Genomic DNA, 107,193 nt, shown 5'->3' on the forward strand with positions numbered 1-107,193 from the left:
GGCTCGGGCGTTGCCGCCGCCTCGCCAAGGATTGGGAAAAATCCATCGAAAGCTCAACAGCATGGGCGCAAATCGCTTCAATCCGAATGCTCACAAGGCGCATCGCAAGGTATTGGATCTACGAATGAACTTTTGAATCGGGCTCTTAGTTGCACAGACAAAGCACATCTGCTAACTTTTGTCGGCGAGGAAATACTAAAGACGAAGCCTTCCCTCATCTTTCTGCAGTTTCGACCATCCCTGATGTAGATGGGCTACGACTGCAGCAATGACACCATACCTGCTGAGAATTGCTGTTCATCCCAAGCCACGGAGACGAGCCAATGGCCGACTTCACCATCAAGGGTACCAAGCATTCCGTCACCAATCTCAATCAGTCCGACAGTACCTGGACAGTCGTTGCGAGCGCCACGATCGACGTCAGGAACAATTCAGCGTTTTTTGAAGATTCCGATGTGTCGGGCAATACGCTGGTCAACAACGGCCACGTAACCGCCAACAACGGCGAGCACACGATCACGTTCTTTCTGGACGGCGGGGGAACCAACGTCACCAACAGCAAGAGCGGCGTCATCAATGGCCTGACCGGCGTCCGGCTGGGCGGCGATCAACAGACGATGGTCAATGACGGCCTGATATCCACGAGCGAAGAGGGAATAATGGTCTTTGGCAAGAGGAGCCATGTGACCAATCACGGCGATATCGTCACCGGCGGCACCTCCATCGACTTGATCGATTGCAACCATTCCATCATCGACAATGCGGCCGACGGCAAAATCAAGTCCACCGGCGGCACCGGCATTTCCTTTTCCACCGACCCGGGCACATCGATTACCTTCAGGAATGAAGGCGTTGTCACCTCGAAATTCGATGCCATTTCCGGATCGGATGGCAACGACAAGGTCATCAACCACGGCACGATCAACGGAAATGTCAGCCTCGGCAACGGCAACAACCTTTTCGACACGCGCGGCGGCACCTTTACCGGTACCTTCACCGCCGGCGACGGCGACGACACGCTGATCACCGACAATGCGGCCATAGGGTTTTCCAACACATCCGCCGGTGATGGCACGGATACGGTCAAATCGACCGTGTCCTATACGTTGAGCGCCAATGTCGAAATTCTGCGCCTGCTCGGCAAGGCCGATATCAATGGCACCGGTGCCAGTGGCGCAGAGGGACAGCAGATTTTCGGCAATTCCGGCAACAATGTCATCAAGGCTTTGGGCGTCGACAACACCCTGTCCGGCGGCCGGGGCAACGACACTTTATCCGGTGCTGCGTTTTCGTCCGATACGTTCCTGTTTGCCACCGGCGACGGCAAGGACACCATAAAGAACTTCGTCGAGGGCCAGTTTGCGGATCATCTCGACGTCTCCAAGTGGAGCGCGATCACCGATTTCAACGACCTCATGGATCATCACGTCAAGGACGTCCATGGCGGCGTCATGATCTTCGCCGGTCAGGACAGCGTGCTGCTCCAGGGGCTCGAGAAAGCCAATCTCACCGAGGATAATTTCGTGTTCTGACGAACAGAAAGAGCCGGGTCAAAGCCAGGACAGGCTCTACGCCGCCTGCGGCTCCTTGATCGGCGCGGTCAGCAGGCGGATCGGCACGAGCGGGCCGTCGGTCGGATTGACCTGGCCGACATTCTGCCAGCGGATCAGTTCCATGCTTCCATCGAAATGCTCGACGATGGCCGTGCAGCTTTCCACCCAATCCCCCGTGTTGATATAGGTGGTGCCACCAATATCCTCGATGATCGCGTGATGGATGTGGCCGCAGATGACGCCGTCGACCTGATGGCGGCGGGCTTCTTCGGCGACGACGTTCTGGAACTCGCCGATGAAGTTGACGGCGCGCTTGACTTGCTGCTTGGCCCAGGCCGAAAACGACCAATAGGGCAGGCCAAGAACGCGGCGCACCTTGGCGATCCAGACGTTGAGCAGCATGGCCATATCATAGGCCCAGTCGCCGAGATGAGCGATGAATTTTGCGTTGCGGACGACGACATCGAATTCGTCGCCGTGCAGCACAAGGTAACGCTTGCCGTCGGCGGCTTCGTGGATGATGTTCATCTCGACTTCGATGCCGCCGAAATGCACGCCCGGATAATCGCGCATGAAGCTGTCATGATTGCCCGGTATGTAGACGATACGGGCGCCCTTGCGGCCCTTGCGCAACAGCTTCTGCACCACGTCGTTGCAGTTCTGCGGCCAGTGCCACGAGCGCTTCAGCCGCCAGCCGTCGACGATGTCGCCGACCAGGATGATCGTCTCCGCATCATGACAGCGCAGGAAGTCCAGAAGGAAGTCCGCTTTCGCCGCCTTCGATCCGAGATGGATGTCCGAGAGGAAGATGGTGCGGAACCTGCGGGCCTCGACATTGTCAGCGTGGATTTCTGCTTCTTCGGACATAGCCTGCCTCACGAAAATCTAGCCTCTCGAAAATCAGACTCCTGTATCAGCTTTATGACAGGCCGAGATTTACCCTTGCCATTAAGCCGGCCTTCACGGTTTTCGGGCATGTTTTGAGCTCGAAACGACATTTTTGCCGCTGAAGACCAAGCCATGACCGCTTATCTGAGAACGACCGCCGCGGCGTTGCTGCTCGGGCTTTTGCCGACGGGTCATGCAGTCGCCTCCGATAGCTGTGATCAACTCCGCTTTCAGTTCGCCACGCTGACGGACAATGATGAGCCCAATGTCGAGGCGGAAAAATATGCCCGCGCCATCAATGCGCAGAAGCAGAGCCTCGCCGTGCTCGAACTCACTTTGCGCAAGGTCGGATGTTCCTCCGGCAGCCTGATGGTGATCGGCGGACCGAATGCCATGAAATGCGAACATCTCGGCGCCAAGCTGGACCGGATGAAGCGCAATCTCGAAATCCTCGAAAACAAGCGCGTGTCGCTGACATCGGAAGGCGGCATCAACAAGCGCCAGCAGATCATCGACGCGCTCAAGCAAGAGCGCTGCAACGAGGAGCCGCAACTGGTGAGCACGCCGGGCGAGGACGGCACCGAGCCCCTGGTGCGCGACGATCCCAATGGTTTCGAGACGATCCGCGTGCCCTCGGGTGAACCGGACTACCACGGCAGCCAGTTCGTCGATCTCGGCGGCACGGCGACGAACGGCAGTCTGCGCACCATGTGCGTGCGGACCTGCGACGGCGCTTACTTTCCTGTTTCGTCGAATGCCTCGCCGCTGAATTTCCAGCGCGACGCACAGGTCTGCTCGATGATGTGCCCCGGCACCGAGACGGAACTCTATTACCATCCGCTGATGTCGGAGAGTTCCGAAATGCGCTCGGCGATGACAGGCCATCCCTATTCGGACCTACCGGCGGCCTATAAATTTCGCGTGGAAAAGCCGGGGAGCCAACCGCAATGCGGCTGCAACTTCTCACTCTATTACAAGGAGATGATGAGGCGGCAATCCTATGTCGACGATCCCGCGAGCATCCCTAAGAAGGAAAGCGCTATCGTCTGGGTCAAGCCGGCGCTCAGGCCGAGCCTGAAGAAGGATCTGGTGGCGGAGAATGTCGCCAAGCCCAAGGTGCGGGACTATGTGCCGAACGATCGTATCCGGGTGATCGGGCCGAAGTTTTTTCCGGACAAGAAGATCGATTTTACCAGGTCGCAGACAGAGATGCGGTGATGGGTCGCGGTATTTTCTTCTCGTCCAAAGAAAAGGATCAAGTGGCGCTTCACAATCGTTGCATTTGATACTCTCTACCAAGAACAGACTGTGGCTGGCGAAGTGTGATGCCTCACCGTCTCCAATAGCCTCTTTCAACGCTGGCGCGCTTTCCGTAAACTCCGCTCCAAACAGAATCGCGCTGCGGGGCATCATGAATCAGAAGGTCGTCATCCACTGGGGTATCTCCAGCTTCTTCGGCTGGGGCGTCTATGGGCTCAATCTGGCGCTCAACTGGGCGCGCGAGGGCGGCATCGATGCCCGCAGTTCGTTTCCGTTCACGCACGAGCAGGTGGTCGTCGATCCGCTGCGCTGGCTGCAGCTCAGACCCTTCGAAATGCAGACCCGGACTTTCGTGCAGCAATTGAAGGAGCGCGAGGGCCAATCCGTCGGCGTCGATGCGATCGTGCTTTCGGCGCTCGGCAATGAATTCCAGGCGGCCAAGGCAACGGCCAATACCGATCTCAACGGCTCGCCGACCGTCGCCGTCGTGTTCTTCGAAATCCCGCAGTTGGCGGCAGAGACACTGGAGCGGGCGAAGAAATATCCGCTGATCGTCTGTGGCTCGACCTGGAACGAACAGATTCTGCGCGCCCATGGCGTCAACAGCGTCACCACGGTCATCCAGGGCATAGACCCTACCCTCTTCCACCCCGCACATCGCCAAGGCGTGCTGTCGGACCGGTTCATGGTCTTTTCCGGTGGCAAACTCGAACTGCGCAAAGGGCAGGATCTGGTGATGGCCGGCTTTGCAAAATTCGCCAAGCGCCATCCGGAGGCGCTGCTGGTCACCGCCTGGCACAGCCCATGGCCGAAACTCGCCAAGACGCTGGACATTTCCCGCCGCACCGAGCCGATGCCCTTTGACGAAAAGGGCAAACCGGACCTGTTCCAATGGGCGCGCAGCAATGGCCTGGCGGACAACCAATTCCTCGATCTCGGGCCGGTGCCGAACGCGCTGATGCCGCCGATTCTGCGCGAAATGGACGCCGCGCTCTTCCCCAATCGCTCGGAAGGCGGCACCAATCTGGTGGCGATGGAAGCGATGGCCTGCGGTGTACCGACCATCCTCTCGGCCAACACAGGCCATTTGGACCTGATCGACGGCCAGAATTGCTTCGCACTCGAACACCAGCGGCCAATCGCCGGAGAAGGTGCTGCCGTCGGTGACGTGTCGGGCTGGGGCGAAAGCAGCGTCGAGGAAATCGACGACAAGCTCGAACAGATCTGGCGCGACCGCAACGGCGCCCGCCGCCGCGGCGAGCGCGGCGCAGCAAAGTTAGCCGGCTACAGTTGGGCGCGGACGGCAGACCAGATGCGGACCATCGTCAGGTCCTTCGCCGGCTAACCAAGGTACTCTCTACGCCATTCGCCGCCTGAACTTGTTGCGTGCCACCTCAACGGCGCGGGCGATCACCGGGGCATAATCCTCTCCCCGCCCCCGCCGCACCAGCCCCATAGCCGGGTACCAGGGCGTGTCCGGCCGGTCGAGCAGCCAGCGCCAGTCCGGCACCGCCTTCAACAGCGCCATTGTCGGGCGGCCCAGCGCACCGGCCAGATGCAGCGGTGCGGTGCAGACCGAGACGATTAGGTCCAGGCTGGCCATGATCGCGGCTGTGTCGACGAAGGCGTTCGGTCCGCGATCCATGTCCGGGCCGGGATGTTCCATCAGGAAAGTCAGCCCCTTCACCCGCCAGCCGGACGGCGTCTCCGCCGGCTCAAGTGCTTCTTCGGAAAGGAATTGCAGGGCGATCAGCCGCACGCCTTCGAGTTCCGCGAACGGTGCCAGCAGGTCGGGCGACGGCAGGCTGCGGCCGCGTTCGGCCGGTGAATTGGGATTGCCCTGCCAGACGAAACCGATCGTCGGCTGCGTACGGTCGAGCGCCAGCCGGTCCTGCCAGCGCAACATTTCGGACGGCTCAGCGGAGAGGAACGTCGGCGCCGGCGGCACGGTGCCGAATGTGAGCTTCAGCCGATGCATGAGGCTCATCAGCGGCACCTGGAAATCACCATCAGTGGCGCCGTGCGCGCCGGTGACCTTGATCGGGAACGGCAGTGTGGAGAGCAGCCGTTCCAGCCTGGCGGGTACGTGAAAGACCACATCACCACCCAGTGACGCCAATAAACCCAAGACTTTAGCGAATTGGATCGTATCACCGAGCCCCTGCTCCGAATGCACGATCAGCCGCTTGCCGTCGAGCTTTTGGCCGGTCCAGACCGGGATATCGCGATAGCCAGGCTTGTCGAAAAAGTCCGGTGTGTCCCAGCGCCATTCATATTCGCGAAAACCGTTGGCGAAATCGCCGAGCTTGAGCAGGACGTGGCTGAGATTGTAATGCGCCTCGGCCAGATCCGGATGATGGCTGATGGTCTTACGCAGATAGTCTGCCGCTTCGTGCAGGCGGCCTTGGTCGGCGAGCAGATTGGCGATATTGTTGAGCGCGATCTGGTGGTCGGGATTGATGGCCAGCGCACGGGTATAGCTGTCGAGCGCCTCATCCAGACGGTTCAGTTTTCCCAGGTTGATGCCGCGATTGGCGAGCGCCGTCGCGCCATTCGGATCAAGAGCGAGTGACCGGTCATAGGCGGCAACAGCTTCCTCGCGCCGGCCGACCTCGCCAAGCGCGTTGCCGCGGTTGAACCAGAAATCGGCCCGTTGCGGATCGCGCTCGGCGATCCGGTCATAGAGGGCGACCGCCTCTTCCAGCCGCCCGAGGCCGCGTTCGGCGGAGGCGAGGAAGATCAGCGCATCGAGATTGTCGGGATGGGCGGCGAGGACCCGTTCGTAAATGCCCCTTGCTTCGGTGAATTTCTCCTGTTGATGCAGGGCAACGGCCTGCATCAACAATTCGGTGATCTCCGCATCGGTCATTGCTTGGACGTACGCTCGGCCAAAGCCGCCTTCACGGGTTCAGCGACGCTCTTCCAGTCGAACACGGTCTTCTGGCGGAAAAGTTTCAGCGATGGATACCAGGGACTGTCGTTACGCTCGTTGAGCCAGCGCCAGTCGGAATGGTATTTCAGCATGCCGAAGACCGGCACGCCGAGCGTTGCGGCCAGATGCAGCGTCGCGGTGCAGGAGGAGATCACCACATCGAGCGCCAGGATGGCAGCGGCCGTCTCGGCGAAATCGCCGAGCTTTGCGCCCGGCACGATCATCCGATTGGCAAATCCTGTGCCTTCAATCTGGTCGAGCCCATCGGTCTTTTGCAGGCTGACGAAATTGACCCCCTCGACATCCAGCAGCGGCGTCAGGTCCGAGAGCGGGGGCGAGCGCCCGGCATCGGCGCGCGCCTTGGGGTTGCCCTGCCAGATCAGGCCGACATTGAGCCCGGATTTCGGCAAGCGCTCACGCCAGACGGCGACGCGCTCCGGGGCGATGTCGAACTTCGCCGGCGGCGGCACGGTGTCGATCGTCGTGCCGAGGATCACCGGCAATGTCAGCATCGGCATTTCGAGATCATAAGCGGGCTTGTCCTTGCCCTGCTCGGCGATCTCGATCGGCATGTCGGTCTCTAGCGTCTTGAACAGGCTGATCAGGGGCGCGCGCACTTCAAGGATCACCTTGCCGACGCGCTTGGCCGCCTCGTTGACGAAGCGAACAAACTGGATGTTATCGCCAAAGCCCTGTTCACCATGGATCATGATGGTCTTGTCGGGCTGACGCGAGCCGTCCCAGCGCGGCATGTCGAGCTTTCGCGGCTTCATCTCGCGGCTGCCCCAGCGCGCCTCATAATCCATGAAGCCGCCGATGAAGTCGCCGGCGAACAGTTTGGCATGGGCGTGATCGAGGATCAGGTCCGCATCCTTCGGTTCGAGTGCCCTGGCCCTTTCAAAGGCGGCCAGCGCTTCCTCAGGGCGATGGATATCGCGCATCAGGTTGCCGATACCGCGATGGGCCTTGGACAAGTCCGGCTTCAATTTGACCGAGGCATTGTAATTTTCCAGGCATTCTTCCCAGCGGCATTCGTCGCGCAGGATATTGCCGAGCGACAGGTGCGCCTCGCCGGTCGGCTTCAGCGTGATCGCTCGGCGCAGATAGGCGAGCGCATCGTCAATCTTGCCGATGCGGCGCAGGCCGATGGAAAGATTGGTGAAGAATTCCGAGCTTGCCAGCCCTGCCCGCTCGGCTTCGCGGAACAGCATGACGGCGCGATGGTTCTTGTCGCGATGCAGCGCGATCACCCCGATCATATTCAGCGCGCCGGCCCTGAGCTTCGGATAGTCCAGCACTTCGGCGAAGCTGGCCTCCGCGGCGGTCTGATCACCCTGGCGTTGCTCCGCAAGCGCGCGATTGTAGATCGCCGCGGCATCGAAAGGCAGGATCTTGCCATGGCTGCTCGGCGCGCTCACGTGCCGTTGCGACAGGTCGCCTGTCACCAGCTTTTCCAGTGCCGCCGCCACGCGTCCCATGACGGCGGCAAACGGGGTCGCCTCTTCCTCGCGGTCGAAGCGGCGGAAAAGCCGGGTCATCGGATACCAGGGGCTGTCGGAGCGCTCCGTCAGCCAGCGCCATTCCGGATGCGACTTGAGCACCACCCAGCAGGGCTTGCCGAGTGCACCGGCCAGATGCGCCACGGCGGTATCGGAGGTGACGATGAGATCGAGATTCATCATCATCGCCGCCGTGTCGGCGAAGGCCTCCTTGCCGGAATCGAAATCCGCGCCCGGCCGGTCGACCTCGAAACGGTCGGCGAGCGCATCGAGCTGTTCTTCGCCCTTGCCCTTCTGCAATGCGATCAGGCGCACGCCCGGCACTTTTGCAAGCGGCTCAAGTGCTGCGAGCGGATAGGAGCGGCCCTTGTCAACCTTGGGATCGGGATTGCCCTGCCAGACCACGCCGACGCGGAAGCCTGGTTTCTGAGCCAGCCATTCCGCCCATTTCGTCACCCGTGCGGGATCCGCTGTAATGTAGCTCTCATAGGCGGGAACGGTTTCCAGCCGCATGCCTGTCAGATGGGGCATGCTCATCATGAAGGCGAAGCAGTCGGCCTTGGGCAGTTTGTCGCCGTCGCCATAGACGCCGTCGACCCCGGGAATGCTGGCAAGCAGGTGGCCGATCAGGCTGCGGCAACCGATATAGACCTTGGCGGCGCCATGCGCCTTCAGCCACACGGCATAGCGCGAGAACTGGAATGCGTCGCCAAAACCCTGCTCCGCCATCAGGAAGATCGACTGACCCTTCGGATCGCCGCCGGTCCAGTAAGGCAGGTTCGGCTTGGTGATGGCAATGCCAAGCTTTTCGGCTTTCAGCCGATGCTCATAACTGGGCAGGCCGTGCTCGTAATCACCGGCGTTGAGGAAGGTCATGCCAAGCGCCAGATGCGCATCGGCATAGCCGGGCCTTGCCTGGATCGCGCGACGGAAGGCCGCTGCCGCGGCGACGTCCTGCGAGGCTTCGAGCTCGGCAATGCCAAGATTGTTCCAGCCCTCGGCATGCTGCGGGTCGCATTCCACGGCGCGACGCTGCAGAAAGATCGACAGGCCGAGCGCACCGTAGTTGCGCTCATAAACGCCAAGATTGCTCCATGCATCGGGATTGCCGGGGTCGATCGTCAGTGCATGCTCCCAGCTTTCGGCGGAGTCGGCGTGACGCTCGGCAGCGGACTGGTTGGCGCCCAACTGCACCCAGAGCTTGGGGTCATCGGGCGCAAGGTCGATGGCGCGCCGCAAAGCCCGCTCCGCCTCCGGCCGCTTGTCGTGGTCTGCATAAACCGTCGACAGCGCCGAGAGCGCCGGCACCGATTTCGGATTGACGGTCAGCACCTGCTGCAGCGTCTGCAGCGCCTTGTCGAAATTGCCCCCTGACGATTCCTTTTTCGCCAGAGAGATCAGCGCGGGCACGTGCTTCGGATTGATGATAAGAGCGTAGCGCAACGCACGGAGCGAATCTTTGCGGCTGCCGAGGTTGTCGAGCAGGACGGCAAAATTGCTCCAGAAATCGACGCTGCCCGGCCTGAGCGCCACGGAATGGGCGGCGAAGGCAAGGCCGGAACGCGCGGCAGCCGGACTGCGACGGCCGGTATCGAGCAGGATCATTCCATAGAAATTCAGAAGCTGTGCATCGCCCTTGCGCGAGCCGAGCGCCGGCTCATAGATGTCCAATGCCTCCTTGAAACGGCCCGACGAATGCATCTCGATTGCCGCAGGCATGCGCGCCGCAGCAGCCTCGGACCGCTTGTCGGGCCGCACGATCAGTCTGTCCAGATCATCGGCCGCTTCCTCGAACAGGCTCTTCCAATCGCCGCGCGCGCGCTGGCGGAAGATGCGCATCGTCGGATACCAGGACGTGATTACCCCCTCACCGCCCCAGCGCCAGTCCGGCACGCTCTTGAGGAACAGCCAGACCGGCCGGCCGAGCATGCCTGCAAGATGCGCCACGGATGTATCGGAGGTGATGATCAGATCGAGCGACATCATCATCGCCGCCGTGTCGACGAAACCGTCCTCACCAGCATCGAAATCAGCCCCGGGGACCTGCACATCGAGCCCCGGCGGCAAGGGCTTATCGACCCCGACAAAACGCTGCAAGGAGATGAATTGCACCTTGTCACCGACCCGTGACAACGGCGCCAGTTCGGCAGCCGGGAACGAACGGCCGCGGTCGACGGCGGCAAGCGGATTGCCCTGCCAGGCAAGGCCGATGCGCCAGAGCTTACCGGCTGCGTCCTTGCCGGCGCCGAAGGCACGCCATTTGTCGACGCGCTCCGCCTCCAGTTCAACCTTCATCAGCGCGGCCGGCACCGTCTCGGGCGTCGTTGCCGCCAGTCTGAGCAGTGACAGCAGCGGCAGATGTACGTCGTGGGCCGGGAGCGGTGCTTCGTCCGAAACCAGTGTCAGCCCGGGGCCGCGGAACAATTCCAGGCAGGACAGCATCGAAAAGAGGCGTTTCGGACAGACGAAAATCACCCGGTCAGTCTTCGTGCGCGCAAAGCCGAGCATGCGAATGAACTGGAAGACGTCGCCAAAACCCTGTTCATGGATGACGAGCAGGGTCTTGCCGCTGATATCGCCTCCGTCCCAGCGCGGACTTTCCGGCCGCGGCGCCTTCTCCAGCGAATGGGCGACCGCGGCTCGGAGTTCATAGTCGTTCCAGCCGGCCAGCCAGTCGCCGGCATAGAGCCGGGTGAGCGCCAGATTGAAGCGCAGCGCGGGCCAATCGGGCCAGATCTTCAGGCCCATGGTAAAATGGCGGATCGCCTGGTCTATCCGTCCGATATTGCGCAGCGACACGCCGGCATTGATGAAGGCGGGCTGATGGTCCGGCTGGGCCTTCAGCAGGATGTCGAATTCCTTGAGCGCCAGTTCGTCACGCCCGAGATGCTGGTTGAGCATAGCGGCATTGAAGCGCGCGTCGACACTGTCGGGTGCAGCCTTGATTGCCGTGGCCACCATCTCCTCGGCATCCTGCCAGCGCTGCGTCTCGATTGCGATATGGCTTGCCTGGGTCAGAAGGCCGGCATGGCCGGGCGCTACGCTAAGGCCACGCTGGATGGTGCGCCAGGCATCGTCCATCTTCTTCAGCCGGAGTTCGGCGAGTGCCAGGTTGACATAGCCGCCGACGGCCTTGGGCCTGAGCTCGATCGCTTTCTCAGCGATCGCGGCCGCCTGTTCAGCATCGCCAGCCATCAGCAGCGCGATCGAATGATTTTGGCAGACGACCGGCTGATCCGGTTCGAGCGCATGCGAACGATCGAAATGCTCCAGCGCCTCGCGTGATCGGCCCGACAGATGCAGCGCTACGCCGAGATAGTGATGCAGAGCGGCATTTTCGGATTGGTCGAGCTCCAGCGCCTTCAGCGCCTCGAGCCCTTCGGCGATCCGCCCTTCCCCGAGCATGCGGCGGCAATCCTCGACGGACAATCCCTCGACGCCGATCCTCTGTTCTCCCATGCGCACATGCTCCTGCACCGTTTTCCGGCGAGCAGACTACACGGTCGCGCATTGCTCGAAGCTTGATGACGTCAGCGCCGGATATGCCTTGAACCGAAAACTACTGGATCTTGTATTTCTGATAGGATTTTTCTTCAATCAATTCCGAGCCGAGCGCAGCATTGACTTCCCGCTTCAGTTCGGCCCGCTTGTCATTGGTGATGTAGACGGAACGCGCCAGCCTGATGAATTTCTCGCCGAAATCGCCGCTATTCTCGCAGTCGCGGATATGGTCCTCAATGTCCCAGAGCGCGGCGTTGACGTCATAAAGCGCTTTCGTCAGCCTGATGACTTCGGCCTCAGACGCGTGGCGGCCGAGCTTTTCCGTCAACAAAGTCAACTCCTTGCGGACGTTGGCAAGCTTGCCTTCATCCGTCATCCGGTCCGACTTGATCTGCAGGATGGTGATCTTATCGACCAGCTCACCCCAAGACACCGGCACTTCGATCATCGATTTCCCCATGGCAGCCAAGAATCACGCTGGACTCATCCTAAAGAGTAAAGTCCCCGATTGGAATTTATTCTGCCGTGACGGCAAGATTTCCGCAGCGGTGTCGGCGCCATGCGAAAGGGCGCGGCTTGCGCCGCGCCCTTTCCTCATTCGTTGGTCTACGCTTAGTTCCAGGAGATGTCCGAGGAGTCCAGCACACCCGAACCGACGCCCGTCAGAGTGATCGAGATGTTGGCGGTGCCGTCACCATCGGTATCGATCTTCAGGAGGTGGTTGGTTGTGTCGAAGGTCGCCTGCGCCGAGCCGCTGCCGGAGAACGTACCGTCGTCGCCGAGATAAGTCAGCGAGCCGGAGATCACGCCACTATCGAGAACAACCAAGTCCGAACCTTCGGCCCAGTCGGTGATGGTGTTCGTACCCGTCGAGGCCGTCGTGAAGTGGAACTCGTCCGAACCCGAACCACCGGTCAACACGTTGGTGCCGCCCTGGACATGGATGATGTCGTTACCGCCACCAAGGTCGGCAACCACACCGTTGGTCGAGACCGTCACCTCGTTGTCGCGACTGCTGCCGGTCACAGTTTCGACGTTCGACACCGTTGCCGTGCCCGAACCCAGGAATACCAGGGTGTCGTTGCCACCAGCGAGGTCGAAAGTGCCGTGATCGTAGTTGGCCTTCAGGCTGACAAGGTCGTCGGCAGCACTGCCGGTGACAGTCTCGACCGAGGAGAGCGTCGCGGTCGCACCGACCGAGAAGATCACCGTGTCGTCGCCGTCGCCGAGGTTGAAGCCCGCAGCAGTCGAAGTGCTGACGGTGATCTTGTCGTCACCGGCGCCACCGACAACCGATTCGATGTTGCTGATCGTCAGCGTCGCACCGGCATCCGCCAGCGTCAGCTTGTCGGTACCTGCATCGAGATCGAGCGACATGTTGGCTGCACCGAGGAAGGTGACTTTGTCGTCGCCAATGCCGCCGACCAGAGCTTCCACACCGCTGACAGTGACCACAGCGCCGTCGGCGCCAAGGTTCAGCGTGTCGCCGGAGCCAGTGCTCAAGTCGATCGTGCCGTAGTAGACGCTGCCGTTGCCTTCGAGGGTCACCACGTCGGTGCCTGCACCGCCGTTGATCACTTCAATATTGCTCACCGTGACCGCGCCGCCGAGAGCACCGAGGTTCAAAGTGTCGGTGCCGCTGCCGAGGTCGATGACCGAAGCAGGAGCCGCCGAGAAGGTGATCACGTCATCGCCCGAACCGCCGGTGAGAGTCTCGATGTTGGCGACCGTCGCCGTCACCGCGGTGCTGCCCCACAACAGGGTGTCGTTGCCGTTGCCGAGGTCGATGCTGGTGGAGATACCGCCACCGAGCGTCACGGTATCGTCACCTGCCACGCCTGTGATCACTTCTGCACCGGAGACGGTGATCGTCGCGGCGCCGAGGATGTTGAGCGTATCGCCAGTGCCGGCACCGAGAGCAATCACGCCACCAGCCCAGTTGCCGGAGAGCGAGATGACGTCGTTGCTGCTGCCACCATTGATCGTCTCAGCCGCGAAGATGGTTGCGGTGTTGGCGAAGTTGCCGAAGTTGACGACGTCGTTCGTACCGACAGCGAGGTCGATCGAGGCGCCCGTCACCGAAGCGGTGAAGGTGACCACATCGTCGCCCGCGCCGCCCAGGACGCTTTCGACACCCGAGAGGCTGATCGTTGCGCCGGCATCATCGAAGGTGACGACATCCACGCCGCCGCCCAGGTTCAGGTTGCCGCCGGCATAAGCACCGCCGAGGACGATGTTGTCGACGCCTGCACCACCCGTAACAGTTTCGATGTTCTGGATCGTCGCCGTCACACCGCCAGCAGCCGTGATCAGGGTGTCGTTGCCGCCAGCCAGATCGATGACGAGTGCCGATGGGCTGTCGCCGAGGGTAACCTTGTCGGAGCCCGCGCCGCCGGTGACCGTTTCCGCACCGCTGAGCGTGAGCGTACCGCCAGCCGCGGCGAAGGTCAGGGTGTCACTCGTGCCGGCACCGAGATCGAAGGTCGCACCAGTCACTGCCGCACCGAGGGTCACAGCGTCGTTGTTGGCGCTACCGGTAAAGGTTTCGACGTTGGAGACCGTCAGTGTGGTGTCGGCGGTCGCCGCGCTGATGTCGAGGCTATCGCTGCCCGCGCCCAGGTCGACGGTCACCGCAGTGATCGAGCCGGAGAGCGAGACGATGTCGTTCAGCGTATTGCCGTGTACCGTTTCGACGTTGATCAACGTGATGGTGTTGACGAACTTGCCGAGGTTGACGGTGTCGTTGCCGGCGTCGAGGTCGAAAGTAGCACCGGTGACGGCGCTGCCCGTGGAGACCACGTCGTCATGCGTGCTGCCGAGGATCGATTCGACGTCCGAAACCGTCAGCGTGGTGGCGATGTCAGCGAAGGTCACGACGTCGGCGCCAGCGCCGCCGCTGATGCTGACCGTGGCATTCGTCGTCGAGTCATTGAGGACGATATTGTCGACCGCAGACCCACCCTTGATGGTTTCGATATTGGCAACCGTCACGGAGTTCACGCCGGCACCCGAGAGTGTCAGAGAGTCGTTGTCTGCACCGAGGTCGATCGCGCCAGTATAGGCCGAGCCAAGAGTGATGACCTGGCTGGATGCACCGCCGGTGATCGCTTCAGCATTGGAGATCGTCGCTGTTACGATCGCGCCGCCGATGGTGACCGTGTCGCTGTCGCTCGCGGCGGTGCCGAGGTCGATGGTGATGCCGGTCGTCTTGACGTTGATGACCACGGTATCGTTGTTGGTGCCACCGAGGACTGTTTCGACATTGGAGATCGTGACCGAGGCGTCCGACGTCATGCCCGAGAGGTCGAGCTTGTCGCTGCCGGCAGCGAGGTCGATGACGGCGCCCGTGTCTCCGTAGAGATACACGGTGTCGTTCAGCGCACCACCGGTGAGGGTTTCGACATTGGTCACCGAGACGAAGTTGGTGAACTTGCCGAGAGTCAGCGTGTCGTTGCCACYGGCGAGATCGAAGACCGCGACACTGCCGCCGGTCGGCAGGGCACTGCCCACGGTGATCACGTCGCTGCCGGCACCGCCGGTCACGGTTTCGACATCGAGGACGGTCAGCGTCGCACCRCTGGCTCCAAGCGTCAGCGAGTCATTGCCGCCGCCAAGGCTCACGTAAGCGGCATTGCTATCGACTGTCACCAGATCGGAGCCCGCACCGCCCTTGATCGTCTCGACATTGGCCACGGTGAGCGTATTCGGCCCCGCGCCGGCGAGCGTGACAGTGTCGTTTCCGGTGCTGAGGTCAAGCGTACCCTCGAACGTGCTGTCGGAGACGATAAGTACCGTATTGCCCGAGCCGCCGACGACCGTTTCGGTGTTGGCGATCGTGATCGTCGCATTGATATTGCCGAGGTTCAGGGTGTCGTTGCCGGCGCCGAGATCGAAGGACAGGGCCGCAGACTGGTTGACGGCGAGCGTGACGACGTCGTCATTGGCGCTGCCGGTGAGGGTTTCGACATTGTTGACCGTAACCGTCGCACCGCCGGTGGCGTTCGACAGGTCGAGCGTGTCGGCACCCACACCGAGATCGACGATCGTGCCGGTCACTGCGCCGCCAAGATAGACCTTGTCGACCATCTTGCCACCGGTGATGGCTTCGACGTCCGAAACCGTCACGGTGTTGACGAAGTTGCCGAGGGTCAGGCTGTCACTGTCGGTATCGGTGATATCGCCGCCGAGATCAATGACGACGCCAGCAGCCTGAGCGCCGAGCGTCACGACGTCGTTATGCGCGCCACCGCCAGTGATGGTTTCGACGTTGGACACCGTGAACGTGCCACCGAAGCCACTGATATCGAGGGTGTCGTTGCCCGCGCCGAGGTTGATCGTCGAGCCGGTGGCGGCCTGGTCGATAAAGACCGTGTCGTCGCCGGTCTTGCCGGTAATGGTTTCGACATTGGCGATCGAGATGGTGTTATTGACGCCGGTCAACAGGGTGACCGAGTCCTTTCCAGTGCTGAGGTCGATATAGCCGTCGCCGGTCTGCTGAGTGGCGAGGATGACATCTTCAGACTTGTTGCTGCCGGTGATGGTTTCGACATTCGAGACCGTCAGACCGGACGCGCCAGCCAGCGTCAAGCTATCGGAGCCAGCGCCGAGGTCGATCGAGCCCTTGGAAATGGTGCTCGTGGCAACAACAACGTCCACATCGGCATTGCCGGTGATGGTCTCGATGTTGGCGACGGTGACGGTGTTGGCGAAATTGCCGAGGACGAGGCTATCGTTGCCACCGGCGAGGTCGATGGTCCCAGCTGCCTGAGCACTGAAGGTAACGATATCGACGGCCGAACCGCCAGTGACCACTTCAATGTTCGCGACGGTGACGTTGTTGGCGAATTTGCCGAGGACGAGAGTGTCGGTACCAGCATCAAGATCGATGGAAAGGGCGGCAGCCGTGGTGAAGACAACCTTGTCCGTACCCGTACCGCCGACGATCGTTTCGACATTGCCAACCGAGATCGTGCCGCCAGCCGTGGCGTCGAGATAGACTTTGTCGTTGCCGCCGGCGAGATTGTAAACGCTGCCGGTGGTGGCGCCATTGATCGAAACCGTGTCACTGCCGGTACCGCCGGTGACGGTCTCGACATTGGCGACGTCGATTGAATTGGTATAGTTGCCGAGCACGACCTTGTCGGAACCAGTGCCGAGGTCGATGTCGATCGCAGTAGCACGGCTGCCGATGGTGATCGTATCGTTGCCCGTGCCGCCGGTGAGGGTTTCGACACCCTTGATCGTGATATTGTTGACGCCATTGGCGAGAGTGAGCGTGTCGTCACCTTCACCCAGATTGAAGAAGCCACCCTTAAGTGCGCCCTGCACGGTGACGAGATCGTCGCTTTCGCCACCAACAACCGTTTCGACATTGGCAACAGTCAGCGTCGCACCATCGTCGCTCAGCGTCAGCTTGTCATTGCCGGCCTTCAGGTCGACGAAGGTGGTGTCAGCGTCATCGAGCGTGACATTGTCGACAAGGATGCCGCCATTGACGGTCTCAACGTTTGTCAGGAAGACCGCATTGGCAAACTTGCCGAGCGTGACCGTGTCGTTGCCGGCACCCAGGTCGATGTCAACGCCATTGGCAGCCCCGCCAAAGACAACGTTGTCAGTACCTGTATTGCCAGCGATCACCTCGATATTCGAGACCGTGACTGTGCCGCCAGCGGTTCCGAAGTTGAGCGAGTCGTCGTCGGCACCACCGTTGACAACGTCGGTGTTGGCGTCGGCGAGGGTGATGATATCGCTGCCCGATCCGGCAATCACCGTTTCCGTGTTCGACAGCGTAACATTGTTACCGTCGCCCTTGAGCGTCAGCTTGTCATTGCCGGTGTCGAGGTCGATGTTACCGCTGACGCCATCGGTGATCGTGATGGTGTCGTTGCTGCTCGTCAAGGTCAGGCTTGACAGATCCGAGATGCTACTGATGGTTTTGGTTTGAGACGAAGTTGGCATGTTAATACGGCCCCTTTTCACGTATTCCTGGCGTGATCCTAGGGGCAAAAACTTACTTAAGTCTTACTGTTGGTTACCTCGATTCTCATAATTCTGGCAGCCTTATATTAGCGGTTCGCTCAATTGTTGCGTGTGTAGATCGGAGTGATGGAAACCGCGGTATCGGTACCGTCGATCCGGCTCTGCAACACCTGCAGAAGTTCCTTCGGCGACACCCCGCGCTGCACCACGCGGCCGATCGGTTCGAGCGGCTGGTTGGAGGCGATGGTGATCAGGTGATCCGAGCCAAAGGGCGCCACAACCTGCATTTCCTTGAGGAATTCCTTACTCATCGGCTGGCCGTCGACCATCATGTCGAGATACTGCACCTCGCCAGTATTGGCCAAGTTGAAGACCAGCATATTGCGGTAATTGCCGCGCAGGGCGTCGAACTTGATCCTATCGCCGGCGCGATAGAGCGGTTTTTGCGGCGAGATCATTGTGTGACCTGGCTTCTTCGACGCAACAGCCTTGAGGAAATCGACGAGGATGAACTTCGAGACGACGTCGTTGACCGTATAGGCGCTGACATTCTCCGCCGCGATATCGCCGTTCGGGGTCCTGAACACGCCCTTCTTCGCATCCCAGATATAGGGAAGGTTGCCGTTGACGGTATTTTCCAGCTTGACATTGCTGCCCTCGACGACGACAGGCAGCACAGGCTTGAAGCCGAGGTCCCGCGCCAGTGGAGCCGGCCTGACGGCGCCCTGCCCGGCCGTTTCGCTCGCCATCTGCACATTGGCCTGCGCCGTGAGCGGGATCATCGCCTCGTCGGCCGAGCGCGCCGCAAGCGGCGTGAAGACCGGCGTCTGCAGCGACTCGGATCGCATGCGGACATTGGCCATGATATAATCTTCCATCTCGTTGCGGCTGACGATGCCGTCGCCGTTCTCGTCCGCCATGCCTTCGATGGCGCGGGCAAAGCTCCAGCTCAGCGCGCCCCGTGCCTTGCCATCGATCGCCACTTCCGGCACGGACTGCGCCTCGGGCGTGGCGGCAAGCAGCGTCACATTGGCAGGCAGCACCGATTCACTGATATTGGAAACCTGGCCGGTACCACTGTCGCTGCCCAGCATCCGCGCCATCAGGTCGCTCATCGACCGGTTCTTGCTGAAATCGAGGAAGCGCATCTTGCCTGTGACGGACCGGTCCATGCCGCCGGCATGGCAGGAGTCGGCGACCACGACCACGTGTATGCCGCGCCGCGAGGCGTCCGTCACCCAGTCATAGAGTTCGTTGTCGAAGATCGTCTCGTGCCAGGTGTCCCGCACATGCTGCGGGTCGAAACCAGTCAGCACCCAGAATTCGTCGAGATGGTCCTTCTCTTCGCCGGCATTGCGCTCCGGCGCCTGAGCGCCGTGACCGGCATAGGACAACACGACGACGTCACCTGGCTGTGCCTCATTCATCAGCGTTTGCCAGGCCCCGGTCACATTCGCCTTCGTCGCGTCGTCGTCGAGCAGGGTCACGACTTGCGTGGCGCCGTTGCGTTTCAGCGCCTGCGAAATATCGATCGCATCGGGGCGCGCGCCATCCAGCGTCTGGACAAAATGATAATTGTTGATCCCGATCACGAGACCGAAAGTGCGCTCAGCATGGGCAAGAGCGGGTGTTGCCAGGAGGAGTGCAGTCGCGGCAAGGCGCGTGACGACGGACATGGAGAGGCTCCGAAATCGGGCGGAAGGCGGTTGACGATCCCTATCGTGGCAGATGACGTGCGAGCCTCCAAGTCTATTCTTCACGATGGCCATATGTTCGGACAGCGTCTCGAAAGAAGAAGGGCAATAGGGCAGATTTATTTGCCTGGTATCGATGAAAATCATCACCGAAACGTCATATAATATAATGTCTCGCAATCGCGTCCTCAGCACTGATGCTGAGGACCAAACTTCGGGGGGAGTGACGATGAGCGATCAGCAGGATAGTAGCGCCAACAAGATCGGCGCGCACGGCATACTCGGCATCAAGCACGTCCAGAATATCGGCAGCGATTTTGTCGACGGCGTCATGAGCGGTCTGGCATGGCAAGGCAATGTACTCACCTATGCCTTCCCGAACAGCCATAACGACTATCATTACCACCACGAGCCCGACAAAGGCTTCGGCGCTGTCAGCGGCGCGATCAGGAACGCCGCCGAATTCATCCTCGACCGCAGCTACGGCAGCGCCGCCAATGACGGCTTTTCGGTCGAAGGCTTTACCCAGCTGCATATCAGCCACGGCTCGGATACGGGCTCGGTGATCCGCTACGCGGAATCCTCCTACAAGAACCCGACCGCGATGGGCAACTTTCCTGCGGGCAACGAAAAGGGTGGCGACGTCTGGTTTGGGCCGAATTATCACCATTATTCCGGTGCGCGGGAAAACAATTACGAATTTGCCACGGTCATCCACGAAACCGGCCACGCGCTCGGGCTGAAGCACGGGCACAGCTTCGACTTCGGCCAGCCGAAAATACCTGAACAGTGGGATTCGCTCGAATATTCGGTTATGACGTATCACAGTTATGCTTATGACGACGACACCGGCGGCTACCACAACGAAGTCTATGGGTACCCTCAGACCTATATGATGGCCGACATCGCTGCCCTGCAGCACATGTATGGAGCAAATTTCAAGGTCAACAGCGGCAGCACGACCTATAGCTGGAGGCCCGGCAACGCCAATACCTGGGTCAACGGCCACCTGGCGATCGACGGCACCGGCGACAATATTTTCGCCACGATCTGGGACGGCGGCGGTCACGACACCTATGACCTGCACGCCTATCGCAGCAATCTGGCAATCGATCTGCAGCCCGGCGCCTATTCGACCTTCGCCCACAGCCAGCTCGCCAATCTCGGCAAATATGACCATAACGGCCTGCATCTGGCGGCCGGCAATATCTATAATGCGCTGCAGTATAACGGCGACTCGCGCTCGCTGATCGAAGATGCGATCGGCGGATCGGGCAGTGACGTTATCTGGGGGAATACCGCACGCAACCGGCTGGTCGGCGGCGCAGGTAATGATGCGCTCTCCGGCTATGAGGGCAGTGACAAGCTGATCGGCGGCGCAGGCAAGGACGATTTCGTCTTCAAGTCAGGCTGGGGCCATGACGAGGTCAAGGATTTCGGCAGCCAGGACAAGATCGATGTCAGCAGCTATAGCGGCTTGGTGTTCTTCGACAGTGCAGTCTACCCCGATTACAGCGTTATGCACTATGCGGAGAACCACGGCCATGGCGTTCGGTTCAACTTCGGCAACGGTGACGTTCTGACCATCGATGGCGTCCACATGAACAATCTGAATGCCAACGATTTCATATTGGCTTGAATCACTTGCGGTGCTGACTTCGGACGGCAAGTGAAGCGGCTGACGCAACGTGAGGCGCATGACCTTCGCAGCTGTTCAGGTCGTGCTCCCAAAAACACAACGCCGCCCCTTTCGGAGCGGCGTTGTGTTTTGCATCAATGCGGATGCTGATTACTCAGCACTCTCGTCGGTGGCCTTTTTCTTCGGCGCAGCCTTCTTCTTCGGAGCAGCTTCCTCGCCTTCGGCGCTGGCTTCAGCGGCTTCGGTCTTGGCGGCGGCCTTCTTCTTCGGCTTGTCGGCCTTCGCCGATGCCTCGGCGGCGTCCGCCTCATCCTCGGCCAGGAGTTCTTCCTTGGTGACCGTCTTGTCGGTGACGTCGACCTGCGTCAGCAGGTGATCGACGACCTTTTCTTCGAAGATCGGGGCGCGCAGGCCGGCAATGGCACCGGGCGTGTTGCGGAAATATTCGATGATTTCCTTTTCCTGGCCCGGGAACTGCTGGATCTGCGCATAGAGCGCCTTGTTCATCTCGTCTTCCGAGACTTCGACGCCGATCTTCTCACCGATCTCGGACAGAACCAGACCGAGACGGACGCGACGCTGGGCAAGCTTGAAATATTCGTCGCGCGCCTTTTCTTCCGTCGTGTCTTCGTCCTCAAAAGTCTTGCCCGACTGGGCGAGATCGGAGTTGATCTGGCGCCAGATCTGCTCGAATTCGGCGTTAACAAGGGTTTCCGGAATGTCGAACGAGTAGAGAGCGTCCATCTGGTCGAGCAACTGGCGCTTGACCTTCTGGCGGGTGATGGTGCCGAACTGGCTGACGAGCTGGCCGCGGACGATCTCGCGCAGGCGGTCGGCCGATTCGATGCCGAGCTTGGAGGCGAGTTCGTCGTTGATCTCGAGCGCGGCGGCACTGGCAACAGCCTTGACCGAGACGTCGAAGGTGGCTTCCTTGCCAGCGAGGTTGGCGGCCGGATATTCGGTCGGGAAGGTCACGGTGATGGTCTTGTCGTCACCGGCCTCGAGGCCGACCAGCTGCTCTTCGAAGCCGGGGATGAAACGGCCGGAACCGAGCACAAGTTCGGCACCGGAATCCTTACCGCCTTCAAACGGCACGCCGTCGACCTTGCCTTCGTAGTCCATGGTGACGCGGTCGCCGTTCTCGGCCTTGCCATCCTTGTCGGCATAGGTACGGGCGCTGTCGGCGATCTTGAGGATCTGCTCGTCGACTTCCGATTCCGGTGTCTCGACGACTTCGCGGGTCACCTTGATGCCGCTGACGTCCTGGATCTCGATCGCCGGAATGACTTCGTAGGCGACCTTGAATTCGAAATCGGCCTGGGCGGCGAGAATCTTCTCGGCTTCGGCCTGGTCTTCGGTCATGCTGATTTCAGGCTGCGTGGCGGATTTTTCGCCGCGCTCGGTGAGGATTTCGTTCGGCTGCTTCTGGATGATCTCGTTGACGAGCTCAGCCATGACAGATTTGCCGTACATCTTCTTCATGTGGGCAAAGGGCACCTTGCCCGGGCGGAAACCATTGATGCGGACGCGGCCCTTGACCTCTTCGAGACGCTCGTTCATGCGAGCTTCCATGTCCTTGGCCGGGATGACGACCTTCAGTTCGCGCTTCAGCCCATCAGCGAGCGTTTCGATAACCTGCATGTTCCTACCTTTATCTATCACGGCGGCTCGGTTGACGCGCCTGCCTGTTGACATGAACCCGTAACGTTCATGAGCCGGGAACGGCTTTATGCAAATTCACAAAAGTTTTGCAAGCGAAATGGGTCCGGCCGCACCGCAAACCCACGTTTTCGAGCGCTGTCATAGCATAAACGGGCGCCGCGGCCTACCCAAACAAAGCAGATCGCGCCGTTAACTGCCCATTCGCCGACCTGAACGCGCATTGGGCGTAAGCCGCAGCACCGTTTTCCCCGGTGCTACAGCCCAAAAGGTCAATCTGCATTCCGAGGCACTTGGTGCGGGTGGAGGGACTCGAACCCCCACGCTTTTGGCGCCAGAACCTAAATCTGGTGCGTCTACCAGTTCCGCCACACCCGCATCGCAAAACACGCTCGGCGCCGGGGCGACTTGAACGTGATTGCGGGCGCCTCCATATCATCGCCACAGGCCACTGCAAACAATAATTTCAGCTGCGTGAGAATCTCGCGCGAATTTTCCAAAGTCGACCATTCATTAATATCTGATAAATTATTTTCGTCTAATGTCTCTGATATGGGCGTTTCGGGCTCCTAAAGAGCCATGCAGCCAACGCATGAATAGTATGAGTTTTTTGCGCTGCACAAAACGAAACAATCATACTATATTGAAATCATCGAGGGGGGATAAACACTCCTCGATGCAGCGGCCCTGGCAAGTCGCGCCCGGTTCTCCGGATGATCCGCCCGCTCAATTTGAGCGTAATGGAATTCGGAGCAGCGCACTCCTCCTCCCAGCGCCCTCCGATAGACTGACGACACTCCTCCTCCCAGTCGTCAGTCACACTCAACGACGCCCACCGGATCTCCTCCCCCGGTGGGCGTTTTGATTCTCGGGGTTTTCACAGGAAAGCGCGACGTCCTCCCGAAAGACGTCCAGCGCGTCCGGACATGTCCGGCCAAATATGCAGGGATAGCGGCCATGCTTCGGCCGCGACCGGTATCGCGCGATAGTGGCTTGTATTTTTCAGACCCTACCGCCACGGCAGGAATGCAAACAGGCGACACGCTCAGACCAGACTGTTAACGAGCGAAGTAAACATTTCACTAAACACACAGAAACGCCGCATTTTTGACGCCAAAACGAACATTTCTTGAACAAAAATTAAGCATTATGAACCACTTAAGGCAGTGAATTGCATGTGACGCATAGGTGTATTGCGGCATTGGCTCTGGTTTATAATGCGGCGCAGCATTATCTTACGACCATGAGATCTGAAGGGCGGCACAAAGACGGATGCGGCCCATATTGAAAGGAAATGACCATGAACATCACTCGTGCTTACAACAACTGGGTCAAGTATCGCCAGACCGTGTCTGAACTCGGCCGCATGACAAACCGCGAACTCGGCGACCTCGGCATCGCTCGCGAAGACATTCGCAAGATCGCCCGCCAGGCCGTTCTCTAAGCACTACAGTCCTCCCAAGACTGACATTCAAGTCCTCCCAAGACTGCAGGAACCGCCGGAGCAATCCGGCGGTTTTCGTTTGCGTACAAATTATTTCTCCAAATCCTGGCTTCTCTCTTGCACCGCACGGACGGCCGCATTGCGCCGCACAGGCCGGATAAAGGCGTTGGCCGAAGCGCTTTCCCGCACATATTTCCATCGCCGGTCCGGGCCAAAATTGAGGCGCGACGAATTAACTCTATATAACAATAGCTTGGTCGGAAAATCGGATCGCGTTAACGAAAGGCGCGATTTTGATCTTCGCCTGAAAAATCAGCAATTTATGCTTAAACGCATAGCAGCTGCATATTTTTCGCACTGCACATTTGGATTATTCAGGCGTATAACGAAAACCAAGTTAAGGCGCTGCACAATGCAGGTGCACAAACAAAGTCTGAAGAGGAAACAACCATGAACCCGCTCCGTATCGTAGCCAACTACGTCAACTACCGCCGCACGATCTCCGAACTGTCCAACCTGTCGAACGAGACTCTTTCCGACATCGGTGTGAACCGTTATCAGATCCGCAACATCGCCGCTCGCTCGTTCCGTTGAGACGAGCCGTATGAGCGCCTTTTAAACGCCGCCCCCATCGAGGCGGCGTTTCGGTTTTCAAAGCATGCCTCCCGAAAGTGGTAACCGGTTTCGAGATAAGACATGCTCGAAATCAGGAGGGAAAGCGCCGGAAGCGTCCGCCGAGATCGCGACGCGCTTTACCGATTGGTATTGCCTGCCGGGCGTGATATTGAGCCCGCCCATGACGACAGAACGCCCCTCTCCCATCCATATTGTCGGCGGTGGCCTTGCAGGCTCCGAAGCGGCCTGGCAGATCGCCAAGCGCGGCGTACCGGTCATCCTGCATGAAATGCGCGGCCTGCGCATGACCGATGCCCATAAAACAGACGATCTTGCCGAACTCGTCTGCTCCAATTCCTTCCGTTCCGATGATTCCGTCTCCAATGCCGTGGGTGTACTGCATGCCGAAATGCGGCTCGCCGGCTCGCTGATCATGCAGGCCGCTGATCGCAACCAGGTGCCCGCTGGTGGCGCGCTCGCGGTCGACCGGGACGGGTTCTCACAGGCGGTGACGCACGAAATCCTGCAGCATCCGCTGATTTCTGTAGTGCGGGAGGAGATTTCCGCCTTGCCGCCGCAGGAGTGGGACAATGTCATCGTCTCCACCGGTCCGCTGACGGCGCCATCGCTGGCCGAGTCGATCCGCACCGCGACGGGGGCCGATTCGCTCTCCTTCTTCGACGCCATCGCGCCGATCGTGCATCGCGACACAATCAACATGGACGTCGCCTGGTTCCAGTCGCGCTACGATAAGGTCGGGCCGGGCGGCACTGGCAAGGACTATATCAACTGCCCGATGGACCGGAGCCAGTACGAGACTTTCGTCAATGCGCTGATAGCCGGCGACAAGACGGTGTTCAAGGACTGGGAGCATGTGCCCTATTTCGACGGCTGCCTGCCGATCGAGGTGATGGCCGAGCGCGGCTTCGAGACGCTGCGCCACGGCCCGATGAAGCCGATGGGGCTGACCAATGCGCATAACCCGACCGTCAAGGCCTATGCCGTCGTGCAACTGCGTCAGGACAATGCCCTCGGTACGCTTTACAACATGGTCGGCTTCCAGACGAAGCTGAAATATGGCGCGCAGACCGATATCTTCCGGCTGATTCCGGGCCTGGAAAATGCCGAATTCGCCCGCCTGGGCGGCCTGCACCGCAACACCTACATCAATTCGCCTGTCCTGCTCGACCCATCGCTGATGCTGAAATCGCGGCCCGGCCTGCGCTTCGCCGGCCAGATCACCGGTTGCGAGGGCTATGTCGAAAGCGCTTCGATCGGCCTGCTTGCAGGACGCTTTGCCGCAGCCGAGCGGCTCGGCAAATCGATGTCACCGCCACCATCGACGAGCGCTTTCGGGGCGTTGCTGGGCCATATCACCGGCGGCCATATCGTCAGCGACGAGGAACCGGGCAAGCGCTCGTTCCAGCCGATGAACATCAATTTCGGGCTGTTTCCCGAGCCTGAGCCGGGGAGCGTCGTGACTGTGGTCGACGGCAAGCGGCTGAAGGGCAAGGACAAGACGGTGGCGAAGCGGCGGGCGGTTGCAGCACGGGCGCTCAACGATTGCCGTACATGGCTGGATGCAGCCGGGTGAGCGGAATTTAGGCCCTCACCTACTCCATTTCTAAGTATGCCGCCGAGAGATCGCTTGGCTCAGTTGATATCGACAGAGCCAACCCAGCTCCTCAGAGCCCGATTTCCTTCGCCCATGGCGGATTGGCCCCTGCCCGCGACACCGTCACCGCCGCAGCCTTCGCCCCTAGCGCCAAGGCATTGCGGATCGCCGGCTCAGCCAGCGCAGCGACCTGGCCCTTGGTCAGCAGACCGTCACGCTTCAGCGAGGCCAGTACACCGGCATCGAACGTATCGCCTGCGCCGACCGTGTCCACAACCGTCACGCGCTCGCTCGGAACCTCGACCTTGTGGCCCGCGGTATAGCCCACCGCGCCCTCGGCGCCCTTGGTGATCACCACCAGTTTCGGGCCGACCTTGAGCCATTGAGCAGCCAGCGTGTCATGATCGCCGGGAACGCCGAACCACTCCAAATCCTCGTCCGAGAATTTGATGATGTCGGCCTGGGCAGCCATGCGCATGATTCTAGCCTGGTGCGCCGCCTTGTCCCTGATGAAGCCCGGGCGGATATTTGGGTCGAGCGAGATCACGCGTTTGGCGTGCTCGCGGCCGCAAAGCGCCTCGTAGGTCTCGCCGGCCGGGTTGGGAATCAGGCTGATGGCGCCGAAATGCAGCGCCTCGATATCATCGCCCAGCACCGGCAGGTCATCGATGGTGATCATCCGGCCGGCCGTGCCTTCGTCGTAGAAGGCGTAAGTTGCCGAACCATTCACCAGCTTGACGAAAGCGACCGTGGTCGGGCGCGACGAGATCACGCAATGGGTATAGTCGACATTCGACGACGCCAGCGTCTCGCGCAGCACATCGCCGAGCATGTCGTCGGAAAGACCGGTGAAGAAGCCGGTGGAAATGCCGAGCCGGCCGAGCGCGATGGCGGTGTTGAAAATCGCGCCGCCAGCATAGGGCGCATAGGCCGCCTCGCCCAGTGTCGTGGTGCGCGGCAGCATGTCGATCAGCGCTTCGCCACAGCAAAGGATCATCGCGGAATCTCCCCATTCTCATGATTATTCAATCGATTTAGAATATCGCGCCGACAAAATCCAGCGCCCGCGGACGGTTTCCGCAAGCGCCGTGCAAAAATGTCTCAGGGATGACGGGATCAGGCGGCCGATTTGGCGGTCGGTTCTTCCAGGCCGAGGAGGAAATGGATCTGCGGCCGCGCCTTGACAAGGTCGTCGATCGTATATTGTTCGAGCACTTCGAAGAAGGCGTTCAGTGCCTTGCGCAGTGCCGAATTCAGACCGCAACTGTCGACCAGCGGGCAATCGGCCGCGCCGTCATCGAAACATTCGGCCATGGAAAAGCTGTCTTCCGTCACCCGCACAACATCGAACAGCGTGATCTTGTCGGCCGCACGGCCGAGGCGGACACCGCCGTTGCGGCCGCGCAAAGTTTCTACCAGGCCGGCCTTGTGCAGCGGCTGCAGGATCTTGAACAGGAAGAGTTCGGAAACGTTGTAGGCCCTGGCGATCTCGGGGATGCGGCTGAGCTTGTCGCAATTCGCAGCGCAGTACATCATGATCCGCACCGCATAGTTGGTTTGCTTGGTCAGCCGCATGCCATACTCCTTGGCCGTTTCGCTTGCCTGGAAACCTATATAGACCGTCGCCTAGTTTGGAACAATTCCAAAAACGTGAAAATCACAATCATGTTATAGCCTTTTGCCGTGCCCTCCGGCTAATATGGGAAATAATGGAATAAAAGAGTCAAGTTTCGGGACGAACCAACATGCGCATGGCTGCCGCTTCAATTTTTCTCCTTCTTGCCAGCACGATCGGTGTCGCCCACGGCGCCGAGACCGGCGGGGAAGTCAATGTCTACACCTTCCGGCAACCGGGTCTCCTGAAACCAACCTTCGATCTCTTCACGCACCGGACGGGAATCACCGTCAACGTGCTGTTCATGGACAAGGGCTTGATCGAGCGGATGCAGGCTGAAGGCGACAATTCGCCCGCCGATCTGGTGATCGCCGGCGATCTGGCGCGGCTGGAGGCGCTGAAGGCGGCCGGCGTGACACAGAATCCGAACAATCCCAGGCTTGCATCGATGCCAGTTTCGCTGCGCGATGCCGATGGCCAATGGTTCGGCCTGTCGCAGGATATCAGGGCGATCTATGTCTCGCGCGCCCGCGTCAAGACGGCCAGGCTCGGCTATGACGATCTCGCCGCGCCGGCCTGGAAGGGCAAGGTCTGCATGCGGGATGGGCGTCACCTCTCCAATCTCGGGGTCATTGCCGCGATGACTGCCGCGCGCGGGGCTGCCGACACCAAGGATTGGCTCTCGAAGGTCAAAGCCAATCTTGCCGGCCAACCGAGTGGCAGCGACCGGACGCAGATCGAAGCGATTGCCGAAGGCAAATGCAGCGTGGCGCTCGGCAATCTGACGACGTTTGCCGAACTTCGCACCCAAGGCACGGATGATGAGCGCAAATGGGCCAATGGCATCCGGCTGATTTATCCGCACGGCGACAAGGGCGGCTTTGCCAATCTCTCGGGCATGGCGCTGGCGCGGCATGCACCGAATCGCGACAATGCGGTAAAACTGATGGCTTTCCTCGCCTCGCCCGCGGGCCAGGAACGCTATGTCGCGCAGACTCTGGAATACCCGGTCGTCAAGGGAGCGAACCCCGCGGCGGTCATTCGCGCCTTCGGCGTGCCGGAAGCAGCGACGATTCCGATCGCGAAAATCCTCGATGGCCGCGACGGTGCGGCGGCATTGGTAGACGAGACCGGCTTTAACGACGGACCGGCAAAATGAACTCCTCTGCAGGCGAATAGGCATCTGCCGATTCCCGCCGGACACGGGCAATTGCCATGATCAGGCTGTTGCCGGTAAACATTCGGCTCGGTTGATTTGAGAGGAGGCGCGGCATGGACCGCTTCACTGGTGGCTGCCTATGCGGCAAAGTCCGGCTTGTGGCGTCGGGACGACCATACCGGGTCGGTATTTGCCATTGCCTCGACTGCCGCAAACATCATGGGGCGCTTTTTCACGCGTCTGCGATATTCCCCCAGGATGCCGTGACGATCGATGGCGAGACGCGCGATTATGCCGGCCGGTTCTTCTGTCCCTCCTGCGGTTCGTCCGTCTTCGCGCGCACCGATGACGAAATCGAAGTGAACCTGGGCTCTCTGGATGCGCCGGACCAACTGACGCCAACCTACGAGCTGTGGACCGTCCGCCGAGAGTCTTGGCTGCCGCCGTTTCCGCTGATGAGACGGTATGACCGGGATCGTGACGCAACGAGCCGTTTCGAGCAATAGTCGCGCTCGACGAAGCAGGCCGTGCGGATGCCATGTCACACGATTGCCTTTCGGTACCGTCTTGGTGTCAACAGCCTTCCGATTCAGGCATGGCTCGGTATCGCTGCATCCTGCGAGGCGCGTGCTGCGAAACTGCCGAGAATCCACAGCGACACTTCCGCTGCCTCGCGCTGCGAGCGGAACTCGAATGTGCCGGTCAGCGCCCTGAGCGACGGGAATTCCAGCGTCAGGGCCTTGCCGTCGGCGGCTGGCGTGACGGCGACCTCACTCGGGTCGATGATGTGGCAGAGATAGCCCGAACCCTTGCTGCGCATGCAGCCGGTCGAGCCCTCCCAAAGTCTCAAGAAAACCATGTCGCCGTCGGCGGAGATGATGACGTTGCGGATCGCCTCGTTCGGATAGGCGCGGCCGAACTCGACAATGGCGAGACCGGCGTCGAAGCGTTCGTTCGCCTGGTCCTGCTGTATGAGACCGGTGGCCCAGAAGAAGAAGATCAGGGCCGCGCCGATGGGGATCAACCAAGCCAAGAGTATCATGACATGCTCCATTCCTGTCTGGAGTCGGTGTCTAACCGGCTAAGCTTGCGCAAGGTGGGAATTCCGCCTTGCATATAAGTATATACGTAAACAGGCGCCCGGATTGCAGTCCGGGCGCCCGATTTTTGTACAATTGGTTTAAGAAGACTTATTCCGCATCCGCCTGGGCATCGGCCGGACGAACCAGCGGCGTGATGCGGCGGATGGTGACCCGGCGGTTGAGCCGCTCCGGCCCGTCGGTGTTGACCTTCAGGTAGCGCTCGCCATAGCCTTGGGTCGTGAGGTTCTCCGCCGGGATTTCGAAAGCGTCGGAGAGCACGTTCGCCACGGCCTCGGCGCGGCTGTCGGACAGGACGAGATTGGATTCGTCTGAGCCAACCGCATCGGTATGGCCTTCGATGAGGAAGGTTTCACCTGGGTCCTTGTCGATGATCTTCTTGATCGCCTCGCCGACCTTCTGCAGACTCTGAACCTGATCTTCGGCAATCTCGGAGCTGCCGGTGTCGAAGGTGATCGTATCGAGGTCGATGCGGCGCATCTTATCACGGATACGGGCCGAATTCTTCACCTCGTCGACCGAATAGACCCGCTCGACCCGCTCGACCGGCGGCTCGTCGAGGAAGTCTTCGTAGTCGCGGTTGCCGCCACCCGAGCCCGAAACGTCGATGATATAGTCGCGCAGCGGGACAGTCAGCCGCATCGGCGGCAGATCCTCGCCGGGATCGCGCAGGAAGAGGCGGTCGCGGCCACGTTCGAGCTCAGGCGAGTAGAAGATCACCACTTCACGGTCGTTGATGATGCGCGAGCGGCGGACGATTTCGCCCCAGCGATTGCGAACGGTGACGATGCGGTCGCCGTTCGGCATGACGATGACTTCACGGATCTGGTCGTTGGACAGGCGGTCGTAGCGGATCTGCCGGTCGCGGGCCAAACGACGGTCGTCGTCGCCGCGGATCACCAGCCGGCCGCCGATATTGATGACGACGCGATTGCTGCGATCGTCGACCCTGCGGCCGCCGGCATCGTCATAGCCCTTGAAGCCGGGAATGCGTTCGCCTTTGTCCTGCAGCACCGGCCGGATGCGGACCTCTTCGTCGTTCTTGAAGCCGCGCTGAGCGTCCTTGTCGGACTTGGGCGCCTGGACATCCTTGTTCTCCTCGCGCAGCTGCTTGCGGCGATTGCGGTCAGTGCCGCGATTGTCGGCGTCCTTGTCGCTGTCGAGCACGGCGGCGCCGTTGTCGACCGGCAGCACGACGGTGTCAGTCGTCTTCGACGGATCGGCGGCAATGTCCTTGGCTTTCTTGACGTCGACCGGCTGGGCGTTCTTACGCGGCTTGTTGTTCTCGTCGCTCGTGGCGTTCTCGTCGGTCTGCTGCTGATCCTTCTTCTTGGTCTGGATCTTCTCGATCGAGCTGCCGGAATTGTCGGTCGGCTGCTCGGTCTGCTCCTGATCCTGGTTCTTGCGGTGCTTCTTGTTGGACTTTTCGATCGCGTTCTTCAGCTTGTCGTTCTCGGACTGGCCCTGATCGGACGGCGCATTGTTGTTGTCGTTCTGCTCACCGGTATCGGCGTTCTGGTCCTTCTTATGCCGCGGCTTCACCTGATTCTGGTCGCCCTGCTGGCTCTGGTCGGTGTTCTGCTGCGTCTCGGCATTGTCGTTATTCTTCTTGTGGCGCGGCTTCACCTGATCCTGATCGCCCTGCTGGGTCTGATCGCTATTCTGCTGCGTCTCGGCGTTGTCGTTGTTCTTCTTATGACGCGGCTTCACCTGATCCTGATCGCCCTGCTGGGTCTGATCGTTATTCTGCTGCGTCTCGGCGTTGTCGTTATTTTTCTTGTGGCGCGGCTTGACCTGCTGCTGATCACCCTGCTGGGTCTGATCGCTATTCTGCTGCGTCTCGGCGTTGTCGTTGTTCTTCTTATGACGCGGCTTCACCTGCTCCTGCTGGTCGCCGTTGTCGATCGTCTGGACGGTATTGTCCTGGCTCTGCTCATGCTTCTTGTGGCGCGGCTGCTGCTGCGAATCATCCTGCTGCTGCATGCCCGCATCATTGTTCTGCTTGTTGCGGCGCTGGCGGGTGTTGTCCTGCTGCTGCTCTTCCTGGCCGGCGTTCTGATCCTGGCGGTTCTTGCGCTTCTGGTTCTGGTCGTTCTGCTCGCTGTTCTGGTTCTGCTGTTCCTGCTGCCGGCGTTCCTTGCGCTGCTGCTTCTTCAGCTGTTCCTCGTCATCGCTGGACTGGACCTTGACGACCAGCGATTGCGCCTCTGCGGGGACCGCAGGACGGATGAATTCTGCGGCTGAAACCGGTCCGAGACCGATCAGTGCGACAAGGGGGATGGCAGCGGTGGCAAGAAGCCTGTTCTTGAACGCCATGGATGTCTTCCTCTTCGTTTTGTGGTCGTTGAAGCCAAGACCTGCTTATTTTCCGGGCTTTTTTGTGATTCTTAGGGTGTCATTTCACCGTGACATTATTTCGGCTCGGATTTATCAACCATGAACCGGCGGTTCAGTTCCCGTTCATCGGCACCGCCGAGGCTTAAAAGTTTTGTAACGAACGCTTCTTTGCTGTTGCATTTGCGCTAAAATCCGTACGAATAATGTTTCAGAGCGCGGCAAGAGCGCCTCGCCAAAAAGCCATCCTGTCCGCATCCGCAGCGCGAGGCAGGTATTGAACAAGGGGAATCACCATGCGCACGACTGCACGTTTTGCCTTTGCCGCCGCATTTACCGTCTTCTCGGCCGTCGCGGGCCTCAGCCATGCCGGCGATAAGATCATCATCGGCACCGAGGGTGCCTATCCGCCTTTCAATAATCTCGAAGCCGACGGCTCGCTGACCGGTTTCGATGTCGACATCGCCAAGGCGCTCTGCGCCGAGATGAAGGCCGACTGCACCTTCGTCGCCCAGGCCTGGGATGGCATCATCCCGGCGCTGCAGGCGAAGAAATTCGACGCCATCGTCGCCTCCATGTCGATCACGCCGGAGCGCAAGCAGAAGGTCGATTTCACCGACAAATATTACAACACCCCGCCGGCCATTGCCGTGGCGAAGGATTCGACCATCACCGCAGCGACGGAAGAGTCGCTGGCAGGCAAAGTGCTCGGCGCGCAGTCCTCGACCACGCATTCCAATTATGCCGAAGCGCATATGAAGAAGTCTGAACTCAAGCTCTATCCGACCACGGAGGAATACAAGCTCGACCTCGCCAATGGCCGTGTCGACGCGGTGATCGACGACGTGGTCGTGCTGTCGGAATGGGTCAAGACCAAGGATGGCGCCTGCTGCAAGGTGCTCGGCACGCTGCCGCTCGATCCGGTGATCAATGGCGAAGGCGCCGGCATTGCCGTGCGCAAGGGCGATCCGCTGCGCGAAAAGTTCAACAAGGCGATTGCCGCGATCCGCGCCAATGGCGAATACAAGAAGATCAACGACAAATATTTTTCCTTCGACGTCTACGGCAAGTGATCGGCGGAAAACCGCGTAAATCGGTGGCGACAGGACAAGCCCATCTTGCCCTGCCGCCATTTTTGCTTTTCTAGATAAGAACAACACCGGGAACCGGGACAGGGGAAAAGGATGCAAAGTGACGTCGCCGTGACGGCGAGCACCAATGAGTCATTTATGGCGTCGGTCGGGGGGCTGTTCGACGCCATCGGCTCGGCGATCTGGTCTGTGCTGCATCCGATCCTGACGACCATCGATCCACTTTGCGGCCCAGTCGGCCTGTTCACGCTTGTGGGCGGCACCGGCCAGCTTTCCTGCGGCGCCACGGGCTGGGGTGACGAGATCGCCTCTGGCTTCTATGTCACCGCAAGCCTGGCGCTCGCCACCCTGCCCTTCGGCCTGCTCGCCGGCTTTTTCCTGGCGCTCGCCAAGCAGTCCGACATCCGCCAGCTTCGTCTCGCGGCCGATATCTATACATCGCTGTTTCGGGCATTGCCGGAACTGCTGACGCTGTTCATCATCTATTTCGGCCTGCCCAACGTGTTGCAGGCGGCCGCAGCGCGACTCGGCATCACCGATGCGATCGGGATCGATCCTTTCATCTCCGGCATGATCGCCATCGGCATCGTGTTTTCCTGTTACTCTTCCGAAGTCCTGCTTTCGGCGTTCCGGGCCATTCCGCATGGCCAATATGAAGCCGGCTATGCCGTCGGCCTGACCTATGGGCAGACGATGCGGCTCGTCGTCGTGCCGCAGTTGATCCGTATCGCGCTGCCTGGCCTTGCCAATCTCTGGATGGTGCTGCTCAAGGATACGGCGCTGGTCTCAGCGGTCGGCCTGAACGATATCCTGCGGCAAACCTTTGTCGCGGCCAAGGTAACGAAGAACGCCTTTGCCTTCACTGGCATAGCTTGCCTGCTCTTCCTGGTGCTCGCCATCCTCTCCTCCTTTGTCATCAACTGGCTTGAGATGAGATCGAAACGGGCGGAGGTGCGCCGATGACCATCGCCACCGAGATCATCCCGCCGCAGCTGCCGCCGCTGGCCGCGGAAAAGCCCTATTCGTTGCCGCGTTTCCTCGGCAGCCTGTTCATGGGCATCTGGATTGCCGTCTTCGTCGGCATCGCCTGGACACTTTATTCCGGCTTCGACCCGAACGCATTCTGGAAATACGGGCCGAAAATGCTGGCAGGCCTGCCGGTGACGCTATCGCTTGTGGCAATATCAGTGACCGTCGGCGCCGTGCTTTCGGTGCCGATCGCCATAGCCCGCATGAGCGGGTCGCGCATTCTCAACCGCATCGCCTATGTCTATATTTATTTCTTCCGCGGCACGCCGCTGATCGCCCAGCTCTACCTTGTCTATTATGGGCTGGGCAATCTCCGCAGTGTCTTCGACAGCGTCGGTCTCTGGTGGTTTTTCCGCGAGGCTTATTATTGCGCGCTTCTGTCCTTCTCGCTCAACACCGCGGCCTACCAGGCGGAAATCCTGCGCGGTGCCATCGAAAGCGTGTCGCGCGGCCAGTGGGAGGCGAGCGACGCATTGGGCCTCCACAAATGGCACGCTTTCCGCAAGGTCATCCTGCCGCAGGCGCTGATTGTCGCGCTCCGGCCCTATGGCAACGAGATCGTGCTGATGATCAAGGCATCCGCAATCGTGTCGATCGTCACCGTCTACGACGTGATGGGCGAAACCAGCCGCGCCTACTCGCGCACCTACGACTCCAACATGTATCTCTGGGCGGCGATCCTCTATCTGATCGTCGTCGAGGCGCTCCGACATTTGTGGAACTGGATGGAAGCGCGGTTGACGCGGCATCTGAAGCGATGACTGCATTTTTAGCAGCACTCACCAACATCTGCTGCTAACACGCTGATTTTTCATCGGAATGTCATAAATCACACCGAGCGTTAAGCTCCGGTTAATCATGCTGTCGTTCAATTAAAAAGGCAAGCTCAGCAAACTCAAGCATGGAGAGATTGCCAAATGTCAAAAGAAATGGACTTGCGGATGCAGGGCTACGGCCTGACCACCGCCGAAATCATCTACCGCCTACCCGATCACCCGAGCCTGCTGCAGACCTTTGTCTGGCAGCACTACGATCTGGCGCCCGAGTTCCCCGAAATGATGAATTTCCTGAAATTCTGGCGCGAAACGCTCGATGGCATGCTGCATTCAGTACGCTATGTGCATAACCGGCTGATCACGCCGACCGAATGGCGAGCGTTGAAGGGCGAATTGATCCTGCACTGATTGCTTTTGCGCCACTGTCGTCTTAAGAGCCGACGCATTCGGTTCCAAGGACGTTCGGCGCATGGCAAGCAAGAAGAAGATCGACGAGAAGGCGCTCGCGGACGCTTACGACAAGGCGCTGGCGCTGGAAAAATCCGGCAAGTTCGAAGAGGCTGCGGCGGCCTACCAGAAAGTGCTGGCGCTCGATCCGGAAGATCATGGGGGTGCCGCGGTGCGCATTGCCTCGATGGGTTTTGGCGAGACGCCACCCAAAGCGCCGGATGCCTATGTCGCCACTCTGTTCGACCAGCATGCCGAAGCGTTCGAATCGATCCTCGTCGATCAGCTCGAATATTGCGTGCCGCTGCTGGTGCGCCAGCGCATCCAGGCGCTCGGGCTCGGACCGTTCAAGAAAATGCTCGACCTCGGCTGCGGCACCGGACTTTCCGGCGGCGCGATGCGCGACATGGTCGATGACATTACCGGCCTCGACATTTCCGAAAACATGGTCGAGATCGCCCATGAGAAGGACCTTTACGAGACCCTATACGTCGCCGAAGCCGCCGATTACCTCGAGGACAACGAGGACGGCCCCTTCGACCTCGTCACCGCCACCGATGTGCTGCCCTATCTCGGCTTCCTCGAAGAACTGTTCTTCGGCGTCGCCGATAATCTCGAAACCGGCGGCCTGTTCGTCTTCTCCTCCGAGACACTACCGGATGACACACTCGCCGGCCGCGATTTCATCGTCGGCCCGCACCAGCGTTTCGCGCATGCGCAAGCCTATGTCCGCAAGGTGCTCGGCGATGCGGGCTTCGAAGTGGTGGAAGTCGGCGACATCACCGTGCGGCTGGAGGAAGGCGAACCGATCGCCGGGCATCTGGTGGTCGCGCGGCGTCTCGCATCATAGCGCGGCGCGGCGCGAGACCCAACCCTTGCTGTTGATGGAATTGAACGTGGCAAGCCGGGAGGAGCACTTTCATCGCCGCGTTCGATCCGCTACATGCTCCATATCACTTATTGAGGAGCGTGAGCATGGCGAAGGTGGCTTTCATCGGTCTGGGCGTGATGGGTTATCCCATGGCGGGACATCTCAAGGTCAAGGGTGGGCACGACGTCACCGTCTATAACCGCACCATTGCCAAGGCCGAGAAATGGGCGACGGAATTCGGCGGCACCTTCAAGCCGACGCCGGCAGAAGCCGCTCATGGTGCCGACTTCGTCTTCACCTGCGTCGGCAATGACGAAGACCTGCGGTCGGTGACGACAGGTACTGATGGCTGCATTGCGACGATGAAGCCGGGCGCCATCCTGATCGACAACACCACGGCCAGCGCCGAAGTAGCACGCGAACTCGAGGCTGCAGCCGAGGCAAAGGGCTGCTTCTTCATTGACGCGCCGGTTTCCGGCGGCCAGGCCGGGGCTGAGAACGGCGTGCTGACCGTGATGTGCGGCGGCAAGCCGGATATCTTCGAGAAGGCCAAGCCGGTGATCGACGCCTATGCCCGCATGGTCGGGCTCATGGGCTCTGCCGGTTCCGGCCAATTGACCAAGATGGTCAACCAGATCTGCATCGCCGGCCTGGTGCAGGGGCTCGCGGAAGGCATCCACTTCGCCAAGCGCGCCGGCCTCGATGTCGAGGACGTGGTCAGCGTGATCTCCAAGGGCGCTGCCGGCTCCTGGCAGATGGAAAATCGCCACAAGACCATGAACCAGGGCAAGTTCGACTTCGGCTTCGCCATAGACTGGATGCGCAAGGACCTGGCGATCTGCCTCGACGAGGCGCGCAAGAACGGCGCTCGGCTGCCGGTGGCGGCGCTCGTCGATCAATTCTATGGCGATGTGCAACAGATGGGCGGCAATCGCTGGGATACGTCGTCGCTGCTGGCACGGCTTGAGAAATAGGATGCGCATCGTTCCGGCGCTTACGGGATTGGCTATCGCCGCTTGCGCCGGGCGTTCAGCCCAGGCTGCAGAATCCAATCTTGCAAGTCAGTTGAAAGCGGAGATCATCCGCTGCTGGAATCTTCCTTCCGGCTACGATCCGGGACCGTCCAGAATCATGCTTCATGTGCGTCTCGCGCCTGACGGAGCGGTGCTGGATGTGGAGACCGTGATGCTGGAGCCGAATACCAGCAAGGTCCAATTCATCGCCGCCTCCGCAGTCGGCGCCATTCGCCGATGTGGCCCATTCAAGGATCTGCCGTCCGGTCAATATTCGGATTGGAAGAGCGTATGGATCAATTTCAGACCGATGGCGGAGTAAGTGATGGAAAGCCCCTCGCGCGATTGGACCGCATCCCAGATCGTCGATTATCTGAAATCGCTGCGAGACGGCCGCAATATCGAGGGCATGCAGCGGTTCGGCATCGACACGGGCGCGGCGCTCGGCATCAGCAACCCCGTTTTGAGATCGCTTGCACGCGCTATCAAACGCAATCATGAACGGGCGCTCGCGCTGTGGGAGAGCGGCATTCGCGAAGCCCGACTGTTGGCCGCTTTCACCGACGAGCCGAAAAAGGTGACGCTCGACCAGGCACGGCGCTGGGCGGATGATTTCAATTCCTGGGAGATTGTCGACACTGTCAGCGATCTCTACGCCGATGCCGGGCTGCAAGACATCTTGATCCCGGAATTTGCCGACGACGAGCGCGAATTCGTCCGCCGCACCGCCTTTGCCATGATGGCCTGGAGCGCCGTACACCTGAAGAAAGAGCCGGATGCGACCATGCTTGCCTGGCTGCCGTTGATTGAACAGCATGCCTCCGATCCGCGCAATTTCGTCAAGAAGGCAGTCAACTGGGCGCTCCGGCAGATCGGCAAACGTAATCGGGCTTGCCATGGGCCGGCCCTGGCCATGGCGGAAAGGCTGGCCGCGAGCTCGGACAAGACGGCGCGTTGGATAGGCAAGGATGCCGTCCGTGAACTCACCGATCCCACCACCGTCGCGCGGCTGAAATAGCCGTCACTGCGCAACCGAATGGTCGATGCGGAAGAGCATGACTTGCGTCGGCACCGGTGCCCGAATCATGTCGAAGCCCGGAACCCTTTCGCCAGCAATCAGGGCGGTAAACAGCGGCAGGAAATGGCCGCCAGGCCTTGGCGTCTTCGGCCGGCAAAGCGCCAGATAGTCGAAATTCTTCAGATAGGCCATCCGCTCCGCCGTCGTCGACGCCATGAAGGTCCGCGTCAGGCGGCTGATCGCCGGCGTACTTCGATGATAGGGGATGCCCGACACCGTCACGCCTGGCGGAACACGCTCTGCAATCTCCAGGCCAATGCCAGGGGGGGTCATGATGTGGCCTGGCGTCAGGCCGGTAAGCACTGAAAAACTCTCCGTGCCGCAATCCTCGGCCAAGAGATCGTCGAAGGCATCCTTGGACGCCGGCCGAAAGGGTACGGCAGCGAACAGTGCTTCGAAGGCAAGCACGAGGATGACGACCGCGCCAATCGCTTTGGCCAGCCCCGATGTCCGGCTGCGGGAGGCGACGAGCATGCATCGAGCCTCGCCGATTGCGACCGGCGTGAGCAGGATCGAAGTCGCCAGCGTCTGCGGCAGGAAACGATTGGATATGTAGGCAAGAAGGACGGCGCTGCACAACACCACGAAGATTGCCGGCAGTCCCGGCTGTCGCCGGCGAATGTCGCGAACCACAGCTGGCACGCTGAGCATAAGGAGTAGCAATGGTATGATTGCCAAAGCGATCACGAGCGGCTTGCGCCGCCCGACGATTGCCAGGATGCTCTTCTCCTGCAGGATATGGTCGAACCAATATCTCTTGGCAACCGTATCCATCATCGGATACGGCCCTTTCAGATAGTCGGGATATTGCAGCAGGATCGCCACGATAATGACGACGCCGACGCCGGCAAAGATACCGAAGCGCAACATTGGCGATGGGCGATTGCCGGTGAAACGCGGTCCGAGCACCGCCAGGAAGCCGAAGCCGACAAGCGCTTCGATATAGGGTGCCGAGAATTCGTCCGTATGCAGGACAAGATAGTCCGAGGGCGCGATCAGTGCCAGCATCAGCAGAATGGGCAGAACCGCGCAAACCGCACCCGTCGCCTGCAGCACCGATCGGCTCGCCGGCATATCGAACCACCAGGCAGCGCTGACGGCGGCCAGCGCGACCGCCAGAACCGGCAGGGTTTCGAGCCCGATCGCAGTGGCGACGCAGGTGGCGATGCCGATCAAGACCCCTCCCATGGCGTCGAAGCGGACAAAACCATAGATCGCCGACAGCAGGCAGAGGATCTGCGCGTTGTGGTGGTCGATCCGACCAGGGCTGAACTCCCAGATGCCGTAGAAGGCGACGAGCGCCATGATCGGCAACATATAGGCCGGCAGTTCCGTCCGCCGCGGCGCCAGTCTCTGCAAGATGGCAACCACCAGCATCACGTAAAGGCAGGCCATGCAGGCCGGCCAGGCATGAAAGGCGATTGCAAGCGCCCGCTCGAGCCCGAGAACGGGTTTCAGCGCCAGCGTCATCATCGCATAGGGCAGGTCGATGATGCGTGACCAGTGGGAAAAATACGGCTCCGGCGACCAGATCATCGGGATCGACATATCGAACCAGCGGCCGGTCGCAAACAGCGTCCGTATTTCAAGCGCACGCAGACCGTCATCCGGATCGAGATTGTTGGGTCCGCCACTGTCGATGTCGAGCGCGATCAGTGTGCCGACCGAGATCGCGAAGATGAAGAGATAGAGGCCGAAATGCCAGCGATCGGTCTCGGCAGGGACGACAACGCGGTCTGACGTGGCTGCGGTCGTCATTCTAACCCTCCGAATATCGTGTCGGCGGAGGGCAAGTTATCCCGCTTCGTTGAACTTTCTCTTAAGTGGCCGAGCCGGCAGAACTGATCCCGGCAGTTACCAGAGCGGAAATGTTGCGGTCGAAGCGCTTTCGCAAGTCAAGCCGATCCACCACTATTCTGCGATCTCTAACGACAACGAGGAGACGCGCGCCCTGCTCGGAACTGTTGTCGTAGACAGCGATCTGATCGGCGAGTGAGGCTACCGTCTGAAGATTGCGAAGCGAGAGATCATATCGGCGGCGGATAACATGCTCCGGAATGTCATGACCTCCTTGCGCGACGCGAGTTGCGACACGTTTCACATGTAGTTCCACGGACCGAAGTGCGACGAAGACCAATTCAACTTGGTAGCCGACGGCACGAGCATCGCGCATGACATTCAACGCCTGATGGCTGCTTAAGGTTGTTTCATAGACGAAGCTCTCCCTGGCGTGCATCAATTGCCTCAGAAGCCGGATCGCTTGTCGACCGGCCTCGAACGTTGAAGCCTCCGGATTGCCCGGCGAAATAGCGCGTGCAATATCGTCAGCATTCACGAATCGGCCAGAACCGGGCGGATTTGTCGTATGAAACAGAGTCGTCTTTCCGGCACCATTCGGTCCGGCGAGGACGACGCAAGTCCTGGCATCCATCACTTGGAACCGCCAAGCCTTTGTTTACGTGATGTTGGCGCTGGAGGCACTCGTTCGTTGAAGTGGCGGATCAAGGTGCCATCCGCTCTTTCTTCGATGATGGTGTCGTCTGATGCCGGGTCGATGTGGAAAACAGATACACCAGCAGCGCGCGCCTTCTCGCGAGCGCGTACACCCAAGGTCGCCACAAGCCGGTCCTGCCTAAGCAAATCTTCAATGAAAGACATCGCTACACCTCGACAACTCCAAATATAGCGTATGGCAACGTGTTCCGCTACTCCTCCGAACTCTTCGGCTGTTCCAGGATCATGTAATCAAGCGGCAGCTCCGTCGAATATTTGATCTGTTCCATGGCGAAGACGGAGGAGACGTCGCGGATCTCGATCTTGGTGATCATGCGCTTGTAGAAAGCGTCGTAAGCCGCGATGTCGGGGACAACGACGCGCAGGAGATAATCGACGTCGCCGCTCATGCGGTAGAATTCGACCACTTCGGGGAATTCGACGATCACTTCGGAAAAACGTTTCAGCCATTCGATCGAATGCGAATTGGTACGGATCGACACGAAGACGGTGACCTTGGTGTTGACCTTGATCGGATCGAGAATGGCGACGCGCCGCTTGATGACACCGTCCTCTTCCATTTTCTGGATGCGGCGCCAGCAGGGCGTGGTCGACAACCCGACCTTCTTGGCGAGGTCGGCCACGGCGAGTGTCGCATCTTCCTGCAGCAACCTGAGGATCTTTCTGTCAAGGCGGTCCATACTTACCTCCGGGAAAATTTTGCTCACTATTATACGAATTTCTGAAAAAGGAAGAATGCTATTTCAAGAAATCCACGAAGAAACCAAACGGCGGAGTTCTGGCAGCAGTTCAGTTTCGAACCATGGGTTCTTGCGGATCCAACCGGTATTGCGCCAGCTTGGATGCGGCAGCGGCAGCACGCCCCTTTCGAGATGGCGGCGCCAGTCGCGGACAGTTTCCGTCATCGAGCCGCCGGGCTTGAGCGCGAGATGCCAGGCCTGCGCATAGCCGCCGACGGCGAGCACCAGCTCGATCTGCGGCATGACGGCCACTGCACGAGCGCGCCAGAGTGGCGCGCACTCTTTGCGCGGCGGCAGGTCAGAGCCATGTGCATCATAGCCGGGAAAGCAGAAACCCATCCCCATGACGGCGAATTTGTCGGGATCGTAGAATTGCGTGCGGTCGACATTGAGCCATTGCCGCAGCCGGTCACCGGACGCATCGTTGAAGGGAATGCCGCTTTCATGCACGCGCAAGCCCGGCGCCTGGCCGGAGATCAGGATGCGTGCCGTGGTCGACAGCACTGCGACCGGCCGCGGCTCATGCGGCAGGGGTTTGCCAACCGGATTGTCGCGGCAGACACGGCAGGCCGCGATCTCCGCCTTCAGGTCATCGATCGCGTCGGTCAAGAGCCTGCGCCTCCGAATATCCAGTCAAGCAAGGGTAGCCGGTGCGGTTCATCCTCCTTCACCAAATGATGCGACCGGCGCCAATCGACCGGCCGGACGAAATACGTGGCCCAGACGCCGATATGTGCTTGCTTCGCCTCGGCCTCTTCGCGTTCATAATCCCCGAACGCCACGGCGAGACCGCGTCGGACCATTTGCCGGTTGATATCCATGCCGTCGGATATACAGGCGACGAGCAGCCGGCCATATTTATCCCTGCGGTCGCCTTTGCAGATCATAACGCCCCGATCGACCAATGTTTGCAGCATGGCCTTTGCCGCCTCTCCGCAGCGCCATGACGTGGCGTGAAGCATGCAGGTCTGGGTCAATTCCGGCGCGTCTATGCCTGTTAGCCTCAAGCGCCGATCGCCGAGTGCCAGACTGTCGCCGTCGACGACGCGATAATGCCCGCCGAGTGTTTCGACCGCGTCAGTCTTAACCTTCAAGGCGATAAGCGCGAGTAGAACGAGAAAACACACCGTAATAACAATATCGCGCAAGAGATTGATTTTCATTACGTAAATTTTCCGGACAAGACTGTCCCACGTGTCGAATCGAGACCACGCATGGCAAACAAATCCTTATCACGGAAGCATCTTCTTAAGGATTGCGCTTTATTCTCGCGGCGAAAGAGCCAGTTCCAGTCCGTATCATGAGTCAACGAGCCAGTTCGTCGCCCGACAAGATCATCGTCGATCGCTCCCGCACCTCCAGAAACCAGGCGGTGTCGCGGACGGTGAAGACGACGCGCGAGCGGCTGCAGATGAACAGCAATGCCGCCAGCAGTTTCGACAAGGACATGTTGCTGCTGCATCTGTCGTCGATACAATACTCGGCCTCGCTTGTGCCGCTGTTCGTGCTCCTGATCGGCGTGTTCGCCAATTATTTCTTCGATTCGGTCAATCTCTTCCCGTGGATGTTGGGGTCGCTGGCGCTGCATTCCACGAATATGGTGGTGATCCGGAGGGCGCAGAAAGCCGCGATCACCACGGAGAACGCGCGCAGCTGGCACTTGAAGCTGCTCGCCGGCCAGGTGCTCGCCGGCATCGGCTGGGGCTGGCTAGCGCTCATCGATTGCACCACATGCGGCACCGGCTTTTTCTATTTCAAGGGCGCAGTGCTGATCATTGCCATGTCGGCGACGTCGATGGCGCAGTTCATGCTGCGCGGCTCGACGCTGTATACGTTTCTGCCGGTCGTTGCGGCACTGGCGCTGGCTTCGGTTCTTGACCGCAATTCCCTCGACCTGGCGCTGACGGCGGTCTTCGCCATCACCATGGCGTTCTTTTCCTTCATCACCGACCGGCTTTACAGTTCCAATATCAAGCTGCTCTCCTTCCAGTCGGAAAAGGACGACTTGATCGCCGAGCTCGAAACGGCGAAATCGATGTCCGATGAGGCGCGCCGCCGCGCCGAGGAGGCCAATCTTGCCAAGTCGCGCTTCCTCGCCTCAATKTCGCATGAACTGCGGACACCGCTCAACGCCATCCTCGGCTTTTCCGAGGTGATGTCGACGGAAGTGCTCGGTCCGCTCAACAATCCGACCTACAAGGAATATGTCAACGACATCCACACATCGGGCCAGCACCTGCTCAACCTGATCAATGAGATCCTCGACCTCTCGCGCATCGAGGCCGGCCGCTACCAGTTGAACGAAGAAGCCGTGCAGCTCACGGATATCACCGAGGACTGCATCGGCATGATCCAGCTTCGGGCACGATCGAAGAGCATCAGCATCATCGACCAGTTCGAACCCGACATGCCCTCGGTCTGGGCCGATGAGAAGGCAATCCGCCAGGTGATCCTCAACCTTCTCTCCAACGCGGTAAAATTCACACCGCAGGGCGGCGAGATCGTCGTCAAGGCGGGTTGGACGGCGTCGGGCGGCCAATATGTGTCGATCAAGGACAACGGTCCCGGCATTCCCGAGGAAGAAATCCCTGTCGTGCTTTCCGCCTTCGGCCAGGGCTCGATCGCGATCAAGAGCGCCGAACAGGGAACCGGCCTCGGCCTGCCGATCGTGCAGGCGCTGCTGCACAAGCATGACGGCCAGTTCTACCTCAAATCCAAGCTGCGCGAAGGCACGGAATGCATAGCCATCCTGCCGGCCAAGCGCGTGCAGCAATCGCTGCCGGCTGTGGAAGACGCGCAAGCAGTGGATCGTCGGCGCAAGAGCTTTGCTTGAGGTGAAATCTGCGAATAGCACGCGGCCTATGTGGCCGATATCTGTTCGTGATTCGAAGCTGCTCTCCCTCAAGCGCGTCTAAGACTGAACAGCGCCTTAAAATTCAAGTCCTGTCAAACACTCGCCGCGATAACGCTGGTTTTCATCTCTTTCAGTGAGAGGGAGATGGGCTTGTTAGTGAGGCTATTTTGTCTTACATTGTCTTACGGATTGGTAGGAGAAGACGATGTCGAAAGCCAATATGTCGGAATCAGTTACCTTTCGAGTCCCTTCAGACGTCTTGTCGGATATCGAAACCATCGCGGAAGCGACGGAGCGTTCCAGAAGTTACATCATTGTCCGCGCACTCAGAACATATCTTCTAAATGAGGGCTCCGATCTTCTTTCGGCGATCAAAGGGCGTGAGCAGATTGCATCAGGCGAGTATGAAGACATAGATGATGTCTTCGCCGACATGGATCGGATCACTGCTGGGAAGGTTGCGTGATCAGGGTTAGGCTTTCGGCTGCCGCGGCGAATTTTGTCCGGCACGAAACCGAATATCTGCGGCTGCGCAACCCGGCTGCAGCGAGAAAACTCTCGCTGGCGATAGAATGCCAGACGCATGCTGCAAAGCTTTCCGCAGGCGGGAAACTGCATGCACGGTCTGCGGATCAAGGGCGCCCTGACTTTTGTGATCGGCGACTATCTTCTCGACTATGTCTATGATGGTTCGAATGTGGACGTTGTCGCAATCCGACATGAACGGATGTCGATGGGAACTCCCGACATCGATAGCGAGCTTGATGAGGTCACCGAAAACGCCCAATCGTCTGTTAAAATGCTGAAGAATCCAGAAAAACCGTCGAGCTATTGACGGCTTAGTGTGAAACGCTCCGGAACTGACGCCTTGGCCGAAAGGTGCTAATGGAACGCCACCCAGAGCATGAAAAGCCCTGCGGCAACCAGCGCACAGAATACCCCGAACGACCCCAGATCCTTGGCATGCTTGCCGGTCTGTGAAACTTCCGGCGATACCCGGTCGACCAGTTCCTCGATTGCCGTGTTGAGTGCTTCGAAACCGAAGATCATCAGGAAGAGGATAGTCAGCACCAGGTATTCGAGCGCCGTTGCATGGACGAAATAGAAGAGGATCATGCCGGCGAGGTAGAAGATGATCTCGTGACGGAAGGCGGACTCGTTCATCGCCCGCCAGAAGCCGGCCCAGGAATAGCTTGCTGCCGCCGTCAGATGCGCCAGGCCTCTCTTCTTGCTTAGCGGCTCTTCCATGGTTTTCGCCCCGAGTCAGACACTCGGGCATCCATCTGGCATATCCGCTAAGGCTTTGCAAACTTTGCGAGAATTATGACAGACGGATGACAATCAGTCCTTGTTGGAGACGCCTGCGCTTTCGAACGTCGCCATGCCGGAATGGCAGGCGGCGGCGGCCTTGACGATGCCCGCAGCGAGCGCCGCGCCGGTCCCCTCGCCCAGCCGCATGCCGAGCGCCAGAAGCGGCGTCTTGCCGAGCTTGTCGATAGCCTTCATATGCGCAGGCTCGGCCGAGACATGGCCGATCAGGCAATGATCGAGCGCCGAAGGATTGGCGGCGCGCAGGATGGCCGCAGCCGAAGTGGCGACATACCCGTCGATAATGACGGGGATGCGCTCCATGCGAGCGGCGAGAATAGCGCCGGCCATGGCGGCAATCTCGCGGCCACCGAGGCGACGCAGGACTTCGAGCGGATCGGCGAGATGGTCGCGGTGCAGTGTCACCGCCTTCTCGACCGCGGCAATCTTGCGCTTCAGGAGTTCGCCTTCGGAACCGGTGCCGGGGCCGACCCATTCCTCCGCCGTGCCGCCATAGAGCGCCAGGTTGATCGCGGCGGCGATGGTGGTGTTGCCGATGCCCATTTCACCGATGCAAAGCAGGTCCGTGCCGCCGGCGATCGATTCCATGCCGAAGGCCATGGTGGCGGCGCAGTCGCGTTCCGATAATGCCGCTTCCTCAGTGATGTCGCCGGTCGGATAGTCGAGCGCCAGGTCGAAGACTTTCAGGCCGAGATCGTAGGTGGCGCAGATCTGGTTGATCGCGGCGCCGCCGCCCGAGAAATTGGCGACCATCTGCTTGGTGACTTCGGACGGATAGGGCGTGATCTTCTGGCGGGTGACGCCGTGATTGCCGGCGAAGATCGCCACCAGCGGCCGATTGATGGCCGGCTTGCGGCCGGTCCAGGCAGCGAGCCAGAAGGCAATCTCTTCCATCCGGCCGAGCGCACCCGGCGGCTTGGTGAGTTGCTTGTCGCGCTCGCGGGCATCGATCAGCGCCTCGGTCACCGGGCCAGGCAGATTGGCGATGAGGTTGCGGAAGTCGTCGAATGGAAGGCCGCTGACGCTCATGCCCTATACTCCTGAATGAAACTCTTTTCCTAAGTTCGGCGAGCCCCTAATATCGGCTGACTCGCACGGGGGCAACTCTCAAACACGTCCTGGCGCGACGCGGGCAGGTGGATGAATTTCAGCGATTTTCAGATTGATGTTGTCCGGTCGCTTGGCTTTCTGAGCCGGCTGCCGGTGCCGGGACGTTTTTTCAATGGCTATGGCGGCAGCATGTCGCGCACGGTGCAGGCCTTTCCGGCCGCAGGCGCGCTGATCATGCTGCCGCCGGCGGCGATTTTCGCGATCCTGCTGGCCTTCCATCTCGAGCCTCCCGTGGCGGCCATCGTTGCGCTGATCGCGCTCACGCTGATCACCGGGGCGCTGCACGAGGATGGGCTGAGCGACACCGCCGATGGTGTGGGCGGCGGACGCGATCGGGAGAAGGCGCTGGCGATCATGCGCGACAGCCGCATCGGCTCCTATGGTGCCTCGGCGCTGATCCTCTCCTACGGGCTGCGTGCCGCAGCCATGGCTGCGATCGGCGCTTCGCTCTCGCCCACGCGGGCGGCGCTCGTATTGATCGCCGCCGCCGGCATCAGCCGTGCGGCCATGGTCTGGCACTGGTCGTCGCTGACGCCGGCGCGGCACGATGGTGTCGCCGCTTCCGCCGGATCGCCGGAGGCCGGTTCGACCAATGTCGCACTCATCTCGGCGGCGGTCTGCGCGGTCGTGCTGATCTGGCCGACGGCTGGATTTGGCGCGACCCTCCTGTCGATCGCCGCAAGCGGACTGGCAACCATGGCCCTGACACGTTATATCCAGACCAGGATCGGCGGCCACACGGGTGACACGATCGGCGCGTCACAGCAATGCGCGGAGATGGCAGCGCTTGCCGCCCTTGCCCTGTGCAGCTGAAGCGCCAGACAAGAACGAAACAAGCGGATCGGAATCCTATGGAATCGCCCTGCATCCTCGTCTGTTCGATCGACGACAAGACCGGCTACTGTTTCGGCTGCGGCCGCACGCGCGAGGAGATCGGCGCCTGGACAAGCTATAGCAGCGAGCAACGCCTGCAGATCATGGCAGGCCTGCCGGCCCGGCTCGAAACCGTGGAGCGCCGGCCGCGGCGCGAAACGCGGCGCAGCCGTATCGCGCGCGGGGAGAACGCCTGATGCCGCAGCGGGTGCTTCTGGGTATTATCATCACACTGGCAGCGCTGGTGGCCTTCCTGTGGTTTTCGTCCGGCAGCAGCGGGCAACAACTCGATGGCGATGACGCCGGCCGATTCATCTACTATGCCATGTTCGCAGCTTTGGTGGGTTCGGGGATATTGGCAAGGCGCAGCCTTGGTCAGACCGCACGCCAACTCGGGCTTTGGGCGCTCATCATTCTGGCGCTCGTGACCGTCTATGTCTATCGCGGCGATCTGCAGCAGGTGGCGTCGCGCGTCACCGCCGGCCTGATCCCCGGGCGGCCGCTGTCAATGGTCGACGAAAACGGCTTCAACAGCGTGGTTCTCTTCAAGGGTGAATCGGGTCACTATGTCGCCGACACGATGGTCGACGGCTCGCCGGTCCGCATGATGGTCGATACCGGAGCGACGACCGTGGTGCTCACCTACGAGGATGCCGAGCGCGCCGGACTCAATCCGCAACAGCTCAACTTCTCATCGGTGGTGATGACCGCGAACGGCCCGGCGCAAAGCGCCTATGTGACCCTGCCGCGTCTCTCGGTCGGTGGCATCGAGCGCACCAATATCCAGGCGGGCGTCGCCGGCCGGGGCAAGCTCGACACGAGCCTGCTGGGGATGAATTTCCTCAATACGCTGAGCACTTTCTCGTTCAGCGGTGATGAACTCAAACTCAGGGATTGAGGCCTCTGGAATTGAGGCCTCTGGGCTTCATGCCCAGCGGCCATCGACATTGCAGCCCGTCGGCGGGATCGGGAGGTTGCCGAAGCGCTTCTGCAGCATGCCGCATCCCAGCCGATTGATCGGCCCGGGCATGACCGAATTGAGGCTGGCGCCGAACGCATCATAGGGGCTCTCGGCAAAGGCAACGTAGCTATACCACTTGCCACCGAGGAGAAGCATGATCGATGCGAGGATCGCCGCGCGGATCAAGGTGGCTCTTTTGGGACTGGGTTGTTTGGTCATGACAGGCGTATTCCACTGATGTCATGACTATAACGCTCCGGAATTAAGAACTATTCAGGCAGAACTGAACAAATTTATACGCTTGCGGCAGAAATGTGGCAGCGCGCTACAGACTGCAATACCGCCGCCCCGACTTGCGATAGCGCAGGTCGAAATGGAAATGATTGCCGTGATAAGCATCGCCCGGGCCGAGCACTGTATTGAAATACTTGCAGGAGTCGGCGCGCACTGTGTTCAGTAGGCCCTTTTCACGAAATTCGAAGAAGCCTTTCTTGGCAACGTCGATTTCCTTGCCGCTATTCAGGATGAACCCGCCGACGTCGAGCGCGTTGCCTTTGGCGTGCTCGGACCAGGGGTTGCGCGACAGCGAATCCATCCGTCGGCAGGAATAGGACGACAGCTGGTGGATCGTCTTGATGCCGGAGAAATAGCGATAACGTGCTTCCGGCACCAGTTCGTTCTTGACGAATTTGGCGAAGACGCGGGTCATCGAGCAATTGAGCTTCGCCGCCGGATAGAGCCGGATGCCGCCGGCGAAGCCGGAGACTTCGATCGGATGCGGAATGCCGCACGTCGGCCCTTGATAGATGGGCGGCAGTTCGCGATAGCGTACGCCCATGCGTTCGAGATCGCTGCGGCAGGCACGATCGGCCGCGGTCAGGCCGCCATAGGATTCCGGCACTTCTGACGGATCGTCAAAGCGCGGCAAGAAGGCGACCTTGGTCTCGTTCTGCGGCTGGCGACGCTTTTCCGGCAGCGTGATCTCATCAGCCGTCGAAGCCTGGTCGAAGGGGACGGCCTTTTCAGCAGGCTTGGATTTGTGCTGCACCTCGACTGGCGTGTCGGTCCCGATGCCATCGACCACCGGCTCGTCGGTATTGCCTTCGGCGATGTCGATATTTTCCTCTTGGGCGAGGCTCGTTGGGTCCTCGACGCCGAGGGTGGAATCCATGTTGACGCCGTCATCCGGGATCTGGCTCTGCTTGGCGACTTGCTGGTCTGCATTGTCCAATTGATCCGGCGAGGCCAGGGCCTCCATTCCGGGCTGTGGATCTTCGTCTATCTTCGGCAACCGCTTTTTCGGCGCTACGGCATCCGGCTGGCTATCGTCGTTCGACGCATCGATCGTATTGGAGGGATCGACATTGTCCGCCGTGTCGGCCTGTTGATGAGGCCGGCGTCCCTGGCCGGCAAGATTGGGCGTGTTGAGATAGTCGGCGCTTTCGGCGGCACGGCTGGTCGGGTCACTCGGTGCCGCGTAGTTCGTGTCCTCGACCTTGTGACGTGGCGTGATGGCAGAGACGGTGGTGTTGTCGTCGACATCCTCGGGCGGCACCAGATCGCCGGAACAGGCCGACAATGCCAGAGTGAGGGCCAGAGGCAGGCAGGCCCGCCGGACATTCTTGGAAAACGCAAAACTCATGGCCAAATCCACCGGCATTCCGGTTCAATTAGACCATGGTAATAAGAAAATGGTTACCGAAGGCTAAAGCTCACGCTACGAATCAGAACAGGTGTTTTCGTGAGGCGCGCCAGAGGCGCCATTGCCGGAGGAGCTGCGACGGCTGCAACGACTGCGTAAGTGCCGCTGCACCGGCCCTTTCGGCGCGATCAAAAACGGTCTCGGCCAATGCTATAGAAAGAAAGGCTCCGCTTACGCTCCGGCTGGAGCCAGGCATGGCGGCGCGCGCCTTGCGCAAGTGATCGCGGCCGAAGCCGATGAAGGCGGAAAGCGCAGCGCCGATCTGTGCTTTGTCTTCGCCCTTCAGGAAAGAGTCTGCGTTGAGGCCCGTCGCGGCGAGGATATCACCGGGAATGTAGACTTGATGCCGGCTGCGATGCATGGGCAGCAGCAAAAGGCAGCCGGCGACGAGCTGAGCAATGCCGGCATGACCTGCTGCATCCGCTGCTTTCTGTGCATTCTCCGGATCGAGGATCATCGCGGTCAGCTGGATCAGCGTCGAGGCCGTCTCACCGGCATAGCCTTCGAACATGGTGGTGGAGGCCATCGGATCATCGTAGAGATCGAAGATGCGGGCTTCGGTCATGGCGGCCAGCGGCGCGCGCGGCAGGCGTCGCTCGTCGATCGCCTGCATCAGACCCGCGGCCAGCGGATTGGCGAGGCTCTCGCCCCGGCCTTGGCCTTCGACAAGATCGCGCCACCATTGCAATCGGATCTCGCCCGGCAGCGGTTCATGAACGACATCGCGGATACGAGCGAGCTCGGCATTGAAGGCATAAAGCGCGGCGACCGGGCCGCGCTTGTCCTCAGGCATCAGCAGGCAAGCGAGATAGCGGTCGAAATCGGTGCTGCGCAATGTGGCGAGGCAGGCCTCGTAAGCCCCGGTTTCGCCGAGCGGCATGGTCAGCCTTCCACGGCAATCAGCGCGGCAGCAACGGCACGCTGTTCGGCGAGAAGGACGTTATAGGTGCGGACTGCAGCACCCGTCGACATGGGGTCGGCGGAAATGCCGGCTTCTTTCAGCGCGGCGCGCAGGTCCTTGCCAAGCGGCCTGAGCATATTGCCGGTGCCGACCAGCAGCACTTCGATATCCGCCGCGTCGGCAAACACTTTTCCGAGATTGTCGACATCGAGCGGCATGCCCTCTTCCACCGGCCAGCCGTAGATGCCGGACGGCAGGCAGAGGATCGAGCCGCGGTGACTCATATCGGCAAAGCGGAACCCGCCATTGCCATAAGCGTCGATCGGCGCACGGCCGGGAAAGTGCTGCTCGCGGATGACGATGCCTTTTTTCACCGGCTCACTCTTTCTGTTCTGCCAATGTCGTCATTTCAGAGCAGCCTCGGCAAGGCTTTAGGCAGCCGGGCTCTGGACCTCGGGAACGTTCGCGCCCTTTTCTTGCCTGTCCTTGTCGAACGTGTCGGGACGCAGCTTGAAGAGGATCAGGACCGGGGCGGCGATATAGATCGATGAGAAGGTACCAACCACAACACCGAACAACATCGCAACGGTGAAGCCGCGGATGACATCGCCGCCGAACAGTACCAGCGCCAGGATAGCGATCGTTGTCGTCATCGAGGTGAGGATGGTACGCGACAGCGTCGAATTGATCGAGGTGTCGATCAACAGCGGCAGCGGCATCTTCTTGTAGCGCCTGAGATTCTCACGCATTCGGTCATAGACGACGACCGTGTCGTTGAGTGAGTAACCGATGATGGTCAGCACCGCCGCGATACTAGTTATGTCGAACTCCACCCTGGTGAAGACGAAGAAGCCGACGGTCAGCAACAGATCGTGCAGGGTAGCGACGATGGCGCCGACAGCGAACTGCCATTCGAACCGGAACCAGATCCAGACCATGATCGCCAGGAGCGAAAGGCCGACGCCGTAGAGACCTTTCATTGCCAGTTCGCCGGAGACCGACGGGCCAACGGTTTCCTTGCGGCGGGATTCGTAGTCCTTCGACAATTCATTCAACACTTTGGTCGCAGCCGACTGGTCAGCGTTGTCGCCGCCACCCTGCTGCGTTTGAACACGGATGGAGACGTTGCTCGGATCGCCAAAGCCCTGGACCTGGACGCCGGGAACGTTCAGTTGGTTGAGTCGCTGGCGGATATCACTGAGATCGGCAACGCCGTTCTTGGCCTTCATTTCGATGATCGAACCGCCGGTGAAGTCAATGCCGAGGTTGAGCCCGATCGTCGCGAAGCCGATCACCGAGGCGATGGCCAGCGCCGCAGATCCGGCGAAGGTGATGTTCTTCAACCGCATGAACTTGATCTGGGCGAAATCGAAGAAAGCGGTGCGCACGCCTTTCGGCAGCGTTTTCGGCCGCGTGCGGCGCAGCCAGATCGAAATCAGCAGCCGCGATATGGTGTAGGCGGTGAAAACCGTGGTGATGATACCGATGCAGAGCGTGATGGCAAATCCGCGCACCGGCCCCGACCCCATAAAGAACAGAATGGCGGCCGCAATGAAATGCGTGATATTGGCGTCGATAATGGTGCCAAAAGCCTTCTGGAAGCCCGCCTGCATCGCCTGGACGATCGGTCGGCCCTGTTTGACCTCTTCACGGAAGCGTTCGTAGAACAGCACGTTGGAGTCGACCGTCTGGCCGATCGTCAGCACGATACCGGCAATGCCCGGCAGTGTCAGCGTCGCCCCCAGCAGCGACAGGATCGCGAATATCATCGCGACGTTGATGATCATGGCGATATTGGCGATCATCCCGAGCGTGCCGTAGAAGAAAGCCATAAAGCAGATGACTGCGATCAGGCCGACGAGCGAAGCGATGAAGCCCGCATGGATGGAGTCGGCGCCAAGGCCCGGGCCGACCGTGCGCTCCTCGACCACCGTCAGTGTCGCCGGCAACGCGCCGGCGCGCAGCAACACCGCGAGATCATTGGCCGACTGCACTGTGAAATGGCCCGAAATCTGGCCCGAGCCGCCGATGATCGGCTCGTTGATGTTGGGCGCGGTGATCACCGCATTGTCGAGCACGACAGCAAAAGGTTCGCCGACATGTTCCTGGGTGATGCGGGCGAATTTCTGCGCGCCGGTCGAATCGAACCTGAAGGTTACGATCGGCTCGTTGTTCTGCTGATTGAAACCGGGCTGCGAGTCGACCAGGTTTTCGCCGGTCAGCATGGCACGCTTCTGGATGAGATAGGGCACCGGCGGATCGTCGTTGGAATAAACGATTTCGGAATTGGCCGGCGGACGTGACCGAAGCGCATCCTGCGGCGACATCGTCAGGTCGACGAGGTGGAATGTCAGCTTGGCGGTCTTGTTGAGGATCGCCTTCAGGCGCTGCGGATCCTGCAGGCCCGGCACCTGGACAACGATGCGATCGGTGCCCTGCCGCTGGATAAGCGGCTCGGTCGTGCCGAGTTCGTCGATGCGGCGGCGGACGACTTCAATCGACTGCGCCACAGCGGACTGGACGCGGTAGTTGATGCCCTGGTCGCTCAGCCCGATAGTGAAGACACCATCATCGGTGTTGGTCAGCGTCGCTTCCTGGATCGTGCCGCCGGTAAAACCACCGATGGGCGTCAACTGGGTGACGTCTTTGAGCGCAGTCTTGGCGGCCGGGACCTGGCCGGCATCACGCAGCTTAAAGGTGATCTTCTGGCCGTTGGCCACAAGGCTGGTGTAACCGACATTGGCCTTGCGTAGATTGCCGCGGACATCGTCGAGCGTCGTGTCGACGCGTTCCTTGATGATGTCGCCACGCTCAAGCTTGAGCATGATATAGGAGCCGCCCTGCAGGTCGAGGCCGAGCGTCATCGTGCTATGCGGAACCCATGACGGCAGCTTGGCGAGCAGGTCCTTCGGCACGAAATTCGGGGCGGCAAACAGGATGCTGAATGCCGTTGCCAGCCAAATCAGGATTGAGGTCCAGCGCGAAAAATGAAGCATGGGGTTCTCGATGCGTTTTCTACGACGTCTTGATTATAGACCTGCAGGCACCGGATGGCTGCAGGAATCGGCGGCCTCAGGGCTTGTTGGCGGCCTGCGGCTCCTTGACCGGCTCGCCGCGCACGCGCACTTCGGCGACCATGGACCGGACGGCGCGGACCTTGACGCCATCAGCGATCTCGGCTTCGAGTTCATTGTCGTCGATGATTTTGGTCACCTTGCCGATCAGGCCGCCGCCCAGAACGACCTGGTCACCACGCTTGATGCCCTTGAGAATGTCCTCGCGCTTCTTCTGCTGCTGGCGCTGCGGCCGGAAGATCAGGAAATAGAACACCACGATCATCGGCAGGAAAAGAATGAGAATGTCTAATCCATTGCCAAATGGCGACGACGCGGCTGGCGTTGTCGACTGGGCGAAGGCTTCCGTGAAGAGCATCGGTTACTCCGGACAAACTGAACGATCGGGCTTTTCCGGCCCGGTTTATGGCCGCCGCAATATAGGAACATGCCCCTTCATTGCAACAGCGCATTCCAAATTTGCCATCGAAAACGGACGTTTTGACGCCCAACCGACCTTTCCGTCCAAAAGCCAGCCGTGCTAGCGGGCAGAACGAGGTCACAATCGGGAGAGATGATCGTGAGTGACGATATCCTGCAGGCCATATTGGCTGAAGTGAAACGTCTGGCCGACGCCGCCGAACGCATTGCCGGCCCTGCCCCGGAATCGATCCTCTGGGACGCGGCGGATTGCTTTGTCTGGAACCCGGAACGGCAGAGCCTGGCGCCGATCCGCCGTGTCAATCGCGTCGACCTGTCGTTGATCCGCGGCGTCGATCATGTGAAGTCGATTCTCCACGAAAATACCGAGCGCTTCGCCGAAGGCTTTGCCGCCAACAACGTGTTGCTCTGGGGCGCGCGCGGCATGGGCAAGAGCTCGCTGGTCAAGGCGATCCATGCGGCGATCAACGACGAGCACGGCACGGCGATGAAGCTGGTCGAGGTGCATCGCGAGGACATCGATACACTGCCGGTGCTGATGGATATCCTCAAGGCCGCCGACCACCGCATCATCCTGTTCTGCGACGACCTTTCCTTCGACCATGACGACACGTCCTACAAATCGCTCAAGGCGGCGCTGGACGGCGGCGTCGAGGGCCGGCCGGACAATGTCATCTTCTACGCCACCTCCAACCGGCGGCATCTGCTGCCACGCAACATGATCGAGAACGAGCAGTCGACGGCAATCAATCCGTCCGAGGCGGTCGAAGAAAAAGTGTCGCTATCGGACCGATTCGGCCTTTGGCTCGGTTTCCACAAATGCAGCCAGGAGGATTATCTGGCGATGGTCGATGGCTACGCGGACTATTTCAAGCTGACGATCGAGCCGGAAAAACTGCATTTCGAGGCGCTGGAATGGGCGACGACCCGTGGGTCACGGTCGGGTCGCGTGGCGTGGCAATATATCCAGGATCTGGCCGGACGGTTGAGGCAGCGGATCTAAAATCCAAGTCGCCAATAGATAAAGAGCCCGGGATCGCTCCCGGGCTCTTTACGTCTCCCCTACGCACTACTGGAGGAAAGTCATGGGGTTGACGGCTACTGCGTTCTGGCGGACTTCGAAGTGGACCTTCGGGCGCTTGGCGCCACCGCTCATGCCGGAGTCGGCAATCACTTCGCCGCGCGTGACCTTGTCACCGCGCTTGACGTTGAGGTTCTTGGCGTTGCCGTAGACGGTCACGGTGCCATCGTCGTGGCGGACCAGCACGGTATTGCCGAGATCTTTCAAGCCGCTGCCGGCATAGATGACGACGCCGTTCTCGGCCGACTTGATCGGCGTGCCCTCAGGAACCGAGATGTCGATGCCGGCATTGCGCACGCCGTCGACATTCTGACCATAGCCGGCGATGACTGCGCCGCGCACCGGCCAGCGGAACTTGCCGATACCCGTTTCGTCGGGCGCCTTCTCATTGTTGTCGGCCGTCTTCTGCACGTCCTCGACGCTCTTGTCGGCAACCGGAGGCGTGTAGGTCTTCGGCTTGTTGGCGTCGACCGCTTCCTTGATCTCCTTCTTCGTCGGGATCGAGGCGGTGACGGTGCTGGCGTCCGGGATCGTCAGCTTCTGGCCGACGCGAATGGACGCTTTGCCCATATGGTTGGCGCTCTTCAGCGCCTGGACACTGATCTTGTGGTGCTTGGCAATCGCGGCGAGCGAATCGCCTTCCTTGACCACGTAGAGGCCGTTGTCAGCCGCATCGTTACTCGCGAGCTTGGCTTCGGCGTTCTTGTCCTTGTCGCGGCTTGCGCTCTTGGGCAGGACGGCCTTGTCCTGCTCCGGCTCCTTGCCCGGCGTCGGAATCTTCTTTTTCTTGCCCTTCAGTTCAAGGGCCATCTCGTCCGATTCGGGCTTGGCCTTCAGTTCCACCTTGACCGAGGTCGGGATGATGATCGAACGACCGAATTTAAGATCGGCGCCGGTCTTGAACTTGTTGGCCTTGAGGATTTCAGCCTGCGGCACGTGATAGCGCACCGAGATTGCCGACAGCGTTTCGCCGCTCTTGATCTTGATGCGCGGCGAGCTGTCGCTCACGCGCCAGATCGACTTGACCGTGCCGGTCTTGATCGGATCGGCGTCGACATTGACCGAGAGCACGTGCTTGCCCGGCATCGGCTGGCTCAGCGCGACCTTTTCCTGCACCTTCACCTTGACAGAAGGCGTGGTGAGTTCGCTGCGCTCGATCCGGGCCGGCCTGACCGAAGCACGAACCGCCGTATCGGTGGTCGATGTGCTGATCGGATCATAAGACACATTGTTCTTGCCCGGATAGGGCTGATTGATCGCCGCATCGGCGCTTGGATCGTCGTTGCCGGCATCGGCAACGTTTTCCCGCGGGACGGGCAACTGGCCGTTGACGGCGTTGACCTTGTGAGGGATCGAGTTCGTCGTCATTTGATCTTGTTTCGAGGAGAAGATCCCATCGAAGCGAGTGACGTCCGAGCTACAACTTGACGCCGCACCTGCAAGCAGGAGCGCCGTCACGACACGGAGTGGAGAGAGATTGGACTTTACAATTTCGAAGCTACGCATGACAGCAACCCAGCAACGCCTGAACTTGTATTCATTAAAGCGCGTTAGTGTTACCGGCCGGTTAATGGCACACAATAAACTCATAATATGCTGAAAAATGATAACCTTAACGGGAAGTTACCGGAGATCGGCGAGAGCGGCGGCGATCTGCCGATATGCCTGCAGGCGCTGGCATGAGCCGTGTCCAGACCTATAGGAACTACAGAATCTGCGCCACTTGCGGCACGATCGGCTGGAACGGCGTATCAAACAATTCCTCGCGCTCGAAGCGGCTGCCGGATTTCGTCAGCTTGACCATGCGTGCCACGCCATCCTCGCTTATGACCGGCGCGATCATCACGCCGCCAGAAACCAATTGCTCGGCATAGACACGCGGCAAGGCGCTGAAAGCGGCGGTGACGAGGATGCGGTCGAAGGTGCCCTCACCGTGCAGGCCGGAACTGCCATCGGCCTGACGGACGACGACATTGCGCAACGACAGCTTGTCCATGCGCGCCTGGGCGAGCGTCACCAGTGTTTTGTAACGGTCGACAGTCAGCACGCGCTCGACCAGTCGTCCAAGCACAGCAGCGGTAAAGCCGGAACCGGTGCCGATTTCGAGCACACGATGGCTAGCCTTGAGCTTCATTGCATCAAGAATTGCCGCAGCAAGATCGGCGCCTTCGAGAATCGCGCCGCATTCAATCGGCAGGGTCCGCGATGTCCAGGCCTGGGCGAGGAATTCGGCCGGTACGAAAAAGTGCCGTGGCGTCTGCTCGATAGCGTTGAGCAGGTCGGCATTGACAACGCCTCGGGCACGCAGCCGGAGGCAGAGCGCCACAAAACCTTCCCTGCCGCCGCGCCCCTGGTTCATGCCGGCCCTTTCGTCACGGCCTGCTGGATACGGTCAAGCAGGCTATAGTCTGTAAGGTCGAGCTTGAGCGGCGTTACCGAGATTTTGCCTTCCTTGAGCGCGAAGATGTCTGTGCCCTCGCGGAAATCGCCCTTTCGGCTGTCGAATTTCAGCCAGTAATATGGCAGGCCTCGGCCGTCGCTGCGCTTTTCGACATTCATGCCGAAATCGAGCTTGCCCTGGGCGGTGACGGCAATACCCTGAACGTCCGACGGTTGGCAATTGGGGAAGTTGACATTCATGAAGGTCCAGTCGGGCATGTCGACGTCCAGCAGCTTCGTCAGAAGCTGCGGCGCATGGGCCTCGACGACGTTCCACGGCACATGCCGCTCGCCTTCGAGATAGTTCGCCGCCTGCGACAGTGCCAACGAGCGGATGCCCTGCAGCGTGCCCTCGATAGCGCCGGCGATCGTGCCGGAATAGGTGACGTCATCGGCCATATTGGCGCCGTTGTTGACGCCCGACAGGACGAGGTCGGGCTTCTTGTCGGTCATGATTTCCTTGACCGCCATGATGACGCAATCCGTCGGCGTGCCGCGCAGCGCATAGTGTTTTTCCGAGACCTGCCGCAAACGAAGCGGCTCAGACAAGGACAGCGAATGGGCCAGCCCGCTCTGGTCGGTTTCGGGCGCCACGATCCAGACATCGTCGGAAAGCGTGCGGGCAATCCGTTCGAGAACCGCGAGGCCCTCGGCATGGACGCCGTCATCGTTGGTCAGGAGGATGCGCATGATCAGGCGGCCTTCTCGATTTTTGTCATCCCTCCCATATAGGGGAGCAGAACATCCGGAATTGTGACCGAACCATCTTCGTTGAGATAATTTTCCAGCACAGCGATCAGCGCCCGGCCGACGGCCGTGCCCGAACCATTGAGCGTATGGACGAATTTGACGCCCTTTTCGGCGGGGTCGCGATAGCGCGCATTCATGCGGCGCGCCTGGAAATCGCCGCAGACGGAGCAGGACGAGATTTCGCGATAGGCGTTCTGGCCCGGCAGCCAGACCTCGATGTCATAGGTCTTCTGCGAACCAAAACCCATGTCGCCGGTGCAGAGCGTCATGGTGCGGAAATGCAGGCCAAGCCGCTTGAGCACGGTCTCGGCGCATTCGGTCATCCGCTCATGCTCGGCAATCGAGCTTTCGGCGTCGGTGATCGAGACCAGCTCGACCTTGTAGAACTGATGCTGGCGCAGCATGCCGCGCGTGTCGCGGCCGGCCGAACCGGCTTCCGAGCGGAAGCACGGGGTCAGCGCGGTGAGCCGCAGAGGCAGCTTGTCGCGATCGAGGATTTCCTCGCGCACGAGGTTGGTAAGCGGCACTTCTGCCGTCGGGATCAGCCAGCGACCGTCCGTGGTCCGGAACAAATCCTCGGCGAATTTCGGCAATTGGCCGGTGCCGAACATCGCATCATCGCGCACCATCAGCGGCGGCTGGACTTCGAGATAGCCGTGCTCCTGCGTGTGGATGTCGAGCATGAACTGGCCGATAGCACGCTCCAGCCGAGCGATCTGGCCCTTGAGCACAGTGAAGCGCGCGCCAGACAATTTGGCAGCACCTTCGAAATCCATCCAGCCGAGCGATTCGCCGATTTCGAAATGCTCCTTCGGCGGATGATTCCAGGTCGGCTTTTCGCCGCTCGTGCGCTTCACCACATTGTCGTGCTCATCCTTGCCGTCAGGGACATCGGCGAGCGGAATATTCGGAATGCGCGACAGGGCGTCGTTGAGTTCGGCGGTGAGCTGACGCTCTTCTTCCTCGGCGGCGGGCAAATCGACCTTGATCGCAGCCACTTCGGCCTTCAGTTTTTCGGCCAGCTCCATGTTTTTCTGGCCCATGGCAGCGCCAATTTCCTTCGAGGCGGCATTGCGGCGCGACTGCATCTCCTGCGCCTTCTGGGTGACGGCGCGGCGCTTCTCGTCGAGAGCGACCAGATGGGCGGCCTGGGGTTCGGCGCCGCGGCGCGCCAGCGCAGCATCGAGCGCTTCGGGATTGTCACGAATCCATTTGATATCGAGCATCGGAACACCATTGAACGGAGATGCGGGAATCCTGACGATTCCCGCTTTTGGAAGGTTTTGGCGCGAAGCCGGCCGAAACTCAAGCCGCAAACGCGCGAGCGATGATGTCAGGCAGAAGCCTGTTCTTCCGCCTCGCGTTGAGATCGGCCCTTTTCGATCATCCTGGCGGCGATGATGGCGATCTCGTAGAGCAGGATGGTCGGTATAGCGAGGCTGCATTGCGAGATCGGATCGGGCGGCGTCAACACCGCGGCGACAACGAAGGCGAGCACGATGGCATATTTGCGCTTGCTGGCGAGCGTCTTGGAGGTCAAGAGCTCAACACGGACGAGCAGCGACGTAACCACAGGCAGCTGGAAGACCAGACCGAAGGAGAAGATCAGCATCATGATCAGGTCGAGATATTCCGACACCTTCGGCATGAGCTGGATCGCCACCTGCCCTTCGCCGCCGCTCTGCTGCATCTTCAGGAAGAACCACATCACCATCGGCGTGAAGAAGAAATAAACCAGGCAGCCGCCAAGGATGAACAGCAGTGGCGAGGCGATCAGGAACGGCAGGAATGCAGCGCGTTCGTTCTTGTAGAGCCCGGGGGCAACGAATTTATAAATCTGCGAAGCGATGACCGGGAAAGCAACGACAAGCGCGCTGAACATCGCCACCTTGATCTGAGTGAAGAAGAATTCCTGCGGTGCCGTGTAGATGAGCTCGGCGTCCTCGACCTTCATCCCAGACCAGATCACGGCCGTGCGATAGGGGATGACGAGCAGATTGAACAGCGGCTTGCCGAAATAGAAGCAGACGACGAAAGCGGCAAAGAACGCCACCACCGCCCAGATCAGACGGCGGCGCAGCTCGATCAGATGCTCGAGCAGCGGCTGCGGCTTGTCTTGCAGTTCTTCGGTCATGCGTCACCCGTAGTATCGGTCTTCTTGCGGGCGGCAGTCCGTTTCGGCTTCGCGGCTTCGGCTGGGGCCAAGTCAGGCGCGAATTCCGTCACTGCGGGCTTCTTCCGGCTCGCCGGCTTCTTGGCAACGGCTTCCGCCTCGACAGCCGCAGCCGCCGCTTCCTTGGTGCGTACAGGCGCCTTCTTCGTCTTCGGCTCTGCCGGGGTCGAAACGACGGCGAGTTCGGAGACGGTCTTTTTCGGGCGCGCGGTCTTCGGCTTGGCGGCTGGCGTTTCGGCGACCGACGGCGTCGGCATTGCCGCGGCAGCGACGACCGGCGCAGGTTTGGCGTCAACCGGCTTGTCTCCCACCGCAGGCGCTGCCGCGACCGGCGGCACGGCCGGCGTCATCAATGGCGCATCGACCGTAGCGGCCGACGGCAGAACCGAACTCGCTTCACTCGAAACAGCGGCATTGGCAGCCTCTTCGGCAGCAAGCTCGCTCTCGGTCTTCATGAAAGGCGCGTTGTACGAGGTTTTGGCGTCGTCGGAGGCCTTTTGCAGGTCGGACTTGATATCCTGGCCAAGCTGGCGGATCGGGTTGATCGCGTCGCGCAACGTGTTGGTTGGATTGAGCTTGCTGACTTCGCTCAGACCGCTGCGGACATCATCAAGGTCTGCTTCGCGCAGCGCCTGGTCGAACTGTCCCTTGAATTCATTGGCCATCCCGCGCAACCGTGCGGCCATCCGGCCGAACGTGCGCAGCATGGGCGGCAGGTCCTTCGGACCTACGACGATAATCAGAACGAGCGCGATAACAAGAATCTCGCTCCAGCCGACGTCAAACATGTCGCACGCTTCCTGCAACCGTGCGCGGCACGCATCTCACGCGCCGACGCCCGGGCCGTAAATCCAGTTTATTTCACTTCGTCGACTTTATGTTCAACCGAAGGGGACTTCGCATCGGCCGTGTCATCCTCGGCCATGCCCTTCTTGAAGTTCTTGATGCCCTTGGCAACGTCGCCCATCAAGTCCGGAATCTTGCCGCGGCCGAAGAAGATCAGGACCACGGCCAGGACGATCAGCCAATGCCATACGCTTAAAGAACCCATGCTCAGATACTCCCAATTTCGCTCACGGACCTGATTTAGTCACTTATTGTGGCGATTTCAAACCTCAATGTGACGAGACCGTTAAAGGAAACGGCCACGGGTCGCAATGCTTTTGGTCAATTTGCCGGGATTTCTCCAAGGCCATGCTTAAAAGCGTGGATCACTCTTCCTCGCCGCCGCCCGGCATCAGTAGGCCGAGTTCCTCGATATCAAGCTGCGTGATCGGATCCTCGTCGGGCGCCAGAGCCTCTTCGTCGTGCGGCAAGGGCACCGAGAGGTTTGATGGAATTCGCCCGGAAAGCATGCCGGTCGCCTTGAGCTCTTCGAGGCCCGGCAGGTCGCGGATATCCTCCAGGCCGAAATGGTCGAGAAAATCGCGTGTCGTGCCGAAGGTGACGGGGCGACCGGGAGTCCGACGACGACCGCGGAATTTCACCCAACCGGCCTCCAGAAGAACGTCGAGCGTGCCCTTGTTGGTCGAGACGCCGCGGATATCCTCGATCTCGGCGCGCGTCGCAGGCTGATGGTAGGCAATGATCGACAGCACTTCCAGCGCGGCGCGGGAGAGCTTTTTCACCTCCTGCCCGTCCTGCCTGAGCGCGAAAGAGAGATCCGAGGCGGTGCGGAAGGCCCAATGACCTTCGACTCGCACCAGATTGACGCCGCGGGTGCGGTAGAGCAGGCGCAGTGCGGTGAGGATGGCCGTCAGGTCCGTGTCCGCCGGCAGCCGTTCGGCGAGATAATTCTCGGAAACCGGCTCGGCGGAGGCGAAAATCAATGCTTCGACGGTTCTGGCTTCGTGGGAATTGAGGATGGTGGCGAAGTCTGGGGCGGCATCCGGCGCATCAGTCAAGGCCGGCCTCCATGGCGGCAATGTCCTCATCGGTCACAGGATTGGCGCCGGTGCGCATATAGATCGGCGTGAAGGCGCCCTGCTGGCGGATTTCGACCCGCCCTTCCCGCACCAGTTCCAGCGTCGCGGCGAAGCTGCTGGCGACTGCCGTTGCCCGCTCYTCCGGATCGGTCATGTAACGCAGCAGGAAGTTATCGAGCGCCGTCCATTCGTCCAGCGCACCGACAAGGCGCGCCAGCATCAGCCGCGCCTCGGCCAGCGACCAGACGCGCCGGCGGGCAATCGTGACATTCGTCACCGCCTGGCGCTGCCGGAGGGAGCCGTAGGCGGACAGCAGGTCGATGAGATTGGCGTCATAGGCGGAGCGGCGTTCCTCGACGACAATTTCGGGCGCGCCTCGGGCGAAAAAATCACGTCCCAGCCGGTCGCGGTTGACAAGCCGATTTGCAGCCTCGCGGATCGCCTCCAGGCGCCTTAGGCGGAAGGCCAGCGTCGCCGCCATCTCCTCGCCAGAGGGGCCATCGTCGCGGGGCGGCGCCGGGATCAAAAGGCGCGACTTGAGGTAGGCGAGCCAGGCCGCCATGACGAGATAATCGGCGGCAAGTTCCAGCCTCAGCCGGCGGGCGCTTTCGATGAAGGCTAGATATTGCTCGGCAAGCGCCAGCACGGAAATACGGGCGAGATCGACTTTCTGGTTGCGGGCGAGATGCAACAGCAAGTCCAGCGGGCCTTCGAAGCCGCCGACATCGATCACCAGCGCTGGTTCGGCCTCGGTATTGACACGCTCCGGCGTCTCGCCCCACAGCCTTTCGAGCGGGGCGACAGGCGGGTTCTGGGAGCCGGTCGCCGCCATTGTCCGCCTCAGACCGAAGGTAGCAGCGAATTGAACTCGCTTCGCACCGCCGCTTCATCGAGCCTGTCTGCCTGAGCGAACGCTGCCTCGACGCGGCGTGCTCTTTCCAGCGCCTTGCCCGCAAGCGGCTTGGCTTCCGCCACCACCTCAAGCATTTCCTCCATCTGGCCGTTGCAGTGAAGGACAATGTCGCAACCATTGGCAGCGATAGCGCGCGCCCTCTCCCTCAACGTGCCTGAAAGCGCGTTCATCGAGGAATCATCCGAGATCAACAGGCCGTCGAAGCCGATCTCGCTGCGGATGATGTCACGGATGACAATCTCGGACGTGGTGGCAGGAAAATCCGGGTCGATCGCGGTGTAAACGACATGTGCCGTCATGCCCATCAGCTCACCGGCAAAGGCCTTGAATGGCGCAAAGTCATGCGCGCGAAGTTCGTCGATCGGCGTATCGACCACAGGCAGCGCATGGTGGGAGTCGGCAAACCCGCGGCCATGGCCCGGCATATGCTTCATCACAGGCAGCATGCCGCCAGCCTTCAGGCCCTCTGCCGCGGCACGTCCCATCTCGGAGACAATCACCGGATTCTTGCCGTAAGCGCGGCTGCCGATCACGTCGCTGGCGCCTTCCACCGGCACGTCCAGAACCGGCAGGCAATCGACGTTGAAACCGAGCTTTGTCAGATCGAAGGCATGCAGCCGCGACATCAGCCAGGCGGCGCGCAGGCCCCTGTCGCGATCCTCTCGATAGATGGCGCCGAGATCGGCGCCGGAAGGATAGCGCGGGCAGATCGGCTCGCGGATGCGCTGCACGCGCCCGCCTTCCTGATCGATCAGGACAGGCGCATTGCGGCCACCGACAGTGTCGCGTAGCGAGGCGATCAGATCCTTGATCTGCTGCGGCTCGGGCGACAGATTGCGGGCGAAGAGGATGAAGCCCCAGGGCTGCTGGTCGCGGTAAAGCGCGCGCTCCTCGGCAGTAAGTTCGAGGCCGCCCACTCCCAAAATGACTGCTTGTGATTCGCTCATGAGACCGATGATAGAAAGAATGATCGAAAAGACGAGAATGGCACGGCTTGCGCCAACAGAAAAGGCGGGACCGATCGGCCCCGCCTTAGAGCCTTTCGTCACTAAAGGGAAGCATTCTGTTGGCTCAAACGGAGTCGGATATCAGGCCGGCGGGGGCGCGTCGTGGCCAACCCTACGGCCAAGCCGGCCGGCCTGATAGGCGACCCGTTTCAGCCAACCCGAAGGGCCGCGCATGTTTCCACCAGGAAAAGAGCGATCGCCTCGGCTGTACGTTTGGGTACGACCTCGACGATCGCTCTTTTCCTGACGAAAACATGCTCCGGCAGAATGCTTCCATTTAGCGACGAAAGGCTCTCACATGTCAAATGGCGTTCGTCACTTGGAGACGAGACAGCTGCCGCCGGCGGCCTTGTAGCGGCTGCAGAGTTCGGTGGCTTCCTGCTTCGTGCCGGCGATGACGCGAACACGGTAATAAGTACCCTTGTTCTTGATCGCTGCCTTGCGGATGTCGACATTATGGCCGCCGAGGACGCTGGCGAAGCGCGCCGAGAGTTTGGTGAAGGATTTCTGCGCCTCTGCCTCGGAGGGCAGCGAGGCGATCTGGATCACATAGGCCCCGGCCGGCGTCGCAGTCTGCGCCGGCTGATTGCTGGCCTGATCGGCGCTCGCCACTTCCTGGTTCTTGACATTGCCCTGCTCGGTCACGCGGCCGACAATGTCGACCGGCTGATCGACCGGGCGGTTCGCTGGAATGGGCGTCTTGCTCAGCGTCGCGGTCTTGACCTTGGTCGGCTGCACCCCATCGTCCGATTGTGTCGTATCGGTTGCTGCGGCCGGTTGATCGGCGGTCTTTTCCGTTGCGGTGTCTGTCGCAGCTGACGTGTCGGCCGGCTTGGCATCAGTCGCCGTGGTCGCCGTATCGACGGTCTTGTCCGCCGTGTCATCCGATGGCGTCGCGGCAGCAAGGTCCTGTGTCTTCACCGGCACGGTGTCCGGCTTGGCATCAGACGTGTTGTCCGTGGCTGTCACCGGCTGATCCGTCACGGTCGCGGCCTGGTCCGTGGTCGTTGAAGCCGCCTGGTCGGTGGTCGTCGCGGTCTTGTCCGCCGCCGTCGACGTCTGGTCGGTCGGGGTCGCGGACTGATCGGTCGCCGTGGCCTGATCCTGCGCCGGTTGGTCCGCGGTCTTGGCGGTATCCGTCGCCGTCGGCTGGTCCACCGTTACCGGCGTCTTGGCATCCGTGTTCTGTGTCGACGTGACGGTAGCGTCGGCCGGTTGCTTCGCCTGCGGGACAAAGGACTTGTCGGCATTGGCCTGGTTGATCTGCTTGGCGATGTCGTCATTGGCCGTCAGACGCTCCGGCACATCCTCGGCCGAAGCCGGAGTCATATTGAGCGAACGGTCCTGCGATTGCTCGGCGGGCGTCTTGTCCTTGGCGGTGACAGGTTCCTCGTCGCGCGGCACCAGCGTGCCGTCCGAGCGCACGACCATGGTCCGCACCTTGCGCGGCGAGACGCTGTCGTTGGCCTGGTCGGTGCTGACATTCTTGTCCTGCTGGTCCGGCAGGAGGCGCGGATCCATGGTGTCGTTGGTGTCGGTGGCGGACGCCTGATCGTCATCCAGCGGCAGTGCTTCCGGCATCAGCGTCTTCTGGACGACATCGACAGGCTCTTCGTTGGAGGTGACCAGGCGATCCTGCTTGGTGAGTTCCTTGGCCTCGCCGGAGACGCGGTCATAGACCGCCTTGTCCTGGTTCGGCACGATCTGGCCGCCACGTTCCTTCGGCTCCACCTTCACCGGGTCTTTGTCGGCCAGGATGATCTTCGGTTCGCCCGAACTCGCCAGCAACCGGCCGCTATGGCCCCAATAGGCATAGACACCCGCACCGCCGATCAGCACGAGGCCCGCCACGGATGCGGCGAGGACGAGAATGCGGCGTCCGGTCGAGCCTTCGCGCCGGCCGGTTTCGTAGGCGGCAGGCGTGAGCGCGACGCGATCCGGCGTGCTGGTTGCCCGGTTCTCCGACAGTGAGCGGCGGAAATCCTCTTCCAAAGCCCGTTCGAACTCATCGAGATCGGTTGCCGACAGTTGAGGGACCGGCTGAGCCGGTTGGCTGGCTTTTGCTGTGGAAGCAGCGGCACGTTCTGTCGGACGGGCGAAGATATGCGCCATTTCGGCATCGATATCGATGTCATAGTCCGGCTCGGACGGCACCGGCTGCTCGTCATGAGCGGCGGCCGGGGTCTCCGGCACATCCATTTCCGAGATTGCCTGGACCGGGTCCTCCTCGCTCGAAATCTGCGAGGGATCGAATGGCAAGGACGAATAGTCCTCGACGGCCTTTGGCTGCGGCTCGAAACGCCGCTCGGACGACACCGGCTGTTTTGCAGGGACGGCGACATCGGCTATAGCCGCAAGCGCTGCTTCGCTGGCCGTCACGTGATCCTCATGCAGCGCTGGCGCCACAGAGCTTTCGACTTCCATTTCGAGCATGTCGAGCTCGATTTCCGTCAGGTCAAGCTCGAAGGCGGCCTCGTCGAAGACCTCGTGGTCATCGTCACCGACATGACGGTTCGACGCAGCCTTGGCAGCCGGCTCGATGGATCCGGCAACAGGTTCGGCCGCTTTGACAACGGGCTCGACGATCGTCGCCGGCTCTGCAATCCTTGCAACAGTCTCGAGGCGGGGCGCGATGACTGCGTTTTCGACATCAGCCGCGGTGATCGACGGCTGAATCAGCGACATCGCCTCCGATGTCGGGGCCATATCGACAGCCGTCTCTGCCGGGATTTCAGCACGTGCAATATTTGCCTTCGGCTCCATCGTCGACGGGACAGTCAGGTTTGCTGCGGGCGCAGCCACCTGCCCCGCATCCGTCCGCCATGCGGCTTCGGCCTGCACTATCGGCTTCTGGACCTGAGCTACGGGTGCGATCTCTTGGGCCTGGGAAGCAGAAACAGCCTTGGCGATCACCGCCGGCTGGACCGGGAAGCGTTCGACATCGGCAAGCAATTCGTCAAGATCGATATCGGACTGCTCGGTTGGCTGGCGCGCCATTTCGACTGTCGGCTGGCGCTCGGATCGCGGCAAAACTTTGCTTTCCACAACCGGATCCAAGGGCTGCAAGACGGTTGCAACGGCCGGCATGACAGGCTCGGCGGCAACGAAATCGTCGACAGCTTCATAAACGGCCGGTTCGGCATCGATGTCGAGGAGCATCGGCTGCGGCTCGGCCGCATTGTCGGAGGTCGCTGCCGCTTCGGTTGCGATTTCATCATCCCAACGTTCGCGGGCGGTCGACCCGACCTCGAACAGCGCCGGCTCTTCTGCGCCTTCGTCGACTGACAGAGATGCAAGGGGCGTCTCTTCACGGGCAAAAATCGAAGCCTTGGTCTCGTGCCAGCGGTCGGGATCGACCTCTGCCTCCATGGCGTCGAGCGCCGGCAGATCGAGAGCCGGTTCCGCAGCGACAAAGGGTTCGATGGCGACGACTGGTTCAAGGGGCGCGGCCGGCTGGGCCGCGGCCACAGTTTCCTCGGCAAACTCGTCACGGTAGGCGCGATATCGCTGATCCTCTTCGCGGCGGCCTTCGACGAATTCCGGCTCGACTCGGGCGGGCGTGGCAGCGACTGCGAGAGGTGCCGGCTTCCATTCGGGCTCGACGGCAGGCGCTTGCACCGGGACTTGGACCAGCGGTGCGGGAATTGCTGCCGCATTCGGCGCGCGGCGCGCATCGAAAGCGGCGAACTCCTTGAGGATTTCGTCTTCGAGATCGAAAACCGGATGCGAGACCGGACGGATCGGTTCGGTCGGACCGACGAAAGATGGCTGCGACACGGCACGCAGTTCCGGAACCGCCAGACGAACCGGCACTTGCGGCTCGACGGTCAGGATAGGCGCTGCGGCGGGCCCTTCGTCGCCAAACACTGTTTGGCTATCATAGGTGCCGTCATCTTGGAGCGCCTGCGCATCAAAAGCCGTCTCGGCGTCGAAGAGGCGCGGCTCGGGGGCAACTGCCGGTGCGGCCTGGACTTCGGGGGCGACCGCCGAAGCGGCCGGCTCCTCATATTGTTCGAATTCCTTGAGAAGCTCGTCCTCAAGGTTGAATTCCGGCTCGCGGCGGGCGCTGAACGGTTTTGGACGCGTCTCGCCCTGTGGTTCGAAACTTGCGATTCGCGCAAGAGCCGCCAGCGGATCGTCGTCCGCAAACAGATTGTCATCGGCATCCTGCTTCAGCGAAAGCTGTTTATCTGCCATTCTCACCACTCAAAAAACGCGCCCGGAGCTTACCTGCCAGAGCATTGTGGGGAAATGGTGACAGCTATCGCATTTCTTCCGGAGCCGACGTTCCGGTTATTGACAAACCGGATTTCAGCACTGCAGCGACAGCACGCACCAGTCCAAGCCTGGCCATCGTTAATTCTCGGTTCTTATCGTTAACAAAACGTAAGTCCGAATTGTCATTGCCTTTAGACCAGAGACTGTGGAACGCGTTCGCAAGGTCATAGAGGTAATATGCTATCCGATGCGGCTCCATTGCCCCGGCCGCTGATTCGATCACCCGCGGGTATTCTGCCAGTTTTGCGACAATCTGCAAATCATTGGGATTATCGATCAATTTTTCGGCATAGGAGGCGAGCGTAGCATCCGTCGTATCGATGTCCGGAAATGTTTCCATCGCCTTACGGAAGGCGGAGCAGGTGCGGGCATACGCGTACTGCACGTAGAAGACCGGATTGTCGTTGGACTGCTCCGTCACCTTGGCGAAATCGAAATCCAACGGCTCCAAATTCTTGCGGTAGAGCATCATGAAGCGGACCGCGTCCGAACCGACTTCGTCAACCACTTCACGGAGCGTGACGAAATTGCCCGAGCGCTTCGACATCTTCACCGGTTCGCCGTCGCGGTAGAGTTTCACCAACTGACAAAGCAGCACCGTCAGCTTGGCTGCCCCCCCGGAAACCGCCCGCGCCACCGCTTCCAGGCGCTTGACATAGCCGCCGTGGTCGGCGCCGAGCACATAGATCATATCGGTGAAGCCACGATCGTACTTGTCCTTGAAATAAGCAACGTCGGCGGCGAAATAGGTGTAGCTGCCGTCCGATTTGATCAGCGGACGGTCGATGTCGTCGCCGACTTCGGTCGAGCGGAAAAGGACCTGCTCGCGATCCTCCCAATCCTCAGGCACTTGGCCCTTGGGCGGCGGCAACGTGCCACGATAGACATGGCCCTTGTAGGTCAGGTCGTTGATGGCCGAGAGAATCGGCCCACCATTGCCGGCGTGCAGGGTGCGCTCGGAGAAGAAGACGTCATGATGGACGTTGAGCGCGGCGAGGTCCTGGCGGATCATCTCCATCATCGCATCGATGGTACGATCCTTGACGATCGGCAACCAATCGGCTTCGGTCATGCCGCGCAATTTTGTGCCGAATTCCGCTTTCAGCGCTTCGCCGACCGGAACGAGATAGTCGCCTGGATAAAGACCTTCCGGGATCTCGCCGATGTTTTCGCCCAGCACCTCGCGATAGCGCAGGAAGGCCGAGCGGGCGAGCACGTCGACCTGCGAGCCGGCGTCGTTGATGTAATATTCCTTGATGACGCCGTAGCCCGCGACTTCCAGCAGATTGGCCAGCGCGTCGCCGACCACGGCGCCACGGCAATGGCCGACATGCATCGGACCGGTCGGATTGGCCGACACATATTCGACATTGACCTTGTGGCCGGCGCCCATGTTGGAACGGCCGAAGCCGCCGCCCAGCCGGATGATGCGGCCGAGGAAGCGCTGCCAGTAGACGCCGGCGAGCCGGATATTGATGAAGCCCGGGCCTGCGACGCTGACCTCGGCGATATCCGTATCGGTCTGCAGGTATTTGATGATCTCGTCGGCGAGCGCGCGGGGTGCCATGCCCATCTGCTTGGAGAGCACCATGGCGGCATTGGTGGCGAGATCGCCGTGGGCGGGATCGCGCGGGGGCTCGACCACGACACGGCTCAGGTCCGCGTCTTCACGCTTGTCGGCGGGGATCACCTTGTCGCTCAGGATCGCCTTGATACGGCTTTCGAATTCCGCAAAGAGGTTCATTGCATATTCCTTCCGGTGGCCGGACTTTTTCCTTCCGGTGACCGAATTTGGGCCGGTCGCTCGGGATCTGTCGGGAGTCGGCGGCTGCCTATCGCAAATCCGGGGTATGGTCAAACAGGCGTCGGTGGGCGGCGATCGCATAAGTATCGGTCATGCCGGCGAGATAATCGCCGACATGACGCGCCTTGACGTGTTCGGGCATATTGCGGATCGTGTCGTACCAGTAATGGCTCTGCATCTGCTCGGGATCGGCCATGAAGGCATGGTAGAGATCGGTGACGATCTCAGCTGCCCCGGCCCTGATCCGCATGATATCCGGATGGCGATAGATATGGCGGAAGAGCAATTGCTTGATCTGCCGATCGGTCTCGGCAAAGGCCTCCGAGAAGGTGATGAAGGTGATGTCGGCCCTGCGGATATCCTCGACCGTTTCAGGATGGACATCGCGCAGGTTACGCTGCGCCACACCGATCACGTCCTCGACCATGCGGGTGATCTGGCGGCGCATGATTTCGTGGGTGAAGCGGCTGGCCTCCAACCCAGGATAACGATCCTGCACTTCCTTCATCAGGCCCGAAAGGAAAGGCACCTCTTCCAGCATCTCGAAGGTCAGGTAGCCGGAGCGCAGACCGTCATCGATGTCGTGCGTGTTATAGGCGATGTCATCGGCAATCGCGGCGCATTGCGCCTCGAGACTCGCATAGCTGTCGAGTTCCAGATCGTGGATCGCGGTATAGTCGAGGATCGGCTGCGGCACCGGGCCACGCGTGCCGTTGCCATCTTTGTCGAGCAGCGGGCCGTTGTGCTTGACGAGGCCTTCAAGGCTCTCCCATGTGAGGTTCAGGCCGTCGAATTCGGCATAGCGGCGCTCCAGCTTGGTGACGATTCTGAGCGACTGAGCATTGTGGTCGAAGCCGCCATAGGGTTCGAGCACGGCATGCAGCGCATCCTCGCCGGTATGGCCGAAGGGGGTGTGGCCGAAATCATGCACCAGTGCCACGCCCTCGGCGAGGTCCTCGTCGATCTTCAGCGCCCGGGCGAGCGCGCGCGCGATCTGCGCCACCTCGATCGTGTGTGTCAGCCGGGTGCGATAATGGTCGCCGTCGTGGGCGATAAACACCTGGGTCTTATGCTTCAGACGGCGGAAGGCGGTCGTGTGGATAATGCGGTCGCGGTCGCGCTGGAAATCGGAGCGGGTCGGGCTCGATGACTCCGGATAGAGCCGACCGCGCGTCTTCCACGGGTCGGACGCGTAGCTTGCCAGCGCGTTCGTCCCGAACCCCAATGCCTGCCTATCAATCTCCATGCAAAATCAATCCACCATTGACGCGAACTTCAGGTCTTCATACCTATAGTGCTGCGCCAATAAAAGCATGACGTTCTACGCGCCATGATTTTTCGCGTGCTATTAAGGCACTTGCCGTCGGACCTTGAACCCGATTGGAAAGGACAGAAGTGATGACAACCTCGATTTCGCTCACCGAAGCGGCTGCCCGGCGCATCGCCGCCATCGTCGCCAAGGACGGCAAGAATACCGCACTGCGCGTCTCCGTCGAGGGCGGCGGCTGTTCCGGCTTTTCCTACAAGTTCAACCTGGTCGACGACCGCGCCGACGACGACATCGTCGTCGAGAAGAACAATGCGCGGGTGCTGATCGACTCGATGTCGGTCGTCTACATGGACGGCTCCGAGATCGATTTCGTCGATAATCTGATGGGCCAGTCGTTTCAGATAAAGAATCCGAATGCCATCGCAAGCTGCGGATGCGGCACGAGTTTTGCCATCTGAACATCAACCTGCGGCGACAGGTCGCAGTGACAGCTGGCCGAATCTCGTCGCTGCCGGCTGCGGGAAAGCATTGTTCGACAGCCTGCGATGAATTATAATTCTGCTTGGGACAAGCTGATGATGATCAGGGCGGGCTAACAGGGTCCGCCTTAGCGTGTGTCCTTTCGCATGATTTTCTGCCAGCAGACAACGATGCGCCAGACCGAGCGCAGCGTTCTTGACATGTCGACAATGTCCGCATGCTGCGGCGGCATGGCTACGGCCAGCCCTGACGTCGCCCAATCAAGCTTGGGAGGACAGTCATGACAATTCTGACTTACGATTTCAGCAAGTCCTATCGTGGCGTGACGCACACGCAGGAATACTACCAAGGGCTCGCGCCGCAATTGTTCGGGAGTGGCGTCGGCTATAACGGCTACGCCCTCGCTCACTATGTGCACACCGCGGTACTGCACCATCCCGATGTCAATCACACGACAGAGACGATTGACGATCGCCCCGTTTTCCATCTCGAAAAGACGGTTGCCGAAGACTTGAGCATCCCCACCGCGCTGGTTCTGGCTCTTTCACCGACCAGTCACTACTACGATTTGTGGCAGCATCTGCCCGGCAATCCGAACGAGATGTCTTTACGTGTTTCAGCCGATGTCTCCCCACCGCCAAAGTGGAGCGACTATATGAAAACCGACTATTATGGGAACAATGAAACCGATTCCGGCTACGGCGCGGATCTGCAGAAATACCTGATCGCCCTCCTCGGCTGGGAAGCCGGCGACGGGTGGCTGACCTCGAACGGCGCGGACGTTCCTAGAACGGACGCAGCACTCAGAGAAGGCACCCAGACGCTGGGGAAAATTCATGCCGACAGCGCTCTCGATCCCAATTCGTTCCTCGACATTGCCGACGTCCAGGCGGTCGTAAAAGGCAGTCAGCATGACGATACTCTGGAAGGCGGCAAGCTCGACGACAAACTTTACGGCAACGATGGCAAAGATTCCCTCAGTGGCAAAGATGGGAAAGACTACCTTGACGGTGGATCGGGAGACGATGACGTTGTTGGCGGTGGTGGAAACGATCGCGTGCTCGGCAGTGCCGGCAAGGATGTGCTTGATGGCAATACAGGAGATGATCGCCTACAGGGCGGCGACGACGACGATAAGCTTTTTGGCAATGACGGAAAGGATCGCCTCCAAGGTGGAAACGGTGACGACGTTCTTTATGGCATGAATGACGAAGATAACCTTGCGGGCAACGATGGCATGGACCGCCTTGATGGTGGCAAAGGGAATGACAATCTTCAGGGTGGGAATGATGCTGACCAGCTTGCCGGCGACCAGGGCGACGATGAGCTCGACGGTGGTAATGGCAACGACAAACTTAGGGGTGAAGGAGGTCTCGACACGTTGCGCGGCGGCGCCGGCAATGATCGCCTTGAGGGAGGAACGAGTTCCGACGATCTCTTCGGCGGCGCGGGCGCCGACCAGTTCGTGTTCACGGACCGCGACAACATCGACGACATCGAGGACTTCGCGCATGGCGACAAGATCGTTCTCTCCAAAGCTGCTTTCGAAAACATCGGCAAGATAGACGCCGATACTTTCCATGCCGGTCCCCATGCGGACGACGCGGGCAATCGCATCATCTACTGGCACCATGTCCTCTATTACGACGCCGATGGCACGAAGGACGGAGACCAGGGCTTCCAACAAGTCGCTTTCGCACGGGTCGTGAATGGCGCAGCGCTGAGCCATTCCGATTTCCTCCTTGAATGACAGCAGTCGAGACGCTAGGCCTTTACCTCTGAAAACAATTGATGGATCGGACCAGGCTGAACCGCTCGGCTCAGAAATCCGGACCAGTATCGACGGTGCAGGCCATGAAGATCGCCACCTGGAATATCAACGGCGTCCGCGCCAGGATCGAAAACCTCACCGCCTGGCTAAAAGAATCCGATCCTGACGTGGTCTGCCTGCAGGAGATAAAAACCCAGGACGAGACTTTCCCGCGCGAGGAAATCGAAGCGCTCGGCTATCACGTCGAGACGCATGGCCAGAAGGGTTTCAACGGCGTCGCCATCCTGTCGAAGCTCAAGCCCGACGAGGTGATGCGCCGCCTGCCCGGCGACGATACCGACGAGCATGCCCGGTTCATCGAGGCGGTGTTTTCGGTCGAGACCGGCGTGGTGCGCGTCGCCAGCATTTACCTGCCGAACGGCAATCCGGCCGACGATCCCGTTAAATATCCCTATAAGCTCAACTGGATGGCGCGGCTCGAAGCTTACGCGAGAGAGCGGCTCGAACTGGAGGAGCCGCTGGTGCTCGCCGGGGACTACAACGTCATTCCCGAGCCGCATGATTGCTGGGATCCCAAGGTGTGGGAGAGTGACGCGCTCTTCCTGCCGCAGACACGTTCCGCCTTTCGCCGAATCGAGAATCTCGGCCTGACGGACGCCGTGCGCGCTTCCACTGACGGCGTGCCGGTCTATACGTTCTGGGATTACCAGGCGGGCGCCTGGCAGAAGAATTTCGGCATTCGCATCGATCATCTGCTCTTGTCGCCGGAGGCAGCCGACCGGCTGGTCTCGACGACGATCGAAAAATATGTTCGCAGCTGGGAAAAGCCCTCCGACCATGTGCCGGTGGCCGGCTATTTCAATTTCGAAGCTTAATGCGGCACCGCATCCGACCTACCTGAACAGGTGGTCGCAGGCATAGATCAGGCCATAAGCATGGATCGCCAGTACGGCATAATAGCCGAGGCCGGCATGCAGTCGTTCGCTGACGCTCATCTCGTCCAGCGCCTCACGAGGCTTGAACGTGTTGTTGCTGACCATGCTCATCAGCGCCATGACGGCCAGCCCGCCGAGCATCGCGTCGAGCGGCACCCCGATGCGATAACCGGTCCAGAGAATGCCAGCCGTCACCAGAAAGGTCGCGCCAAGCAGTCCGTCCTGAGTCGGAAAAACCTGCCGAAGCACCTGGCCGCCGTCGAAGCGCGACATCGGCAGGAGGTTGAGCAGGTTGAAGGCGCAAAGGACCAGCATGAAGATCAGCATCGGGCCGGCCGCGGCTCCAAGGCCGACATGGGCTGCCACCAGGATCGGCACCAGCAGCGCGGAGAAACCCGCCCCCATCAACGCACAAACGGCAACCTCGAACAAGCTGTTATACGGACGCCCGCCGATGGCGATGCCGCCCAGCATCGGGATGAAGATCATCCGGACACGTTTGTGGCCGAAGGTGCGGTAGGCCACCATATGGCCGAGCTCGTGCAGCGCAATGACAATGGTCAGCGTGGTCGACAGCATCAGGCCCCATGGGCTCAGGCCAAAGAACGGCCAGAGCATCAGGGTCGAGAGGATGGCCAGCATGATCTGGGTCAGCGGATGCTCGAACATGCCGCCGCGTGAGGCCGTGCCGGTGCGCAGGCAACTATCGAGCTGGTTCAATTCACGGCGAATCATGAAGAAGCGGAACAGGAACATGGCCAGGCCGCGATAGCGATCGGTCTGCTCGACGATCAGTTCGGCGCCGCCGGCTGCCGGCGCCACCACGCGCCGCTCATGAAAATTCGCCCAGACGGATGGGTCGAGCGCGCTGTCCTCGACCACGCGCGCATCATAGGCATGGGCACCGGCCAATTCGCTCGTGTCGAGTGCGAGCGTGCGGCGGATCGGCTGGCCGCGGCGGTCGGAATGGACGAAGCGTTGAACCACCTGCCCCTCCTCGGGCGCTGGCTCGCTCGACAGGACGGCCGGCGACCAGGATGCATCGCGGCCAAGCGGATAGACCATGTTCCAGATGCGCTCGGGATTGGCGCTGAACACGCGTCGCATGCGGATGGTCCTGAAGCCAAGCGGTGCGGCCAGAAGCAGCCAAAGCAGGCCGAGATTGACGATCAGCAGCAGGAGTGCAGGAGCAGATAGTGTCATGAACTGGAACCGGAGCTGTTGCCGATCCCTCAACATTAGCGAGCCGTCATTAACAAGCCGCGCCGGAAATCGCGCGATATTTAAGCAATCCGGGAATGACATTCGAATTGAAAAATATCAATTTCGAGCAAGATCAATGTCATGCAACAGAGGAATGAACGACCGGATTGTAACCCGCGCGGAACACACCGACATATGGTCTGGGCGTCAACACGGTCACGCGCGCCCCGGATTTTGCCTGCAGCGCGTCACTATAGCCAGACTGGCTCCAGCGCATGAGCCTGCCTCGCCACGCAAGCCGCGGCACATCAGGGGTATCCGCAAAGGTCACCATGACGCCATCGGGAAGGTCGCCAAGCTCAGCCTCAAAGGTCTTCTTGGCGTGTTTTTCACCTTCCCGCGCAGTATGAACCGCTTTGTCGATCTCCGCGGCCGGCACGAAATGGTCGAGCTCCAACCCGTTCGCTTCGTTCCAGAAACGCTTGAACCGCTGGAAATCCCGATAGCGGCATTGGGCACAGGGCCGATGACCAGCCGAAAAGGCAGTCGCTTCGTCAAGGAAGAACAGCGGATAATAAGTGCCCCTGCGATCGAATTCGATTCGCCCGCCCCGCTTCGGCGTCAGTGTGCAGCAGATCCAGGCTTTCACCGCCCAGGGACGCTTGCCGAGATTGCCATCGTGCGCATGAATATCGCCGCGATTGCCGAGAAACATGCCCTTGGCGGACGTCGCATCGAGGGCACCGAAGGGCGAGACGCGGTTTTGGCGTGGATGAGGGATCATCGCGTTGCTTCCTACCTGGAGGGCTGGGATTAGCAGGTATGGCGGCCACTTTTCGGCAGTGTCCGACGCGCGAACATAAAAAAACCCGGCCGAAGCCGGGTGTTTTTGGTGCGGTCGAGAAGACTCGAACTTCCACGGGTTGCCCCACAGCGACCTCAACGCTGCGCGTCTACCAATTCCGCCACGACCGCATCGTGGTAGGCCGGTTGGTGCCGGCGGCGCAGCATTTAGCAAAAGGATTCCCGGCACACAAGAGCGGCCCTAAATATTTTTGTCGCAATTTCCGTGAGGCGGGATTTGCCGCTGGCTGCCATCGGCTTTAGCCTTGCGGAGTCGGCGGTTTTTCTCCACATAGAGGCAAAGACAGCAAATAATGACCGCCATGGATCGCGCCTCCCTGATAATTCCCATGCATGCCAGCGCCGGCTCGCCGCCGATCCGCTGGCGGATTTCCGATGGGGTCGTGCCTTATGACGAGGCCGTGCGGCGGATGGAAGAGGAAGTGGCGAAGATTGCCGCCGGCGAAGCCGACGAGCTTATCTGGCTTGTCGAACACCCGCCGCTCTATACCGCAGGCACCAGCGCCGATTCGAAGGACCTGTTGTCCCCGGACCGATTCCCCGTATTCCAGACCGGGCGTGGCGGCGAATATACCTATCACGGCCCCGGCCAGCGCGTCGTCTACCTGATGCTCGACCTCAAGCGACGGAAGCAGGATGTACGGGCCTTTGTCTCGGCGCTCGAAGATGTGGTGATCGGTACGCTCGCCGATATGAATATCCGGGGCGAGCGGCGTGAGGATCGTGTCGGCGTCTGGGTGCAAAGGCCGGAGCGCGCTGCCCTGCCGGACGGCACGCAGGCCGAGGACAAGATTGCCGCGATCGGCATCCGGCTGCGCAAGTGGGTGAGTTTTCACGGCTTCTCACTGAATGTCGATCCGGAGCTCGATCATTTCTCCGGCATCGTGCCCTGCGGCATCTCGCAATATGGCGTCACCAGCCTGGTCGATCTCGGGCAGTTGGTGATGATGAGCGATGTCGACACGCTGATCCGCGCCAATGTCGAACGTGTGTTCGGGCCGGTGCGGGCTGACATGTAAACGCGATTGCCCGGTCTCTCGGGCGATGCTATTGCCTCGGCAAATCCCGGGAGATTTTTTGATGACCAGGCCGATCCGCATAGCGCCCTCGATCCTTGCTGCCAATTTCGCCAAGCTTGGCCAGGAGGTCACGGATGTGGTCGCTGCCGGCGCCGACTGGATCCATCTCGACATCATGGACGGGCATTTTGTGCCGAATATTTCCTTCGGTCCTGATGTGATCAAGGCGCTTCGCCCTCTGACCGACGTGACTTTCGACTGCCATCTGATGATTTCGCCGGCCGATGCCTATCTCGAAGCTTTCGCCAAGGCAGGCGCCGACATCATCACCGTGCACGCAGAAGCCGGCGTACATCTCGACCGTTCGCTGCAGGCGATCCGCAATCTCGGCAAGAAGGCCGGTGTGGCGATCAATCCGGCGACCCCGGAAAGCGCCATCGAATATGTGCTCGACCATGTCGACCTCATCCTGACGATGAGCGTCAATCCCGGCTTTGGTGGTCAGAAATATGTCGAGGCGGTGACCGACAAGATCCGCAGTATCCACCAGATGATCGGCGATCGGCCGATCGAACTCGAAGTCGATGGCGGTATTGCCGCCGACACCGTGCATGTGCCGGCAAGCGCCGGTACGAATGTGTTTGTCGCGGGGTCGTCGATTTATAAGGGCGATGGAGTTGATGGGTATCGCGCCAATATCAATGCCATTCGGCAGGCGGCGGAGATGGGGCGGGGATGAAGCGCTTTCGTTTTGCTTCGCGGTTTACCCCCCTCTGGCCTGCCGGCCATCTCCCCCTCAAGGGGGGAGATTGGCTAGAGGCACACTCCTCGCACATAAATCACCGTAGCGTTCCAGGCACTCGGCTTACATACGATAGCCAACCTGTGAATGTGGCAAGGCAGTGCCCCATCCAATCTCCCCCCTTGAGGGGGAGATGCCCGGCAGGGCAGAGGGGGGTGAGCGGCTGGCTCAGTGCGCTCGCATTTGCCGCGATAGTGTCCTTCAGCGCCACCCCCGCCTTTGCCGGCGATACCGCTTCGCTCAACGTCCTCGGCTATTCACCCGACGGCAAAGTGTTTGCTTTCGAGGAATACGGCGTGCTGGACGGCTCCGGCGGAGCCTATTCCAACATCTATTTCATCGATACCGCGGCCGACAAATTCCTGCCGGGAACGCCGATCAAGCTGCAGGAAAAGGATGAAGGCGGCGATTCCATCGCCACGGTTCGCGCTCAAACGCACAACAAGGCGGAGGCGCTGATCAGCCAATACAAGCTGGTCGACGATCCCGGCGTCATGGTCGCCTATAATCCGATTTCCGAAGCGTCCAGCGATCCGCTCAAAGTGCGCTACTACGAATATATTTCCTCGCCGCCGCGCAGCCAGACGGACACGCTGGAGCTCAAGCCGAGGGAATTTCCGCCAAGCACCGATTGCCTCAACATGACCGGCAACTATACCGGCTTCACGCTGACGCTGACGGAATATCAGGGGGCTTCGACCAATGTCGTCGTCCACGAGGACAAGCAGGTGCCGAAGAGCCGCCGCTGCGCCAATGGCTACCGGATCGGCGCGGTGATCACCAGCGAGGGTCGTGGGCCGCAAATGGCCATGATCCTGGTCGACATGTTCGGTTTCGAGGGCAACGACCAGCGCTGGCTGGCGGTACCGGTCAATCCGGACGGCAAATGACAACGGCGGTGGAGGCGACGCCGACATCCTCGTCCGGACTGTTGTCCCGGCTCGGGCGGCGATTGCACGGCGCCATCCCCTCACCTGCCACGGTGCTGTTCGGATCCGCCGCATGGGGCCTGGCGATGGCGCTTTCGGCCGTGATCGGACTTTATTGGCGTGAGGAACTGATCCTTCTCTCGAAGCTGGCAGTGATCTCGATGTTCTTCTACGGGGCAGCGGTCGGCTTTGCGCCGGGGCTCTGGCTGGCCGAACTGGTCTGTGGCAAAGCAGGCCAGGTTACACGTTTCATTGTCGGCACGATCATCCTGGGACTTGCGACACAGACCGCCACCGCTACCATTTTCGCGCTGCAGTACCGGGTCTTCTATGCCTATTGGCATGCGCCGTTCCTCACCGTCGTCTGGTGCTACCAACAAGTCTTCACCACAGCAAGCGCGGTTTATCAGTTCACGGTCGACAGCGAATATGTCTATGTCCCGCTTGCTCCGCTCGCCCTTCTGCTGCTGGGAGTCTGGTTTGCGCGGCGGACGCATTGAGATTGCCGGCAGCATTTGTTAGAGGGGCGCCTTAAGCGTCACGGAAGGACACTGCCCTCATGATCCCTCGCTATTCCCGCCCCGACATGGTCGCCATCTGGTCGCCGGAGACCAGGTTCCGCATCTGGTTCGAGATCGAGGCGCATGCCTGTTTCGCGCTCGCTGAGATCGGTGTGATCCCGAAGGAAGCCGCGCAGAACATCTGGGAAAAGGGCAGTGCCGCCACCTTCAACGTCGCCCGCATCGACGAGATCGAGGCGGTCACCAAGCATGATGTCATCGCCTTCCTCACCCACCTTGCCGAATTCATCGGCCCCGATAGCCGCTTCGTGCATCAGGGCATGACTTCGTCGGATGTGCTCGACACCTGCTTCAATGTCCAGCTGGCGCGCGCCAGCGACATCCTGCTGGCCGATCTCGACAAGCTGCTCGACGCGCTGAAGCGCCGCGCCTTCGAGCATAAGGATACGGTCACCATCGGCCGCAGTCACGGCATCCATGCCGAGCCGACGACCTTCGGCGTCAAACTGGCGCTCGCTTATGCCGAATTTGAGCGTGCACGGGCGCGGCTGGTGGCTGCGCGCGAAGAAATCGCCACCTGCGCCATTTCCGGCGCCGTCGGCACCTTCGCCAATATCGATCCGCGCGTCGAGGAGCATGTCGCCAAGGCACTCGGCTTGCTGCCGGAGCCGGTGTCGACGCAGGTGATTCCGCGCGACCGGCATGCCATGTTCTTTGCTACGCTGGGTGTCATAGCCTCCTCGATCGAGCGGCTGGCGACGGAAATCCGCCACCTGCAGCGCACCGAAGTGCTGGAGGCGGAGGAATATTTCTCGCCCGGCCAGAAGGGTTCCTCGGCGATGCCGCACAAGCGCAACCCGGTGCTGACGGAGAATCTGACAGGCCTTGCCCGCATGGTCCGCTCTTTCTCGATTCCCGCCATGGAGAATGTGGCGCTCTGGCATGAGCGCGACATCTCGCATTCCTCTGTCGAGCGGATGATCGGGCCGGATGCAACGATCACGCTTGATTTCGCTCTGGCGCGGCTGACCGGCGTGATCGACAAGCTGCTGGTCTATCCCGAGAACATGATGAAGAACCTCAACAAGTTCCGCGGACTGGTGCATTCGCAGCGCGTGCTTCTGGCGCTAACCCAGGCCGGCGTGTCGCGCGAGGATGCCTATCGGCTGGTGCAGCGCAATGCGATGAAGGTCTGGGAGGAAGGCAAGGATTTCCTCGAAGAACTGCTGGCGGACAAGGAGGTTCGGGCGGCTCTGTCGGAAGCGGACATCCGCGAGAAATTCGACCTTGGCTATCACACCAAGCATGTCGACACGATCTTCAAGCGGGTATTTGGCTGACCGGCCCATCCAGACCGGCCAGTTGTCTGCTTATCTCAGGCGGACCGTCCGTTATAGCGCGGCCGGCCCAACCAGCTTGCGATAGAGGTGCCAGGTGGAATGACCGAGCACCGGCAGCACGACAGCGAGGCCGGCGAAAACGGGGATGGAGCCGATCACCAAGAGCACCGCGACAATCAAGCCCCAGGCGAGCACGGCCACGGGATTGCGCAGAAAGGCGCGGACCGAGGTCTGCATGGCGCAGACGGCGCCGACATCACGCTCCAGCAGCAAGGGAAATGTGACGACCGAAAGTGCCAGCGTGATCAGAGCGAAGACCAGTCCCACGAGGTCGCCCCAGAACATCATCTCCCAGCCGGCCCTGGTGTAGAGAACATTGTGTATGAAGGTGCCGATCGATGCCGGTGGCATGTCGCCGAAATAGGCGTGATGGATAGTCTGCGCGACCTTCAGCCAGGCGATGAACAGCACGAAAAGCGTGGCGGCGGCGGCGAAGATGGAGAAGATCGCCGGCGAGCGCCGCACCTCCAGCGCATGCTGCCACGACGTATCGAGCCCCATCTCGCGTCGGCGGCTGATCTCATAAAGGCCGATCGCTGCGACCGGGCCAAGAAGCGCGAAGCCGGAAGCCAGCGGGAACATCAATGGCAGGAGATTGGCGCCGGCGCTCCAAACCATCAGCACAAAGCCGGCGAGAGGGTAGAGCAGGCAGAGAAAGACATAGTGAGATGGTTTTTCGCGGAAATCATTCCAGCCCAGGCGGAGCGCGTCCAGAACATCCAGGATGCCGATCTGCTCGACCTCCGGGCGGACAATCGTCCCCTCCGCATTGGCGACCACATGAAATGCACTCATGACGGAACCTCCAATCGGTTTGACTCCCGGCATGCACCGATCGTCACGCGTCATTATAGCGCATCGACCCCACTACGTCGCGCAAAAAACCCCCTCAGCACTAACAGTCGGGAAACCGATAATCCTGCATCTGCAACCTGAGTTCGGTCTTGAGGATCTTGCCGGTCGCCGTATGCGGAATGGCGTCGACGAACACCACGTCGTCGGGCGTCCACCATTTGGCACATTTGCCCTTCATGAATTCGAGGATTTCATCCTTCGACGGCTGCCTGTCCGGCTTGCGCACGATGATCAGCAACGGCCGCTCCGCCCATTTCGGATGCGAAATGCCGATCACCGCGGCCTCGGCGACATCGGGATGACCGATGGCGAGATTTTCGAGCTCGATCGAGGAAATCCATTCGCCGCCGGACTTGATGACGTCCTTGGAGCGGTCGGTGACCTGCATATAGCCTTGTACGTCGATATGGGCGACATCGCCGGTGTCGAACCATTGCTCGTCGTCGAATTGCTCCGAACTGCGGCCCTTGTAATAGGATGCCGTGACCGCAGCGCCCCTCACCTTCAGCCGGCCGAACGTTTTACCGTCATGCGGAATTTCCTTGTCATCGTCGTCGGTGATCTTCATTTCCACGGTGAAGAACGGCAAGCCCTGCTTGGCGACGATATCGAGCTTTTCTTCCGCCGACAGGCTTTTGTGCTCGGGATTCAGCTTGGAAATGCTGCCGATCGGCGACATCTCCGTCATGCCCCAGCCATGCCAGACCTCGACGCCGTATTTTTCCGCGAAGACCTGGACGACCGCTCTCGGTACCGCCGAGCCGCCGATAAGCACCCGGTCAAGGTCCGGCAGGCTGCCACCTTCCTTTTCCATATGGGCGAGCAATGCCATCCATACCGTCGGTACGGCCAGCGAGAAACTCACCCGCTCGCGCGTCAGCATCTCGTAGATCGACTTGCCGTCCAGGCCCGGGCCAGGCATGACGAGACGGGCGCCCGCCATCGGCGCCGAAAATGCCGTTGCCCAACCATTGGCGTGAAAGAACGGCACGATCGGCATGACCGTATCGGCACAGCCTATGCCGTTGACGTCGGGAGACAGCACCGCCATGGCATGCAACACGTTCGAGCGGTGGGAATAGACGACGCCCTTCGGATTGCCCGTCGTGCCCGACGTATAGCACATGCCGGCCGCGGTCCGTTCGTCGAAGTCATGCCAGGCGAAATCGCTATCGCTCTCGGCAAGCCAGTCCTCATAGCAGGCGACATTGGCGAGCGTGGTTTCGGGCATATGCGCTCGATCCGTCAGCACGACAATCTTGCGCAGTGTCGGCACCATGGGCGCGATCTTCTCCATCAGTGACACGAATGTCTTGTCGACGAACAGCAGGCTGTCTTCGGCATCGTTCATGATCCAGACAAGCTGCTCGGGAAACAAACGCGGATTGAGCGTGTGATAGACAGCGCCAATACCGGTAATGCCGTACCAGGCTTCGAGATGGCGCCAGGTGTTCCAGGCCATGGTGGCGACCCGGTCTCCGGCTTTGACGCCTTCACGCTGCAGCCGTTTGGCGAAGGCGAGCGCCCGAATCCTCGTGTCGCGATAATTGGTTCGATGAATGGGACCCTCGACGGACCGCGATACGATTTCCCGGTCGCCATGGCAGTTTGCGGCGTGATCGATCACCTTATGGCAGAGCAGCGGCCAGTCCTGCATCGTTCCAAGCATGTTTTCCTCCCCAGGCATGTTCTTGTTATACGCGGCACTCTATGCTCCGGATGCCTGCTGACAAGCGGTTTGTGTGGGCAACGTCGTTCTTGACATCGCGGCCGGTCTTGCACATTTGAGGGCTATGAAAGCATCAGAAGCAGATATTCTTTTCATTCCCGGCCACGGGAATTCCGGCGTCGATCATTGGCAGACGCGCTGGCAAACGAAACTGGCATCGGCACGGCGCGTCGAGCAGGACTCCTGGCATGAACCCGTCAGAGAGAACTGGGTGCGGACGCTCACCGATTCCATCAATGCCGCCCGCAAACCTGTCGTGCTGGTCGCACATTCGCTCGGCATCAGCACGGCACTGCATGCGCTGCCCGCATGCCCCGGCAAGGTCGCCGGCGCCTTCTTCGTCGCCCCGCCCGATCTCGCCGATCCCGGCCGGCTGCCGCCCGGGCTGGCGCCTGACCGCTTCCATTCATTCGGCCCGTATCCACGAGAGCCTCTGCCGTTCCCGTCGATGACGGTTGCGAGCCGCGACGACCCCTATGGCACCTACGAGCATGCCGGCGATATCGCCAATGCCTGGGGTTCATTCCTGGTCGATGCCGGCAATTCCGGCCATATCAATGTCGAGTCCGGTCACGGCCCCTGGCCGGAAGGAACGATGGTGTTCGCGCAATTCCTGTCGCGGCTGAAACCCATCACGGCATGAAAAAGCCGCCCCGGAGGGCGGCTCGATGAACGCGATGGCAGGCGAAATCAGCCCTGGTCGATCTGGTCGGCGGCGACGGCGAGCAATTCGATCATCTTGACGCGCACGTCGTCGGCAGTCTGCGACAGGCCGGCGGCCTGGAGGTCACCGGACACCTTGCGCACGACATCTTCTTCGCCCGCCTCTTCGAAATCGGCGACGACCACTTCCTTGGCATAAGCGTCGATATCGGACTTGCCAAGCAGCGCACCAGCCCACTGGCCGAGCAGCTTGTTGCGACGGGCAATGATCTTGAACTTCATTTCCATATCGTGAGCGTACTTGTTCTCGAATGCCTTTTCGCGGTCGCTGAGGCTCGTCATGCGGGTCTCCTTAGAAGTAAGCCTTGATTGTGGTGATGGAGCACATAAATCAAAAGCTCACGGAAAGTGCAACGCCTGTTTCCGTTCGTGACCGGAATATGACCAAACCCGGCTAAATCAGGGGATCAGGGCGATGCATCATTGTGAACCGCGATCTTTTCGGTTAAGGACCGCATGACTTGATCGCCGTGGACCGTCTTCAATCTGAGTCCGCAGCCAACATAAGAGAACGATATGAACAACCGTCGCCGCCGGATCTATGAAGGTAAGGGCAAGATCCTTTACGAAGGTCCGGAACCGGGTACGCTGGTGCAGTTCTTCAAGGACGACGCAACGGCAAACAACAAGAAGAAGCATGAGATCATCGACGGCAAGGGCGTCATCAACAACCGGATTTCCGAATTCATTTTCACCCATTTGAACCGTATCGGCATCCCGACGCATTTCATCCGCCGCCTCAACATGCGCGAGCAATTGATCCGCGAAGTTGAGATGATCCCGCTCGAAGTCGTGGTGCGCAATGTCGCCGCCGGCGAGATGGCGACCCGCCTTGGCATTGAGGAAGGCCTCGTTCTGCCGCGCTCGATCATCGAATTCTACTACAAGTCCGACCAGCTCGACGACCCGATGGTGTCGGAAGAACACATCACCGCTTTCGGCTGGGCGAGCCCACAGGAGCTTGATGACGTGATGGCGCTCGCCATCCGCATCAACGACTTCCTCACCGGCCTCTTCCTCGGCGTTGGCATCCAGCTCGTCGACTTCAAGATCGAATGCGGCCGGCTCTACGAAGGCGACATGATGCGCATCATCCTCGCCGACGAGATCTCGCCCGATTCCTGCCGGCTCTGGGATATCGAGACGCGGGAGCGGCTCGACAAGGACCGGTTCCGCAAGGACCTGGGCGGTCTGCTCGACGCCTACCAGGAAGTCGCCCGCCGGCTCGGCATCATCAACGAAAACGAGCCCATCCGCAGCGGCGGCCCGGTTCTGGTGAAATCCGACTAACGGATAAAGCTCTTTGTTTTGCGCATGTCTTTGTCCCGAAACCGGGACCACTTTACGGGAGACATGCGCGAGGCCGCATTCTGAGAATAAAGAGGGAAAGATGATCAAGGCACGCGTCGTCGTCACGCTGAAGAACGGCGTTCTGGACCCGCAGGGCAAGGCAATCGAGGGCGCACTTTCCGCCCTCGACTTCTCCGGCGTTGGTGGTGTGCGCCAGGGCAAAGTATTCGATCTCGTCATCGACCACGACGACAAGACGAAAGCCGAGACCGAACTGCAATCCATGTGCGAAAAGCTGCTCGCCAATACGGTGATCGAGAACTATACTGTTACTCTCTCGTGAGAGTGACGCAGGTATGGCTGAAATCAGCGGTGATTTGATCTACGAGATGCTCAAACGAATTCAATCCGATATTTCCGGATTGAAGGAGGGGCAGCGCGAGCTGAAAGCAGAGGTCCGCGCACTGACAGGCACGCTCATTTCAGTGCAGCAGGATACTCATAACGTCCACGGCATGCTGGCACGAACCGAGCAACGCCTCGACCGCATCGAGACTCGCCTCGAACTTCGCGAAATGTCCGAGCGTGGCCAAACACCATACGATCCGGCGACTTGATCATGTCCGCTTCAGATACCGAAATCTCCAAATTCCTGAGCTATGTGCTGCGTCATGCACCGCAGGAGATAGGGCTCACGCTCGATGCCGAAGGCTGGACGGATTATCCGCAACTCAGCCGCAAGGTCTGTGCGAAATTTGGCGTCACCGATGCCGATATCCGCCGCGTCATCGACGAGAATACCAAGAAGCGTTTCACACTGTCAGGTGACCGTATCCGCGCCGCGCAAGGCCACAGCATCGAGGTGAAGCTCGAACTGCCGCCCTCTGTCCCGCCGGCTGCGCTCTATCACGGCACGACTGCGAAGGCGTGGGAGGACATCCAGCTTTCCGGGCTGAAGCCGATGGACCGCACGCATGTGCACCTGTCGCCCGACCTTGAAACGGCGAAGACCGTCGCTGTCCGCCGCAAGGGGCCGCATATCCTGTTGACGGTCGACACCGCTGGCATGGCCGGCCACGGATACGCTTTCTTTGTCGCCGACAATGGCGTATGGCTCACCGCCGAAGTGCCGCCGCAATTCCTGACCGTTATTCCGGAGAACGCCCCATGAAGTCCGCCGTCGTCCAGCTTCCCGGCCTTAACCGAGACCGCGACATGATCGCGGCCTTGACCAAGATTTCCGGTACGGCACCGATCACCGTCTGGCAGACCGAGACCAGCATTCCCGATGGCGTCGACCTGATCGTTATCCCCGGCGGCTTTTCCTATGGCGACTATCTGCGCTGCGGCGCGATTGCGGCACGGATGCCGGTGATGCAGGCGATCCGGGAAAAGGCTGAAAAGGGCGTGAAAGTGATCGGCGTCTGCAACGGCTTCCAGATTCTGCTCGAAGCCGGCATGCTGCCGGGCGCGCTGATGCGCAACGCCTCGCTGAAATTCGTCTGCCGCGAGATCAAGCTCGAAGTCGTCAACAACCGGACGGCTTTCACCCGCGGCTATGACAAGGGCGAGATCATCCGCTGCCCGGTCGCCCATCACGACGGCAATTATTTCGCCGACGAGGAAACGTTGACGCGGCTCGAAGGCGAGGATCAGGTGGTTTTCCGCTATACCAAGGAAACCAATCCCAACGGCTCGATCAACGACATTGCCGGCATCATCAACACACGCGGCAACGTGCTCGGCATGATGCCGCATCCGGAAAACCTGATCGAGGCGGCGCATGGCGGCGACGATGGCCGCGCCCTGTTTGCCGCAGCACTCGACGTCATCGCCGCATAAGCTTCGCTTTTTAGACAAGACTGATCAATCAGCCCGTTTCCCGGAGTGTTTCCATGCGCCTTGTTGTTCGTGCCACCGTTCTTCCGCTGCTCGCCGGCCTTGCCGCCTGCAGCACCACCCGGAACACACCGTCCGTCGAGACAGGCGCGCTGCCGGTGATGGAGCGGGTGATGCTCGGTGCCAATCGCTGCTGGTTCAAGTCGAACGATCCGATGTTCGTTTCCTACAAGCTGGCGCCCGAACTCGACTCCTATTCCGGCACGCCGCGTATCCTGCTGGTCAAGAAGAATGCGCCGACCTCACGCCCGCTGCTCGTCGTGCAGGCTCAGGGTTCGCCGGCCAAGATCGATGCCTTCGGCCCGCTGATGGACGAGCCCGCTCTGTCGGGCCGCGTCCACAAGGACGTCAACAACTGGGTGCGCGGCGGCGAAGGCTGCTGATCGCTACAGCAGGAACTCTCCTGAAGACAGGTCGGATTTGCTGAAATCGTCGATCGTCAGCGTGTCACCATGGCCGAAATTGAGGACGAGGTCCTGGCCGGCGTCATGGGCGATCGAACGCACCTCTTTGAAGCTGCCGAGATCGAAGTTCCTGAGATTGATCGTATCCGCGCCGGCGGTGAAGTCGGTGATCGTGTCCTTGTCCCAGCCGGAATGGAAGACGAAGACGTCGCCACCAGTGCCACCGGTTAGCGTGTCGTTGCCGGTGCCGCCGGAGAGCTTGTCGGCGCCGCCGAGACCTTCCAACGTGTTGGCGGCAGTGTTGCCGATGATGTTGTCATGCCCCGAGCCGCCGATGGCATTCTCGATCACGCTTGTCCGGTAGATGCCGATATTGCCTTTGAGGCCGCCGACGTCAGACCACGTGCCGCCCACCAGGTCGATCTTCTGCGACGCGCTGTAACCGGAGAGGTCGAGCGTATCGTTGCCGCCGCTATCGTAGATCGTCAGTGACGGTGCTTTGTTATAGTTGTCGAAATCGTAGAGCGCTGCGGTCGCCGTTTCCTGCCCGGAGACGTTGAAGCCATAGGTCGTGTTGCCGGAGCGCGCCGTGCCGGCGCCATAGATTTCCTGGATGGCATAGATGTCGGCCATCTGCGGCGTCATCACATAGCGGGTCGAGGCGTTGTTGTAATTGGCCTGCTCCATGTAGGACATGACCGAATATTGCCAGGTGTCGTTCTGGTAGATGTTGTCGACGCCATATTCGGCGCTGCCGTTATACGGTCCGGAATGGCCGAGCCCCAAGGCATGACCGAGTTCGTGGACGATGGTCTGCATCAGATAGCTGTCCATCTTCGACGTCGTGCTCCAATCGGAGCTGATGTTGATGGTCGCGCTTTGGATCGAATGGCCGGAGACGGGCGTACTGGTCGCCGCCGTCATGTTGCCCTTTTCGGTGAAGGTGATGTCGGCATTGCTGGAGTCCGCCTTGAATGTCAGCCCAGTCAATTCCGACCAGGACGCCAAAGCGAGCTTCACCAATGACCTGCGATCGGCCTCGATGCCGCTGAGATCATAGGTGATGGTGTTGCTCGACCAACTGCGGTGGGACTCGCCCTCGCTCTTCCAATAGCCGTTGATCAGGTAGTCGGCGATCTCGGGGATGGTGTAGACTGGCATCGTTTGGGCGGTTGCCGCGCGGCTGTCGTCAGAGAGAGTGTCGTTGTTGTGACGGGTATGCTTGGTCATCATGCACCATTCCTGTTCAGGCTCTCATTGCCGGGTATTGTCATCACGTGTCGTTATCATGGCTATGAACGGGAGTTGAGCAATATCGCCGAAAGATTGCCGGCTTGTTAACCAAACACACTTGCCTGAAGCCGGAAAGCCACATCCTCATGATCGACGCTGCCTGTTGATCCGGCCATTTTCCTGTCGCACATGCGAACGGCATGGGTTATAGGCTGGCGAACGCCGCCTCCCAACCACTTCGAGAGCCCGATGACCGTTTCCAACGACCGCCCCATCACCGAGGATCTGATCGCCAGCCACGGCCTGAAACCGGATGAATATCAGCGGATCCTGGGGCTGATCGGGCGCGAGCCCAGCTTCACCGAACTCGGCATTTTTTCCGCCATGTGGAACGAGCACTGCTCCTACAAATCCTCCAAGAAATGGCTGAGGACGCTGCCGACCACGGGACCGCGCGTCATCCAGGGACCGGGCGAGAATGCGGGCGTGGTCGATATCGACGATGGCGAATGCGTTGTCTTCAARATGGAGAGCCACAACCACCCCTCCTATATCGAGCCCTATCAGGGCGCGGCGACCGGCGTCGGCGGCATCTTGCGCGACGTGTTCACCATGGGCGCACGGCCGGTGGCGGCGATGAACGCCCTGAGATTCGGTGCTCCGGATCACCCGAAGACCCGGCATCTGGTGTCCGGCGTAGTCGCCGGTGTCGGCGGCTATGGCAATTCCTTCGGCGTGCCGACGGTCGGCGGCGAAGTCGAATTCGATGCGCGCTACAACGGCAATATCCTCGTCAACGCCTTTGCCGCTGGTCTGGCGAAATCCGATGCGATCTTCTACTCCAAGGCGGAGGGCGTCGGCCTACCGGTCGTCTATCTCGGCGCCAAGACCGGCCGCGACGGCGTCGGCGGCGCAACCATGGCTTCGGCCGAATTCGACGCATCGATCGAGGAGAAACGGCCCACCGTGCAGGTCGGCGATCCCTTCACTGAAAAGTGCCTGTTGGAGGCCTGCCTCGAACTGATGCAGACCGGCGCCGTCATCGCCATCCAGGACATGGGTGCTGCAGGCCTCACCTGCTCCGCCGTCGAAATGGGCGCAAAGGGCGATCTTGGCATCGAACTCGATCTCGACAAGGTGCCGGTGCGCGAAGAGAAGATGACGGCTTACGAGATGATGCTCTCGGAAAGCCAGGAGCGTATGCTGATGGTGCTGCGCCCGGAAAAAGAGGGCGAGGCCAAGGCGATCTTCGTCAAATGGGGCCTCGACTTCGCGATCGTCGGCAAGACCACCAATGATCTGCGCTTCCGCGTGCTGCATCAGGGCGCCGAAGTCGCCAACCTGCCGATCAAGGAACTGGGCGACGAGGCGCCGGAATATGACCGGCCGTGGACGCCGCTCGCCAAGCCAGCTCCACTCCTCGACAATGACGTGCCGCAGGCCGATATTGCCGATGCGCTGTTGAAGCTGGTCGGTTCGGCCAACAATTCCTCTCGCCGCTGGGTTTACGAGCAATATGACACGCTGATCCAGGGCAATTCACTGCAGCGCCCGGGTGGCGATGCCGGCGTCATCCGCGTCGAAGGTCAGGAATGGAAGGCGCTCGCCTTTTCCTCCGACGTCACGCCGCGCTATGTCGAAGCAGATGCCTATGAAGGCGGCAAGCAGGCGGTGGCCGAATGCTGGCGCAATCTCACCGCCACCGGCGCCCTGCCCCTGGCGGCAACCGATAACCTCAATTTCGGCAATCCGGAAAAGCCGGAGATCATGAGTCAACTGGTGCATGCCATCAAGGGCATCGGCGAAGCCTGCACGGCACTCGATTTCCCGATCGTCTCCGGCAACGTGTCGCTCTATAATGAGACCAATGGCGTGGGGATCATGCCGACGCCGACGATCGGCGGCGTCGGTCTCATCCCTGACTGGAAGCGCACCGGCCGCATCGCCTTTGCCGAAGAGAACCAGGCGATCTTCCTGATCGGCGCCCCGTCCTCCTGGGGTACGCATCTGGCGCAATCGGTCTATATGCGCGACATCCACGGCCGCACCGACGGTCCGCCGCCACCGGTCGATCTGGCGCAGGAACGGCTTGTCGGCGATTTCGTCCGCGACCTGATCCGCGACGGCATGGCGACGGCCGTGCACGACTGCTCATCCGGCGGGCTGGGGCTGGCAATTGCCGAAATGGCGATGGCATCCAATATCGGCGCCACTGTCAGCGTGCCGGTCGACGGCAACCCTATCGCCGCTTTCTTCGGCGAGGACCAGGGCCGCTATGTGCTGACCGTCGAGCGCGACGATGTGGACGAGCTCGTCGAACTGGCCGAGGAGAAAGGCATCTTCGCGCCGCAGATCGGCACGACCGGCGGAGCCACCGTCACCCTCGGTACTGCGCGGCCGATCGCAATTGAACAATTGCGCAAGACCCATGAATCGTGGTTCCCTGATTTCATGGCCGGCGAACTGCCAGCCAGCGAGTAAGGAGACACGCCATGCCGATGAATCCGGGCGACATCGAAGACATGATCAAAGCGGGCATTCCGGGCGCCAAGGTCACCATCCGTGACCTCGCCGGCGATGGCGATCATTATGCTGCGGAAGTCGTGGCCGAGGCGTTTCGCGGCAAGAGCCGGGTACAGCAACACCAGATGGTCTACCAGGCGCTGCAGGGCAATATGGGCGGCGTGCTGCATGCGCTGGCGCTGCAGACGTCAGCGCCGGAGTGAGCTGCGACGGACGAGTTGGTTTCCCGCGTGGTCTGAAGCCGTGTTTGGCGGCAGCTTGAATGCCGCAAACGATCAATTCAAGCCCCGTTGCTGAAGAAGAGCAGACGCGTGAAGATCGTATAGCTCGATTCCGACGCCATCATTGTAACGAAGACAAGCACCAGAATAGGTGGAAGCAGGATGGCGTAGACCAGCGCAAGCCGCTCCCAGGCCATGTGCATGAAGACGGCGACGATGAGCCCCGCCTTCAGGATCATGAAGAGGATGATCAACGACCATCTCAGATAACCCTGGATGCCCAAATAGTCGACCATATAGGAACAGGTGCTGAGCACGAACAGCCAGCCCCAGACGACGAAATAGAGCTTGATCGGGTGCTGCTGGGTGGATTGCGTCGCTATTTGTGTCATCCGCTCACCTCACCAAAGATAGAAAAACGCGAAGATGAAGACCCAGACGAGATCGACGAAGTGCCAGTAAAGCCCGAGGATCTCGACGACCTCGTAATTGCCCTTGCGGCTGGTGAAAAATCCCCGTCGCTGCGTGTCGAAATCACCGCGCCAGACCTTGCGGGCGATGATGACAAGAAAGAGCACGCCGATCGACACATGGGTGCCGTGAAAGCCGGTGATCATGAAGAAGGACGAGCCGAACTGCACCGCTCCCCATGGATTGCCCCAGGGCCGCACCCCTTCCCCGATCAGCTTTGACCATTCGAACGCCTGCATGCCAACGAATGTGGCGCCGAGAGCGGCGGTCGCCAGCATCAGGATCGCCGTCGTGCGCCGTTCCCGCCGGTAGCCGAAATTGACGGCCATTGCCATCGTGCCGCTGCTGCTGATCAGCACGAAGGTCATGATGGCGATCAGGATCAGGGGTATCTTGGTGCCCCCGATGGTCAGCGCAAAGACTTCGCTTGGATTGGGCCAGACGACCGTCGTCGACATCCTGGCCGTCATATAGGCGAGCAGGAAGCATCCGAAAACGAATGTGTCGCTGAGGAGGAAGATCCACATCATGGCCTTGCCCCAGGGCACATTCTTGAACGCGCGCTGGTCCGAAGACAGATCGGCCGCGACGCCGCGCAGCCCTGCCGGCCGTTGAAGCGGCTCGATGGAGTGGGTTTCTACCGTGTCAGACACCGTCAGCACTCCCTATGTCAGCAACTGGCTGCAAATATCGACAATACGGCCGGCCCAACCGGCAAACAGCCCGAGCAGGATCAGCCAGACGAACAGCATGAAATGCCAGTAGATCGCACACAATTCCACGCTCAGCTGCATGCTGGCGGTCACCGGTCCGCTCCAGGCCTTGGCGGTCGTCCGGCCAAGGGCCGCAAGCCCTCCGAGAATATGCAGGCCATGCATGCCGGTGAGCAGGTAGAAGAAGCTGTTTGCCGGATTGCCCGCCAGGCCATAACCCTGGGCATTCAGCTGCCGCCAGGCCAGGACCTGTCCCACCAGAAACAGGATTGCCGTCGCGGATGCCGCAAAGATGGCGATCCTCATCGCGTTGGCGTGCCCGCGCCGCGCTTCGGATTTTGCCGTTTCCAGCGCGACGGTGCTTAGGATCAGCACCGCAGTGTTCAGCCAGAGCTGCGGGGGAACGGGGATCGACCACCAGTCGTCCCTGCCGACGCGCATCAGATAGGCGCTGACGAACAGGCTGAAAAGCGAGCCGACCACCGCGAGAAACACGCCGAGCCCGACCTTAGCCGGTTCGATCGGCAAGCGCTCGCCCGCGACCGGCTTTTCGAGGTGCCCCACCTCCAGCCATGGCCGGGACGTCAGCCGCTGCTGGGCCATCCACCAGACGATGATGGCGACGATGCCCGCGAGGAACACCAGCATGACGCTCATGACGCCGCCTCGCGCGTTGCTGGGCTCAGCCCCGGCTGGTTCTGCGGCACGAAATCTTCGGCTGCGCCGGGCACGCTGTAGTCATAGGCCCAGCGATAGACGATCGGCAGGTCCTTGCCCCAGTTTCCGTGCGCGGGCGGCGTTTGCGGCGTCTGCCATTCGAGCGTCGTTGCCCGCCAGGGATTGCCGCCCGACGGCTTGCCCCTGAACAGGCTCCAGCCCAAATTGAACAGGAACATCACCTGTGCAGCGCCGACGATCAGCGCGGCGACGGAGATGAACTCATTGAGCGTGTGAACGGAGGGCGGAATGAACGCAGCGTTGCCCAGTTCGTAATAGCGGCGCGGCACGCCCAGGAGGCCGATATAGTGCATGGGGAAGAAGATCGCATAGGCGCCGACGAAGGTCACCCAGAAGTGAAGCCGGCCCATCGTCTCGTCCAGCATCCGCCCGGTGACTTTCGGATACCAGTGATAGATCGCCCCGAACACCACCATGATCGGCGCCACACCCATCACCATGTGGAAATGGGCGACGACGAACATCGTGTCGGACAATGGCACGTCGACTACGACATTGCCGAGGAACAGGCCCGTCAGCCCGCCATTGACGAAGGTGACGATGAAGCCGAGCGCGAAAAGCATCGGCTGTGTGAGGTGAATGTCGCCGCGCCAGAGCGTCAGCAGCCAGTTATAGACCTTGATTGCCGTGGGTATTGCGATGATGAGTGTGGTAGTGGCGAAGAAGAAGCCGAAATTCGGGTTCATGCCGCTCACATACATATGATGCGCCCAGACGACGAAGCTCAGCACGGCGATGATGAGGATGGCCCACACCATCATCCGGTAGCCGAAGATGTTCTTGCGGGCATGGGTGCTGATCAGGTCCGAGACGATGCCGAAAGCGGGAAGCGCGACGATATAGACTTCGGGATGTCCGAAGAACCAGAAGAGATGCTGAAACAGGATCGGGCTGCCGCCCCCATGCTTCAGCTGTTCCCCCATCTCGACGATGGCGGGCATGAAGAAGCTCGTCCCCAGCACCCGGTCGAGCAGCATCATCACCGAGGCGACGAACAGCGCCGGAAAGGCCAGCAGGGCCATGACGGTGGCGGTGAAGATGCCCCACACGGTGAGCGGCATGCGCATCAGCGTCATACCCCGGGCACGGCCTTGCAGCACGGTCACGACATAATTCAGGCCGCCCATGGTGAAGCCGATGATGAACAGGATCAGCGACAACAGCATCAGGATAATGCCCCAATCGCTGCCGCCCGGCGTGCCGGACAGCACCGACTGTGGCGGATACAGCGTCCAACCGGCGCCGGTCGGTCCGCCGGGCGCGAAAAAGCCGGCGACCAGCACCAGCACGGCGAGCAGATAGACCCAGTAGCTGAGCATGTTGACATAGGGAAACACCATGTCGCGGGCGCCGAGCATCAGGGGAATCAGATAGTTGCCGAAACCGCCTAGAAACAAGGCGGTCAGCAGGTAGATCACCATGATCATGCCGTGCATGGTGATGAACTGATAATAGTGTTGGGCATCGATGAAATCGAAATAGCCGGGAAATCCGAGCTGCAGGCGCATCAGCCAGGAAAGCACCAGCGCCACCACGCCGATGGCAGTTGCCGTCAGCGAATATTGGACCGCGATCACCTTGGCATCCTGGCTGAAGACGTATTTGGTCCACCAGCTTTTCGGATGGTAGAGCTCCACATCCTCGACCTCGGCAGGCGAGATGACCTCCTTGGAACCATATCTGATGTCGACCACGTCGCGTCTCCTCCAGGCTCCCTCGATTGAAAGACCTCATTGCCGGCAGCTTGCCGGTTTCATTTCTCCTGATTGGTGTCGGCCGATGCTGTCATCTGTGCGAATGTCTGCTGCTCGCGCAGCCAGGCCTGATAGTTGGCCTCATCGTCGACGATGACCGTACCGCGCATCTGCGGATGACCGACACCACACAATTCGGCGCACAGGACGTCGAAGGTTCCAGTACGCGTCGGGGTGAACCAGAAATAGGTGACGCTGCCAGGAATCATGTCCATCTTCGCCCGGAATTCGGGCACGTAGAAATCGTGCAGGACATCGATCGAACGCAGCAGCACATGCACCGGCTTGCCGACGGGAAGATGCAGTTCGCCCGTCTGAACGACAACGTCGTCCAGGCCGTCCTTGTCGCTCGGATTGATCCCAAGCGGATTGTCAGCGCTGACGGCGCGGGTATCGGCCCGCCCCAGGCGGCCGTCGGCGCCGGGCAGACGGAAGCTCCATAGCCATTGCTGGCCGATGATCTCCACCGTCGCGGCGTCGGCAGGCACCGTCACAAACTGTTTCCAGACGACCAGCCCCGGCGCCAGCATGGCCGCCACGCCGATCGCCGTTCCGATAGCAAGCCACCATTCCAGCCGCCTGCTCTCTGGCTGATAGGCCGCGACGTTTCCCGGGCGATGGCGAAAACGCCAGACGCAATAGGCCACGAACGACACGACAAGGGAGAAGACGATGCCAGTGATCCAGAAGGTGATGACGATGGTGTTGTCGATGTAGTTCCAGTTTGAAGCAATCGGTGTCCACCACCAAGGGCTGAGCAGGTGGAATGCAATGGAAGCCACCACCACAAGAACGAGAAGCAGCACGATAGCCATTTTCGCTCCTGACCCCGGCCGCGAGCATGACGCACGCGATCCGGCGAAAGATTTTTAGCATTATCTCATAAACATCTCGTGCGAGCAATTACCGCCGCACCCATCAATGCTTGGCACCTTGTACTACCGCTGGCCTTGGTGGGGCACCCAAGATCCAATGGATTCGCTTGTACATTGTCCCGCTACTTGGAGAATTGCTTCAGATAGGCAACAACGTTGGCGATGTCGGCATCATTCTTCAGGCCGGGAAAGGCCATCTTGGTTCCCTTCACCTTTTTCCGGGGATCATGCAGATAGTCACGCAACGTTGCCTCGTCCCAGATCAGCCCGCCCTCGCCCGCAGCATGCATGGCCGGCGAATATTTGAAATCCGGGTGCGTTCCAGCCTTCCGTCCGAGCAAGCCATGCAGCGACGGACCGACCTTGTTCTTGTCCTCTTCCGCTATATGGCAGACGGCGCATTTCTTGAACACGATTGCGCCTGCAGTTGCGTCTCCCTCCTGGGCGTGGGCTCCAGGGGCCGAAACAAGAATAAGCGGCAAACTGGCCAAAACGGCGCGATACCACATGCTAACCTCCCAGCATAGGCGCCGACTAGGAATCGGAGATCGGCGCATTCAGTGACGGTTTCAGAGAAGAGTTGAAATAGGTTCCCTAGGCTTCAGAGTTGCCATCCTCGCGTACGGGGACGATTAATTTGCGATAGACATGCCAGGTCGAATGTCCGAGGACGGGCATGACGAGCGCAAGGCCGATAAACAACGGGATCGTGCCGACGAGCAGCGAGGCCGCGATGATCAGACCCCAGAGCGCCACCGGCACCGGATTGGTCAATGTCGCCCGCACGCTTGCATTGATGGCCACCGCTGCCCGCACATGCCGGTCGAGCAGCAGCGGGAACGTGACCACCGTCGTTGCCAGAACCACCAGGGCGAACACGAACCCGATCAGGTTTCCCCACAAGATAAGCGACCAGCCCTGAGGCGTCGTGAATACGTCCGACAGGAACGAGGAGAGCGACGCCGGAGCGGTGTTGCCGAAGGCTGCAACGTATATCTTCTCGGCGGCGATCAACCATCCTATAAAGAGCGCCAGCAATAAGATACTCACGGCGATGATGGACGGCAGCGCAGGCGAGTGGCGCACGGCGAGCGCGTGATACCAGGAACTGTCCAGCCCTTGCTCACGGCGACGACTGATTTCGTAAAGGCCCAAAGCTGCAATCGGGCCGACAAGGGCAAAGCCCGACATCAGCGGATAGAACAGCGGCACCAGGTTGGCGCCGGAACTCCAAAAGATCAGGACGACGCCCGCTATCGGATACATCAGGCACAGAAAAACATAATGCGATGGCTTCGCAGTGAAGTCTTCGATCCCGAGCTTGAGCGCATCGATGATATCCGCGGTGCCGATCTTTTGAACCACCGGGCGTCGATATTCGCCTTGAGCATGGACCATGAAATGAGATGCCGCCATGGCGCTTCTCCTTTTCAGCCGCAATCTGCCCGGCGGTGCTTGCGCGTATGCCGAACATTTGCCGACACATCAGTTCATGGGCGGAATATTATCAGATGTTCTGGTCTCTGTCGCCTCTTCACTTGACTGAGACATTCCCCGTCCGGACAGCAGACCGGATGACAAGTCGGCAATCGATCACAACTGCTCCATCAGCGGGTATTTGCGAAACCAGAGGAGCGGGTACACGATTGCTCGTCGGGCGGCTTGGGGCTGGCGACCGCTGAAATGGCGGAGGAGAAGGGGCATTCTCGCACCGTTCATCGGCACGACCGGCGAACCACGGTCACGCTCGGCGGTGCAGGGCGGGTCACAATTGAACAATTGCAAAAGGCCCATGAATCGTGGTTCCTATGACTTCATGGCGGGCGCGCATTTGCCAGCCAGCGAGTAAGGAAAGGCGTGATGCCGATAATTCGGGGCAAAATCAAAGGTATGATCAAAGTGGGCATTCCGGGCGCCAAGGTCGCGATCAGCGACCTCGGTGCCGGGCTGATGTCCCGTTGATGAGGACGTAAGCGCGGATCGTCCTGTGGCGACAATGTCGGTTGGTTAGGCTCCAACCTTTTCGGGAGGCGAAATTCCTTGGAGAGCTTGGCGATTCTTTTCGCTCTCGGAGTGACCTATGCCTGTTCCTGCGTCTCGCTCGCCGAAGCCGTGCCCGTCGAATGCCATGCCGACAAGGATTTTCACGTTGCAGTTCAGCCGTTCAAGGAAGATCCTGGCGCATTGTTTGCGGTAACTGGTCTCACCGGCAAGATTGCGCCGAAGACTTGCAAATTCGATCCGCAGTCCGCCGATTTCGTCATCGGCAAGGGCGGCGACGCGCTCTGGTACAGCAATCTGGCGGGCAAATATCTCATCCTGCAGCGCTCCACCGGACCACAGGGCGATCTCGTCATCATCGATCTCACGACCCGCAAGACGGTACTGGACGCGCCATCGGATGATTTTGCCGTCGATGGCGATATGCTGACGTTTTGGCAGCGCGGCGAAGAAGCGACGGCCGAGAATTGCTCGACTTTCAAAAAAAACACCAAGAATGGCTTTGGCTCGGTGATTTCGAGGCAGAAGCACTTCAGCATCGTCTCCGGGGAGGTCACCGCGACCGCGAGCAGCCGCTGCGATACCGTCCAGTAAGCCACCGATGGACGTCCGCCGGCACGCCTCCATGCCCGACCGCGACCAAATGACCGCGGGCGGTCCCGAATAAACGGATAAACGCACCCGTCCCCAAGGCGGCCCGTTCACATAGCATGCAGCCGGGCCGCCTTGGAGGGCGCATTCGATGAATTGGCAATTTCCTGAGTCCGACACCGATGTCACAGTCATCGTGCCGCTGGGCACCACCGACAGTGCGCTGATTGCGCCGAATGTCGTCGTGACATCCACGCAAAGCATCACCGTCTACGGGACAGGTAGCGGTCAGCAGGTCGAGGTCTATGGAACCGTCGCCAATTCCAGCCTCGGACTGGCAGCGATCGTGCTCGGCGCTTCGGCGACGACGTGCTCGAACGAATTCGTTCATGTCCAGCAGGGCGGTTTCGTGGTGGCCAATGCCGGCTTCGGCGTGCTCATCCACGCCTCCAACTCCACTGTCATCAATGACGGCGGGATACGGTCGCTGGCCGCAATCGGCGTCGCCCTCGACGGCAGCAGTGCTTCCACCCGGTCAACCCTCATCAATAACGGCACGATCGAGGGCGTCGACGCCGTCGATCGCGTAAGTGTGTTTTCGCCGGCGGAAACCATCGTCCTCAAGAACTATGGGGAGATCAAGGGCGAATCTGCCGCCTATGGCCTGTACAACAACAATGAGAGCAGCCCTGCCAAGGACCTGATTACCAATAAGGGGACGATGATCGGCTCCATCTCGCTTTTTTCGGGCGACGATCTCTATGACGGCCGCAAGGGCAAGGAGATCGGCACGATCGACGCAGGCCTTGGCAATGACCGCATCTATGGCGGCAAGGAGGCCGACACCATTCTCGGCAACGACGGCGACGACAAGATCATGGGCTCCGGCGGCGCGGACCACCTGACCGGCGGTATAGGCGCCGACCATTTTCTCTATAATACGGTGACGGACAGCCCGGTGAGCACCAAGGTGCATGACATCATCACCGATTTCTCGCATGCCGAGCAAGACAAGATCGACCTCAAGGCAATCGATGCAAACACGCATCAAGCCAAGAACCAAGGCTTCCATTTCATCGGAGAAGATGCCTTTTCCCACACGGCCGGCGAACTCCGTTTCGAGCAGGTTTCTGGAGACACTTTCGTCTATGGCGACGTCAACGGCGACGGCAAGGCGGATTTCGAGATCGAACTCACGGGTATGATGACGTTGCAGGACAAGGATTTTGTCTTGTAACGACCCGTCGCCTCGATTTGAGTGCATGATAAAATCTCACGCTGCCTTCTGGAAAAAAGCCATGTCGTTGACTATACATAGTGGGATAGCGGCCGGGTCTTGACCCCGGCAGTGCAACAAGGACATGACCTATGAGCGCAATAGAACAATTCATCGACAACGAAGTGAAGAGCAACGACGTGGTTCTCTTCATGAAGGGCACCCCGGATTTCCCGCAATGTGGCTTCTCCGGCCGCGTGGTGCAGATTCTCGACTATGTCGGCGTCGACTATAAGGGCCACAATGTGCTGGCTTCCGACGACCTCCGTCAGGGCATCAAAGCCYATTCCAACTGGCCGACCATTCCGCAGCTCTATGTGAAGGGCGAGTTCGTCGGCGGCTGTGATATCATCAGTGAAATGTTCCAGGACGGTGAGCTGCAGAAGCTGTTTGCCGAGAATGGCGTCGCGCTCAAGGGCGAAGCGGCCTGACCCTTCCGCTTCCGTAAGTCATCTTTATCGCGGGCCGGTTCTCCGGCCCGTAGCTTTTCTGCCTTTCTCCGGCTCGCCACGCACCGCGATCCGATCAATCCTTGCTGCTTCGAGGCGACGATGCACGACACGGCTTCGCAAAACATTGCGGCTGCGCCTTCTTCCAGGTCCAAGTCCAATCTTGGGATGACGGAATTCGTCGCGCTGTGTGCGTCGCTGGCAGCGGTCGCGGCCATGTCGATCGACATCCTGCTGCCAGCGCTGCCGGCCATGGGGCAGGCATTCGGCATCAAGGATGAAAATACCCGCCAACTCGTCATCCTGGTGTTTGCCGTCACCTTTGCGATCAGCCAGCTGTTTTATGGTCCGCTCGCAGACCGGTTCGGGCGCAAGCCGCTGCTGGCGACCGGTCTCTGCCTGTATCTCGTCGGGTCGGTTTCGGCGATGTTCATGACCGAATTTCCCTGGCTGCTCGGCATGCGCGTGCTGCAGGGCATGGGGGCGGCGGCGCTGCAGGTGGTGACGCTCGCCGTGATCCGCGACTGTTTTGCCGGCCAAGCCATGGGCCGGGTGCTGACCTTCGTCTTCACCACCTTCATGATCATCCCGATCATCGCGCCGACCATCGGCCAGTCGATCGAACTCGCCGCCGGCTGGAAGGGCATTTTCATCTTCAATACCGTGGCGGCAACGCTGATCCTCGTCTGGATGTCGACACGTTTGCGCGAAACGCTTGCGATCGGGGACCGGCGGTCATTGGCGCTCGGCAGCCTTGCCGAGGCGCTCGTGGAAATCTGCACCAACCGGATTACGGCCGGCTATGCGGTGGCGAGCACGCTGACGCTTATTTCGCTGTTCTCCTACATCGTCTCCGTCCAGCAGGTCTATGGCGAGCTCTATGGGCTCGGCACGCTGTTTCCGCTGGCATTTGGCGGCTCGTCGGTGGGCGTGGCGATCGCGGCGCTGTTCAGCGCCCGCGTCGTGCGGAAAGTCGGCATGCGGCCGGTGGCGCATGCCACGATGCTGATCTTCACGGCTTCCGGGCTGGTCCTGTTCCTGCTGGCGCTCGCCGGCAATCCACCGTTCTGGCTGACATTTGCGCTGCTTTCAATCTGCATGATGGCGTTCGGCGTGCTGCAGGGCAATGTCAACGCGATCGCGCTTGAGCCGCTTGGCCATATCGCCGGCACGGCCTCGTCACTGTTCGGCGTGGTGACGACGACCATCGGCACCATTGGCGGCGGCGTGGTGGGTCAGGCCTATAACGGCACGGTCGTGCCGCTATCTTTCGCCTTCGGCTTCGGCGGCCTGTTCGCCGTGCTTGCAGTGCTCTGGACAGAGCGCGGCCGGCTGTTCCGGAACTGAGCCGGCCACCTCGTTGTGCGCTTTCAGCCGTTCGCCGCCGCCTCAAGCCCGTCGATGTCGAACTTCACCATTTTGAGCATGGCCTCCATGACGCGCTTGACCTTCGCCTGATCGGGATCGCCCATCAGTTCGCCGAACCGCTTGGGTATGATCTGCCAGGAAAGGCCCCAGCGGTCACGCAGCCATCCACAGTGCTCATAGGACCCGCCCTCGCCCAGCGCCTCCCAGAGACGATCGACTTCCGCCTGGTTGTCGCATTCGACCACGATCGAGAAACTGTGGTTGAAGGGGTCCAGCGGTCCTGCCTCGATAGCCATGTATCGCTGGTCGCCGAGCGTGAAACCGGCAATCCTGACGCTTCCGGCGGGCCCGCTCGGCGTATCGGCGGCCAGCCCGGAAATCCAGCCCACCGATGAGCCCGGTATCAGCGAAGTGTAGAAGCGGATAGCGGTTTCCATGTCCTTTTCGAACCAGAGATGCTGCGTGACCTTCATGTCTTCCTCCTTGAACGACGCCCGTGCGAGCTCCGACCTGAGGACGAAGTCTGAGACGAGATCCCGACAACTCGCTTGGAAAAAAGTCGAAGACCTTCATTCCTATTTGTAAGCATGGACTGACCGAGCAGGTTCAACGGGGCGGTCGCCGGCGCCCATCGGCACGATATGCAACATCTGCGAGAATAATCACTCCGCCGTGCGTGATTTATTCCAAACTTGAACTTTTCGCCGTCACATTCAGGGGTTATAAGCCAACCTTACCAATTCCCGCCCGAAGAGAATCCATGTCCGCGCCCGCCCGCCTCATTTCACGTTCCGAATTCATTGCCATGATGGCCTTTCTGATGGCGCTGAATTCGCTCGCCATCGACGTCATGTTACCGGCACTGCCGGCCATGGGCGCGGCGCTGCATGTCGCCCACGAGAACGACCGGCAATTCGTGCTGACCTCCTATCTGGTCGGCTTCGGCATCGCGCAATTGTTCTTCGGGCCGATTTCGGACCGCTACGGCCGGCGGCTGCCGCTCATGGCCGGCATGGCGATCTATGTGGTCGCCGCCGCCTTCGCTGCCATCGCACCGAGCTTCGAGATGCTGCTGGTGTTGCGCTTCATCCAGGGTGTCGGCGCCGCCTCGACGCGGGTCGTGGCGCAATCCGTTGTCCGCGACCGGTTCGAAGGCCGGGTGATGGCCGAGGTCATGTCGCTGATCTTCATGACCTTCATGATTGTCCCGGTGATCGCACCGGCGATCGGCCAGTTGATCATGTTCTCAGGCCATTGGCAGGCGATCTTCATGTTCATGGCGGTGCTTGCCGCCGTCATCCAGGTATGGGCGTTTCTGCGCATGGCGGAGACGATGAAGCCGGAGAACCGCCGACCGCTCAGGATTTCCGTCATTGCCGAGGGTTTTGGGCTGGTCTTCTCCAACAGGTCGGCCTTTTTCTACGGCCTGTCGGCGATGTTCGCGATGGGCGGGCTTTTCGGTTTCATCAGCACGGCGCAGCAGGTCTATGTCGACATTTACGGGCTTGGCGCCTATTTCCCGCTCGCCTTCGCCTTCGTGGCGGCGATGATGGCGGTGTCGTCATTCCTCAATTCGCGCATCGTCGGCGCGCTCGGCATGCGCCGGGTCGCGCACACCGCTCTGATAAGCTTCACGGCGCTCAGCGCCATCTGGATGGTGCTGGCACTGTCCGGCCACCTGCCCTTCCCTATCTTCCTTGCCATCTTCACGCTGGTGATGTTCTGCTTCGGCATGGTCGGATCGAACACGACGACGCTCGCCATGGAGCCGCTCGGCCAGGTGGCCGGCACGGCCTCATCGGTCTTCGGCTTCCTGCAGACAGCCGGTGGTGCCGCACTCGGCGCCATTGTTGGCTACGTCTATGATGGGACGGTGGTGCCGGTGGCCGGCGGTTTCCTCTGCTATGGACTGATCGCCATCGCCTGCGTGCTGTTCGCCGAGAACGGCAAGCTGTTTGGCGTCAGTGCCAAATATGGCGCCAAGGCCTGATTTCTTTTTCAGAACATGAAGATCTCGCGCTTGAGCATATCCCATGTGTCCTTGTCGGTGGTAAGCACCAACCCGCCATCGACATGGCTCGGCAGATAGGGCGAACCGTCCAACCGGGCGGCATAGGCGCCGGCCTCCTGTGAGATCAGCGCTCCGGCCAGATGATCCCAGGGCATTAGCTTGTTGTAGATGAGATAGTGCACATGGCCGGCGGCGAAGGTGCGGTATTCGTGGCCGGCGCAGCGATAGTTCATCRGGAAGCGCAGCTTGGCCATGTTGCTGAGAATGGTCTCGCGCTTGCCGCCGGGGAAATAGCCGGTCGAGGCCATGCCATACATGTCGGCGAGCGGCGCCGGTTCGATGACTTTGAGCTTGCGGCGATGCCCGTCGGGCTGAACCTGCCAAGCGCCGGCGCCCTTCTCGGCCAGAACCCAATCGTCGCCCATCGGGTCATAAATGACGCCGGCCACCGTCTCGCCACCGGAAACCACCGAGGCCATGACGGCGAAAAGCGGAATGCCCGAGGCGAAATTGAAGGTGCCGTCGATCGGATCAATCACCAGCGCCAGATCGGCATCGGCAAGTTTCGGCAGCAGTGCCGGGTCGTGAGCGACTGATTCTTCGCCGACAAACAATGCGCCAGGCAGGACCGAATCGAGCCGCGCCTTGATATAGCGCTCGGCCGCTTCGTCGCCTTCGGTGACCAGGTCGGAGGCTTCGGTCTTGATCCGGATGTCACCCTCGCCGAGCCGACGGAAGCGCGGCAGGATTTCCGCCTTGGCAGCGTCGCGCAGCAGGTTGGAGAGAGCCTCGATGTCGAGTTTCAGCATGATCGTCGAATCCTTTCAAAGGTTTCGGGCCGAAGCCTGAGAGATTGAATCACGCCCGGACGACTTCGCGCAGGATTTCCTGCCAAAGCTCTTCATTCGGCGCGGAGAGAATGCCACCCTCGGTTTCGCCGGGTCGATAGGGCGAGCCATCGTGTTTGGCTGTATAACCGCCGGCCTCCTGGTGGATCAGCACGCCGGCCAGATGGTCCCAGGGCATCAGCTTGAAATGGCCGATGAAGTCGACCTTGCCGGTCGCCGTCAGCCAATATTCGTATGCCGAGCAGTTATAGCCGAAGGCCATCTTCGTCTTGCAGAGATTGCCGGCGATACGGGTGCGGTCCTGGCGATCGATGTCGTTGATCGAGATCGTACCGACCATTTGCGACAAAGCGCGCGGCGCCATCACCTTGGCGATTGTCTCCGTGCC

100 protein-coding genes, 2 tRNA genes and 1 pseudogene are annotated in these 107,193 nt (G+C 60.4%); 47 read left to right on the plus strand and 56 right to left on the minus strand.

Translation table 11 applies throughout. The features are described from left to right. Both AC1DYF_RS19485 and AC1DYF_RS19490 read left to right on the plus strand, forming a co-directional pair. A pseudogene (locus AC1DYF_RS19485) lies at window positions 1–128 on the plus strand (IS5/IS1182 family transposase); the annotation flags it as partial. 195 nt (window positions 129–323) lie between these two features. Then, window positions 324–1,532 carry a hypothetical protein gene (locus tag AC1DYF_RS19490; RefSeq protein ID WP_477878411.1) on the plus strand — a complete coding sequence of 403 codons (1,209 nt, stop codon included), beginning with the start codon at window positions 324–326 and terminating at the stop codon, window positions 1,530–1,532. A gap of 36 nt (window positions 1,533–1,568) precedes the next feature. Here the strand turns inward: AC1DYF_RS19490 and AC1DYF_RS19495 are convergent, their stop codons facing one another. Next, entirely contained in the window at window positions 1,569–2,420 is an 852-nt protein-coding gene (locus AC1DYF_RS19495; protein ID WP_477878412.1) for a UDP-2,3-diacylglucosamine diphosphatase, read from the minus strand. 153 nt (window positions 2,421–2,573) lie between these two features. On the opposite strand from AC1DYF_RS19495, the gene AC1DYF_RS19500 reads away from it, so the two are divergent. After that, window positions 2,574–3,659 carry a DUF2865 domain-containing protein gene (locus AC1DYF_RS19500; protein WP_477878413.1) on the plus strand — a complete coding sequence of 362 codons (1,086 nt, stop codon included), beginning with the start codon at window positions 2,574–2,576 and terminating at the stop codon, window positions 3,657–3,659. Between the two features lie 193 nt (window positions 3,660–3,852). Further along, on the plus strand, window positions 3,853–5,046 hold the full coding sequence (locus tag AC1DYF_RS19505; protein WP_477878414.1) for a glycosyltransferase family 4 protein: 1,194 nt from the start codon (window positions 3,853–3,855) through the stop codon (window positions 5,044–5,046). A 12-nt stretch (window positions 5,047–5,058) separates the two neighbouring features. Here the strand turns inward: AC1DYF_RS19505 and AC1DYF_RS19510 are convergent, their stop codons facing one another. The 5 genes from AC1DYF_RS19510 to AC1DYF_RS19530 form a co-directional block, all read right to left on the minus strand. Then, window positions 5,059–6,570: a tetratricopeptide repeat protein gene (locus tag AC1DYF_RS19510; protein WP_477878415.1), complete on the minus strand. Its 1,512-nt coding sequence runs from the start codon at window positions 6,568–6,570 to the stop codon at window positions 5,059–5,061. Then, complete coding sequence (locus AC1DYF_RS19515; RefSeq protein ID WP_477878416.1) at window positions 6,567–11,591, minus strand: tetratricopeptide repeat protein; 5,025 nt, start codon at window positions 11,589–11,591, stop codon at window positions 6,567–6,569. Before AC1DYF_RS19515 ends, AC1DYF_RS19510 begins: the two co-directional genes overlap by 4 nt. A 100-nt stretch (window positions 11,592–11,691) precedes the next feature. Beyond that, window positions 11,692–12,081, minus strand: coding sequence for a DUF6165 family protein (locus AC1DYF_RS19520; protein ID WP_477878417.1), 390 nt, complete (start codon window positions 12,079–12,081; stop codon window positions 11,692–11,694). A 164-nt stretch (window positions 12,082–12,245) separates the two neighbouring features. Continuing rightward, window positions 12,246–17,531, minus strand: coding sequence for a beta strand repeat-containing protein (locus AC1DYF_RS19525; protein WP_477878418.1), 5,286 nt, complete (start codon window positions 17,529–17,531; stop codon window positions 12,246–12,248). 179 nt (window positions 17,532–17,710) lie between these two features. Beyond that, the gene (locus tag AC1DYF_RS19530; protein ID WP_477878419.1) at window positions 17,711–19,288 is read right to left on the minus strand and encodes a caspase family protein; all 1,578 of its coding nucleotides are present in this window, start codon (window positions 19,286–19,288) and stop codon (window positions 17,711–17,713) included. Between the two features lie 247 nt (window positions 19,289–19,535). Here AC1DYF_RS19530 and AC1DYF_RS19535 point away from each other — a divergent pair, with 247 nt between their 5' ends. Continuing rightward, on the plus strand, window positions 19,536–20,945 hold the full coding sequence (locus AC1DYF_RS19535; protein ID WP_477878420.1) for a M10 family metallopeptidase: 1,410 nt from the start codon (window positions 19,536–19,538) through the stop codon (window positions 20,943–20,945). 150 nt (window positions 20,946–21,095) lie between these two features. Here AC1DYF_RS19535 and tig read toward each other — a convergent pair whose 3' ends face one another. Together tig and AC1DYF_RS19545 are read right to left on the minus strand one after the other, a co-directional pair. Further along, complete coding sequence (gene tig, locus AC1DYF_RS19540) at window positions 21,096–22,586, minus strand: trigger factor (RefSeq protein WP_477878421.1); 1,491 nt, start codon at window positions 22,584–22,586, stop codon at window positions 21,096–21,098. Between the two features lie 312 nt (window positions 22,587–22,898). Next, window positions 22,899–22,982: transfer RNA gene (locus AC1DYF_RS19545), tRNA-Leu, on the minus strand. Between the two features lie 922 nt (window positions 22,983–23,904). Here AC1DYF_RS19545 and AC1DYF_RS19550 point away from each other — a divergent pair. The 3 genes from AC1DYF_RS19550 to trmFO all read left to right on the plus strand — a co-directional run bounded on the left by AC1DYF_RS19550 (window position 23,905) and on the right by trmFO (window position 26,257). After that, window positions 23,905–24,048 carry a DUF1127 domain-containing protein gene (locus AC1DYF_RS19550; protein ID WP_477878422.1) on the plus strand — a complete coding sequence of 48 codons (144 nt, stop codon included), beginning with the start codon at window positions 23,905–23,907 and terminating at the stop codon, window positions 24,046–24,048. Window positions 24,049–24,498: 450 nt separating this feature from the next. Continuing rightward, a complete protein-coding gene (locus tag AC1DYF_RS19555; protein ID WP_477878423.1) occupies window positions 24,499–24,642 on the plus strand; it encodes a DUF1127 domain-containing protein in 144 nt (47 codons plus the stop codon). A gap of 202 nt (window positions 24,643–24,844) precedes the next feature. After that, window positions 24,845–26,257: a methylenetetrahydrofolate--tRNA-(uracil(54)-C(5))-methyltransferase (FADH(2)-oxidizing) TrmFO gene (gene trmFO / locus AC1DYF_RS19560; RefSeq protein ID WP_477878424.1), complete on the plus strand. Its 1,413-nt coding sequence runs from the start codon at window positions 24,845–24,847 to the stop codon at window positions 26,255–26,257. Between the two features lie 91 nt (window positions 26,258–26,348). Here the strand turns inward: trmFO and AC1DYF_RS19565 are convergent, their stop codons facing one another. Then, window positions 26,349–27,275, minus strand: coding sequence for a carbohydrate kinase family protein (locus AC1DYF_RS19565; RefSeq protein ID WP_477878425.1), 927 nt, complete (start codon window positions 27,273–27,275; stop codon window positions 26,349–26,351). Window positions 27,276–27,394: 119 nt separating this feature from the next. After that, window positions 27,395–27,853: an iron-responsive transcriptional regulator RirA gene (gene rirA, locus AC1DYF_RS19570; protein ID WP_477878426.1), complete on the minus strand. Its 459-nt coding sequence runs from the start codon at window positions 27,851–27,853 to the stop codon at window positions 27,395–27,397. Window positions 27,854–28,029: 176 nt separating this feature from the next. On the opposite strand from rirA, the gene AC1DYF_RS19575 reads away from it, so the two are divergent. Both AC1DYF_RS19575 and AC1DYF_RS19580 read left to right on the plus strand, forming a co-directional pair. Beyond that, window positions 28,030–29,052, plus strand: coding sequence for an extracellular solute-binding protein (locus AC1DYF_RS19575; protein ID WP_477878427.1), 1,023 nt, complete (start codon window positions 28,030–28,032; stop codon window positions 29,050–29,052). A 113-nt stretch (window positions 29,053–29,165) separates the two neighbouring features. After that, the gene (locus AC1DYF_RS19580; protein WP_477878428.1) at window positions 29,166–29,558 is read left to right on the plus strand and encodes a GFA family protein; all 393 of its coding nucleotides are present in this window, start codon (window positions 29,166–29,168) and stop codon (window positions 29,556–29,558) included. 83 nt (window positions 29,559–29,641) lie between these two features. Here the strand turns inward: AC1DYF_RS19580 and AC1DYF_RS19585 are convergent, their stop codons facing one another. After that, window positions 29,642–30,094 (minus strand): hypothetical protein, encoded by a 453-nt coding sequence (locus AC1DYF_RS19585; RefSeq protein WP_477878429.1) that lies wholly within the window; start codon window positions 30,092–30,094, stop codon window positions 29,642–29,644. A 148-nt stretch (window positions 30,095–30,242) separates the two neighbouring features. Then, window positions 30,243–32,468, minus strand: coding sequence for an OmpA family protein (locus tag AC1DYF_RS19590; RefSeq protein ID WP_477878430.1), 2,226 nt, complete (start codon window positions 32,466–32,468; stop codon window positions 30,243–30,245). A gap of 314 nt (window positions 32,469–32,782) precedes the next feature. Here AC1DYF_RS19590 and AC1DYF_RS19595 point away from each other — a divergent pair, with 314 nt between their 5' ends. The 8 genes from AC1DYF_RS19595 to AC1DYF_RS19630 all read left to right on the plus strand — a co-directional run bounded on the left by AC1DYF_RS19595 (window position 32,783) and on the right by AC1DYF_RS19630 (window position 38,731). Then, window positions 32,783–33,559 carry an ABC transporter substrate-binding protein gene (locus tag AC1DYF_RS19595; RefSeq protein WP_477878431.1) on the plus strand — a complete coding sequence of 259 codons (777 nt, stop codon included), beginning with the start codon at window positions 32,783–32,785 and terminating at the stop codon, window positions 33,557–33,559. A gap of 111 nt (window positions 33,560–33,670) precedes the next feature. After that, entirely contained in the window at window positions 33,671–34,540 is an 870-nt protein-coding gene (locus tag AC1DYF_RS19600) for an ABC transporter permease (protein WP_477878432.1), read from the plus strand. Continuing rightward, window positions 34,537–35,367 carry an ABC transporter permease gene (locus tag AC1DYF_RS19605; RefSeq protein ID WP_477878433.1) on the plus strand — a complete coding sequence of 277 codons (831 nt, stop codon included), beginning with the start codon at window positions 34,537–34,539 and terminating at the stop codon, window positions 35,365–35,367. Before AC1DYF_RS19600 ends, AC1DYF_RS19605 begins: the two co-directional genes overlap by 4 nt. A gap of 156 nt (window positions 35,368–35,523) precedes the next feature. Continuing rightward, the gene (locus tag AC1DYF_RS19610) at window positions 35,524–35,790 is read left to right on the plus strand and encodes an usg protein (protein WP_477878434.1); all 267 of its coding nucleotides are present in this window, start codon (window positions 35,524–35,526) and stop codon (window positions 35,788–35,790) included. A 61-nt stretch (window positions 35,791–35,851) separates the two neighbouring features. Further along, window positions 35,852–36,679: a class I SAM-dependent methyltransferase gene (locus AC1DYF_RS19615; protein ID WP_477878435.1), complete on the plus strand. Its 828-nt coding sequence runs from the start codon at window positions 35,852–35,854 to the stop codon at window positions 36,677–36,679. Between the two features lie 125 nt (window positions 36,680–36,804). Further along, entirely contained in the window at window positions 36,805–37,674 is an 870-nt protein-coding gene (locus tag AC1DYF_RS19620) for an NAD(P)-dependent oxidoreductase (protein WP_477878436.1), read from the plus strand. 1 nt (window position 37,675) lies between these two features. After that, window positions 37,676–38,035, plus strand: coding sequence for a cell envelope integrity TolA family protein (locus tag AC1DYF_RS19625; protein ID WP_477878437.1), 360 nt, complete (start codon window positions 37,676–37,678; stop codon window positions 38,033–38,035). A 3-nt stretch (window positions 38,036–38,038) separates the two neighbouring features. Beyond that, window positions 38,039–38,731, plus strand: a complete 693-nt coding sequence (locus AC1DYF_RS19630; RefSeq protein WP_477878438.1) for a DNA alkylation repair protein — start codon at window positions 38,039–38,041, stop codon at window positions 38,729–38,731. A gap of 3 nt (window positions 38,732–38,734) precedes the next feature. On the opposite strand, the gene AC1DYF_RS19635 is transcribed toward AC1DYF_RS19630, so the two are convergent. The 6 genes from AC1DYF_RS19635 to AC1DYF_RS19660 form a co-directional block, all read right to left on the minus strand. Beyond that, complete coding sequence (locus tag AC1DYF_RS19635; protein ID WP_477878439.1) at window positions 38,735–40,549, minus strand: hypothetical protein; 1,815 nt, start codon at window positions 40,547–40,549, stop codon at window positions 38,735–38,737. A gap of 61 nt (window positions 40,550–40,610) precedes the next feature. Next, the gene (locus AC1DYF_RS19640; protein ID WP_477878440.1) at window positions 40,611–41,222 is read right to left on the minus strand and encodes an ATPase; all 612 of its coding nucleotides are present in this window, start codon (window positions 41,220–41,222) and stop codon (window positions 40,611–40,613) included. Further along, a complete protein-coding gene (locus AC1DYF_RS19645; protein WP_477878441.1) occupies window positions 41,222–41,449 on the minus strand; it encodes a hypothetical protein in 228 nt (75 codons plus the stop codon). The genes AC1DYF_RS19640 and AC1DYF_RS19645 overlap by 1 nt, the downstream gene beginning before the upstream one ends. Before the next feature lie 47 nt (window positions 41,450–41,496). Beyond that, window positions 41,497–41,985, minus strand: coding sequence for an Lrp/AsnC family transcriptional regulator (locus AC1DYF_RS19650; RefSeq protein WP_477878442.1), 489 nt, complete (start codon window positions 41,983–41,985; stop codon window positions 41,497–41,499). Window positions 41,986–42,048: 63 nt separating this feature from the next. Next, window positions 42,049–42,654 (minus strand): uracil-DNA glycosylase family protein, encoded by a 606-nt coding sequence (locus AC1DYF_RS19655; protein WP_477878443.1) that lies wholly within the window; start codon window positions 42,652–42,654, stop codon window positions 42,049–42,051. Next, the gene (locus AC1DYF_RS19660) at window positions 42,651–43,208 is read right to left on the minus strand and encodes a thermonuclease family protein (RefSeq protein ID WP_477878444.1); all 558 of its coding nucleotides are present in this window, start codon (window positions 43,206–43,208) and stop codon (window positions 42,651–42,653) included. Before AC1DYF_RS19660 ends, AC1DYF_RS19655 begins: the two co-directional genes overlap by 4 nt. A gap of 137 nt (window positions 43,209–43,345) precedes the next feature. Here AC1DYF_RS19660 and AC1DYF_RS19665 point away from each other — a divergent pair, with 137 nt between their 5' ends. From AC1DYF_RS19665 to AC1DYF_RS19675, 3 genes are all read left to right on the plus strand, one after another. Further along, window positions 43,346–44,878, plus strand: a complete 1,533-nt coding sequence (locus AC1DYF_RS19665) for a sensor histidine kinase (RefSeq protein ID WP_477878445.1) — start codon at window positions 43,346–43,348, stop codon at window positions 44,876–44,878. Between the two features lie 226 nt (window positions 44,879–45,104). After that, a complete protein-coding gene (locus tag AC1DYF_RS19670; protein WP_477878446.1) occupies window positions 45,105–45,365 on the plus strand; it encodes a CopG family ribbon-helix-helix protein in 261 nt (86 codons plus the stop codon). Window positions 45,366–45,482: 117 nt separating this feature from the next. Continuing rightward, the gene (locus tag AC1DYF_RS19675; protein ID WP_477878447.1) at window positions 45,483–45,734 is read left to right on the plus strand and encodes a type II toxin-antitoxin system RelE/ParE family toxin; all 252 of its coding nucleotides are present in this window, start codon (window positions 45,483–45,485) and stop codon (window positions 45,732–45,734) included. A gap of 47 nt (window positions 45,735–45,781) precedes the next feature. Here AC1DYF_RS19675 and AC1DYF_RS19680 read toward each other — a convergent pair whose 3' ends face one another. Next, entirely contained in the window at window positions 45,782–46,147 is a 366-nt protein-coding gene (locus tag AC1DYF_RS19680; protein ID WP_477878448.1) for a diacylglycerol kinase, read from the minus strand. A gap of 93 nt (window positions 46,148–46,240) precedes the next feature. Next, complete coding sequence (cobT, locus tag AC1DYF_RS19685; protein WP_477878449.1) at window positions 46,241–47,257, minus strand: nicotinate-nucleotide--dimethylbenzimidazole phosphoribosyltransferase; 1,017 nt, start codon at window positions 47,255–47,257, stop codon at window positions 46,241–46,243. A gap of 111 nt (window positions 47,258–47,368) precedes the next feature. On the opposite strand from cobT, the gene AC1DYF_RS19690 reads away from it, so the two are divergent. From AC1DYF_RS19690 to AC1DYF_RS19700, 3 genes are read left to right on the plus strand one after another with little or no spacing between them, the layout of a single operon-like run. Further along, window positions 47,369–48,151, plus strand: a complete 783-nt coding sequence (locus AC1DYF_RS19690) for an adenosylcobinamide-GDP ribazoletransferase (protein ID WP_477878450.1) — start codon at window positions 47,369–47,371, stop codon at window positions 48,149–48,151. Window positions 48,152–48,189: 38 nt separating this feature from the next. After that, window positions 48,190–48,408: a DUF1289 domain-containing protein gene (locus tag AC1DYF_RS19695; RefSeq protein WP_477878451.1), complete on the plus strand. Its 219-nt coding sequence runs from the start codon at window positions 48,190–48,192 to the stop codon at window positions 48,406–48,408. Then, window positions 48,408–49,109 carry a retropepsin-like aspartic protease family protein gene (locus AC1DYF_RS19700; RefSeq protein WP_477878452.1) on the plus strand — a complete coding sequence of 234 codons (702 nt, stop codon included), beginning with the start codon at window positions 48,408–48,410 and terminating at the stop codon, window positions 49,107–49,109. The genes AC1DYF_RS19695 and AC1DYF_RS19700 overlap by 1 nt, the downstream gene beginning before the upstream one ends. A 27-nt stretch (window positions 49,110–49,136) precedes the next feature. On the opposite strand, the gene AC1DYF_RS19705 is transcribed toward AC1DYF_RS19700, so the two are convergent. The 6 genes from AC1DYF_RS19705 to yajC all read right to left on the minus strand — a co-directional run bounded on the left by AC1DYF_RS19705 (window position 49,137) and on the right by yajC (window position 55,207). Continuing rightward, window positions 49,137–49,391 carry a hypothetical protein gene (locus AC1DYF_RS19705; protein ID WP_477878453.1) on the minus strand — a complete coding sequence of 85 codons (255 nt, stop codon included), beginning with the start codon at window positions 49,389–49,391 and terminating at the stop codon, window positions 49,137–49,139. A gap of 106 nt (window positions 49,392–49,497) precedes the next feature. Next, the gene (locus AC1DYF_RS19710) at window positions 49,498–50,814 is read right to left on the minus strand and encodes an extensin-like domain-containing protein (protein WP_477878454.1); all 1,317 of its coding nucleotides are present in this window, start codon (window positions 50,812–50,814) and stop codon (window positions 49,498–49,500) included. Between the two features lie 82 nt (window positions 50,815–50,896). Beyond that, window positions 50,897–51,754, minus strand: a complete 858-nt coding sequence (locus AC1DYF_RS19715; RefSeq protein ID WP_477878455.1) for a phytoene/squalene synthase family protein — start codon at window positions 51,752–51,754, stop codon at window positions 50,897–50,899. 2 nt (window positions 51,755–51,756) lie between these two features. Further along, a complete protein-coding gene (locus AC1DYF_RS19720; protein ID WP_477878456.1) occupies window positions 51,757–52,149 on the minus strand; it encodes an Mth938-like domain-containing protein in 393 nt (130 codons plus the stop codon). 57 nt (window positions 52,150–52,206) lie between these two features. After that, window positions 52,207–54,771 carry a protein translocase subunit SecDF gene (secDF, locus tag AC1DYF_RS19725; protein ID WP_477878457.1) on the minus strand — a complete coding sequence of 855 codons (2,565 nt, stop codon included), beginning with the start codon at window positions 54,769–54,771 and terminating at the stop codon, window positions 52,207–52,209. A 76-nt stretch (window positions 54,772–54,847) separates the two neighbouring features. Further along, window positions 54,848–55,207, minus strand: a complete 360-nt coding sequence (yajC, locus tag AC1DYF_RS19730; protein WP_477878458.1) for a preprotein translocase subunit YajC — start codon at window positions 55,205–55,207, stop codon at window positions 54,848–54,850. A gap of 201 nt (window positions 55,208–55,408) precedes the next feature. On the opposite strand from yajC, the gene AC1DYF_RS19735 reads away from it, so the two are divergent. Continuing rightward, window positions 55,409–56,272 carry an ATP-binding protein gene (locus AC1DYF_RS19735; protein ID WP_477878459.1) on the plus strand — a complete coding sequence of 288 codons (864 nt, stop codon included), beginning with the start codon at window positions 55,409–55,411 and terminating at the stop codon, window positions 56,270–56,272. A 66-nt stretch (window positions 56,273–56,338) separates the two neighbouring features. On the opposite strand, the gene AC1DYF_RS19740 is transcribed toward AC1DYF_RS19735, so the two are convergent. The 13 genes from AC1DYF_RS19740 to AC1DYF_RS19800 all read right to left on the minus strand — a co-directional run bounded on the left by AC1DYF_RS19740 (window position 56,339) and on the right by AC1DYF_RS19800 (window position 72,885). Beyond that, window positions 56,339–57,718 carry a peptidoglycan DD-metalloendopeptidase family protein gene (locus tag AC1DYF_RS19740; RefSeq protein WP_477878460.1) on the minus strand — a complete coding sequence of 460 codons (1,380 nt, stop codon included), beginning with the start codon at window positions 57,716–57,718 and terminating at the stop codon, window positions 56,339–56,341. Window positions 57,719–58,055: 337 nt separating this feature from the next. Further along, window positions 58,056–58,709, minus strand: a complete 654-nt coding sequence (locus tag AC1DYF_RS19745) for a protein-L-isoaspartate(D-aspartate) O-methyltransferase (protein ID WP_477878461.1) — start codon at window positions 58,707–58,709, stop codon at window positions 58,056–58,058. Beyond that, a complete protein-coding gene (surE, locus tag AC1DYF_RS19750; protein ID WP_477878462.1) occupies window positions 58,706–59,479 on the minus strand; it encodes a 5'/3'-nucleotidase SurE in 774 nt (257 codons plus the stop codon). Before surE ends, AC1DYF_RS19745 begins: the two co-directional genes overlap by 4 nt. 2 nt (window positions 59,480–59,481) lie before the next feature. Further along, window positions 59,482–60,765 carry a serine--tRNA ligase gene (serS, locus tag AC1DYF_RS19755; protein WP_477878463.1) on the minus strand — a complete coding sequence of 428 codons (1,284 nt, stop codon included), beginning with the start codon at window positions 60,763–60,765 and terminating at the stop codon, window positions 59,482–59,484. Between the two features lie 107 nt (window positions 60,766–60,872). After that, entirely contained in the window at window positions 60,873–61,673 is an 801-nt protein-coding gene (tatC, locus tag AC1DYF_RS19760; protein ID WP_477878464.1) for a twin-arginine translocase subunit TatC, read from the minus strand. After that, window positions 61,670–62,500: a Sec-independent protein translocase protein TatB gene (gene tatB / locus AC1DYF_RS19765; protein ID WP_477878465.1), complete on the minus strand. Its 831-nt coding sequence runs from the start codon at window positions 62,498–62,500 to the stop codon at window positions 61,670–61,672. The genes tatC and tatB overlap by 4 nt, the downstream gene beginning before the upstream one ends. 68 nt (window positions 62,501–62,568) lie before the next feature. After that, the gene (locus tag AC1DYF_RS19770; RefSeq protein WP_477878466.1) at window positions 62,569–62,763 is read right to left on the minus strand and encodes a twin-arginine translocase TatA/TatE family subunit; all 195 of its coding nucleotides are present in this window, start codon (window positions 62,761–62,763) and stop codon (window positions 62,569–62,571) included. Between the two features lie 160 nt (window positions 62,764–62,923). After that, window positions 62,924–63,646 carry an SMC-Scp complex subunit ScpB gene (gene scpB / locus AC1DYF_RS19775; protein ID WP_477878467.1) on the minus strand — a complete coding sequence of 241 codons (723 nt, stop codon included), beginning with the start codon at window positions 63,644–63,646 and terminating at the stop codon, window positions 62,924–62,926. After that, the gene (locus AC1DYF_RS19780; RefSeq protein ID WP_477878468.1) at window positions 63,609–64,469 is read right to left on the minus strand and encodes a segregation and condensation protein A; all 861 of its coding nucleotides are present in this window, start codon (window positions 64,467–64,469) and stop codon (window positions 63,609–63,611) included. The genes scpB and AC1DYF_RS19780 overlap by 38 nt, the downstream gene beginning before the upstream one ends. 8 nt (window positions 64,470–64,477) lie before the next feature. Then, on the minus strand, window positions 64,478–65,497 hold the full coding sequence (nagZ, locus tag AC1DYF_RS19785; RefSeq protein WP_477878469.1) for a beta-N-acetylhexosaminidase: 1,020 nt from the start codon (window positions 65,495–65,497) through the stop codon (window positions 64,478–64,480). A 375-nt stretch (window positions 65,498–65,872) separates the two neighbouring features. Further along, window positions 65,873–69,754 carry an SPOR domain-containing protein gene (locus AC1DYF_RS19790; RefSeq protein WP_477878470.1) on the minus strand — a complete coding sequence of 1,294 codons (3,882 nt, stop codon included), beginning with the start codon at window positions 69,752–69,754 and terminating at the stop codon, window positions 65,873–65,875. 64 nt (window positions 69,755–69,818) lie between these two features. Beyond that, window positions 69,819–71,579 (minus strand): arginine--tRNA ligase, encoded by a 1,761-nt coding sequence (gene argS, locus AC1DYF_RS19795; protein ID WP_477878471.1) that lies wholly within the window; start codon window positions 71,577–71,579, stop codon window positions 69,819–69,821. A gap of 88 nt (window positions 71,580–71,667) precedes the next feature. Further along, window positions 71,668–72,885 (minus strand): deoxyguanosinetriphosphate triphosphohydrolase, encoded by a 1,218-nt coding sequence (locus AC1DYF_RS19800; RefSeq protein ID WP_477878472.1) that lies wholly within the window; start codon window positions 72,883–72,885, stop codon window positions 71,668–71,670. Window positions 72,886–73,037: 152 nt separating this feature from the next. Between AC1DYF_RS19800 and erpA the strand changes: the two genes are divergently transcribed. From erpA to xth, 3 genes are all read left to right on the plus strand, one after another. Further along, complete coding sequence (gene erpA / locus AC1DYF_RS19805) at window positions 73,038–73,367, plus strand: iron-sulfur cluster insertion protein ErpA (protein WP_477878473.1); 330 nt, start codon at window positions 73,038–73,040, stop codon at window positions 73,365–73,367. 302 nt (window positions 73,368–73,669) lie between these two features. Beyond that, window positions 73,670–75,139 (plus strand): calcium-binding protein, encoded by a 1,470-nt coding sequence (locus AC1DYF_RS19810; protein ID WP_477878474.1) that lies wholly within the window; start codon window positions 73,670–73,672, stop codon window positions 75,137–75,139. 104 nt (window positions 75,140–75,243) lie between these two features. Continuing rightward, the gene (gene xth, locus AC1DYF_RS19815; protein WP_477878509.1) at window positions 75,244–76,035 is read left to right on the plus strand and encodes an exodeoxyribonuclease III; all 792 of its coding nucleotides are present in this window, start codon (window positions 75,244–75,246) and stop codon (window positions 76,033–76,035) included. An 18-nt stretch (window positions 76,036–76,053) separates the two neighbouring features. On the opposite strand, the gene AC1DYF_RS19820 is transcribed toward xth, so the two are convergent. The 3 genes from AC1DYF_RS19820 to AC1DYF_RS19830 all read right to left on the minus strand — a co-directional run bounded on the left by AC1DYF_RS19820 (window position 76,054) and on the right by AC1DYF_RS19830 (window position 78,273). Continuing rightward, window positions 76,054–77,298, minus strand: a complete 1,245-nt coding sequence (locus AC1DYF_RS19820; RefSeq protein WP_477878475.1) for a zinc metalloprotease — start codon at window positions 77,296–77,298, stop codon at window positions 76,054–76,056. Between the two features lie 139 nt (window positions 77,299–77,437). Further along, entirely contained in the window at window positions 77,438–78,082 is a 645-nt protein-coding gene (locus tag AC1DYF_RS19825) for a hypothetical protein (protein WP_477878476.1), read from the minus strand. A 106-nt stretch (window positions 78,083–78,188) separates the two neighbouring features. After that, window positions 78,189–78,273, minus strand: a tRNA-Leu gene (locus AC1DYF_RS19830). Between the two features lie 191 nt (window positions 78,274–78,464). Between AC1DYF_RS19830 and lipB the strand changes: the two genes are divergently transcribed. The 5 genes from lipB (at window position 78,465) to purB (ending at window position 82,773) form a co-directional block, all read left to right on the plus strand. Then, window positions 78,465–79,181 (plus strand): lipoyl(octanoyl) transferase LipB, encoded by a 717-nt coding sequence (gene lipB, locus AC1DYF_RS19835; protein WP_477878510.1) that lies wholly within the window; start codon window positions 78,465–78,467, stop codon window positions 79,179–79,181. A gap of 61 nt (window positions 79,182–79,242) precedes the next feature. Then, entirely contained in the window at window positions 79,243–79,920 is a 678-nt protein-coding gene (rpe, locus tag AC1DYF_RS19840) for a ribulose-phosphate 3-epimerase (RefSeq protein WP_477878477.1), read from the plus strand. Between the two features lie 218 nt (window positions 79,921–80,138). Continuing rightward, window positions 80,139–80,873, plus strand: a complete 735-nt coding sequence (locus tag AC1DYF_RS19845; protein WP_477878478.1) for a DUF2259 domain-containing protein — start codon at window positions 80,139–80,141, stop codon at window positions 80,871–80,873. Continuing rightward, the gene (locus tag AC1DYF_RS19850) at window positions 80,870–81,412 is read left to right on the plus strand and encodes a hypothetical protein (protein ID WP_477878479.1); all 543 of its coding nucleotides are present in this window, start codon (window positions 80,870–80,872) and stop codon (window positions 81,410–81,412) included. Before AC1DYF_RS19845 ends, AC1DYF_RS19850 begins: the two co-directional genes overlap by 4 nt. A gap of 59 nt (window positions 81,413–81,471) precedes the next feature. Next, window positions 81,472–82,773, plus strand: a complete 1,302-nt coding sequence (gene purB, locus AC1DYF_RS19855; RefSeq protein WP_477878480.1) for an adenylosuccinate lyase — start codon at window positions 81,472–81,474, stop codon at window positions 82,771–82,773. A gap of 51 nt (window positions 82,774–82,824) precedes the next feature. On the opposite strand, the gene AC1DYF_RS19860 is transcribed toward purB, so the two are convergent. After that, a complete protein-coding gene (locus tag AC1DYF_RS19860; protein WP_477878481.1) occupies window positions 82,825–83,628 on the minus strand; it encodes a DUF2189 domain-containing protein in 804 nt (267 codons plus the stop codon). A 100-nt stretch (window positions 83,629–83,728) separates the two neighbouring features. Continuing rightward, window positions 83,729–85,357: a long-chain-fatty-acid--CoA ligase gene (locus tag AC1DYF_RS19865; RefSeq protein ID WP_477878482.1), complete on the minus strand. Its 1,629-nt coding sequence runs from the start codon at window positions 85,355–85,357 to the stop codon at window positions 83,729–83,731. Between the two features lie 124 nt (window positions 85,358–85,481). On the opposite strand from AC1DYF_RS19865, the gene AC1DYF_RS19870 reads away from it, so the two are divergent. Further along, window positions 85,482–86,060, plus strand: a complete 579-nt coding sequence (locus AC1DYF_RS19870) for an RBBP9/YdeN family alpha/beta hydrolase (protein ID WP_477878483.1) — start codon at window positions 85,482–85,484, stop codon at window positions 86,058–86,060. Between the two features lie 47 nt (window positions 86,061–86,107). On the opposite strand, the gene AC1DYF_RS19875 is transcribed toward AC1DYF_RS19870, so the two are convergent. Continuing rightward, window positions 86,108–86,422, minus strand: coding sequence for a DUF1476 domain-containing protein (locus AC1DYF_RS19875; RefSeq protein ID WP_477878484.1), 315 nt, complete (start codon window positions 86,420–86,422; stop codon window positions 86,108–86,110). Between the two features lie 234 nt (window positions 86,423–86,656). Between AC1DYF_RS19875 and purC the strand changes: the two genes are divergently transcribed. The 6 genes from purC to AC1DYF_RS19905 all read left to right on the plus strand — a co-directional run bounded on the left by purC (window position 86,657) and on the right by AC1DYF_RS19905 (window position 89,712). Further along, window positions 86,657–87,430, plus strand: coding sequence for a phosphoribosylaminoimidazolesuccinocarboxamide synthase (gene purC / locus AC1DYF_RS19880; RefSeq protein WP_477878485.1), 774 nt, complete (start codon window positions 86,657–86,659; stop codon window positions 87,428–87,430). 100 nt (window positions 87,431–87,530) lie between these two features. Further along, a complete protein-coding gene (gene purS / locus AC1DYF_RS19885) occupies window positions 87,531–87,773 on the plus strand; it encodes a phosphoribosylformylglycinamidine synthase subunit PurS (protein ID WP_477878486.1) in 243 nt (80 codons plus the stop codon). Window positions 87,774–87,786: 13 nt separating this feature from the next. Beyond that, a complete protein-coding gene (locus tag AC1DYF_RS19890; RefSeq protein WP_477878487.1) occupies window positions 87,787–88,047 on the plus strand; it encodes a hypothetical protein in 261 nt (86 codons plus the stop codon). Continuing rightward, a complete protein-coding gene (locus AC1DYF_RS19895; protein ID WP_477878488.1) occupies window positions 88,044–88,601 on the plus strand; it encodes an RNA 2'-phosphotransferase in 558 nt (185 codons plus the stop codon). The genes AC1DYF_RS19890 and AC1DYF_RS19895 overlap by 4 nt, the downstream gene beginning before the upstream one ends. Next, entirely contained in the window at window positions 88,598–89,272 is a 675-nt protein-coding gene (purQ, locus tag AC1DYF_RS19900; RefSeq protein ID WP_477878489.1) for a phosphoribosylformylglycinamidine synthase subunit PurQ, read from the plus strand. Before AC1DYF_RS19895 ends, purQ begins: the two co-directional genes overlap by 4 nt. Window positions 89,273–89,325: 53 nt before the next feature. After that, entirely contained in the window at window positions 89,326–89,712 is a 387-nt protein-coding gene (locus AC1DYF_RS19905; RefSeq protein WP_477878490.1) for a hypothetical protein, read from the plus strand. Between the two features lie 3 nt (window positions 89,713–89,715). Here AC1DYF_RS19905 and AC1DYF_RS19910 read toward each other — a convergent pair whose 3' ends face one another. After that, window positions 89,716–90,966: a M10 family metallopeptidase gene (locus AC1DYF_RS19910; RefSeq protein ID WP_477878491.1), complete on the minus strand. Its 1,251-nt coding sequence runs from the start codon at window positions 90,964–90,966 to the stop codon at window positions 89,716–89,718. A 249-nt stretch (window positions 90,967–91,215) separates the two neighbouring features. Between AC1DYF_RS19910 and purL the strand changes: the two genes are divergently transcribed. Beyond that, entirely contained in the window at window positions 91,216–93,447 is a 2,232-nt protein-coding gene (gene purL, locus AC1DYF_RS19915) for a phosphoribosylformylglycinamidine synthase subunit PurL (protein WP_477878492.1), read from the plus strand. 11 nt (window positions 93,448–93,458) lie between these two features. After that, complete coding sequence (locus AC1DYF_RS19920; protein WP_477878493.1) at window positions 93,459–93,692, plus strand: BolA/IbaG family iron-sulfur metabolism protein; 234 nt, start codon at window positions 93,459–93,461, stop codon at window positions 93,690–93,692. A gap of 77 nt (window positions 93,693–93,769) precedes the next feature. Here the strand turns inward: AC1DYF_RS19920 and AC1DYF_RS19925 are convergent, their stop codons facing one another. The 7 genes from AC1DYF_RS19925 to AC1DYF_RS19955 all read right to left on the minus strand — a co-directional run bounded on the left by AC1DYF_RS19925 (window position 93,770) and on the right by AC1DYF_RS19955 (window position 99,677). Then, complete coding sequence (locus AC1DYF_RS19925) at window positions 93,770–94,102, minus strand: cytochrome C oxidase subunit IV family protein (RefSeq protein ID WP_477878494.1); 333 nt, start codon at window positions 94,100–94,102, stop codon at window positions 93,770–93,772. A 9-nt stretch (window positions 94,103–94,111) separates the two neighbouring features. Next, the gene (locus tag AC1DYF_RS19930; RefSeq protein WP_477878495.1) at window positions 94,112–94,834 is read right to left on the minus strand and encodes a heme-copper oxidase subunit III family protein; all 723 of its coding nucleotides are present in this window, start codon (window positions 94,832–94,834) and stop codon (window positions 94,112–94,114) included. Window positions 94,835–94,846: 12 nt separating this feature from the next. Then, window positions 94,847–95,551 carry a cytochrome c oxidase subunit 3 gene (locus tag AC1DYF_RS19935; RefSeq protein WP_477878496.1) on the minus strand — a complete coding sequence of 235 codons (705 nt, stop codon included), beginning with the start codon at window positions 95,549–95,551 and terminating at the stop codon, window positions 94,847–94,849. After that, a complete protein-coding gene (gene ctaD / locus AC1DYF_RS19940; protein ID WP_477878497.1) occupies window positions 95,548–97,326 on the minus strand; it encodes a cytochrome c oxidase subunit I in 1,779 nt (592 codons plus the stop codon). Before ctaD ends, AC1DYF_RS19935 begins: the two co-directional genes overlap by 4 nt. 59 nt (window positions 97,327–97,385) lie before the next feature. Next, window positions 97,386–98,201, minus strand: coding sequence for a cytochrome c oxidase subunit II (locus AC1DYF_RS19945; protein WP_477878498.1), 816 nt, complete (start codon window positions 98,199–98,201; stop codon window positions 97,386–97,388). Between the two features lie 182 nt (window positions 98,202–98,383). Beyond that, window positions 98,384–98,770 carry a c-type cytochrome gene (locus tag AC1DYF_RS19950; protein ID WP_477878499.1) on the minus strand — a complete coding sequence of 129 codons (387 nt, stop codon included), beginning with the start codon at window positions 98,768–98,770 and terminating at the stop codon, window positions 98,384–98,386. An 85-nt stretch (window positions 98,771–98,855) separates the two neighbouring features. Continuing rightward, window positions 98,856–99,677, minus strand: a complete 822-nt coding sequence (locus AC1DYF_RS19955; protein WP_477878500.1) for a DUF2189 domain-containing protein — start codon at window positions 99,675–99,677, stop codon at window positions 98,856–98,858. Between the two features lie 633 nt (window positions 99,678–100,310). On the opposite strand from AC1DYF_RS19955, the gene AC1DYF_RS19960 reads away from it, so the two are divergent. The 4 genes from AC1DYF_RS19960 (at window position 100,311) to AC1DYF_RS19975 (ending at window position 103,925) form a co-directional block, all read left to right on the plus strand. Next, a complete protein-coding gene (locus tag AC1DYF_RS19960) occupies window positions 100,311–100,856 on the plus strand; it encodes a hypothetical protein (RefSeq protein ID WP_477878501.1) in 546 nt (181 codons plus the stop codon). 148 nt (window positions 100,857–101,004) lie between these two features. Then, a complete protein-coding gene (locus AC1DYF_RS19965; RefSeq protein ID WP_477878502.1) occupies window positions 101,005–102,090 on the plus strand; it encodes a calcium-binding protein in 1,086 nt (361 codons plus the stop codon). 131 nt (window positions 102,091–102,221) lie between these two features. Continuing rightward, window positions 102,222–102,560, plus strand: coding sequence for a Grx4 family monothiol glutaredoxin (gene grxD / locus AC1DYF_RS19970; RefSeq protein ID WP_477878503.1), 339 nt, complete (start codon window positions 102,222–102,224; stop codon window positions 102,558–102,560). A gap of 186 nt (window positions 102,561–102,746) precedes the next feature. Continuing rightward, window positions 102,747–103,925: a multidrug effflux MFS transporter gene (locus tag AC1DYF_RS19975; RefSeq protein WP_477878504.1), complete on the plus strand. Its 1,179-nt coding sequence runs from the start codon at window positions 102,747–102,749 to the stop codon at window positions 103,923–103,925. Between the two features lie 23 nt (window positions 103,926–103,948). Here the strand turns inward: AC1DYF_RS19975 and AC1DYF_RS19980 are convergent, their stop codons facing one another. Continuing rightward, window positions 103,949–104,419 (minus strand): VOC family protein, encoded by a 471-nt coding sequence (locus tag AC1DYF_RS19980; protein WP_477878505.1) that lies wholly within the window; start codon window positions 104,417–104,419, stop codon window positions 103,949–103,951. A 287-nt stretch (window positions 104,420–104,706) separates the two neighbouring features. Between AC1DYF_RS19980 and AC1DYF_RS19985 the strand changes: the two genes are divergently transcribed. Next, window positions 104,707–105,936 (plus strand): multidrug effflux MFS transporter, encoded by a 1,230-nt coding sequence (locus AC1DYF_RS19985; protein ID WP_477878506.1) that lies wholly within the window; start codon window positions 104,707–104,709, stop codon window positions 105,934–105,936. Window positions 105,937–105,944: 8 nt separating this feature from the next. On the opposite strand, the gene AC1DYF_RS19990 is transcribed toward AC1DYF_RS19985, so the two are convergent. Both AC1DYF_RS19990 and AC1DYF_RS19995 read right to left on the minus strand, forming a co-directional pair. Next, window positions 105,945–106,766, minus strand: a complete 822-nt coding sequence (locus tag AC1DYF_RS19990; RefSeq protein ID WP_477878507.1) for an inositol monophosphatase family protein — start codon at window positions 106,764–106,766, stop codon at window positions 105,945–105,947. A 49-nt stretch (window positions 106,767–106,815) separates the two neighbouring features. Next, window positions 106,816–107,193, minus strand: a 378-nt coding sequence (locus AC1DYF_RS19995) for an inositol monophosphatase family protein (RefSeq protein ID WP_477878508.1), incomplete at its 5' end; no start/stop codon positions are given.

The sequence above is a fragment of the Rhizobium sp. P2_G9 genome, assembly GCF_056403475.1.

Excerpts from the sequence above, each read along its gene's own strand:
- AC1DYF_RS19530 (WP_477878419.1), bottom strand. The coding sequence starts at position 19,288 with ATGTCCGTCGTCACGCGCCTTGCCGCGACTGCACTCCTCCTGGCAACA.
- tatC (WP_477878464.1), bottom strand. The coding sequence starts at position 61,673 with ATGACCGAAGAACTGCAAGACAAGCCGCAGCCGCTGCTCGAGCATCTG.
- nagZ (WP_477878469.1), bottom strand. The coding sequence starts at position 65,497 with ATGAGCGAATCACAAGCAGTCATTTTGGGAGTGGGCGGCCTCGAACTT.
- AC1DYF_RS19550 (WP_477878422.1), top strand. The coding sequence starts at position 23,905 with ATGAACATCACTCGTGCTTACAACAACTGGGTCAAGTATCGCCAGACC.
- AC1DYF_RS19935 (WP_477878496.1), bottom strand. The coding sequence starts at position 95,551 with ATGAGCGTCATGCTGGTGTTCCTCGCGGGCATCGTCGCCATCATCGTC.
- AC1DYF_RS19645 (WP_477878441.1), bottom strand. The coding sequence starts at position 41,449 with ATGTCTTTCATTGAAGATTTGCTTAGGCAGGACCGGCTTGTGGCGACC.
- purS (WP_477878486.1), top strand. The coding sequence starts at position 87,531 with ATGATCAAGGCACGCGTCGTCGTCACGCTGAAGAACGGCGTTCTGGAC.
- AC1DYF_RS19600 (WP_477878432.1), top strand. The coding sequence starts at position 33,671 with ATGCAAAGTGACGTCGCCGTGACGGCGAGCACCAATGAGTCATTTATG.
- AC1DYF_RS19510 (WP_477878415.1), bottom strand. The coding sequence starts at position 6,570 with ATGACCGATGCGGAGATCACCGAATTGTTGATGCAGGCCGTTGCCCTG.
- AC1DYF_RS19625 (WP_477878437.1), top strand. The coding sequence starts at position 37,676 with ATGCGCATCGTTCCGGCGCTTACGGGATTGGCTATCGCCGCTTGCGCC.
- AC1DYF_RS19740 (WP_477878460.1), bottom strand. The coding sequence starts at position 57,718 with ATGACGACGAACTCGATCCCTCACAAGGTCAACGCCGTCAACGGCCAG.
- AC1DYF_RS19985 (WP_477878506.1), top strand. The coding sequence starts at position 104,707 with ATGTCCGCGCCCGCCCGCCTCATTTCACGTTCCGAATTCATTGCCATG.
- AC1DYF_RS19810 (WP_477878474.1), top strand. The coding sequence starts at position 73,670 with ATGACAATTCTGACTTACGATTTCAGCAAGTCCTATCGTGGCGTGACG.
- AC1DYF_RS19745 (WP_477878461.1), bottom strand. The coding sequence starts at position 58,709 with ATGAACCAGGGGCGCGGCGGCAGGGAAGGTTTTGTGGCGCTCTGCCTC.
- AC1DYF_RS19490 (WP_477878411.1), top strand. The coding sequence starts at position 324 with ATGGCCGACTTCACCATCAAGGGTACCAAGCATTCCGTCACCAATCTC.
- AC1DYF_RS19615 (WP_477878435.1), top strand. The coding sequence starts at position 35,852 with ATGGCAAGCAAGAAGAAGATCGACGAGAAGGCGCTCGCGGACGCTTAC.
- AC1DYF_RS19520 (WP_477878417.1), bottom strand. The coding sequence starts at position 12,081 with ATGATCGAAGTGCCGGTGTCTTGGGGTGAGCTGGTCGATAAGATCACC.
- rpe (WP_477878477.1), top strand. The coding sequence starts at position 79,243 with ATGACCAGGCCGATCCGCATAGCGCCCTCGATCCTTGCTGCCAATTTC.
- AC1DYF_RS19585 (WP_477878429.1), bottom strand. The coding sequence starts at position 30,094 with ATGATACTCTTGGCTTGGTTGATCCCCATCGGCGCGGCCCTGATCTTC.
- AC1DYF_RS19670 (WP_477878446.1), top strand. The coding sequence starts at position 45,105 with ATGTCGAAAGCCAATATGTCGGAATCAGTTACCTTTCGAGTCCCTTCA.
- AC1DYF_RS19565 (WP_477878425.1), bottom strand. The coding sequence starts at position 27,275 with ATGATCCTTTGCTGTGGCGAAGCGCTGATCGACATGCTGCCGCGCACC.
- AC1DYF_RS19945 (WP_477878498.1), bottom strand. The coding sequence starts at position 98,201 with ATGGCTATCGTGCTGCTTCTCGTTCTTGTGGTGGTGGCTTCCATTGCA.
- AC1DYF_RS19865 (WP_477878482.1), bottom strand. The coding sequence starts at position 85,357 with ATGCTTGGAACGATGCAGGACTGGCCGCTGCTCTGCCATAAGGTGATC.
- AC1DYF_RS19610 (WP_477878434.1), top strand. The coding sequence starts at position 35,524 with ATGTCAAAAGAAATGGACTTGCGGATGCAGGGCTACGGCCTGACCACC.
- AC1DYF_RS19595 (WP_477878431.1), top strand. The coding sequence starts at position 32,783 with ATGCGCACGACTGCACGTTTTGCCTTTGCCGCCGCATTTACCGTCTTC.
- AC1DYF_RS19875 (WP_477878484.1), bottom strand. The coding sequence starts at position 86,422 with ATGACGAGCCTCAGCGACCGCGAAAAGGCATTCGAGAACAAGTACGCT.
- AC1DYF_RS19715 (WP_477878455.1), bottom strand. The coding sequence starts at position 51,754 with ATGCCGCTCGGCGAAACCGGGGCTTACGAGGCCTGCCTCGCCACATTG.
- AC1DYF_RS19635 (WP_477878439.1), bottom strand. The coding sequence starts at position 40,549 with ATGACGACCGCAGCCACGTCAGACCGCGTTGTCGTCCCTGCCGAGACC.
- AC1DYF_RS19590 (WP_477878430.1), bottom strand. The coding sequence starts at position 32,468 with ATGGCGTTCAAGAACAGGCTTCTTGCCACCGCTGCCATCCCCCTTGTC.
- purB (WP_477878480.1), top strand. The coding sequence starts at position 81,472 with ATGATCCCTCGCTATTCCCGCCCCGACATGGTCGCCATCTGGTCGCCG.
- AC1DYF_RS19980 (WP_477878505.1), bottom strand. The coding sequence starts at position 104,419 with ATGAAGGTCACGCAGCATCTCTGGTTCGAAAAGGACATGGAAACCGCT.
- AC1DYF_RS19890 (WP_477878487.1), top strand. The coding sequence starts at position 87,787 with ATGGCTGAAATCAGCGGTGATTTGATCTACGAGATGCTCAAACGAATT.
- AC1DYF_RS19860 (WP_477878481.1), bottom strand. The coding sequence starts at position 83,628 with ATGAGTGCATTTCATGTGGTCGCCAATGCGGAGGGGACGATTGTCCGC.
- serS (WP_477878463.1), bottom strand. The coding sequence starts at position 60,765 with ATGCTCGATATCAAATGGATTCGTGACAATCCCGAAGCGCTCGATGCT.
- AC1DYF_RS19555 (WP_477878423.1), top strand. The coding sequence starts at position 24,499 with ATGAACCCGCTCCGTATCGTAGCCAACTACGTCAACTACCGCCGCACG.
- AC1DYF_RS19955 (WP_477878500.1), bottom strand. The coding sequence starts at position 99,677 with ATGGCGGCATCTCATTTCATGGTCCATGCTCAAGGCGAATATCGACGC.
- AC1DYF_RS19690 (WP_477878450.1), top strand. The coding sequence starts at position 47,369 with ATGAATTTCAGCGATTTTCAGATTGATGTTGTCCGGTCGCTTGGCTTT.
- AC1DYF_RS19675 (WP_477878447.1), top strand. The coding sequence starts at position 45,483 with ATGCTGCAAAGCTTTCCGCAGGCGGGAAACTGCATGCACGGTCTGCGG.
- AC1DYF_RS19605 (WP_477878433.1), top strand. The coding sequence starts at position 34,537 with ATGACCATCGCCACCGAGATCATCCCGCCGCAGCTGCCGCCGCTGGCC.
- AC1DYF_RS19905 (WP_477878490.1), top strand. The coding sequence starts at position 89,326 with ATGCGCCTTGTTGTTCGTGCCACCGTTCTTCCGCTGCTCGCCGGCCTT.
- trmFO (WP_477878424.1), top strand. The coding sequence starts at position 24,845 with ATGACGACAGAACGCCCCTCTCCCATCCATATTGTCGGCGGTGGCCTT.
- AC1DYF_RS19500 (WP_477878413.1), top strand. The coding sequence starts at position 2,574 with ATGACCGCTTATCTGAGAACGACCGCCGCGGCGTTGCTGCTCGGGCTT.
- AC1DYF_RS19920 (WP_477878493.1), top strand. The coding sequence starts at position 93,459 with ATGCCGATGAATCCGGGCGACATCGAAGACATGATCAAAGCGGGCATT.
- AC1DYF_RS19710 (WP_477878454.1), bottom strand. The coding sequence starts at position 50,814 with ATGAGTTTTGCGTTTTCCAAGAATGTCCGGCGGGCCTGCCTGCCTCTG.
- AC1DYF_RS19515 (WP_477878416.1), bottom strand. The coding sequence starts at position 11,591 with ATGGGAGAACAGAGGATCGGCGTCGAGGGATTGTCCGTCGAGGATTGC.
- erpA (WP_477878473.1), top strand. The coding sequence starts at position 73,038 with ATGACAACCTCGATTTCGCTCACCGAAGCGGCTGCCCGGCGCATCGCC.
- AC1DYF_RS19575 (WP_477878427.1), top strand. The coding sequence starts at position 28,030 with ATGGCTGCCGCTTCAATTTTTCTCCTTCTTGCCAGCACGATCGGTGTC.
- tatB (WP_477878465.1), bottom strand. The coding sequence starts at position 62,500 with ATGTTTGACGTCGGCTGGAGCGAGATTCTTGTTATCGCGCTCGTTCTG.
- AC1DYF_RS19505 (WP_477878414.1), top strand. The coding sequence starts at position 3,853 with ATGAATCAGAAGGTCGTCATCCACTGGGGTATCTCCAGCTTCTTCGGC.
- AC1DYF_RS19850 (WP_477878479.1), top strand. The coding sequence starts at position 80,870 with ATGACAACGGCGGTGGAGGCGACGCCGACATCCTCGTCCGGACTGTTG.
- AC1DYF_RS19620 (WP_477878436.1), top strand. The coding sequence starts at position 36,805 with ATGGCGAAGGTGGCTTTCATCGGTCTGGGCGTGATGGGTTATCCCATG.
- AC1DYF_RS19820 (WP_477878475.1), bottom strand. The coding sequence starts at position 77,298 with ATGACACTATCTGCTCCTGCACTCCTGCTGCTGATCGTCAATCTCGGC.
- AC1DYF_RS19650 (WP_477878442.1), bottom strand. The coding sequence starts at position 41,985 with ATGGACCGCCTTGACAGAAAGATCCTCAGGTTGCTGCAGGAAGATGCG.
- tig (WP_477878421.1), bottom strand. The coding sequence starts at position 22,586 with ATGCAGGTTATCGAAACGCTCGCTGATGGGCTGAAGCGCGAACTGAAG.
- yajC (WP_477878458.1), bottom strand. The coding sequence starts at position 55,207 with ATGCTCTTCACGGAAGCCTTCGCCCAGTCGACAACGCCAGCCGCGTCG.
- scpB (WP_477878467.1), bottom strand. The coding sequence starts at position 63,646 with ATGAGGACATTGCCGCCATGGAGGCCGGCCTTGACTGATGCGCCGGAT.
- AC1DYF_RS19925 (WP_477878494.1), bottom strand. The coding sequence starts at position 94,102 with ATGACACAAATAGCGACGCAATCCACCCAGCAGCACCCGATCAAGCTC.
- AC1DYF_RS19640 (WP_477878440.1), bottom strand. The coding sequence starts at position 41,222 with ATGGATGCCAGGACTTGCGTCGTCCTCGCCGGACCGAATGGTGCCGGA.
- AC1DYF_RS19800 (WP_477878472.1), bottom strand. The coding sequence starts at position 72,885 with ATGGAGATTGATAGGCAGGCATTGGGGTTCGGGACGAACGCGCTGGCA.
- AC1DYF_RS19825 (WP_477878476.1), bottom strand. The coding sequence starts at position 78,082 with ATGATCCCTCATCCACGCCAAAACCGCGTCTCGCCCTTCGGTGCCCTC.
- xth (WP_477878509.1), top strand. The coding sequence starts at position 75,244 with ATGAAGATCGCCACCTGGAATATCAACGGCGTCCGCGCCAGGATCGAA.
- AC1DYF_RS19790 (WP_477878470.1), bottom strand. The coding sequence starts at position 69,754 with ATGGCAGATAAACAGCTTTCGCTGAAGCAGGATGCCGATGACAATCTG.
- AC1DYF_RS19950 (WP_477878499.1), bottom strand. The coding sequence starts at position 98,770 with ATGTGGTATCGCGCCGTTTTGGCCAGTTTGCCGCTTATTCTTGTTTCG.
- AC1DYF_RS19660 (WP_477878444.1), bottom strand. The coding sequence starts at position 43,208 with ATGAAAATCAATCTCTTGCGCGATATTGTTATTACGGTGTGTTTTCTC.
- AC1DYF_RS19630 (WP_477878438.1), top strand. The coding sequence starts at position 38,039 with ATGGAAAGCCCCTCGCGCGATTGGACCGCATCCCAGATCGTCGATTAT.
- purQ (WP_477878489.1), top strand. The coding sequence starts at position 88,598 with ATGAAGTCCGCCGTCGTCCAGCTTCCCGGCCTTAACCGAGACCGCGAC.
- AC1DYF_RS19705 (WP_477878453.1), bottom strand. The coding sequence starts at position 49,391 with ATGACCAAACAACCCAGTCCCAAAAGAGCCACCTTGATCCGCGCGGCG.
- AC1DYF_RS19975 (WP_477878504.1), top strand. The coding sequence starts at position 102,747 with ATGACGGAATTCGTCGCGCTGTGTGCGTCGCTGGCAGCGGTCGCGGCC.
- AC1DYF_RS19770 (WP_477878466.1), bottom strand. The coding sequence starts at position 62,763 with ATGGGTTCTTTAAGCGTATGGCATTGGCTGATCGTCCTGGCCGTGGTC.
- purC (WP_477878485.1), top strand. The coding sequence starts at position 86,657 with ATGAACAACCGTCGCCGCCGGATCTATGAAGGTAAGGGCAAGATCCTT.
- AC1DYF_RS19580 (WP_477878428.1), top strand. The coding sequence starts at position 29,166 with ATGGACCGCTTCACTGGTGGCTGCCTATGCGGCAAAGTCCGGCTTGTG.
- AC1DYF_RS19535 (WP_477878420.1), top strand. The coding sequence starts at position 19,536 with ATGAGCGATCAGCAGGATAGTAGCGCCAACAAGATCGGCGCGCACGGC.
- rirA (WP_477878426.1), bottom strand. The coding sequence starts at position 27,853 with ATGCGGCTGACCAAGCAAACCAACTATGCGGTGCGGATCATGATGTAC.
- lipB (WP_477878510.1), top strand. The coding sequence starts at position 78,465 with ATGGATCGCGCCTCCCTGATAATTCCCATGCATGCCAGCGCCGGCTCG.
- AC1DYF_RS19495 (WP_477878412.1), bottom strand. The coding sequence starts at position 2,420 with ATGTCCGAAGAAGCAGAAATCCACGCTGACAATGTCGAGGCCCGCAGG.
- AC1DYF_RS19910 (WP_477878491.1), bottom strand. The coding sequence starts at position 90,966 with ATGATGACCAAGCATACCCGTCACAACAACGACACTCTCTCTGACGAC.
- surE (WP_477878462.1), bottom strand. The coding sequence starts at position 59,479 with ATGCGCATCCTCCTGACCAACGATGACGGCGTCCATGCCGAGGGCCTC.
- cobT (WP_477878449.1), bottom strand. The coding sequence starts at position 47,257 with ATGAGCGTCAGCGGCCTTCCATTCGACGACTTCCGCAACCTCATCGCC.
- AC1DYF_RS19965 (WP_477878502.1), top strand. The coding sequence starts at position 101,005 with ATGAATTGGCAATTTCCTGAGTCCGACACCGATGTCACAGTCATCGTG.
- AC1DYF_RS19700 (WP_477878452.1), top strand. The coding sequence starts at position 48,408 with ATGCCGCAGCGGGTGCTTCTGGGTATTATCATCACACTGGCAGCGCTG.
- argS (WP_477878471.1), bottom strand. The coding sequence starts at position 71,579 with ATGAACCTCTTTGCGGAATTCGAAAGCCGTATCAAGGCGATCCTGAGC.
- AC1DYF_RS19680 (WP_477878448.1), bottom strand. The coding sequence starts at position 46,147 with ATGGAAGAGCCGCTAAGCAAGAAGAGAGGCCTGGCGCATCTGACGGCG.
- AC1DYF_RS19695 (WP_477878451.1), top strand. The coding sequence starts at position 48,190 with ATGGAATCGCCCTGCATCCTCGTCTGTTCGATCGACGACAAGACCGGC.
- AC1DYF_RS19870 (WP_477878483.1), top strand. The coding sequence starts at position 85,482 with ATGAAAGCATCAGAAGCAGATATTCTTTTCATTCCCGGCCACGGGAAT.
- secDF (WP_477878457.1), bottom strand. The coding sequence starts at position 54,771 with ATGCTTCATTTTTCGCGCTGGACCTCAATCCTGATTTGGCTGGCAACG.